Annotated in this window: 107 protein-coding genes and 3 pseudogenes (2 of these 110 running past the window's edge); 41 read left to right on the top strand and 69 right to left on the bottom strand. The window is 69.3% G+C overall.

The window, feature by feature from the left end; genetic code table 11:
- From AC5Y2S_RS08550 to AC5Y2S_RS08540, 3 genes are all read left to right on the top strand, one after another.
- Positions 1–843: the 3' portion of a PE family protein gene (locus AC5Y2S_RS08550; RefSeq protein ID WP_499955415.1), read on the top strand. Its footprint begins 102 nt before the window's first position; 843 of the gene's 945 nt are visible here — the last part of the coding sequence; the start codon falls outside the window, past its left edge; the stop codon is at positions 841–843.
- An 89-nt stretch (positions 844–932) separates the two neighbouring features.
- Complete coding sequence (locus tag AC5Y2S_RS08545; protein WP_499955413.1) at positions 933–2,762, top strand: acyl-CoA dehydrogenase; 1,830 nt, start codon at positions 933–935, stop codon at positions 2,760–2,762.
- A 58-nt stretch (positions 2,763–2,820) separates the two neighbouring features.
- The gene (locus tag AC5Y2S_RS08540) at positions 2,821–3,585 is read left to right on the top strand and encodes a DUF5666 domain-containing protein (RefSeq protein ID WP_499955411.1); all 765 of its coding nucleotides are present in this window, start codon (positions 2,821–2,823) and stop codon (positions 3,583–3,585) included.
- A gap of 15 nt (positions 3,586–3,600) precedes the next feature.
- On the opposite strand, the gene AC5Y2S_RS08535 is transcribed toward AC5Y2S_RS08540, so the two are convergent.
- Positions 3,601–4,755: an alpha/beta hydrolase family protein gene (locus AC5Y2S_RS08535; RefSeq protein ID WP_499955409.1), complete on the bottom strand. Its 1,155-nt coding sequence runs from the start codon at positions 4,753–4,755 to the stop codon at positions 3,601–3,603.
- A gap of 86 nt (positions 4,756–4,841) precedes the next feature.
- Here AC5Y2S_RS08535 and AC5Y2S_RS08530 point away from each other — a divergent pair, with 86 nt between their 5' ends.
- Positions 4,842–5,426: a TetR/AcrR family transcriptional regulator gene (locus tag AC5Y2S_RS08530; protein ID WP_499955407.1), complete on the top strand. Its 585-nt coding sequence runs from the start codon at positions 4,842–4,844 to the stop codon at positions 5,424–5,426.
- On the opposite strand, the gene AC5Y2S_RS08525 is transcribed toward AC5Y2S_RS08530, so the two are convergent.
- The 7 genes and pseudogenes from AC5Y2S_RS08525 to AC5Y2S_RS08495 all read right to left on the bottom strand — a co-directional run bounded on the left by AC5Y2S_RS08525 (position 5,423) and on the right by AC5Y2S_RS08495 (position 12,769).
- A complete protein-coding gene (locus AC5Y2S_RS08525) occupies positions 5,423–5,770 on the bottom strand; it encodes a metal-sulfur cluster assembly factor (RefSeq protein ID WP_067014712.1) in 348 nt (115 codons plus the stop codon). The two genes, AC5Y2S_RS08530 and AC5Y2S_RS08525, sit on opposite strands and share 4 nt — an antisense overlap.
- A pseudogene (gene sufU, locus AC5Y2S_RS08520) lies at positions 5,751–6,234 on the bottom strand (Fe-S cluster assembly sulfur transfer protein SufU); the annotation flags it as partial. The pseudogene sufU and the gene AC5Y2S_RS08525, both read right to left, overlap by 20 nt.
- The gene (locus AC5Y2S_RS08515) at positions 6,231–7,466 is read right to left on the bottom strand and encodes a cysteine desulfurase (RefSeq protein WP_499955405.1); all 1,236 of its coding nucleotides are present in this window, start codon (positions 7,464–7,466) and stop codon (positions 6,231–6,233) included. The gene AC5Y2S_RS08515 and the pseudogene sufU, both read right to left, overlap by 4 nt.
- 2 nt (positions 7,467–7,468) lie before the next feature.
- Positions 7,469–8,251, bottom strand: coding sequence for a Fe-S cluster assembly ATPase SufC (sufC, locus tag AC5Y2S_RS08510; RefSeq protein WP_499955403.1), 783 nt, complete (start codon positions 8,249–8,251; stop codon positions 7,469–7,471).
- Complete coding sequence (gene sufD, locus AC5Y2S_RS08505; RefSeq protein WP_499955401.1) at positions 8,248–9,402, bottom strand: Fe-S cluster assembly protein SufD; 1,155 nt, start codon at positions 9,400–9,402, stop codon at positions 8,248–8,250. Before sufD ends, sufC begins: the two co-directional genes overlap by 4 nt.
- Positions 9,402–11,984 carry a Fe-S cluster assembly protein SufB gene (gene sufB / locus AC5Y2S_RS08500; protein ID WP_499955399.1) on the bottom strand — a complete coding sequence of 861 codons (2,583 nt, stop codon included), beginning with the start codon at positions 11,982–11,984 and terminating at the stop codon, positions 9,402–9,404. The genes sufD and sufB overlap by 1 nt, the downstream gene beginning before the upstream one ends.
- Positions 11,981–12,769, bottom strand: a complete 789-nt coding sequence (locus AC5Y2S_RS08495; protein WP_499955397.1) for a helix-turn-helix transcriptional regulator — start codon at positions 12,767–12,769, stop codon at positions 11,981–11,983. Before AC5Y2S_RS08495 ends, sufB begins: the two co-directional genes overlap by 4 nt.
- 56 nt (positions 12,770–12,825) lie before the next feature.
- On the opposite strand from AC5Y2S_RS08495, the gene mptB reads away from it, so the two are divergent.
- From mptB to AC5Y2S_RS08475, 4 genes are all read left to right on the top strand, one after another.
- A complete protein-coding gene (gene mptB, locus AC5Y2S_RS08490) occupies positions 12,826–14,514 on the top strand; it encodes a polyprenol phosphomannose-dependent alpha 1,6 mannosyltransferase MptB (RefSeq protein WP_499955395.1) in 1,689 nt (562 codons plus the stop codon).
- Entirely contained in the window at positions 14,511–15,452 is a 942-nt protein-coding gene (locus AC5Y2S_RS08485; RefSeq protein WP_499955393.1) for an ABC transporter ATP-binding protein, read from the top strand. Before mptB ends, AC5Y2S_RS08485 begins: the two co-directional genes overlap by 4 nt.
- A complete protein-coding gene (locus tag AC5Y2S_RS08480) occupies positions 15,449–16,228 on the top strand; it encodes an ABC transporter permease (RefSeq protein ID WP_499955391.1) in 780 nt (259 codons plus the stop codon). The genes AC5Y2S_RS08485 and AC5Y2S_RS08480 overlap by 4 nt, the downstream gene beginning before the upstream one ends.
- A 70-nt stretch (positions 16,229–16,298) precedes the next feature.
- The gene (locus AC5Y2S_RS08475; RefSeq protein ID WP_499955389.1) at positions 16,299–17,252 is read left to right on the top strand and encodes a COX15/CtaA family protein; all 954 of its coding nucleotides are present in this window, start codon (positions 16,299–16,301) and stop codon (positions 17,250–17,252) included.
- Here AC5Y2S_RS08475 and AC5Y2S_RS08470 read toward each other — a convergent pair.
- The gene (locus AC5Y2S_RS08470; protein ID WP_499955387.1) at positions 17,202–17,843 is read right to left on the bottom strand and encodes a DcsG N-terminal domain-containing protein; all 642 of its coding nucleotides are present in this window, start codon (positions 17,841–17,843) and stop codon (positions 17,202–17,204) included. The two genes, AC5Y2S_RS08475 and AC5Y2S_RS08470, sit on opposite strands and share 51 nt — an antisense overlap.
- A 19-nt stretch (positions 17,844–17,862) precedes the next feature.
- On the opposite strand from AC5Y2S_RS08470, the gene AC5Y2S_RS08465 reads away from it, so the two are divergent.
- The gene (locus AC5Y2S_RS08465; RefSeq protein WP_499955385.1) at positions 17,863–18,837 is read left to right on the top strand and encodes a quinone oxidoreductase family protein; all 975 of its coding nucleotides are present in this window, start codon (positions 17,863–17,865) and stop codon (positions 18,835–18,837) included.
- A gap of 4 nt (positions 18,838–18,841) precedes the next feature.
- Here AC5Y2S_RS08465 and AC5Y2S_RS08460 read toward each other — a convergent pair whose 3' ends face one another.
- Positions 18,842–19,768, bottom strand: a complete 927-nt coding sequence (locus tag AC5Y2S_RS08460; protein WP_499955383.1) for a heme o synthase — start codon at positions 19,766–19,768, stop codon at positions 18,842–18,844.
- A gap of 252 nt (positions 19,769–20,020) precedes the next feature.
- Here AC5Y2S_RS08460 and tkt point away from each other — a divergent pair, with 252 nt between their 5' ends.
- Genes tkt through AC5Y2S_RS08430 form a run of 6 tightly spaced genes read left to right on the top strand, consistent with a single transcriptional unit; the run spans position 20,021 to position 26,867 of the window.
- Positions 20,021–22,114, top strand: a complete 2,094-nt coding sequence (tkt, locus tag AC5Y2S_RS08455; RefSeq protein ID WP_499955381.1) for a transketolase — start codon at positions 20,021–20,023, stop codon at positions 22,112–22,114.
- Between the two features lie 15 nt (positions 22,115–22,129).
- Positions 22,130–23,251 carry a transaldolase gene (gene tal / locus AC5Y2S_RS08450; protein WP_499955379.1) on the top strand — a complete coding sequence of 374 codons (1,122 nt, stop codon included), beginning with the start codon at positions 22,130–22,132 and terminating at the stop codon, positions 23,249–23,251.
- Positions 23,248–24,813, top strand: coding sequence for a glucose-6-phosphate dehydrogenase (gene zwf / locus AC5Y2S_RS08445; RefSeq protein WP_499955377.1), 1,566 nt, complete (start codon positions 23,248–23,250; stop codon positions 24,811–24,813). Before tal ends, zwf begins: the two co-directional genes overlap by 4 nt.
- Entirely contained in the window at positions 24,810–25,721 is a 912-nt protein-coding gene (opcA, locus tag AC5Y2S_RS08440) for a glucose-6-phosphate dehydrogenase assembly protein OpcA (RefSeq protein ID WP_499955375.1), read from the top strand. The genes zwf and opcA overlap by 4 nt, the downstream gene beginning before the upstream one ends.
- Positions 25,718–26,461, top strand: a complete 744-nt coding sequence (pgl, locus tag AC5Y2S_RS08435; protein ID WP_499955373.1) for a 6-phosphogluconolactonase — start codon at positions 25,718–25,720, stop codon at positions 26,459–26,461. Before opcA ends, pgl begins: the two co-directional genes overlap by 4 nt.
- A gap of 16 nt (positions 26,462–26,477) precedes the next feature.
- Complete coding sequence (locus AC5Y2S_RS08430) at positions 26,478–26,867, top strand: ATPase (RefSeq protein WP_499955697.1); 390 nt, start codon at positions 26,478–26,480, stop codon at positions 26,865–26,867.
- Between the two features lie 2 nt (positions 26,868–26,869).
- On the opposite strand, the pseudogene AC5Y2S_RS08425 reads toward AC5Y2S_RS08430, so the two are convergent.
- The 3 genes and pseudogenes from AC5Y2S_RS08425 to AC5Y2S_RS08415 form a co-directional block, all read right to left on the bottom strand.
- Positions 26,870–27,660: pseudogene (locus AC5Y2S_RS08425) on the bottom strand (DUF1206 domain-containing protein).
- Between the two features lie 16 nt (positions 27,661–27,676).
- Positions 27,677–30,484: a phosphoenolpyruvate carboxylase gene (gene ppc / locus AC5Y2S_RS08420; protein WP_499955371.1), complete on the bottom strand. Its 2,808-nt coding sequence runs from the start codon at positions 30,482–30,484 to the stop codon at positions 27,677–27,679.
- Between the two features lie 196 nt (positions 30,485–30,680).
- Positions 30,681–31,925 (bottom strand): alpha/beta fold hydrolase, encoded by a 1,245-nt coding sequence (locus AC5Y2S_RS08415; RefSeq protein WP_499955695.1) that lies wholly within the window; start codon positions 31,923–31,925, stop codon positions 30,681–30,683.
- Between the two features lie 230 nt (positions 31,926–32,155).
- On the opposite strand from AC5Y2S_RS08415, the gene AC5Y2S_RS08410 reads away from it, so the two are divergent.
- Entirely contained in the window at positions 32,156–34,183 is a 2,028-nt protein-coding gene (locus AC5Y2S_RS08410; RefSeq protein WP_499955369.1) for an APC family permease, read from the top strand.
- Here the strand turns inward: AC5Y2S_RS08410 and secG are convergent.
- The 4 genes from secG to gap are packed head-to-tail and all read right to left on the bottom strand — an operon-like array spanning position 34,180 to position 37,483.
- On the bottom strand, positions 34,180–34,413 hold the full coding sequence (gene secG, locus AC5Y2S_RS08405; protein ID WP_499902145.1) for a preprotein translocase subunit SecG: 234 nt from the start codon (positions 34,411–34,413) through the stop codon (positions 34,180–34,182). The genes AC5Y2S_RS08410 and secG overlap by 4 nt on opposite strands.
- A 30-nt stretch (positions 34,414–34,443) precedes the next feature.
- Positions 34,444–35,229 carry a triose-phosphate isomerase gene (gene tpiA, locus AC5Y2S_RS08400; RefSeq protein WP_499955367.1) on the bottom strand — a complete coding sequence of 262 codons (786 nt, stop codon included), beginning with the start codon at positions 35,227–35,229 and terminating at the stop codon, positions 34,444–34,446.
- A complete protein-coding gene (locus tag AC5Y2S_RS08395) occupies positions 35,226–36,461 on the bottom strand; it encodes a phosphoglycerate kinase (RefSeq protein WP_499955365.1) in 1,236 nt (411 codons plus the stop codon). The genes tpiA and AC5Y2S_RS08395 overlap by 4 nt, the downstream gene beginning before the upstream one ends.
- A gap of 2 nt (positions 36,462–36,463) precedes the next feature.
- The gene (gene gap / locus AC5Y2S_RS08390) at positions 36,464–37,483 is read right to left on the bottom strand and encodes a type I glyceraldehyde-3-phosphate dehydrogenase (protein WP_499955363.1); all 1,020 of its coding nucleotides are present in this window, start codon (positions 37,481–37,483) and stop codon (positions 36,464–36,466) included.
- A 243-nt stretch (positions 37,484–37,726) separates the two neighbouring features.
- Here gap and AC5Y2S_RS08385 point away from each other — a divergent pair, with 243 nt between their 5' ends.
- Positions 37,727–38,425 (top strand): beta-xylosidase, encoded by a 699-nt coding sequence (locus AC5Y2S_RS08385; RefSeq protein ID WP_499955361.1) that lies wholly within the window; start codon positions 37,727–37,729, stop codon positions 38,423–38,425.
- 75 nt (positions 38,426–38,500) lie between these two features.
- Here the strand turns inward: AC5Y2S_RS08385 and AC5Y2S_RS08380 are convergent, their stop codons facing one another.
- The 3 genes from AC5Y2S_RS08380 to AC5Y2S_RS08370 form a co-directional block, all read right to left on the bottom strand.
- On the bottom strand, positions 38,501–39,382 hold the full coding sequence (locus AC5Y2S_RS08380) for a L,D-transpeptidase (RefSeq protein ID WP_499955359.1): 882 nt from the start codon (positions 39,380–39,382) through the stop codon (positions 38,501–38,503).
- 102 nt (positions 39,383–39,484) lie between these two features.
- Complete coding sequence (locus AC5Y2S_RS08375; RefSeq protein ID WP_499955357.1) at positions 39,485–41,212, bottom strand: DUF3556 domain-containing protein; 1,728 nt, start codon at positions 41,210–41,212, stop codon at positions 39,485–39,487.
- Between the two features lie 66 nt (positions 41,213–41,278).
- Positions 41,279–41,698 carry a hypothetical protein gene (locus AC5Y2S_RS08370; protein ID WP_499955355.1) on the bottom strand — a complete coding sequence of 140 codons (420 nt, stop codon included), beginning with the start codon at positions 41,696–41,698 and terminating at the stop codon, positions 41,279–41,281.
- A 192-nt stretch (positions 41,699–41,890) separates the two neighbouring features.
- Between AC5Y2S_RS08370 and AC5Y2S_RS08365 the strand changes: the two genes are divergently transcribed.
- The 4 genes from AC5Y2S_RS08365 (at position 41,891) to AC5Y2S_RS08350 (ending at position 46,860) form a co-directional block, all read left to right on the top strand.
- Positions 41,891–42,700, top strand: a complete 810-nt coding sequence (locus tag AC5Y2S_RS08365; RefSeq protein ID WP_499955353.1) for a 1-acyl-sn-glycerol-3-phosphate acyltransferase — start codon at positions 41,891–41,893, stop codon at positions 42,698–42,700.
- Positions 42,701–42,703: 3 nt separating this feature from the next.
- Complete coding sequence (gene fadD12, locus AC5Y2S_RS08360; protein WP_499955351.1) at positions 42,704–44,323, top strand: acyl-CoA ligase FadD12; 1,620 nt, start codon at positions 42,704–42,706, stop codon at positions 44,321–44,323.
- The gene (locus AC5Y2S_RS08355) at positions 44,323–45,603 is read left to right on the top strand and encodes an alpha/beta hydrolase (RefSeq protein WP_499955349.1); all 1,281 of its coding nucleotides are present in this window, start codon (positions 44,323–44,325) and stop codon (positions 45,601–45,603) included. The genes fadD12 and AC5Y2S_RS08355 overlap by 1 nt, the downstream gene beginning before the upstream one ends.
- Positions 45,604–45,714: 111 nt before the next feature.
- Entirely contained in the window at positions 45,715–46,860 is a 1,146-nt protein-coding gene (locus AC5Y2S_RS08350; protein WP_499955347.1) for a 3-ketosteroid-9-alpha-monooxygenase, oxygenase component, read from the top strand.
- Positions 46,861–46,867: 7 nt separating this feature from the next.
- On the opposite strand, the gene AC5Y2S_RS08345 is transcribed toward AC5Y2S_RS08350, so the two are convergent.
- The 3 genes from AC5Y2S_RS08345 to AC5Y2S_RS08335 form a co-directional block, all read right to left on the bottom strand.
- Positions 46,868–48,118, bottom strand: coding sequence for a cytochrome P450 (locus AC5Y2S_RS08345; RefSeq protein ID WP_499955345.1), 1,251 nt, complete (start codon positions 48,116–48,118; stop codon positions 46,868–46,870).
- An 18-nt stretch (positions 48,119–48,136) separates the two neighbouring features.
- Positions 48,137–49,321: a 3-hydroxy-9,10-secoandrosta-1,3,5(10)-triene-9,17-dione monooxygenase oxygenase subunit gene (hsaA, locus tag AC5Y2S_RS08340; RefSeq protein ID WP_499955343.1), complete on the bottom strand. Its 1,185-nt coding sequence runs from the start codon at positions 49,319–49,321 to the stop codon at positions 48,137–48,139.
- Positions 49,322–49,496: 175 nt separating this feature from the next.
- Entirely contained in the window at positions 49,497–50,885 is a 1,389-nt protein-coding gene (locus AC5Y2S_RS08335; protein WP_499955341.1) for a WS/DGAT/MGAT family O-acyltransferase, read from the bottom strand.
- A gap of 76 nt (positions 50,886–50,961) precedes the next feature.
- Between AC5Y2S_RS08335 and AC5Y2S_RS08330 the strand changes: the two genes are divergently transcribed.
- A complete protein-coding gene (locus AC5Y2S_RS08330) occupies positions 50,962–51,609 on the top strand; it encodes a hypothetical protein (RefSeq protein WP_499955339.1) in 648 nt (215 codons plus the stop codon).
- A 1-nt stretch (position 51,610) separates the two neighbouring features.
- Here AC5Y2S_RS08330 and whiA read toward each other — a convergent pair whose 3' ends face one another.
- From whiA to AC5Y2S_RS08285, 9 genes are all read right to left on the bottom strand, one after another.
- Positions 51,611–52,588: a DNA-binding protein WhiA gene (whiA, locus tag AC5Y2S_RS08325; protein WP_067014582.1), complete on the bottom strand. Its 978-nt coding sequence runs from the start codon at positions 52,586–52,588 to the stop codon at positions 51,611–51,613.
- A complete protein-coding gene (locus AC5Y2S_RS08320; protein ID WP_499955338.1) occupies positions 52,585–53,610 on the bottom strand; it encodes a YvcK family protein in 1,026 nt (341 codons plus the stop codon). Before AC5Y2S_RS08320 ends, whiA begins: the two co-directional genes overlap by 4 nt.
- Positions 53,607–54,482, bottom strand: coding sequence for an RNase adapter RapZ (gene rapZ, locus AC5Y2S_RS08315; RefSeq protein WP_499955336.1), 876 nt, complete (start codon positions 54,480–54,482; stop codon positions 53,607–53,609). Before rapZ ends, AC5Y2S_RS08320 begins: the two co-directional genes overlap by 4 nt.
- Positions 54,479–56,422 carry an excinuclease ABC subunit UvrC gene (uvrC, locus tag AC5Y2S_RS08310; RefSeq protein ID WP_499955334.1) on the bottom strand — a complete coding sequence of 648 codons (1,944 nt, stop codon included), beginning with the start codon at positions 56,420–56,422 and terminating at the stop codon, positions 54,479–54,481. Before uvrC ends, rapZ begins: the two co-directional genes overlap by 4 nt.
- Positions 56,423–56,495: 73 nt before the next feature.
- The gene (locus tag AC5Y2S_RS08305) at positions 56,496–57,938 is read right to left on the bottom strand and encodes an RNA-guided endonuclease InsQ/TnpB family protein (RefSeq protein ID WP_499955332.1); all 1,443 of its coding nucleotides are present in this window, start codon (positions 57,936–57,938) and stop codon (positions 56,496–56,498) included.
- A 473-nt stretch (positions 57,939–58,411) separates the two neighbouring features.
- Positions 58,412–59,080 (bottom strand): hypothetical protein, encoded by a 669-nt coding sequence (locus AC5Y2S_RS08300; protein ID WP_499955330.1) that lies wholly within the window; start codon positions 59,078–59,080, stop codon positions 58,412–58,414.
- 18 nt (positions 59,081–59,098) lie between these two features.
- On the bottom strand, positions 59,099–59,563 hold the full coding sequence (locus AC5Y2S_RS08295; RefSeq protein WP_499955328.1) for a PH domain-containing protein: 465 nt from the start codon (positions 59,561–59,563) through the stop codon (positions 59,099–59,101).
- Entirely contained in the window at positions 59,560–60,042 is a 483-nt protein-coding gene (ribH, locus tag AC5Y2S_RS08290; RefSeq protein WP_499955326.1) for a 6,7-dimethyl-8-ribityllumazine synthase, read from the bottom strand. Before ribH ends, AC5Y2S_RS08295 begins: the two co-directional genes overlap by 4 nt.
- Positions 60,039–61,316, bottom strand: a complete 1,278-nt coding sequence (locus tag AC5Y2S_RS08285; RefSeq protein WP_499955324.1) for a bifunctional 3,4-dihydroxy-2-butanone-4-phosphate synthase/GTP cyclohydrolase II — start codon at positions 61,314–61,316, stop codon at positions 60,039–60,041. The genes ribH and AC5Y2S_RS08285 overlap by 4 nt, the downstream gene beginning before the upstream one ends.
- A 205-nt stretch (positions 61,317–61,521) precedes the next feature.
- Between AC5Y2S_RS08285 and AC5Y2S_RS08280 the strand changes: the two genes are divergently transcribed.
- Positions 61,522–61,893: an Mtp family mycobacterial-type pilin gene (locus AC5Y2S_RS08280; protein ID WP_499955322.1), complete on the top strand. Its 372-nt coding sequence runs from the start codon at positions 61,522–61,524 to the stop codon at positions 61,891–61,893.
- Positions 61,894–61,922: 29 nt separating this feature from the next.
- On the opposite strand, the gene AC5Y2S_RS08275 is transcribed toward AC5Y2S_RS08280, so the two are convergent.
- A complete protein-coding gene (locus AC5Y2S_RS08275; protein WP_499955320.1) occupies positions 61,923–62,525 on the bottom strand; it encodes a riboflavin synthase in 603 nt (200 codons plus the stop codon).
- Between the two features lie 84 nt (positions 62,526–62,609).
- Here AC5Y2S_RS08275 and AC5Y2S_RS08270 point away from each other — a divergent pair, with 84 nt between their 5' ends.
- Together AC5Y2S_RS08270 and AC5Y2S_RS08265 are read left to right on the top strand one after the other, a co-directional pair.
- Positions 62,610–63,317: an LppX_LprAFG lipoprotein gene (locus AC5Y2S_RS08270; RefSeq protein WP_499955318.1), complete on the top strand. Its 708-nt coding sequence runs from the start codon at positions 62,610–62,612 to the stop codon at positions 63,315–63,317.
- Positions 63,314–64,876, top strand: coding sequence for an MFS transporter (locus tag AC5Y2S_RS08265; protein WP_499955316.1), 1,563 nt, complete (start codon positions 63,314–63,316; stop codon positions 64,874–64,876). Before AC5Y2S_RS08270 ends, AC5Y2S_RS08265 begins: the two co-directional genes overlap by 4 nt.
- Positions 64,877–64,879: 3 nt before the next feature.
- On the opposite strand, the gene ribD is transcribed toward AC5Y2S_RS08265, so the two are convergent.
- Genes ribD through fmt form a run of 4 tightly spaced genes read right to left on the bottom strand, consistent with a single transcriptional unit; the run spans position 64,880 to position 68,922 of the window.
- Positions 64,880–65,908 (bottom strand): bifunctional diaminohydroxyphosphoribosylaminopyrimidine deaminase/5-amino-6-(5-phosphoribosylamino)uracil reductase RibD, encoded by a 1,029-nt coding sequence (gene ribD / locus AC5Y2S_RS08260; RefSeq protein WP_499955314.1) that lies wholly within the window; start codon positions 65,906–65,908, stop codon positions 64,880–64,882.
- Positions 65,905–66,594: a ribulose-phosphate 3-epimerase gene (rpe, locus tag AC5Y2S_RS08255; protein WP_499955312.1), complete on the bottom strand. Its 690-nt coding sequence runs from the start codon at positions 66,592–66,594 to the stop codon at positions 65,905–65,907. The genes ribD and rpe overlap by 4 nt, the downstream gene beginning before the upstream one ends.
- Before the next feature lie 37 nt (positions 66,595–66,631).
- Positions 66,632–67,996 carry an RsmB/NOP family class I SAM-dependent RNA methyltransferase gene (locus tag AC5Y2S_RS08250; protein WP_499955310.1) on the bottom strand — a complete coding sequence of 455 codons (1,365 nt, stop codon included), beginning with the start codon at positions 67,994–67,996 and terminating at the stop codon, positions 66,632–66,634.
- Positions 67,993–68,922: a methionyl-tRNA formyltransferase gene (gene fmt / locus AC5Y2S_RS08245; RefSeq protein WP_499955307.1), complete on the bottom strand. Its 930-nt coding sequence runs from the start codon at positions 68,920–68,922 to the stop codon at positions 67,993–67,995. Before fmt ends, AC5Y2S_RS08250 begins: the two co-directional genes overlap by 4 nt.
- A gap of 147 nt (positions 68,923–69,069) precedes the next feature.
- Here fmt and AC5Y2S_RS08240 point away from each other — a divergent pair, with 147 nt between their 5' ends.
- Complete coding sequence (locus AC5Y2S_RS08240) at positions 69,070–69,897, top strand: class I SAM-dependent methyltransferase (protein ID WP_499955305.1); 828 nt, start codon at positions 69,070–69,072, stop codon at positions 69,895–69,897.
- A 6-nt stretch (positions 69,898–69,903) separates the two neighbouring features.
- On the opposite strand, the gene AC5Y2S_RS08235 is transcribed toward AC5Y2S_RS08240, so the two are convergent.
- From AC5Y2S_RS08235 to AC5Y2S_RS08225, 3 genes are all read right to left on the bottom strand, one after another.
- Positions 69,904–70,392, bottom strand: coding sequence for a MarR family transcriptional regulator (locus tag AC5Y2S_RS08235; protein WP_499955303.1), 489 nt, complete (start codon positions 70,390–70,392; stop codon positions 69,904–69,906).
- A 121-nt stretch (positions 70,393–70,513) separates the two neighbouring features.
- Entirely contained in the window at positions 70,514–72,466 is a 1,953-nt protein-coding gene (locus tag AC5Y2S_RS08230) for a primosomal protein N' (RefSeq protein WP_499955693.1), read from the bottom strand.
- Positions 72,467–72,529: 63 nt separating this feature from the next.
- Positions 72,530–73,309, bottom strand: coding sequence for a lysoplasmalogenase (locus AC5Y2S_RS08225; protein ID WP_499955301.1), 780 nt, complete (start codon positions 73,307–73,309; stop codon positions 72,530–72,532).
- Between AC5Y2S_RS08225 and lipI the strand changes: the two genes are divergently transcribed.
- Both lipI and AC5Y2S_RS08215 read left to right on the top strand, forming a co-directional pair.
- Positions 73,308–74,261, top strand: a complete 954-nt coding sequence (lipI, locus tag AC5Y2S_RS08220) for an esterase LipI (RefSeq protein ID WP_499955299.1) — start codon at positions 73,308–73,310, stop codon at positions 74,259–74,261. The two genes, AC5Y2S_RS08225 and lipI, sit on opposite strands and share 2 nt — an antisense overlap.
- A gap of 25 nt (positions 74,262–74,286) precedes the next feature.
- Positions 74,287–75,249, top strand: coding sequence for an alpha/beta hydrolase (locus AC5Y2S_RS08215; protein ID WP_499955297.1), 963 nt, complete (start codon positions 74,287–74,289; stop codon positions 75,247–75,249).
- Positions 75,250–75,263: 14 nt separating this feature from the next.
- On the opposite strand, the gene AC5Y2S_RS08210 is transcribed toward AC5Y2S_RS08215, so the two are convergent.
- Positions 75,264–76,289, bottom strand: coding sequence for an AraC family transcriptional regulator (locus AC5Y2S_RS08210; RefSeq protein WP_499955295.1), 1,026 nt, complete (start codon positions 76,287–76,289; stop codon positions 75,264–75,266).
- Between the two features lie 76 nt (positions 76,290–76,365).
- Between AC5Y2S_RS08210 and AC5Y2S_RS08205 the strand changes: the two genes are divergently transcribed.
- From AC5Y2S_RS08205 to AC5Y2S_RS08190, 4 genes and pseudogenes are all read left to right on the top strand, one after another.
- On the top strand, positions 76,366–77,751 hold the full coding sequence (locus AC5Y2S_RS08205) for a cytochrome P450 (RefSeq protein WP_499955293.1): 1,386 nt from the start codon (positions 76,366–76,368) through the stop codon (positions 77,749–77,751).
- Positions 77,748–79,259 (top strand): flavin-containing monooxygenase, encoded by a 1,512-nt coding sequence (locus AC5Y2S_RS08200; protein WP_499955291.1) that lies wholly within the window; start codon positions 77,748–77,750, stop codon positions 79,257–79,259. The genes AC5Y2S_RS08205 and AC5Y2S_RS08200 overlap by 4 nt, the downstream gene beginning before the upstream one ends.
- 93 nt (positions 79,260–79,352) lie before the next feature.
- Complete coding sequence (locus AC5Y2S_RS08195) at positions 79,353–79,919, top strand: pyridoxamine 5'-phosphate oxidase family protein (protein ID WP_499955289.1); 567 nt, start codon at positions 79,353–79,355, stop codon at positions 79,917–79,919.
- 57 nt (positions 79,920–79,976) lie between these two features.
- Positions 79,977–80,252: pseudogene (locus AC5Y2S_RS08190) on the top strand (PE family protein); the annotation flags it as partial.
- Between the two features lie 32 nt (positions 80,253–80,284).
- On the opposite strand, the gene metK reads toward AC5Y2S_RS08190, so the two are convergent.
- The 5 genes from metK to mihF all read right to left on the bottom strand — a co-directional run bounded on the left by metK (position 80,285) and on the right by mihF (position 84,214).
- A complete protein-coding gene (gene metK, locus AC5Y2S_RS08185) occupies positions 80,285–81,496 on the bottom strand; it encodes a methionine adenosyltransferase (protein WP_499902194.1) in 1,212 nt (403 codons plus the stop codon).
- A 91-nt stretch (positions 81,497–81,587) separates the two neighbouring features.
- On the bottom strand, positions 81,588–82,835 hold the full coding sequence (gene coaBC / locus AC5Y2S_RS08180) for a bifunctional phosphopantothenoylcysteine decarboxylase/phosphopantothenate--cysteine ligase CoaBC (protein ID WP_499955287.1): 1,248 nt from the start codon (positions 82,833–82,835) through the stop codon (positions 81,588–81,590).
- Between the two features lie 19 nt (positions 82,836–82,854).
- Positions 82,855–83,178 (bottom strand): DNA-directed RNA polymerase subunit omega, encoded by a 324-nt coding sequence (gene rpoZ, locus AC5Y2S_RS08175; protein WP_499902196.1) that lies wholly within the window; start codon positions 83,176–83,178, stop codon positions 82,855–82,857.
- An 80-nt stretch (positions 83,179–83,258) separates the two neighbouring features.
- Positions 83,259–83,885, bottom strand: coding sequence for a guanylate kinase (gene gmk, locus AC5Y2S_RS08170; protein WP_499955285.1), 627 nt, complete (start codon positions 83,883–83,885; stop codon positions 83,259–83,261).
- Between the two features lie 14 nt (positions 83,886–83,899).
- Entirely contained in the window at positions 83,900–84,214 is a 315-nt protein-coding gene (gene mihF, locus AC5Y2S_RS08165; protein ID WP_036355303.1) for an integration host factor, actinobacterial type, read from the bottom strand.
- A 413-nt stretch (positions 84,215–84,627) separates the two neighbouring features.
- On the opposite strand from mihF, the gene AC5Y2S_RS08160 reads away from it, so the two are divergent.
- Positions 84,628–85,095 (top strand): TOBE domain-containing protein, encoded by a 468-nt coding sequence (locus tag AC5Y2S_RS08160; RefSeq protein WP_499955283.1) that lies wholly within the window; start codon positions 84,628–84,630, stop codon positions 85,093–85,095.
- Between the two features lie 118 nt (positions 85,096–85,213).
- Here AC5Y2S_RS08160 and pyrF read toward each other — a convergent pair whose 3' ends face one another.
- Genes pyrF through pyrR form a run of 7 tightly spaced genes read right to left on the bottom strand, consistent with a single transcriptional unit; the run spans position 85,214 to position 93,826 of the window.
- Entirely contained in the window at positions 85,214–86,041 is an 828-nt protein-coding gene (pyrF, locus tag AC5Y2S_RS08155) for an orotidine-5'-phosphate decarboxylase (RefSeq protein WP_499902199.1), read from the bottom strand.
- Positions 86,038–89,391, bottom strand: coding sequence for a carbamoyl-phosphate synthase large subunit (gene carB / locus AC5Y2S_RS08150; RefSeq protein ID WP_499955282.1), 3,354 nt, complete (start codon positions 89,389–89,391; stop codon positions 86,038–86,040). Before carB ends, pyrF begins: the two co-directional genes overlap by 4 nt.
- Complete coding sequence (gene carA, locus AC5Y2S_RS08145; RefSeq protein WP_499955281.1) at positions 89,391–90,509, bottom strand: glutamine-hydrolyzing carbamoyl-phosphate synthase small subunit; 1,119 nt, start codon at positions 90,507–90,509, stop codon at positions 89,391–89,393. Before carA ends, carB begins: the two co-directional genes overlap by 1 nt.
- Positions 90,506–91,015 carry a PH-like domain-containing protein gene (locus AC5Y2S_RS08140; RefSeq protein WP_499955279.1) on the bottom strand — a complete coding sequence of 170 codons (510 nt, stop codon included), beginning with the start codon at positions 91,013–91,015 and terminating at the stop codon, positions 90,506–90,508. Before AC5Y2S_RS08140 ends, carA begins: the two co-directional genes overlap by 4 nt.
- The gene (locus tag AC5Y2S_RS08135; protein WP_499955277.1) at positions 91,012–92,316 is read right to left on the bottom strand and encodes a dihydroorotase; all 1,305 of its coding nucleotides are present in this window, start codon (positions 92,314–92,316) and stop codon (positions 91,012–91,014) included. Before AC5Y2S_RS08135 ends, AC5Y2S_RS08140 begins: the two co-directional genes overlap by 4 nt.
- The gene (locus AC5Y2S_RS08130) at positions 92,313–93,257 is read right to left on the bottom strand and encodes an aspartate carbamoyltransferase catalytic subunit (protein WP_499955275.1); all 945 of its coding nucleotides are present in this window, start codon (positions 93,255–93,257) and stop codon (positions 92,313–92,315) included. Before AC5Y2S_RS08130 ends, AC5Y2S_RS08135 begins: the two co-directional genes overlap by 4 nt.
- A complete protein-coding gene (gene pyrR / locus AC5Y2S_RS08125; RefSeq protein WP_499902205.1) occupies positions 93,254–93,826 on the bottom strand; it encodes a bifunctional pyr operon transcriptional regulator/uracil phosphoribosyltransferase PyrR in 573 nt (190 codons plus the stop codon). Before pyrR ends, AC5Y2S_RS08130 begins: the two co-directional genes overlap by 4 nt.
- 130 nt (positions 93,827–93,956) lie before the next feature.
- On the opposite strand from pyrR, the gene AC5Y2S_RS08120 reads away from it, so the two are divergent.
- From AC5Y2S_RS08120 to AC5Y2S_RS08110, 3 genes are read left to right on the top strand one after another with little or no spacing between them, the layout of a single operon-like run.
- Positions 93,957–94,589, top strand: coding sequence for a class I SAM-dependent methyltransferase (locus AC5Y2S_RS08120; protein ID WP_499955691.1), 633 nt, complete (start codon positions 93,957–93,959; stop codon positions 94,587–94,589).
- Between the two features lie 13 nt (positions 94,590–94,602).
- Entirely contained in the window at positions 94,603–95,808 is a 1,206-nt protein-coding gene (locus tag AC5Y2S_RS08115; RefSeq protein ID WP_499955273.1) for a serine hydrolase domain-containing protein, read from the top strand.
- Positions 95,809–95,812: 4 nt separating this feature from the next.
- The gene (locus AC5Y2S_RS08110) at positions 95,813–96,352 is read left to right on the top strand and encodes a GNAT family N-acetyltransferase (RefSeq protein WP_499955271.1); all 540 of its coding nucleotides are present in this window, start codon (positions 95,813–95,815) and stop codon (positions 96,350–96,352) included.
- Between the two features lie 142 nt (positions 96,353–96,494).
- Here AC5Y2S_RS08110 and AC5Y2S_RS08105 read toward each other — a convergent pair whose 3' ends face one another.
- On the bottom strand, positions 96,495–97,715 hold the full coding sequence (locus tag AC5Y2S_RS08105) for an MFS transporter (protein WP_499955269.1): 1,221 nt from the start codon (positions 97,713–97,715) through the stop codon (positions 96,495–96,497).
- Positions 97,716–97,860: 145 nt separating this feature from the next.
- Between AC5Y2S_RS08105 and AC5Y2S_RS08100 the strand changes: the two genes are divergently transcribed.
- On the top strand, positions 97,861–98,655 hold the full coding sequence (locus AC5Y2S_RS08100) for a COG4705 family protein (RefSeq protein WP_499955267.1): 795 nt from the start codon (positions 97,861–97,863) through the stop codon (positions 98,653–98,655).
- Positions 98,656–98,709: 54 nt separating this feature from the next.
- Entirely contained in the window at positions 98,710–98,934 is a 225-nt protein-coding gene (locus AC5Y2S_RS08095; RefSeq protein ID WP_499955265.1) for a hypothetical protein, read from the top strand.
- A gap of 6 nt (positions 98,935–98,940) precedes the next feature.
- On the opposite strand, the gene AC5Y2S_RS08090 is transcribed toward AC5Y2S_RS08095, so the two are convergent.
- The 5 genes from AC5Y2S_RS08090 to AC5Y2S_RS08070 form a co-directional block, all read right to left on the bottom strand.
- Positions 98,941–101,775 carry an aminotransferase class I/II-fold pyridoxal phosphate-dependent enzyme gene (locus tag AC5Y2S_RS08090; RefSeq protein ID WP_499955263.1) on the bottom strand — a complete coding sequence of 945 codons (2,835 nt, stop codon included), beginning with the start codon at positions 101,773–101,775 and terminating at the stop codon, positions 98,941–98,943.
- 299 nt (positions 101,776–102,074) lie between these two features.
- On the bottom strand, positions 102,075–102,473 hold the full coding sequence (locus tag AC5Y2S_RS08085; RefSeq protein WP_499955261.1) for an antitermination protein NusB: 399 nt from the start codon (positions 102,471–102,473) through the stop codon (positions 102,075–102,077).
- Positions 102,470–102,928: a transcription antitermination factor NusB gene (gene nusB / locus AC5Y2S_RS08080; RefSeq protein WP_499955259.1), complete on the bottom strand. Its 459-nt coding sequence runs from the start codon at positions 102,926–102,928 to the stop codon at positions 102,470–102,472. Before nusB ends, AC5Y2S_RS08085 begins: the two co-directional genes overlap by 4 nt.
- 9 nt (positions 102,929–102,937) lie before the next feature.
- Positions 102,938–103,501 (bottom strand): elongation factor P, encoded by a 564-nt coding sequence (gene efp, locus AC5Y2S_RS08075; protein WP_066929672.1) that lies wholly within the window; start codon positions 103,499–103,501, stop codon positions 102,938–102,940.
- Between the two features lie 124 nt (positions 103,502–103,625).
- Positions 103,626–104,099, bottom strand: a complete 474-nt coding sequence (locus AC5Y2S_RS08070; RefSeq protein WP_499955689.1) for a PE family protein — start codon at positions 104,097–104,099, stop codon at positions 103,626–103,628.
- On the opposite strand from AC5Y2S_RS08070, the gene AC5Y2S_RS08065 reads away from it, so the two are divergent.
- On the top strand, positions 103,999–104,262 hold the full coding sequence (locus tag AC5Y2S_RS08065; protein WP_499955707.1) for a hypothetical protein: 264 nt from the start codon (positions 103,999–104,001) through the stop codon (positions 104,260–104,262). The genes AC5Y2S_RS08070 and AC5Y2S_RS08065 overlap by 101 nt on opposite strands.
- A gap of 62 nt (positions 104,263–104,324) precedes the next feature.
- The gene (locus tag AC5Y2S_RS08060; RefSeq protein WP_499955257.1) at positions 104,325–105,554 is read left to right on the top strand and encodes a PE family protein; all 1,230 of its coding nucleotides are present in this window, start codon (positions 104,325–104,327) and stop codon (positions 105,552–105,554) included.
- Here AC5Y2S_RS08060 and AC5Y2S_RS08055 read toward each other — a convergent pair.
- Entirely contained in the window at positions 105,551–106,660 is a 1,110-nt protein-coding gene (locus tag AC5Y2S_RS08055) for a M24 family metallopeptidase (protein ID WP_499955255.1), read from the bottom strand. The two genes, AC5Y2S_RS08060 and AC5Y2S_RS08055, sit on opposite strands and share 4 nt — an antisense overlap.
- A 33-nt stretch (positions 106,661–106,693) precedes the next feature.
- Between AC5Y2S_RS08055 and AC5Y2S_RS08050 the strand changes: the two genes are divergently transcribed.
- Positions 106,694–107,380 carry a B-4DMT family transporter gene (locus AC5Y2S_RS08050; protein WP_499902225.1) on the top strand — a complete coding sequence of 229 codons (687 nt, stop codon included), beginning with the start codon at positions 106,694–106,696 and terminating at the stop codon, positions 107,378–107,380.
- On the opposite strand, the gene aroQ is transcribed toward AC5Y2S_RS08050, so the two are convergent.
- The 9 genes in view from aroQ to alaS are tightly spaced (at most 20 nt apart) and all read right to left on the bottom strand, a layout consistent with a single transcriptional unit that may run on beyond the window.
- Positions 107,377–107,805 (bottom strand): type II 3-dehydroquinate dehydratase, encoded by a 429-nt coding sequence (aroQ, locus tag AC5Y2S_RS08045; protein ID WP_499955253.1) that lies wholly within the window; start codon positions 107,803–107,805, stop codon positions 107,377–107,379. The genes AC5Y2S_RS08050 and aroQ overlap by 4 nt on opposite strands.
- Entirely contained in the window at positions 107,802–108,884 is a 1,083-nt protein-coding gene (gene aroB, locus AC5Y2S_RS08040) for a 3-dehydroquinate synthase (protein ID WP_499955251.1), read from the bottom strand. The genes aroQ and aroB overlap by 4 nt, the downstream gene beginning before the upstream one ends.
- On the bottom strand, positions 108,881–109,405 hold the full coding sequence (locus tag AC5Y2S_RS08035) for a shikimate kinase (RefSeq protein ID WP_499955249.1): 525 nt from the start codon (positions 109,403–109,405) through the stop codon (positions 108,881–108,883). The genes aroB and AC5Y2S_RS08035 overlap by 4 nt, the downstream gene beginning before the upstream one ends.
- Positions 109,405–110,610: a chorismate synthase gene (gene aroC / locus AC5Y2S_RS08030; RefSeq protein WP_499955247.1), complete on the bottom strand. Its 1,206-nt coding sequence runs from the start codon at positions 110,608–110,610 to the stop codon at positions 109,405–109,407. The genes AC5Y2S_RS08035 and aroC overlap by 1 nt, the downstream gene beginning before the upstream one ends.
- Before the next feature lie 20 nt (positions 110,611–110,630).
- Complete coding sequence (locus tag AC5Y2S_RS08025; protein ID WP_499955245.1) at positions 110,631–111,050, bottom strand: prepilin peptidase; 420 nt, start codon at positions 111,048–111,050, stop codon at positions 110,631–110,633.
- A 10-nt stretch (positions 111,051–111,060) separates the two neighbouring features.
- The gene (locus AC5Y2S_RS08020) at positions 111,061–111,870 is read right to left on the bottom strand and encodes a shikimate dehydrogenase (protein ID WP_499955243.1); all 810 of its coding nucleotides are present in this window, start codon (positions 111,868–111,870) and stop codon (positions 111,061–111,063) included.
- Positions 111,845–113,092: an endolytic transglycosylase MltG gene (gene mltG / locus AC5Y2S_RS08015; protein WP_499955241.1), complete on the bottom strand. Its 1,248-nt coding sequence runs from the start codon at positions 113,090–113,092 to the stop codon at positions 111,845–111,847. Before mltG ends, AC5Y2S_RS08020 begins: the two co-directional genes overlap by 26 nt.
- Positions 113,085–113,588: a Holliday junction resolvase RuvX gene (ruvX, locus tag AC5Y2S_RS08010; RefSeq protein ID WP_499902232.1), complete on the bottom strand. Its 504-nt coding sequence runs from the start codon at positions 113,586–113,588 to the stop codon at positions 113,085–113,087. The genes mltG and ruvX overlap by 8 nt, the downstream gene beginning before the upstream one ends.
- Positions 113,589–113,654, bottom strand: partial view of an alanine--tRNA ligase gene (alaS, locus tag AC5Y2S_RS08005; RefSeq protein ID WP_499955239.1) — the end only. Its footprint extends 2,646 nt past the window's final position; the window shows 66 of its 2,712 coding nt (coding positions 2,647–2,712); the start codon falls outside the window, past its right edge — the gene reads right to left on this strand; its stop codon occupies positions 113,589–113,591. It lies immediately after the preceding gene.

The following is a 113,654-nucleotide window of genomic DNA, read 5'->3' as shown; positions in this document are numbered from 1 at the left end:
CAGACGACCACGTTGGCCTCGGCGGGAGCCGACGAGGTGTCCTCCGCCATCGCGGCGGTGTTCGCGGCGCACGGCCAGAGCTATCAGGCGCTGAGCGCCCAGGTTGCGGCCTTTCACGACCAATTCGTGCAAAACATGGTCGGCGGCGCGCAGGCCTATACCGCCGCAGAAGCCGCCAACACCAACCCCTTGAAGCCGCTGTTCGACGCGATCAACGCACCCAGCCGGGCGCTGTTCAACCGCCCGCTGATCGGCAACGGAAACAACGGCACCGCGCCCGGCCAGAACGGCGAGGACGGCGGCATCTTGTTCGGCAACGGCGGCAACGGTGCGGCCGGCAACGCCGCCGTCCCGGCCGGCGGCAAGGGCGGCGACGCCGGACTCATCGGCAACGGCGGCCTGGGCGCCGCCGGAGGGCCCGGCGGGACCGGCGGCGCCGGCGGCAACGGCGGGTTCCTGTGGGGCAACGGCGGCGGCGGCGGCGCCGGCTTCGCCGGCGGCGGCGCGGGGGGCAGGGCGTGGCTGCTAGGTAACGGTGGCCTCGGGGGCAACTCGCTTTCCTTCGGCGGCGGCGGGAATGGCGGAGCCGGCGGGTTCTTGGTCGGCGACGGCGGCGCCGGCGGCGGCGGCGGAACCACCAGCAATGGCGGGGTCGGCGGCCAGGCCGGCCTGGTGGGCAACGGCGGGGACGGCGGCAACGGCGGGACGGTGACCGGCAACGGCGGAAACGGCGGCAACGCGCTGTTGGTCGGCAACGGCGGCAACGGCGGCCACGCTCTGGGCACGCCCGGTCTCGGGGGCAATGGTGGGCTGCTGTTCGGCATGAAGGGCAAGAACGGGTAACCGCCCAGGTTACGGTTGCGTACGTTTTCCCCACTCGGAGAGACTGAGCCCGACGAACGGGTTGATCGGCCTAAGTGGAGGGGAATGCGTTGGGCCACTACATCGCTAACGTCCGCGATCTCGAGTTCAACCTGTTCGAGGTTCTTGAGCTAGGTGCCGTGCTCGGCACCGGAAGTTTCAGCGACCTTGACGAGGACACCGTCCGAACGATCCTGGCCGAGGCCGCGCGGCTGGCGGAGGGGCCGGTCGCGGAGTCCTTCGCCGCCGCCGACCGCAATCCGCCGGTGTTCGACGCGGCCACGCATTCGATCAGCGTGCCCGACGAGCTGGCCAAGACGGTGCGGGCGATCAAGGAGGCGGGGTGGTGGCGGCTGGGCCTGGCGGAGGAGATCGGCGGCATGCCCGCGCCGCCGCCGCTGGCCTGGGCGGTCAACGAAATGATCCTGTGCGCCAATCCGTCGGCGAATTTCTTCAACTTCGGCCCGTTCATGGCGCAGGCGCTCTACGAGGAGGGCAACGAACAGCAACGCCAGTGGGCGGCGGTGGGCGTGGAGCGCGGATGGCAGGCCACCATGGTGCTCACCGAGCCCGACGCCGGATCCGACGTCGGGGCGGGCCGCGCCAAGGCCATCCAGCAACCGGACGGCACCTGGCACATCGAGGGCGTCAAGCGGTTCATTTCCGGCGGCGACGTCGGCGATACCGCCGAGAACATCTTCCACCTCGTGCTGGCCCGCCCGGAGGGCGCCGGCCCGGGCACCAAGGGGTTGAGCCTGTTCTATGTGCCCAAGTACCTGTTCGACCCCGAAACGTTCGAATTAGGTTCCCGCAACGGGGTTTTCGCCACCGGGCTGGAACACAAGATGGGCATCAAATCCTCGCCGACGTGCGAACTGACCTTCGGCGACGGCGACGTGCCCGCGGTCGGCTACCTGGTCGGCGATGTACACAACGGGATCGCGCAGATGTTCACCGTGATCGAGCAGGCCCGCATGACGATCGGGGTGAAGGCCGCCGGCACCCTGTCCACGGGCTATCTGAACGCGCTGGCCTTCGCCAAGGAGCGCGTGCAGGGCGCCGACCTCACCCAGATGACCGACAAGACCGCGCCGCGGGTGACGATCATGCACCACCCCGACGTGCGTCGCAGCCTGATGACCCAGAAGGCGTACGCCGAGGGGCTGCGCGCCCTTTACATGTATGCCGCCGCGCACCAGGATGCGGCTGTGGCGCAACGGGTTTCGGGTGCCGACGCCGACATGGCGCACCGCATCGACGACCTGCTGCTGCCGATCGTCAAGGGGGTGAGCTCGGAGCGGGCCTACGAGATCCTGACCGAGTCGCTGCAGACGCTGGGTGGCTCGGGCTTCCTGGTCGACTATCCGCTCGAGCAGTACATTCGCGACTCCAAGATCGATTCGCTCTACGAGGGCACCACCGCCATCCAGGCGCTGGATTTCTTCTTCCGCAAGATCGTCCGCGACCACGGCCAGGCGCTGCAGTTCCTGGTGGCACGGATCAGCCAGACCATCGACACCTGCGACGAGGCACTCAAACCGCAGGCCGAGCTGGTGCAGGCCGCGCTCGACGAGGTCACCGCGATGACGGGCGCGCTGACCGGCTACCTGATGTCGGCCACCCAGCACCCGACCGAGATTTACAAGGTGGGGCTGGGCTCGGTCCGCTACCTGCTCGCGGTCGGCGACCTGGTCATCGGCTGGCGGTTACTGGTGCAGGCCGGCGTCGCCCGGGCCGCGCTGGCCGACGCGCCCTCCGCGAGCGACAAGAGCTTCTACCAGGGCAAGATCGCGACGGCGACGTTCTTCGCCAAGAACATGCTGCCCAGGCTGGCCGCGCAGCGCAGGGTCCTCGAGTCCATCGACGACGACATCATGCGGGTGTCCGAAGACGCGTTCTGACTGTTCACAGTTCCGGCACAGCTCGAGCGGGTACACCTTTTCGTGGTCCAACTCACGAATGGGGGAAACGTTGATATCAGCAAGCCGATTCGCCATCCTCGCCGCCACGGGCGCCGCCGCGCTGTCCGTCGCCGCCTGCGGTTCGTCGAACCAATCGAGCCCGACGTCGACGTCCACCTCTACCTCGACGGTCACCTCGACGACCACGTCCCAGCCGCCCGCCCAGGGCGAAGCCAAGGTCAGCGGCCTGATCGCGTCGGTGGCGGGCAACTCGATCCGGGTCACCAAGTACGACAACAGCAGCGCCGCCGTCAACTTCACGTCCACGACCAAGGTCACGGAGGTGGGCCCGGCCACGCTGAGCGACGTCAGCCAGGGGAGTTGCGTCACCGTGCGGCCCACCAAGGAGATCCAGAGCGGGCAGCCGACAACCGCGGCGTCGGTCCGGGTCAGCCCCTCCGTCAACGGCACCTGCCCCCCGGCAAAAGGATCCGGGCAAAGTTCCACCACCACGCCGCCCCCGGGTTCGCCGTCGCCGGCGCCCGCCAAGCCGAAGCCGTTGGTCGGCTCGGTCGCTTCGGTGGCCGGGAACACCATCACCGTCGCGGGCACCGACGCTAGCGGTAACAGCACGCAGACGCCGGTGACCGTCGACGATCAGACCAAGTACTCCAAGCTGGCGACCGCCACGCCCGACGCGATCGCGCAGGGCAAGTGCGTCACCGCGCGCGGCAGCCTGGACAACGGCGGCACGCTGCAGGCGACGAGCATCAACGTGCGGGCGGCCGTCGACGGTAAATGCCCGGGCAAGCCGCGCGGGTGATCCCCCCTTCCACCTCTAGCCGACGAGGGTCTCGTCGAGCCAGTCGAACAGCCGCTGATGGAACAGGGTCATCGCGCCCTCGTGGCAGTGTTCCTCGGCGCCCTCGGCGGCGGTGAACTTCAGCAGCGTCTTCGGGCAGCGCAGCGCGTCGTAGAGCTTTTGCGGCTGCCCCTGGAAGAACTGGTCTCGTTCGGCCTCGCAGACCAGCGTCGGACAGGTGATCTGGTCAACGACGGTCGTGAGGTCGTACTTGGCGAATGCGTCGGCCAACTCCCCGATGTCCGCGACGCCGAGCGTCCACAGGCCGTTGAGGAGCGCCCAGCGCAAGGAGGTCGGCACTTGGTCGGGGTGGGCGATCGCCGCGTCGATCACCGCGGTGGGCGGAAGCGCCGAGGCGAAGTCGAAGACGCCGTCGTAGGCGACGCACGCGGCGATCCTCTTGTCGAACGCCGCCGCCCGCGGGGCGAGGTAGCCGCCCATGCTCATCCCGAGCAGCGCGATCCGGTGGATGTCGACCCCGGGCAGCGTGACGGCGACGTCGAGAACCGGGGTGACCACGGCCTCCCAGTCGTGGCGGAACGGCAATTTGTGGACCCGCAGCGCCGCCCCCTGGCCGGGGCCCTCGAAGATCAGGCAGTTCCAGCCGTGCCTGCGGGCCGCCTCCCCCACGGCGAAGAACATCTCTTCGACCGTCGAGTCGAAGCCGCCGTGCGCGACCAGCGTCGGGCCGGGCTCGTCGCCGCTGACATTGAGGTAGTAGCCGCTCAGCTCGATGCCCTGGTAGGGAATGCCGACCCGTTGCCAGTGCTCCCCGACCTCGGGCGCGGCCCGGAACGCCTTGATCGCGCGCGCCGAGGTGTCCGCCACCCGCGGGTCGTTGACCGGGTCGTCGCGCAGGTAGAACTCGGCAGTCCGGTAGTAGTTCGCGGCCCGCAGGTAGGCGCTGCTGGCGCTGACCGAGTGCCCCTTGGCGGCACAATCGTCGGCGATGCCGGCGATCCGGTCCGCCATGGCTTTCCATTCCCGGTGCCAGGACTCCCAGTCGCCCGGCGTGATCCGCGCCGCGGTGGCCATCACCTCACCGATGTCCGCCCCGCCGTAGACGGTGTATCCGACGGCCCGCAACGTCTCGAACGAGAACGACTCGTCGGTGTCGAACATAAATCGCATGGCCATTCCCTTATCGCAAGTTGACTTGCAATAGCCTCTCACTCGGCGGCGCGTAACGCAAGATGAGTTGCGATAGACTCGGGCGCATGGCATCGGCTGTGTCGCACCGGCGCGGGGAACACGTGCGCCAGATCGTGCTGGACGCCGCGTTCGACGAACTCGTCGAGAACGGCGTCGAGGCCGCGACGGTCGCGGGCGTGGCGCGCCGGTGCGGCGTCCACGAGACGACCGTCTACCGCCGCTGGACTACCCGGGAAAACCTCTTGGTCGACGCCATGCTGACGCGCGGCGCCCATTCGATCCCCGACCCGGACACCGGATCCACCCGCGACGATCTGCTGGCCGTCGCCCGCTCCCTCGCCGCGTACCTCAACTCCGCGGCCGGGAAGGCGGTGCTCTACGCGGGAACCCTGCGCGCCGATCCCGACTACGACAGGGCGCGCCTCGCCTTCTGGGAGGGCCGCATCGAGGCGCTCACGCCCGTCGTGCAGCGCGGCGTCGCGCGCGGGGACCTGCGTACCGAAGCCGACCCGCGGCTGGTGCTGGGGATGTTGCTGACGCCGCTGCAGGGCCGGGTCCTGTTCTCCGACGAGCCGATCCCCGACGACATGCCCGAATGCCTCGTCGAGATCCTGCTCGACGGGGCCGCCGCCCGCCCGGGCGGCGCCTAGACGGTGAAGCCGAGGGCGCGCAACTGTTCGCGCCCGTCCTCGGTGATCTTGTCGGGGCCCCATGGCGGGTTCCACACCCAGTTGATCCGCAGGTCGTCGACCAGGCCGCTGCCGACCAGCGCGCTGCGCGACTGGTCTTCGATGACGTCGGTCAGCGGGCAGGCCGCCGACGTCAACGTCATGTCGATCAGGGCGACGGTCCCCTCGTCGCCCTCTTCCACGTTGAGGCCGTAAACCAGCCCGAGGTCGACGACGTTGATGCCCAGTTCGGGGTCGACGACGTCGCGCATCGCCTCCTCCACGTCGGCGAGGAACTCGTCGCTCGGTGCGGTGGTTTCGCTCATTTCTGGTCCTCCTCAAAACCCGCACTCGCCTGAGCCAGTGCGTCCTTGAAAGCCATCCACCCCAGCAGCGCGCATTTCACCCGCGCCGGATATTTGGCGACTCCCGCGAAGGCGACCCCGTCGCCCAACACGTCCTCGTCGCCTTCGATCGTGCCGCGCGAGGACACCATCTCGCTGAACGCGGTGAGGGTCTTCAGCGCCTCGCCGACGCTGCGGCCGATCACCTGCTGGGTCAGCACCGACGTCGACGCCTGGCTGATCGAACAGCCCTGCCCGTCATACGAGACGTCGGTGACGGTTTCGCCGTCATCGGACAGGGCGACCCGCAGGGTGATCTCGTCGCCGCAGACCGGGTTGACGTGGTACACCTGCGCGCCGAACGGCTCCCGCAGCCCGCGGTGCTGCGGATGTTTGTAGTGATCGAGGATCACGTCCTGATAGATCTGTTCGAGACGCAACGTCACTCTCTCCCAAAGAAATCCAGCGCGCGTCGCACGCCGGCTACCAGGCGATCCACCTCGTCGAGGGTGTTGTAGACCGCGAACGACGCCCGCGCGGTCGCCGCCACGCCGAACCTGCGGTGCAGCGGTAACGCGCAGTGGTGACCCACCCGCACCGCAACGCCGTCGTCGTCGAGCACCTGGCCGACGTCGTGGGCGTGCACGCCGTCGACGACGAAGGCCACCGGCGAGCCCCGGTTCTCCGTCGACGTCGGGCCGACGATGCGCAGGCCGTCGATGCCGGACAGGCCCTCGATGGTCGCGGCCACCAGCTCGCGCTCGTGGGCTTCCACGGCGTCCATGCCGATCGCGCCGAGGTAGCGTGCGGCGGCGGCCAATCCGACCACCTGGGAGGTCATCGGGGTGCCGGCCTCGAAGCGCTGCGGTGGCGCCGCGTAGGTGCTGACCTCCATGGTCACCGTCTCGATCATCGACCCGCCGGTGAGGAAAGGGGGCGCGGCGGACAGCAGTTCGCCACGCCCGTACAGCACGCCGATCCCGTTGGGGCCCAACATCTTGTGGCCCGAGAACGCGCCGAAGTCGACGTCGAGGGCGTGGAAGTCAACCGGCTGGTGCGGCACCGACTGGCAGGCGTCCAGCACGGTCAGCGCGCCCACGGCCTTGGCGCGGCCGACCAGTTCGCCCACCGGCGCCAGCGCCCCGGTGACGTTGGAATGGTGGCTGAACGCAACGACTTTGACCCGCTCGTCGAGCTGGAGCGAGTCGAGATCGATGCGCCCGTCATCGGTCACGCCGTACCAGCGCAACGTCGCCCCGGTGCGCCGGGCCAGCTCCTGCCACGGGACCAGGTTGGCGTGGTGCTCGAGCTCGGTGGTGACGATGACGTCGCCGGGCCCGACGGCACGCTGGAAACGGTTGTCGCCCAGGACGTATGACACCAGGTTGAGCGCCTCGGTGGCGTTCTTGGTGAATACCAGTTCGTCGGCGTCGGCGCCGACGAAGGCCGCGATGTCGGACCGGCCCTGCTCGTAGGCGTCGGTGGCCTCCTCCATCAGCTGGTGCGCGCCGCGGTGCACCGCGCCGTTGGAGGTCAGCAGGAACTCCCGCTCGGCGTCGAGCACCTGCAGCGGACGCTGCGAGGTCGCGCCGGAATCGAGGTATGCCAACTGATTTCCCCCGCGCATGATGCGCTTGAGGATCGGGAAGTCGGCACGGACGGCCGCGACGTCCAACATGGTCAGGCCCCGGTGGCCGCCGCTTGGGAGAAGCGCACGTACCCGTTCTGCTCCAGCTCGTCGGCCAGCTCCGGGCCGCCGGACTCGGCGATGCGGCCGCCCACGAACACGTGCACGTACTCCGGGTGGATGTAGCGCAGGATGCGGGTGTAGTGCGTGATCAACAGGATGCCGCCGTGTTCGGTTTCGGCGTAGCGGTTCACGCCCTCGCTGACCACCCGCAGCGCGTCGACGTCCAGCCCGGAGTCGGTCTCGTCGAGGATCGCGATCTTGGGCTTGAGCAGTTCCAGCTGCAGGATCTCGTGGCGCTTCTTCTCGCCGCCGGAGAAACCCTCGTTGACGCTGCGCTCGGCGAAGACCGGGTCGATCTCGAGGGCCGTCATCGCCCCCTTGACCTCTTTGACCCAGTGGCGCAGCTTCGGCGCCTCGCCGCGCACGGCGGTGGCCGCCGAGCGCAGGAAGTTGGAAACCGAGACGCCCGGCACCTCGACGGGATACTGCATCGCCAGGAATATCCCGGCCCGCGCGCGCTCGTCGACGCTCATCGCCAGCACGTCCTCGCCGTCCAGCGTGATCGACCCGGACGTGACCCGGTACTTGGGGTGGCCCGCGATCGCGTAGGACAGCGTCGACTTGCCGGAACCGTTGGGGCCCATCAGGGCGTGCGTCTCACCGGATTTCACCGTGAGGTCCACGCCCTTGAGGATCGGGATCTCCCGCTCCCCCTCGGCGGCGTTCGGGTCGTCGACGCTGACGTGCAGGTCTTTGATTTCAAGGGTCGTCATGATGTGGTGGTTTTCTCCGTGATGGCCAGTTCGGTTTCGATGGCTGCGGTCAGGCGTTCGCGCACCTCGGGCACCGCGATCTTCGAGATGATCTCCCCGAAGAACCCGCGGACCACCAGGCGGCGGGCCTGATCCTCCGGGATGCCGCGCGAGCGCAGGTAGAACAGCTGTTCGTCGTCGAAACGCCCGGTGGCGCTGGCGTGGCCGGCGCCGGCGATCTCGCCGGTCTCGATCTCCAGGTTAGGCACCGAATCGGCGCGCGCCCCGTCGGTGAGCACCAGGTTGCGGTTCACCTCGAAGGTGTCGGTGCCGGTGGCTTCGGCGCGGATCAGCACATCGCCCACCCAGACCGTGTGGGCGTCGGGCAGCGCCGAATCCGGATCCCCTTGCAGCGCACCCTTGTACAGCACGTTCGAGCGGCAGTCGGGCCGCGCGTGGTCCACCAGCAGCCGCGACTCCAGGTGCTGGCCGTCGTCGGCGAAGTACAGGCCCAGCAACTCGGCGTCCCCGCCGGGGCCGGAGAACCGCACATTGGCCGACATCCGCACAACCTCACCGCCCAGCGTGACCGCGACGTGGCGCAGCACCGAGTCCTTGCCCAGCCTGGCGTGATGCGCGCTCACGTGCACCATGTCGTCGGCCCAGTCCGCGATCCACACGACCGTCAGCCGGGCGGCGTCGTCGACGACGAATTCGACGTTGTCGGCATAGGTTCCGCCGCCGCGCTGGTCGATGACCACCACCGCCTCGCCGAGCTCCTCGACGCGGATCTGCAGGTGCCCGTAGGCCACCGCGCCGTCGCCGGGCCCGGTGACGGTGACGGCGATCGGCTCGGCGATCCGGGTGTCCCGGCCGACGGTGACCAAAGTCGCGGAGTTGAACGACGAAAATGCTTGGGCGGCAACCCGATCGGCGGGGGCACCGGCCTGACCGAGCCGCTCGTCGCCGCGCCGGACGGTCTCTACCCGCACGCCGGGCCGCTCGGCCACTTCGATTCCCGCCCGCCCCGTGGCGTTCGCGGAACCGTCGTGCAGCCCGCGCAGCCGGCGCAGCGGGGTGAACCGCCACAGCTCGTCGCGCCCATGCGGAACCTCGAACGCGTCAACGTCAAAGGAGGCGAACAGCTCTCCCTTATTCAGAGCGGCAGTCACTACCCGACCGCGCCTTCCATCTGCAGCTCGATCAGCCGGTTGAGCTCCAGCGCGTACTCCATCGGCAGCTCTTTGGCGATCGGCTCGACGAAGCCGCGGACCACCATCGCCATCGCCTCGTCCTCGGTCAGCCCGCGGCTCATCAGGTAGAACAGCTGGTTGTCGCTGACCTTCGACACGGTGGCCTCGTGGCCCATCGTGACATCGTCCTCGCGGATGTCGACGTAGGGGTAGGTGTCGCTGCGGCTGATCGTATCGACCAGCAGCGCATCGCATTTCACGCTCGAGCGTGACCCGTGCGCGCCCTTGTTCACCTGCACCAGGCCGCGGTAGGAGGTGCGGCCGCCGCCCCGGGCCACCGACTTGGACACGATGTTGCTCGACGTGTTGGGCGCCAGGTGCAGCATCTTCGCGCCGGTGTCCTGGTGCTGGTCCTCGCCGGCGAACGCCACCGAGAGCACCTCGCCCTTGGCGTGCTCGCCGGTCATCCAGACCGCCGGGTACTTCATGGTCACCTTCGAGCCGATGTTGCCGTCGACCCACTCCATGGTGGCGCCGGCCTCGGCGCGGGCCCGCTTGGTGACCAGGTTGTAGACGTTGCCCGACCAGTTCTGGATGGTCGTGTAACGGCAACGGCCACCGGGCTTTACGATGATCTCCACCACCGCGGAGTGCAACGAATCCGACTTGTAAATCGGCGCGGTGCAGCCCTCGACGTAGTGAACGTAAGCGTTCTCATCGACGATGATCAGCGTCCGCTCGAACTGGCCCATGTTCTCGGTGTTGATCCGGAAGTAGGCCTGCAACGGGATGTCGACGTGCACGCCCGGCGGCACGTAGATGAACGAGCCGCCGCTCCACACCGCGGTGTTCAGCGCGGAGAACTTGTTGTCCCCGGCCGGGATCACGGTGCCGAAGTACTCCTTGAAGATCTCGGGGTGCTCGCGCAGGCCCGTGTCGGTGTCGAGGAAGATAACCCCTTGCGCCTCAAGGTCTTCGCGGATCTGGTGGTAAACAACCTCGGAGTTGTGCACCACTAGGCCTTCGGCGACGAAGTTGTGTGGTCCGTCAACCTCGATGTCGTACACCGGCTCGACGGCATACGGCTCGATCGACTGGACCCTTTCAAATCCGAGCCAGTCGTTGCAGTGTACCCGGATCGTCGTCCCGTGCGAACTGTTGGATGAATGCATGTAGCGACGACGGCCGAAGCGGTCGGTTCGCTTCGGGTTGCGGCACCCGAGCTGCTCGAAGTCGCCCGAAATACCCAGCCGCCAAGCGATTTGCATGCGCTCTGGCGCATGCCGATACGGCTGAGTGAACGACCACGGCCCTGCCGCACGCACTCCGGACAGCTCGGCGAGTTCACGGGCTTGACCGATTAGCGCCTCGTTGGCACACGTCAACAGGATCGAACCGCTCTTATCCGGGCTTACATACCCATCGGCATCGACCCAGCCGCCGAGGAACGCCAGCCGCTGATCGACAGGCACGCCGTAAACCCAGTCCGGGACCCGCTTCGTTAGCGACAGGCCGCCGAAGCCAAGCTCGACAATCAATTCGGTTAGCGCCTTGGAGTTCACGACCACGCGGTACTCGTCGGCCTGTATGCAACGGAGCCCAAACAAGTCCTGCACGACGCGCGCCAACTCGGCCCGCAGCTCGACATCGGTTGCCGGGATGGCGAACTGAACGCGGTACGTCCTTGTCGACAGATGCAGGTTGCCGTCACCTATATAGAGCCCCAGCAGCCACATCAGGTCCACGGAACTCGTTGCAGGTGATTGGAACCCGGCAACGCTTGGCAATTCAGCGCTTACACCAAATTGAGGTACCTGCCGTGGCACAGCAATGAGATCACCCGGCTTTATATCGCCGACATTCACCCACCGTCGCGCATACCGGCGGCGTTGCCGACCCGGCTTGCGTTCGTCACGCAATACCAGCATCGGGTGGTTGTCGGTTGCGCGAATGCTGCGACGGGTCGTCTTGACTGCATAGGTCAGCCGGGTGTCGGTTTGCGCCGACGCCTTGACCGGGGCGACGACGAGTCGCTCCGCATCCTCGTCGTAGGCGAACACGCGGTCGCCGTATGCGATCTCCTTGATCGGGACTTGCCCGCGGTTGGCAGTCCAGACCAACATGTCACCTGCCAGGCATTCGTACTGCGCCGCGACGCCCGCAACGAGCCGCTGCTTCTCGGCCTCGGGGATGCCCAGCCGGTCGTAGGTGTTGCGGATGTCCTCGGGGAGGTCATCCCACGTCGCGGCCTGCTTCTCGGTGGAGCGCACGAAGTACTTGATGTTGTCGAAGTCGATGCCCTCGAGGTTGGAGCCCCAGTTCGGCATCGGCTTGCGCTCGAAGATGCGCAGTGCCTTGAGCCGGGTCTGCAGCATCCATTCGGGCTCGTTCTTCTTCGCCGAGATGTCGCGCACCACCGCCTCGGACAGCCCGCGCTGCGCGCTGGCGCCGGCGATGTCGGAGTCCGCCCAGCCGTAGCCGTACCGGCCCAGGGAGGCGATGGCCTCCTCCTGGGTCAGCGGCGCGGCTGCAGTCTTGCTGGCCTCGGGCGTGAGGGTCATAACGACGCTCCTTCTTGGCTGGTGATTTCGGGGCGCGGGCTGGGCGCCGGGGTCAGGGGCACATGGGTGGTGCAGGCGCAGTTTCCGTTGACGATGGTGGCCAACCGCTGCACGTGGGTTCCGAGCACCTCGGCCATGGCCTGCTGCTCGGCCTCACACAACTCGGGGAATTCCTCGGCGACGTGCGACACCGGGCAGTGATGCTGGCAGATCTGCACCCCGTGGATCGGCCCGCCCACCCGGGTCGTGGTGGCGACGTAACCGGCCTTGGTCAGCGCGCCGGCGACCCGCTCGGCGGCGGCCTCGACCGCGTCGTCGTCGGGACTGCCGGCCGCCTCGACGCCGGCCAGGATCGCGTCGATGCGCCGGCGGGCGAACGTGCGGACGGCGTCCTCGCCGCCGATCTCCCGCAGCTGGCGCATGGCCGCCGCCGCCAGGTCGTCGTAGGCGTGGTCGAGCTTGGCCCGGCCGGCGCCGGTCAGCCGGAAGCGCTTGGCGGGGCGCCCGCGGCCCACCTGCTGCCACGGCTCGGCGGCCACCGACTCGGCGTCGCCCGCCTCGATCAGCGCGTCCAGGTGGCGCCGCACGCCGGCGGGGGTCAGGCCGAGCCGGTCACCGATCTCGACCGCGGTGATCGATCCGGATTCCAGCAGCAGGCGCACGATGGCGCGGCGGGTGTGACCATCCGGCACCGCGGCGCCGACGGGAGCCGCGGGCACCTCAGCGAGGCGGGTTCGGATTTTCACAACACCAGTGTGACGCAATTCCGGGGATCGGTCTACCAAGGGTCCCCTGTCCGCACGTTGCGCTGGTCACATATCTGGACGGCTACGCTGCTCTGATGGCAGCCCGCCACCACACGCTGAGCTCGTCGATCGCCAGCCTGCACGGCGACGAGCAAGCGGTGGGTTCGCCGCTGAACGATACCGAGCTCACCGCGCTGCAGCGCACCCGGCTGTTCGGCGCCACCGGCACCGTCCTGATGGCGATCGGCGCGCTGGGCGCCGGGGCGCGGCCCGTCGTGCAGGACCCCACCTTCGGGGTCCGGCTACTCAACCTGCCGTCGCGCATCCAGACGGTGTCGCTGACGATGACGACGACGGGCGCGGTGATGATGGCGCTGGCCTGGCTGATGCTGGGCCGGTTCGCGCTGGGCAACCGGCGGATGTCGCGCGGCGACCTGGACCGCACCCTGCTGCTGTGGACGCTGCCGCTGCTGATCGCGCCGCCGATGTACAGCAAGGACGTCTACTCCTACCTGGCGCAGAGCCAGATTTCGCTGGAGGGGCTCGACCCCTACAAGGTGGGCCCGGCTTCCGGGCTGGGTCTCGGCCACGTGTTCACGCTGTCGGTGCCCACCCTGTGGCGCGAGACCCCGGCGCCCTACGGCCCGTTGTTCCTGTGGATCGGGCGCGGCATCTCGTCGCTGACCGGTGAGAACATCGTCGCCGCCGTGCTGTGCCACCGGCTCGTGGTGCTCGTCGGCGTGGGCCTGATTGTGTGGGCTACCCCGCGGCTGGCCCGGCGCTGCGGCGTCGCCGAGGTGAGCGCGCTGTGGCTGGGGGCCGCCAATCCGCTGCTGATCATGCACCTGGTCGCCGGGGTCCACAACGAGGCGCTGATGCTCGGGCTGATGCTAGCCGGCGCCGAGTTCGCGCTGCGCGGCATCGACTCTCCGCGACTGCTGCCCACCTCGTGGCGGCCGGGCCCGGAATGGGAACCGCTGGGGATGCTGCTCGCGGGCGCGATTCTGATCACCCTGTCCTCGCAGGTGAAGCTGCCGTCGCTGCTGGCACTGGGCTTCGTCACGATGGCGCTGGCCTACCGCTGCGGGGGCAACCTGCGCGCCCTGCTGCTGGCGGGCGGCGGGATGGCGGCGCTGGCGCTGGCGGTGATGGCCCTGGTCGGCTGGGCCAGCGGGTTGGGCTTCGGCTGGATCTACACGCTGGGAACCGCCAACGTCGTGCGCAGCTGGATGTCGCCGCCGACGCTGCTGGCGCTGGGCACCGGGCAGGTGGGCATCCTGCTGGGCCTGGGCGATCACACCACCGCGGTGCTGGCGCTGACCCGTGGCATCGGCGTGCTGATCATCATGGTGTTGGTGGCCTGGTTGTTGGTGGCGGTCTTCCGCGGCCGGCTGCATCCGATCGGCGGCCTGGGGGTCGCGCTGGGCATCTGCGTGTTGCTCTTCCCGGTGGTGCAGCCCTGGTATCTGCTGTGGGCGATCATCCCGCTGGCTGCCTGGGCGACGCGCCCGGGCTTCCGGGTGGCGGTGATCGTCATCACCCTCGTCGTCGGCATCTTCGGCCCGACGGCCAACGGCGACCGCTTCGCCCTGTTTCAGATCGTGGACGCCACGCTGGCCAGCAGCCTGATCGTGGCGGTGCTGATCGCTGTGACGTACACCCGCCTGCCGTGGCGCCAGCTGCAGCCGAACGGCCGAGAAACCAACGGCGAGGCGGTGATTAAGCTGCCCGCACCGGCTCCTGCCGAGACCCCGAAGCCCGACGCCTACGCTGATTCCACGTGAGCCCGCTCCCCGATACGCCCGACACGGTCGTGCGGCTGCGCGGGGTCACCAAGCGATACGGCTCGACTACGGCGGTCTCCGACCTCGATCTGGAGGTGCACGCCGCCGAGGTGCTGGCCCTGCTCGGGCCCAACGGCGCCGGTAAGACCACGACGGTCGAGATGTGCGAGGGCTTCGTGCGCCCCGACGCCGGCACCATCCAGGTGCTCGGCCTGGACCCCATCGCCGACAACGCGCGCCTGCGCGCGCGCATCGGGGTGATGCTGCAGGGCGGCGGCGGCTATCCCGCGGCGCGGGCGGGCGAAATGCTCAGCCTGGTGGCCGCCTACTCCGCCGAGCCGCTGGACCCCGCATGGCTGCTGGACACCCTCGGCCTCACCGACGCCGCCCGCACCACCTACCGGCGGCTCTCCGGCGGGCAGCAGCAGCGGCTCGCGCTGGCCTGCGCGCTGGTCGGCCGGCCCGAGCTGGTGTTCCTCGACGAGCCCACCGCCGGCATGGACGCCCACGCCCGGCTGCTGGTGTGGGAGCTGATCGACGCCTTGCGCCGCGACGGCGTGACCGTGGTGCTGACCACTCACCAACTCAAGGAGGCCGAGGAACTCGCCGATCGGCTGGTGATCATCGACCACGGGGTGACGGTGGCGTCGGGCACCCCGACCGAACTGATGCGGGCGGGCGCCAAGGACCAGCTGCGGTTCACCGCGCCCCCGCGCCTCGACTTGTCCCTGCTGGCCGCCGCGCTGCCGGAGGACTACAAGGCCACCGAGGTGACGCCGGGCGAGTACCTGGTCGAGGGCCCGGTCGACCCGCAGGTGCTGGCGACCGTCACGGCGTGGTGCGCGCAGATCGACGTGCTGGCCACCGACATGCGCGTCGAGCAACGCAGCCTCGAGGACGTCTTTCTCGACCTCACCGGTAGGAAGCTACGGCCTTGACCCAGTCGGATACCTTCCCCGCGGGGACCTTCAAACCCGATCCGCGCCCCAGCGCCGTGCCGCGGATGCTCGCCGCGCAGTTCGGGCTGGAGCTCAAGCTGCTGCTGCGCAACGGCGAGCAGCTGCTGCTGACCATGTTCATCCCGATCACGCTGCTGGTCGGGCTGACCCTGCTGCCGTTCGGCGACTTCGGCCGCAACCGCGCCGCCACGTTCGTCCCGGTCATCATGGCCCTGGCGGTCATCTCGACGGCATTCACCGGGCAGGCGATCGCCGTCGCGTTCGATCGCCGCTACGGCGCGCTGAAACGGCTCGGGGCCACCCCGCTGCCGGTCTGGGGCATCATCGCCGGAAAGTCGCTGGCGGTGGTCACGGTGGTGTTCCTGCAGGCAATCCTGTTGGGCGCCATCGGTTTTGCGCTGGGCTGGCGACCCGCGCCCGCGGCATTGCTGTTGGGCGCGGCGGTCATCGCGCTGGGAACGGCGGGCTTCGCGGCGCTGGGGCTGTTGCTCGGCGGGACGCTGCGCGCCGAGATCGTGCTCGCGGTCGCCAACCTGATGTGGTTCGTCTTCGCCGGCCTCGGCGCGCTGACCGTGGAGATGAAGGTGATCCCGACGGCGGTCAAGTGGGCGGCCCGGCTGACCCCGTCGGGCGCGCTGACCGAGGCGCTCTCGCAGGCGATGACGCTGTCGGTCGACTGGTTCGGGCTCGTCGTGCTGGCGGTGTGGGGCGCGCTGGCCGCGCTGGCCGCGCTGCGCTGGTTCCGCTTCACCTAGACGGCCGGGGCCGGCCCACGACACCTGGGCTTACTACAGGCCGTAGTTTTGATTGGCTTACCATCGGGCGGTGCTACGACGAACGCTGCGGCGGTTGGTGGACCTGCTCCCCGACCCCAGCCTGCGCACCCAGCGGGCCGTCGCGGCGCTCGTCATCCTCACCCAGGGCGGCATCGCCGTCACCGGCGCGATCGTGCGCGTCACGGCCTCGGGCCTGGGCTGTCCCACCTGGCCGCAGTGCTTCCCCGGCAGCTTCACCCCGGTCGCCGTGGCCGAGGTGCCGCGGATCCACCAGGCCGTAGAGTTCGGCAACCGGATGATCACCTTCGCCGTGGTGATCGCCGCCGCGCTGGCCGTGCTGGTCGTGACCCGCGCGCGCCGGCGCACCGAGGTCCTGGTCTACGCGTGGCTGATGCCCGTGTCGACGGTGGTGCAGGCGGTGATCGGCGGCGTCACCGTGCGCACCGGGTTGCTGTGGTGGACCGTCGCCGTCCACCTGCTGACGTCGATGACGATGGTGTGGCTGTCGGTGCTGCTCTACGTCAAGGTCGGTGAGCCCGACGACGGCGTGGTCCGCGACAGGGTGGCGCGGCCGCTGCGCGCGCTGACGGCGCTGAGCGCGGTGAACCTGGCGGCGGTGCTGGTCACCGGCACGCTGGTGACCGCCGCCGGCCCGCACGCGGGCGACCGCAGCCCCAGCCGGACGGTGCCCCGGCTGAAAGTCGAGATCACCACGCTGGTGCACGCGCATTCGTCGCTGCTGGTCTCCTACCTGACGCTGCTGGTCGGGCTCGGCTTCGGGCTGCTGGCCGTCGGCGCCGGCCGGGCCATCCGGCTGCGGCTGGGCGTGCTGGTCGCCCTGGTGTGCGCCCAGGCCGCCGTCGGCACCGCGCAGTACTACACGGGGGTGCCCGCCGCCCTGGTCGCGGTGCACGTAGCCGGCGCGGCGGCCTGCACGGCGGCGACCGCGGCCCTATGGGCGTCGATGCGAGAACGGACCGAGCCCCAGCCGCTCGCAGGCTGACTCCACCGCGAGGGCGAACTCGCGCTGGGCGCGCGCACGGGTATCGGCGTCAAGGTGCGACCAGCCCAGCGCCGGCGCGACCAGGTCGAGCCGCACCAGTCGGTGCCCCGCCAGGTCGGCACGCGCGTAAAGCAGGTCGCGCGAGCCGATTCCGGCGCGCCCGGCGGCCGACGCGATGGCGGCGTAGCCGAGGTCCCACGCCTCGAACTCCGGCTCGACCGGCCACGCGTGCGACCGCTCCCCGCCAAGAAAGACCAACGCCGACTGCGCCGTCCCACCCGGCGCCACGGGCACCCCGTCGTCCCCCAGGTCGCGCAGGTATCGCTCGCCGAGATTCCACTCGACCGCGTCCGGCGGGTTGAGCAGGTGGCGCACGCGGCGCATCCAGGCGAGGAAGTCGTCGCTCCGGTCGGGGGCGCGGCGCAGGATCACCAGGTCAGCGCCGACGGTCTGCGGGTCGTCCCAGGGCAGCCAGCGGGCGTGCAGCCCACGGGCTCGCAGCGCGGGCACCAGCCCCGCATCGTCGGGGTGTCGCGGACCACCCGCCAGCACGATGTGCGGATGGAACACGTCCGGCCGGGCCAGCTTCATGCCCGGGCATGATATCCCTATGCACGCAATCGAAGTCAGCGAAACCGGTGGTCCGGAAGTCCTGCGCTACGTCGACGTCCCCGAGCCCACCCCCGGTCCCGGCGAGGTCCTGATCAAGGCCGAGGCAATCGGCGTCAACTACATCGACACGTATTTCCGCTCCGGGCAGTACCCGCGCGAGGTGCCGTTCGTCCTCGGCCAGGAGACGTCCGGCACCGTGGTCGCCACGGGCGACGGTGTCGACGGGTTAAGCGCGGGTGACCGGGTGGGCACCGCCGCGGCATCCGGTGCCTACGCCGAATTCGCCACCGCCCCAGCGGCTTTGACCGCGAAGGTGCCCGACGGCGTGACGTCCGAGGTGGCCGCCTCGGTGATGCTGAAGGGCCTGACCGCGCACTACCTGCTCAAGTCGGTGTATCCCGTGCGGGACGGCGAAACCGTGCTGGTGCATGCCGGCGCCGGCGGCGTCGGCCTGATCCTGACGCAGTGGGCGAAAGCCCTTGGCGTGCGGGTGATCACGACCGTTTCCACGCCGGAGAAGGAGCGGATCTCCCGACAGGCCGGCGCCGACGAGGTGCTGCCCTACCCTGACGACGCCGCTGAGTTCGGCCAGCGGATTCGCGAACTGACCGGCGGCGTCGGGGTGGCCGCGGTGTACGACGGCGTGGGCGCGACGACGTTCGACGCCAGCCTGGCCAGCCTGGCCGTGCGCGGGACCCTGGCGCTGTTCGGCGCCGCCAGCGGACCTGTCCCGCCGTTCGACCCGCAGCGCCTCAACGCGGCCGGATCGGTGTTCTTGACCCGGCCGTCGCTGGTGCACTTCATCCGCACCGGCGACGAGTTCCATTGGCGCGCAGGCGAACTATTCGACGCGATCGCCGGCGGCGGCATCACCATCGAGGTCGGCGGGCGCTACCCGCTCGCCGAAGCGGCGCGCGCGCACCAGGACCTGCAGGGCCGCAAGACGACGGGCTCGATCGTGCTGCTGCCGTGAGCGGCTAGCGCAGCGTCGGGAGCGCGATCACCGAGTCGACCGCCAGCGCGCAGAACACCACCGCCAGGTAGTTGTTCGACTGCAGGAACAGCCGCAGCGGCTTGACCGGCTCGCCGGCGCGCACGCCGGCGTACAGCTGATGGGCCATCGCCAGGAACCAAACCCCGGCCAGGAGGGCGACCGCCGCGTACAACCAGCCGGTTGCCAGCGCCAGGGCCAGCGTCGCGAGCACCGTCAGCCAGGTGTAGATCAGGATCTGCTTGGTGACCTGTCGTTCGGTGGCCACCGCGGGCAGCATCGGGACGCCGGCCGCCTTGTAGTCGTCCTTGTAACGCATCGCCAGGGCCCACGTGTGCGGCGGCGTCCAGAAGAAGATGATCGCGAACATCACCAGTGCAGGCCAGGCGATCGTGCCGGTGACCGCGGACCAGCCGATCATCACCGGCATGCAGCCGGCCGCCCCACCCCACACGACGTTCTGCGACGTGCGGCGCTTGAGGAACAGCGTGTAGACGAACACATAGAACGCGACGGTCGCCATGGCCAGCAGCCCGGATAGCAGGTTCGTCGTCCACCAGAGCCAGAAGTACGAGGTGGCGGTGAGCACCAGCCCGAATATCAGGGCGTTGCGCGTCGGCACCGCGGCGCGCGCCAGCGGCCTGCGCGCCGTGCGCTTCATCACCTTGTCGATGTCGGCGTCGGCCACGCAGTTGAGCGTGTTGGCGCCGCCGGCCGCCAGCATCCCGCCGATCAGCGTGTTCAGGATCAGCAGCGGATTCACGGTGCCGCGGTGGGCGAGCAGCATCGCCGGTATCGCGGTGACCAGCAGCAGTTCGATCACCCGCGGCTTGGTGAGCGCCAGGTACGCCAAGACCGTGCCTTCCACCCGGCTCGGTACTCGACTCGGCGCGACGCGCCCGCGAACGCTCACGCAATAACTCCTCGGGTCGCAGCAGCGCGCAGCATCTACTACGCACGATGGTAGACCGCGGGCAGGCGGCCGCCTGCCCGGAGGGTCCGAAAGGGATTCTTCCGAGAATTCCGAACTGATTGCAAAGCCCAGGCAACGAGGGCGTAATTTTCACAGCGGCCGGCGTTGGGTACCCGAAACTCTGCACTGCAGGAGCCGGCACTCCCGCATTAGGGTAGGCAATATCAGCTTGATGACCCAAGGACTGAGGCTGTGACGACACTCGAAGAGATCTCCACGCTGACCCAACCGCACCTGCCCGACGACTGGACCGAGATCGATTCGGCCGCGGTCGACACGATCCGGGTGCTGGCCGCCGACGCGGTCCAAAAGGTGGGCAACGGCCACCCCGGAACGGCGATGAGCCTGGCGCCCCTGGCCTACACCCTGTTTCAGCGAGCGATGCGCCACGACCCCAGCGACACCTTCTGGCTGGGTCGCGACCGGTTCGTGCTGTCGGCCGGGCACAGCAGCCTGACGCTGTACCTGCAGCTGTACCTCGGCGGGTTCGGCCTGGAGCTCTCCGACATCGAGTCGTTGCGCACGTGGGGATCCAAGACGCCCGGGCACCCGGAGTTCCGGCACACCAAGGGCGTTGAGATCACCACCGGTCCGCTCGGCCAGGGCCTGGCGTCGTCGGTCGGGATGGCGATGGCGTCGCGCTACGAGCGGGGCCTGTTCGATCCGGATGCCGAGGCGGGGACGAGCCCGTTCGACCACTTCATCTTCGTGATCGCCTCCGACGGCGACATCGAGGAGGGCGTGACCTCCGAGGCGTCGTCGCTGGCGGCCGTGCAGCAGCTCGGCAACCTCATCGTCTTCTACGACCACAACCAGATCTCGATCGAGGACGACACCAACATCGCGCTGTGCGAGGACACGGCCGCGCGTTACGAGGCCTACGGCTGGCACGTGCAGCGGGTGGAGGGTGGCGAGAACGTCGTCGGCATCGAAGAGGCCATCGCTAACGCCAAGGCCGTCACCGACCGGCCGTCGTTCATCGAGCTGCGCACCATCATCGGCTACCCGGCGCCCAAGCTGATGAACACCGGCAAGGCGCACGGCGCCGCCCTCGGCGACGAAGAGGTCGCGGCCGTCAAGAAGATCCTGGGGTTCGATCCGGACAAGAACTTCGAGGTGCGCGACGAGGTCATCGCCCACACCCGCAAGCTGGTGGACCGGGGCAAGGAAGCGCACGAGAAGTGGCAGGCGGAGTTCGACGCGTGGGCGCAACGCGAGCCGGAGCGCAAGGCGCTGCTGGACCGGTTGACCGCCGAGCAGCTGCCCGACGGCTGGGACGCCGACATCCCAACCTGGACAACGGAGGACAAGCCGTTGGCCACCCGTGCGGCGTCCGGCAAGGTACTGAACGCGGTGGGCCCGAAGCTGCCGGAGCTGTGGGGCGGCTCGGCCGACCTGGCGGGCAGCAACAACACCACCATGGATAACGTCAAATCGTTTGGGCCCCCATCGATTACGACGAAGGACTACACTGCCGACTGGTACGGGCGCACCCTGCACTTCGGCGTCCGCGAACACGCGATGGGCGCGATCCTTTCCGGCATCGTGCTGCACGGCCCGACCCGCGCCTACGGCGGCACGTTCCTGCAGTTCTCCGACTACATGCGCCCGGCGGTGCGCCTGGCATCGCTGATGAACATCGACACCATCTACGTGTGGACGCACGATTCGATCGGGCTGGGCGAGGACGGCCCGACGCATCAGCCCGTCGAGCACCTGGCGGCGCTGCGCGCCATTCCGCACCTGTCGGTGGTGCGCCCGGCCGACGCCAACGAGACGGCCTACGCCTGGCGCACGGTCCTGGCCCGCGGCAACGGCAGCGGCCCGGTCGGCCTGATCCTGACCCGCCAGGGCGTGCCGATCCTGGAGGGCACCAGCTTCGAGGGCGTCGGTCGCGGCGGCTACGTGCTGGGCGGCGGCGACCCCGCCGACGACGCCGACGTCATCATCATCGCCACAGGCTCCGAGGTCCAGCTCGCGGTCGAGGCGCAGAAGTTGTTGGCGGACAAGGACATCGTCGCGTACGTGGTCTCGATGCCATGCGTCGAATGGTTCGAGTCGCAGCCCCAGGAATACCGGGACAGCGTGCTGCCGCCCGACGTGTCGGCGCGGGTGGCCGTCGAGGCCGGGGTCGCGCAGTCCTGGCACAAGCTCGTCGGCGACACGGGGCGGATCGTGTCGATCGAGCACTACGGCGAATCCGCCGACTACAAGACTTTGTTCCGTGAGTTCGGCTTTACCGCCGAAGCCGTCGCGGCGGCCGCGGAGCAGGTAGTCGACAACTGAGAAAGGGTGATTCACATGGCCAGTCAGAACCCCAACCTCGCGGCGTTGAGCGCAGCCGGGGTGTCCGTTTGGCTGGATGACTTGTCGCGGGAGCGGCTGCAGTCGGGCAACCTGCAGGAGCTGATCGACACCAAAAGCGTTGTCGGCGTGACCACCAACCCGTCGATCTTCCAGAAGGCGTTCGCCGAGGGCGACTCGTACAACGGCCAGATCGGCGAGCTGGCCGAGCGCGGCGCCGACGTCGACGCCACGATTCGCACGGTCACCACCGACGACGTGCGCCGCGCGTGCGACGTGCTGGCACCCCAGTGGGAGGGCTCCGACGGGGTGGACGGCCGGGTGTCCATCGAGGTCGACCCGCGGCTTGCCGACGACACCGACAAGACGATCGCCCAGGCCGTCGAGCTGTGGAAGATCGTCGACCGCCCGAACCTGTTCATCAAGATCCCCGCGACCAAGGCCGGGCTTCCGGCCATCACCGCCGTTCTGGCGGAAGGGATTTCGGTCAACGTCACGCTGATCTTCTCCGTCGAGCGGCACCGCCAGGTAATGGACGCCTACCTGGCCGGGCTTCAGAAGGCCCGCGAGGCCGGACACGACCTGTCCAAGATCCATTCGGTGGCGTCGTTCTTCGTGTCCCGGGTGGACACCGAGGTCGACAAGCGGCTGGAAAAGATCGGCTCCGAGGAGGCGCTCGGATTGCGCGGCAAGGCTGGCGTCGCCAACGCGCGGCTGGCCTATGCCGCCTACGAGGAGGTCTTCACGGGAGGTGATCGCTACGAGGCGCTGAAGTCCGACGGCGCCCGGGTGCAGCGACCGCTGTGGGCTTCGACGGGGGTCAAGAACCCCGACTACCCCGACACCCTCTACGTCACCGAGCTGGTCGCGCCGAACACGGTGAACACCATGCCGGAGAAGACGATCGACGCCGTCGCCGATCACGGGGATGTCAAGGGCGACACCGTAAGCGGCACCGCGTCGTCCGCTCAGGAGGTGTTCGACAAGCTGGCCGCGGTCGGCGTCGACCTCACCGACGTCTTCGTGGTGCTTGAAAAAGAGGGCGTGGACAAGTTCGTGGAGTCCTGGACCGAGCTGTTGGAAGAGACGCAGAAGCAACTCGATTCCCTCGGCAAATGAGCCCGTCGGGCTCCAAAGCGAGCTCCCGCGGCGGTGCCGCGCAGTGGCGAAATCCGTTGCGGGACAAGCAAGACAAGCGGCTGCCCCGGATCGCCGGGCCGTGCGGGATGGTGATCTTCGGCGTCACCGGGGACCTGGCCCGCAAGAAGGTGATGCCGGCCATCTACGACCTGGCCAACCGCGGGCTGCTGCCGCCCACCTTCTCGCTGGTGGGCTTCGCCCGCCGGGACTGGGAGACCCAGGATTTCCGCAAGGTGGTCTACCAGGCCGTCAAGGAGCACTGCCGCACGCCGTTCCGGGAGGAGAACTGGGACCGGCTGGCCGAAGGATTCCGTTTCGTGCCGGGCGCTTTCGATGACGACGCGGCGTTCGCCCGGCTGGCCGAGACGCTGGAGAAGCTCGACGCCGAGCGCGGCACCGGCGGCAACCACGCCTTCTACCTGGCGATCCCGCCCAAGTCGTTCCCGGTGGTGTGCGAGCAGCTGCACAGGTCCGGACTGGCCCGCCCGCAGGGCGACCGGTGGAGCCGGGTGGTCATCGAAAAACCCTTCGGCCACGACCTGGAAAGCGCGCAGGCCCTGAACAAGTCGGTCAACGCGGTCTTCCCGGAGGAGGCGGTGTTCCGGATCGACCACTACCTGGGCAAGGAGACGGTCCGCAACATCCTGGCGCTGCGGTTCGCCAACCAGTTGTTCGACCCGATCTGGAACGCCCACTACGTCGACCACGTGCAGATCACCATGGCCGAGGACATCGGGCTCGGCGGGCGGGCCGGCTACTACGACGGCATCGGGGCCGCGCGCGACGTCATCCAGAACCACCTCATGCAGCTGCTGGCGCTGACCGCGATGGAGGAACCGATCAGCTTCAATCCGGCGGCGCTGCAAACCGAGAAGATCAAGGTGCTCTCGGCGACGCAGCTCGCCGAACGGCTCGACGAGACCACCAGCCGCGGCCAGTACACGGGTGGCTGGCAGGGCGGCGAGAAGGTCGTCGGGCTGCTCGACGAGGAGGGGTTCGCCAAGGACTCCACCACCGAGACGTTCGCCGCCATCACACTCGAGGTGGACACCCGCCGCTGGGCCGGTGTGCCGTTCTACCTGCGGACCGGTAAACGCCTGGGCCGCAGGGTCACCGAGATCGCCCTGGTCTTCAAGCGCGCACCGTTTCTGCCGTTCGACGCCACCATGACCGACGAGCTGGGCGCCAACGCCATGGTCATCCGGGTGCAGCCCGACGAGGGGATCACGCTGCGGTTCGGCTCCAAGGTGCCGGGCACCGCGATGGAGGTCCGCGACGTCAACATGGACTTCTCCTACGGGTCGGCGTTCGCCGAGGAATCGCCGGAGGCCTACGAAGCGCTCATCCTCGACGTGCTGCTCGGCGAGCCGTCCCTGTTCCCGGTCAACGAGGAGGTCGAATTGGCCTGGGAGATTCTCGATCCCGTCCTGGACAACTGGGCGGCGCACGGTAAGCCCGACCCGTACGAGGCCGGCACGTGGGGTCCGGAGTCGGCGTTCGAGATGCTGCGCCGCACCGGGCGGGAATGGCGGCGGCCGTGATTGTCGACCTGCCCGACACGACCACCACCGCCGTCAACAAGAAACTCGACGAGCTGCGTGAGAAGGCGGGCGCCGTCACGATGGGGCGCGTCTTGACGCTGCTCATCGCGCCCGACAACGAAGAACTGCTGGAGGAATCGCTCAAGGCCGCCAACGACGCCAGCCACGAGCACCCCAGCCGGATCATCGTCACGATGCGGGGCGACCCCTACGCCGACGAACCGCGCCTGGACGCGCAGCTGCACTCGGGCGGCGACACCGGCGCCAGCGAGGTGGTGATCCTGAAGCTGTCCGGGCAGCTGGCCGGCCACGCCGCCAGCGTGGTCGTTCCGTTTCTGCTGCCCGACATCCCGGTCGTGGCGTGGTGGCCCGACGTCGCCCCGGAGAACCCGGCGCAGGACCCGTTGGGCAAGTTGGCAATCCGGCGCATCACCGACGCCACCAACGGCATCGACCCGTTGTCGGCGATCAAGGGCCGCCTGCCCGGGTACACCGCCGGCGACACCGATCTGTGCTGGGCGCGCATCACCTACTGGCGGGCGTTGCTGACCTCCGCCGTCGACCAGCCGCCGCACGAGCCGATCAAGTCGGCGGTGGTGTCCGGCCTGCAGACCGAGCCGGCCCTCGACATCCTGGCGGGCTGGCTGGCCAGCCGGATCGACGGTCCGGTGCGCCGGGCCGTCGGCGACCTGAAGGTCGAGCTGGCGCGCCAGAGCGAGACCATCGTCTTGAGCCGCCCCCAGGACGGCAGGACGGCCACGCTGAGCCGCACCGCCAAGCCGGACGCGCTGGTTCCGTTGGCGCGCAGGGAAACCGGCGAGTGCCTGGCCGAGGACCTGCGGCGGCTGGACGCCGATGAGATCTACCGAACAGCGCTGGAGGGCATCAAGAAGGTGCAGTACGTATGAGCCCCATCGTCGAAGTTTTCGAAGACGGCGACGCCCTCGTCGCGGCCGCCGGCGGACAGCTGATCAAGACCATCCAGGACGCCACCGCGGCACGGGGCCGGGCCCTGATCGTGCTGACCGGCGGCGGCAACGGCATCGGGCTGCTGCGCTACCTCGGCGCGCGGCGTGAGCAGATCGACTGGTCCAAGGTGCACCTGTTCTGGGGCGACGAGCGCTACGTGCCCGAGGACGACGACGAGCGCAACGACAAGCAAGCCCGCGAGGCGCTGCTCGATCACGTCGACATCCCGTCGAGCCAGGTGCACACGATGCCGGCCAGCGACGGCGAATTCGGCGCGGACCTCGCCGCCGCGGCGCTGGCCTACGAGCAGCTGCTGGCCGCCAACGCCCAGCCCGGGCAGCCGGCGCCGAACTTCGATGTCCACCTGCTGGGAATGGGACCGGAGGGCCACATCAACTCTCTGTTCCCGGACACCCCCGCCGTGCACGAGACCAGCCGCCTGGTGGTCGCCGTCGAGGACTCCCCCAAGCCGCCGCCGCTGCGAATCACGTTGACGCTGCCCGCGATCCGGCGGTCCCGCGAGGTCTGGCTGATGGTGTCGGGGGCGGGCAAGGCCGACGCGGCGGCCGCCGCCATCGGTGGCGCCTCGCCGGCGTCGGTGCCCGCCGCCGGGGCGGTCGGGCTCGAGACTACGCTGTGGCTGCTCGACCGAGAGGCCGCGTCCAAGCTTCCCGCCTGACCGGTCCGAAGTCATAATTGCGGTCATGGCAGACAGAACCGTGCGCGGCGGGCCCGAGCGAAGCCGGATCAAGACCCTCACCCAGGCCGCCCTGAACGCCGACAAGACCGTCGAACAGGTCGAGGACGTGCTCGACGGTCTGAGCCGGACCATGAAGGAGCTGAACAGTTCGCTGTCGAACCTCAACGCCACCGTCGGGCGCCTCGAGGGCGGGCTGGATCACCTCGACGGCACCCTCGCCAGCCTCGACGACCTCGCCAAGCGGCTGATCGTGCTGGTCGAGCCGGTCGAGGCCATCGTCGCGCGGATCGACGAGATGGTGAAGGTGGGCGAGACGATGATGTCGCCGTTGTCGGTCACCGAGCATGCCGTGCGCGGCGTGCTGGACCGGCTGCGCAACCGCTAGCCCTACATTTTGGTGGATCGGGCCATCACGAAGCTGTACAGGCCGTAGCTGATGATCCCCGCGCCCGCCGCGATCAACAACGCCGCCCCGTAGGGCTGGGCGCCGAGGGTTTTCAACGCCCCGTCGAGTCCGCTGGCCTTCTTCGGTTCGGAGCGGCAGGCGGCGACAACGACCAACGCCCCCGTGCCGGCGATCACGACGCCCTTCGCCACGTAGCCGGCGGCGCCGAGCCGTCGCACCAACCGACCCGACTTGCCCTTGAGGTCGTCAACAAAATTGCGGCTGGCGCCCTTGTAGACGTGGTAGCACCCGACCACCACGATGAGCACGCCGCAGGCGATGAGGGCGAGCGTGCCGGCGGCGGTGTGCATCAGGCGCGCGCTGATGCTCGAATTCTGTTGATCGGCCGGCCGGCCCGCGCCCCGGGCGTACCCGCACGCCGAGTATGCGAATGCGAGGTAGACGGCCGCGAGTCCGAACGCCTTCACCCGGTCCCACACGCCCGACGACGAGCGCTCGGTTCGCGGTCGCTGGACCGGCCGAGGGCCGTCTCCACGAGTCGCCACAGCCCCATCGCCAGCAGGGCGGCCGCGGCGACCCACAATCCGACCGGGCCGCCGGGTTTGCCCGCCAACGTCGCCAGTGCGCCGGTCTGGTCGGCGGTGCCGCCGTCGCCGAACGCGACCCGGAACGCGAGGTAGCCGACGATCAGGTGCAACAGCCCGTTGACCACGTAGCCCGCGCGGGCGAGCCGTTCGAAGACGCCGTTTTGGGCCACTTGCGCCGAGTCCATGGCATAGGAGTGCCCGTCAGCCGCTGTTGCGTAACGCGCTCGCCAATCCGTTCATCGTCAGCAGGATGCCGCGCTGCACCAACTCGTCGTCGTCGCCCGAACGGTAGCGGCGAAGCAACTCCACCTGCAGGTGGTTGAGCGGCTCCAGATACGGGAAGCGGTTGAACACCGAACGGGCCAGCGCCGGGTTGTCGGCGAGCAGGTCGTCGTGACCGGTGATGAGCTTGTGCATGGCGATGGTGCGCCGGTGCTCGTCGACGATCTTGTCGAACACCCTGTGCCGCAACGCCTCGTCGGCCACCAGCTCGGCGTAATGCGCCGCCAGGCCCAGGTCGCTCTTGGACAGCACCTGCGCCATGTTCGAGAGCACGCTGGCAAAGAACGGCCATCGCTCGTACAGCTCGTGCAGGATCGCCACCCGCTCGGCTTCACTTTGGGGGCCCGCCGCGATCCACTGCTCGAAGGCCGCGCCGGTGCCATACCAGCCCGGCAGCATCACCCGCGACTGGCTCCAGGCCAGCACCCACGGGATGGCGCGCAGATCGGAGATGGATTCGGTGGGCTTGCGCGAGGTGGGCCGGCTGCCGATGTTCAGCGACCCGATCTCGCTGACCGGTGTGGACGCCTTGAAGTACTCGACGAAACCCGGTGTCTCGTGCACCAATTCGGCGTAGGCGCGGTGCGCCAGCGCGGCCACCTCGTCGAGCACCGCGTAGGCCGGTTCCGCGGCGTCGCCCAGTCCCTCCACGTCGAGCAGCGTCGACTCGACGGTGGCGGCCACCAAGCTCTCCAGGTTGCGCCGGGCCAGTTCGGGTTCGGCGTATTTGGCGGCGATCACCTCGCCCTGCTCGGTGAGGCGCAGCGAGCCGTTCACCGCACCCGGCGGTTGCGCGAGGATCGCCTGGTAGCTGGGGCCGCCGCCGCGGCCGACGGTGCCGCCGCGACCGTGGAAGAGCCGCAACCGGATTCCCGTCTTGCGGGCCACCTCGACGAGGGTGAGCTCGGCCCGGTACACGGCCCAGTTGGCGGCCAGGTACCCGCCGTCCTTGTTGGAGTCGGAGTAGCCCAGCATCACCTCCTGGCATCCGCCGCGGGCGTCCACCAGCGCCCGGTAGATGGGCAGGTCCAGCATCGCCTGCAGGATCGACGCGCCGTTGTGCAGGTCGTCGATCGTCTCGAACAGCGGCGAAATGCCCAGGGGGCAATAGGGTTCCGGCCCGGACGCGTCGAGCAGGCCGGCCTCCTTCAACAGGATCGCGGCCTCCAGCACGTCCGACACCGACTGGCACATCGAGATGATGTAGTTGGGCACCGCCGCCGGGCCGTAGAGTTCGACGGCGCGGGCGCCGGCCGTGACGACGGCGAGCTCGCCGCGGGCCAGGTCGGACAGTTGCGCGCGGTCGCCGACCAGCGGGCGGCGGGTGCTCAGCTCCCCCGCCAGCAACGCGACCCGCTCGTCTTCGGTCAGCGAGCCGTAGTCCGGGTGCACCCCGGCCCAGGCCAGCAGCTCGGCGACGACCTCCTCGTGCACGTCGGAGTTCTGCCGCATGTCCAGGCCGGACAGGTGAAACCCGAAGGTGTGCACGCTTTCTCGCAGCCGGGCCAGCCGGTCGTCGGCCAGCAGCTCGGCGCCGTGCGTGCGCAGCGACGCGTCGATCACGTCCAGGTCGGCCCGCAGTTCCGCCGGGACGGAGTACGGCGGCAGGCCCAGGTCGAGTTCGTGCTGGGGTCGGCGGTCCAGGATCTCGGTGCCCGTCGCGGTGAGCCGGGCCCGGATCACCCGCAGCGCCCGCCGGTAGGGCTCGTCGGCGCGGGCGCTCTCGTCGCCGCCGTCGGCCAGCGCGGTCAATTCGGGGGTGACGGTGATCAGCCGCGCCGACATCGACAGCTCCTGCTCGAGCTCGGTGAGCTCGGCCAGGTAGTGCGCCACGGCGGTGAACGCGGCGCTGCCGGTGGCCCGCCGCACGACGTCGGCGGTCACGTTCGGGTTGCCGTCTCGGTCACCCCCGATCCAGGACCCGGGTTGCAGAATGGGCGCCGAAAGCAGGTCTGCGTCGGGCCAGCGGGCGCGCAGCGCCTCCCGCACCTCGGCGTTGACCTGCGGGATCACCTTGAACAACGCGGCCGGGTAATACCGCAGGCCCACCTCGATCTCGTCGGTGATCTGCAGCCGGGACAGCCGGATCAGCGCGGTCTGCCACAGCGTGAGGACCTGGCGGCGCAACTCGAGCTCGATGTTGCGGCCGTGGTCGGTCTCGGTGTGCCCGGCCGCGCGCAGCCGCATCAACTCGGTGATGCGGTGCTGGGTGACGAACACGGTGCGCCGGCGGGTCTCCGTGGGATGGGCGGTGATCACCGGGGACACCAGGGCGCCCCGCAGGGCGTTGGCCACGGTGGCCGAATCGAGCTCTGCCAAATCGAGTTTCGCGTACGTCGCGGCCAGGCTGCTGTCCTGCGGTGGCTCGCCGGCGGCGACGTGGACGTCGCGGCGGCGTTCGCGGTGGATGTCTTCGGCGACGTTGGCCAGCAGCGCGAAGTGGCTGAAGGCCCGGATGATCGGGATGGCCTGGTGGATGTCGATGCCGTCGAACATCCGCGCCATGTCGGCCCGGTCGATTTCGGAGCGCCGCACCCGGAAGGACTCCACCCGCGCGCGTTCGACGAGCTCGAACACCTTGTCACCGTTCTGCTCGCGCACGGTGTCGCCGAGGATGGTGCCCAGCAGCCGGATGTCGGCGCGCATCGGCTCGGTCGCCTCGCGGCCGACCCGGGTGCGTTGGACGGCACCGATCGGTTCCAGCGCGATGTCGGAAGCCTCAGCCATGCGTCCCAGTATCGGCTGGGATCGCCCCGCCCGCCCGTCGAGCCGTGCGGTAATCGGCCGCCAGCGCGACATCGAGGCGACTCGTTAGCGGAACAAGAGCAATTGTCGAGACCTGTGGACCAAGCTCTTTGAGCGGCAGCGCTGCCTGTTGAATTTGTCGTGTTTCCGTTCAACGGCTTTCACGACCATAACCTTGCTACGGGCGCAGCACCCGGTCGGCAAACTCGGCGATCACGTCGGCAACTCTGCCGGGGGCGAGCGCGTTCGCCGCGTGGCCCTGCCCGTGCAAAACGACGCGTTCGGTGTTCGGTAGCACTCTTTCCAATGCGTCGAGCCGTTCGCCGAGATGCGTAGGGCTGCGATCGCCGCCCAGCAGCACGGTCGGAACGGTGATCTTCGCGTACGTGTCGAGCCGGTTACCCAGCTGATCGATCGCCGCGCAGTCATCGATCTGGTGGCGGGCCATGTGGCGGATCCGGGCCGAGAACGCCACCACTAGCTTGCTGAGCCGAGCCGTCCAGGCTGGCGCGCACACGATGTCGCGTAGGAAGATCGCCAGCGCAGTCCCTGGCTCGCGGGCGGCGATTGCGGCTTGGGCCCGCGCCAGCGCCGGACCTCCGAGCGGTGGCCCGATCACACACGGCGGCTCGTAGAGCACTGCACCGGTGAACGCCTTCGGGGTGGCGACCAACGCCTCCAACGCCAACACCGCCCCTGACGAGTGCCCGACGATCACCATCGGCTGGCCGACCGCACGCACCAGAGCGGTCACATGCTGGACCTCCTCGGCCATCGTGCAGGCCGATCCGGTCTTCAGGTCGGGTCGGTACTGTCGTCGGTGCAGTCGCAATACCCGGAACCGCGGCGCGAGCCGGACTGCCACCCGCCGCCATGAACTGCCGTCGTCGGCGCCGCCGTGCAGGATGAGCACGGCCGGCCCGTGCCCTTCATCGAGCGCTCGCACGCTGCTGCCATCGGCCGCCTCAGCAACGATCATCGCAGCACGTGCGGACGCGTGTCGCCGTCGCCGCGCTGCGAGCCAGCGTGTGGCGAACCAGCAGAACAGCGCAAACCCGATACTGGAATAGATCAGGTTGATGACCACGCCCGCCGTCGGATCGAACCCGAGCCCGCGCAACCGGCTGGCTTTGCGGGCATCGATACTGTGGCTGAGCTCCCACGCGGTTCCCGCGATGGCGGCGAGCTGCCCGGCGAGCACGACGATGACGACCCGGATCACCCAACGCGTGCCACGCAGCACCATCACCGCGACGCCCGTCAAGGCGATTGCGACCGGGATGTAGGCCAGTACTTGACCCGTCTCACGGTGCGTGACGGCGAGGACCAGCGCGATGACGGCCAGCCCGACTCCGGCGAGCATGAGCCCTGCCACGCTGATCGCCAGCGGCCGATGGAACGCACGCCCGTCAGTCCCGAACATCGTCTTCAAGCTGTGGTGCGGTCGCCGTCGCGGTCCACCGAACCAGAAACGAGCATGGGTCGTCACTTTCCGACCAGCTTTGCAGCGCCGGCCCAGCTTGGAATCTTCAATCGGTCACCCGGGCCTTGTATCTGGTGCTGACGGAAGCCTTACGCTTGGGCGCCGAACTTTAACGGAATCTCTACGGCTTGGGCCGGTCGCGGGCGCGGATCGGACATTACGCTCCTAGCGTGTCGTCACCGACTTCGCTGGTCAAACGCTTGATCGTGGGCCGGCCGTTCCGCAGCGATCGACTGCACCACACGCTGTTGCCCAAGCGGATCGCGTTGGCGATCTTCGCGAGCGACCCGTTGTCCTCGGTGGCCTACGCAACACAAGAGATCCTGTTGATCTTGACACTCGGCGCGCTGAGCTACCTGTACCTGACGCCGTGGATCGCCGCCGCGGTGGTGCTGCTGCTGGGCGTGGTGGTGTTGTCCTACCGGCAGGTGGTGCAGGCCTATCCGAGCGGTGGCGGCTCGTACGAGGTTGCCTCCAAGAATCTGGGACCGCGAGCGGGACTGGTGGTGGCGGCGGCGCTCCTGGTGGACTATGTCATGACGGTGGCGGTGTCCGTCGCGGCCGGGGTCGACAACATCATTTCGGCTGTGCCCGAACTGAATCCGTATCGGGTGGCGGTCAATCTCGGCTTCATCTTGGTGTTGACGGCGATGAATCTTCGCGGCGTCCGTGAGTCCGGGCGGGCCTTCGCCGTGCCGACGTACGCCTTTGTCGCCGGCGTGATCCTGATGATCGTCATCGGTTTGGTTCGCACGCTTCTGGGCGACGCGCCGCAGGCTGAGAGCGCTCACTACGGCATCCACGCCGAGCTGTCGGGACTCAACACCCTGGCGATCGCGTTGCTGGCGTTGCGCGCGTTTTCATCCGGCTGCACCGCGCTCACGGGCGTAGAAGCGATCTCCAATGGCGTGCCGGCGTTCCGAAAGCCGAAGGCGCTCAACGCGGCACGGACGATGTCTATGATGGGCACCCTGGCGATCTCGATGTTCGTCGGCGTCACCGCGCTGGCTCTGATCGCGCATACCCGTGTCGTGGAGAACACCTGCGATCTCATCGGCTTTCCCGGCGATTGCCAGCGGGACCCGCAGCGCACCGTCATCGCTCAGATCTCGGCCGCGGTGTTCGGCAACAACAGTGTGATGTTCTATTACCTGCAGGCCGCGACGGCGCTGATCCTGATCCTTGCCGCCAATACCGCCTACAACGGGTTTCCGTTGCTCGGTTCGATTCTCGCCCAGGATCGTTATATGCCGCGGCAACTGCATACCCGCGGTGACCGGTTGGCGTTCTCCAACGGCATCATTCTGCTCGCAGCCATTGCCGGCGCGCTGATCTATGCGTTCGATGGCGCCACGACTCGGCTCATCCAGCTCTACATCCTGGGCGTGTTCACCTCTTTCACGCTGTGTCAGACGGGCATGGTGTGGCACTGGAATCGGGTGCTGCGCGACGCCGACAGCCGTGCCGAGCGGCTCAGGGTCTACCGCGCGCGGGCTATCAACGCATTCGGCGCCTGTTTCACCGGCGTCGTCTTGGTAGTGGTAATGGTGACCAAATTCACGCACGGCGCGTACCTGGTCGTGATCGCGATCCCGGTGCTGTGCCTCGTGATGCAGGGCATAAGACGGCACTACGCGGCCGTGGGTTCCGAGCTGCGCATAGAAGACGAAGACGAACAAGTCCGGCCCAGCCGAGTGCACGCGGTCGTGCTGGTCTCGAACTGGCACAAGCCGACGTTGCGCGCGGTCATGTTCGCGCGGGCCACCAATCCGGACACCTTGACCGCGTTGACCGTCAAGGTTGACGACGTCGACACCACGGCGCTCGTCGAGGATTGGCAGAACCTCAGCGTCAACGTTCCCCTCAAGGTCGTCGAGTCGCCCTACCGTGAGATCACCCGGCCCGTGCTCGACTACATCAAGCGGCTGCGGAACGGCGGACCTCGCGACGTCATCAATGTGTACATCCCGGAATACGTCGTCGGCCGTTGGTGGGAGAACCTGTTGCACAACCAGAGCTCTTGGCGGCTCAAGGGGCGGTTGCTGTTCGAGCCAAACGTCATGGTCACCAGCGTGCCCTGGCAACTGCGTTCATCCGAGCGCCGCGATCTGTCACGCATCGAATACCGGGTCGGCGACGTCCGCAGCGGCATCGACCGCGCCGCGTCGAGCGCAACTCGCGCGGCCCGGGAGGCCTAGCGGTACTTGATCGACAGCGCCATGCCGATGATGCAGACCAGCCAGATGCCGACGATGAACACCGTCAGCCGGTCGAGGTTCTTCTCCACGACCGTCGACCCGGACAGGCTCGACTGCACGCCGCCGCCGAACAGCGTCGACAGGCCGCCGCCCTTGGCGCGGTGCAGCAGCACCAGCAGTACCACCAGGATGCTGGTGACGACCAGGGTGATCTGCAGGGCCAATTGCATGACGGACAGCTTACCGGCGGCGCGCCGATGTCACGGCAGTGGCCCGCCGGCGGCGATGGCCGCCAGCGTGGCGAACTGCTCACCGTCCAGCGACGCGCCCCCGACCAGGCCGCCGTCGACGTCCTCCTGAGCGACGAGCTCGCCGACGTTCTTGGCGTTCATCGAACCGCCGTAGAGCACCCGGACGCTTTCGGCGACCTTCGGCGATGCCAGCGCGCCCAGCTCCTTGCGGATCGCCGCGCAGACCTCCTGGGCGTCGGCGGAGCTGGCCACCCGGCCGGTGCCGATCGCCCAGACCGGCTCGTAGGCGATCACCACGTTGGCGATCTGCTCGGCCGACAGCCCGGCCAGCGAGCCGCGCAGCTGGTTTTCGCAGTAACTGACGTGCTCGCCCGCCTCTCGGGTCTCGAGATGCTCGCCGATGCACACGATCGGGGTGAGCTCGTGCTTGAGCGCGGCGGCGGCCTTGGCGGCCACCAGCGCGTCGTCCTCGTTGTGGTAGGTGCGCCGCTCGGAGTGGCCGACGACGACGAACTGGCAGCCCAGCTTGGCCAGGAACGCGCCGCTGATGTCGCCGGTGTAGGCGCCCGAGTCGTGCGGGGACAGGTCCTGGGCGCCGTAGGTCAGCCGAAGCTTGTCGCCGTCGACCAGGGTCTGCACGCTGCGCAGGTCGGTGAACGGCGGGAGCACCGTGACGTCGACCTTGTCGTAGTACTTGTCCGGCAACGCGAACGCGATCTTTTGCACCAGCGCGATCGCCTCGAAGTGATTGAGGTTCATCTTCCAGTTGCCGGCGATCAGTGGCTTGCGGCTCACGAGTCCCCTCCCGCGGGCTGGGGGCGACCAAGCACCTCAATGCCCGGCAGCGTCTTGCCCTCCAGGTATTCCAGCGACGCGCCGCCGCCGGTCGATATGTGCGAGAAATCACCCTCGGGGATGCCGAGCGCGCGCACCGCGGCCGCGGAGTCCCCGCCGCCGACCACGCTGAAGGCGCCCTTGCCGGTCGCCGCGACGATGGCCTCGGCCACGCCCTTGGTTCCGGCGGCGAACGCCGGGAATTCGAACACCCCCATCGGGCCGTTCCAGAAGACGGTCTCGGCGTTGGACAGCAGCGTGGTGAACCGCCTGACCGACTCCGGCCCGATGTCCAGGCCCATCTTGTCCTGCGGAATGCGGTCCGCGGCCACGGTTTCCGCCGGCGAATCGGCGGCGAACTTCTCCGCCACCACGATGTCCACCGGCAGGTGAAGCACGTCGGCGTAGGTCTCACACAGCCGGCGACAGGTGTCGACCATGTCGGCCTCGAGCAGCGACGTGCCAACCGAAAGACCATGCGCAGCAAGGAAAGTGAAGCACATGCCGCCGCCGATCACGATGCTGTCGGCCTTGGTCGCCAGCGACTCGATCACGCCGAGCTTGTCGGACACCTTCGAGCCGCCCAGCACCACCGCGTACGGCCGGGTGGTCGAGCTGGTGAGCTGCTCCAGGACCCGGATCTCGGCGGCCACCAGCGTGCCGGCGTAGTGCGGTAGCAGGGTGGCGACGTCGTACACGGAGGCCTGCTTGCGGTGCACCACACCGAAGCCGTCGGAGACGAAAGCGCCCGTCGGCCCGACCAATTCGGCCAGTTGCCGGGCCAGCGCCAGCCGCTCGCCGTCGTCCTTACTGGTCTCGCGCGGGTCGAAGCGGATGTTCTCCAGCAGCAGGATGTCGCCGTCGGTCAGGCCCTCGGCGCGCGCCAGCGCATCGGCGCCGACGACATCGCCGGCCAGCTGCACGTGCCGGCCGAGCTGGTCGCCGAGCGCGGCGGCGACGGGCGCCAGCGACAGCTTCGGGTCGGCGCCGTTCTTGGGACGGCCCAGGTGCGCGGCGACCACGACCTTGGCGCCGGCCTCGAGCAGCGCCTTCAGCGTCGGCACCGACGCGGTGATGCGGCCGGCGTCGGTGATGGTCCCGTCATCGAGGGGGACGTTCAGGTCGGAGCGCACCAGCACGCCGCGACCCGAAACCCCCGCGGCCAGAAGGTCTTCGAGAGTCGGGATGCTCACGGCTAGAGCGACTTGCCGACCAGCGCGACGAGGTCGATGAGGCGGTTGGAGTAGCCCCATTCGTTGTCGTACCAGGACACCACCTTGGCCTGGTTGTCGATGACCTTGGTCAGCCCGGAGTCGAAGATCGAGCTGTGCGGGTCGGTGACGATGTCGCTCGACACGATCGGGGCGTCGTAGTACTTCAGGATGCCCTTGAGCCGGCCCTCGGCGGCGGCCTTGAACGCGGCGTTGATGTCCTCGGCACTGGCGGCCTTGGACAACTCCACGGTCAGGTCGGTCACCGAGCCGGTCGGGATCGGCACCCGCAGCGCATACCCGTCCAGCTTGCCCTTGAGCTCGGGCATCACCAGCCCGATCGCCTTGGCCGCCCCGGTCGAGGTCGGCACGATGTTCAGCGCCGCCGCCCGGGCCCGGCGCAGGTCCTTGTGCGGGCCGTCCTGCAGGTTCTGGTCCTGGGTGTAGGCGTGGACGGTGGTCATCAGCCCCTTGACGATGCCGAACTCATCTTGGAGCACCTTGGTCACCGGGGCAAGGCAGTTCGTCGTGCACGACGCGTTGGAGATGATGTTCTGGCTGCCGTCGTATTTGTCGTCGTTGACCCCCAACACAATGGTGATGTCGGGATCGGTGGCCGGCGCGGAGATGATCACCTTCTTGGCCCCCGCCTCCAGATGGCCCTTGGCCTTGGCCGCGTTGGTGAACAACCCGGTGGACTCCACCACCACGTCGACACCGAGATCGCTCCACGGCATCGCCGCCGGGCCCTCGCGCACCTCGAGTGCCTTGATCTTGCGAGTGCCCACCACGATGGTGTCCTCGCCCTCCAGGCTCACGTCATAGGGCAACCGGCCCAGGATCGAGTCGAATTTGAGCAGGTGCGCCAACGTGGCGTTATCGGTGATGTCATTGACGGCCACCACCTCGACATCGGCCGTACCCGCCTCCTGCTGGGCCAGCAACGCCCGATAGAAATTGCGTCCGATACGGCCGAAGCCGTTAATACCTACCCGGACCGTCACTTGTCTTCTCCCTAGTCTGGTTAAGCGTTCGCCGTCAGCCTAGATCAGTGACGGGCACCACTGCTTGCTGCGGTGGCAAACGCCCGCGGTAACCGGAGCGTGTCTGGTTTGTATCGGTTCGATAAGCCCCCGAATCGTCGCGTGTCCAATAGCAAGAGCGAGTCATACATTCGACACGGCTGCGGGACAGCTATGCGGTTCTGCTGCCGCATTTGATTGCGAATGCTTAAGGAGTCGACGTTGATGACGGGCTTTGATCGGTTCAACATCACAGTTGGTGCCATCGCTGGGCTGTGCGGGGCCGCCATAGCGTTGAGCCCGGATGCGGCAGCCATCCCGCTGAAGACGGGCGGCTACGCGTGCATCCAGGGGCAGTCCGGCGAGGCCGGCGCACCGGCAGCCGGAGGGCCGGCGGGAGCCGCCGGACCCTTGGCCGCGGGCGCGCCGCTGGCCGGCGCACCGGAAGCGGGCGGCACACCGGTGAGCGGTGGACCGGCACCCGGCGGACCCGCACCGGCCGCCACCGTGTGCACGTCCAGCGCCCCGCTCACCGACATGTCCGGTGTCCCGATAGTGGCGCCCGGGCCGGTCCCGGTGGTGCCCGCCGGCGCCCCGCTGATCGCGCTCGGGCCGCCGGTGCCCGTGGGTGCGCCGGTCCCCGTGGGCGCGCCGGTTCCGGTGGGCGCGCCGGTGCCGGTGGGTGCGCCGGTCCCCGTGGGCGCGCCGATCCCGGTGGGTGCGCCGATCCCAATCGGCGCCCCGGTGCCGGTGGTGCCGGTCGGCGCTCCACTGATCGCGCTCGCCGGAGGTCCGCTGGATGCTGCCGCGCCGGCGGCCCCGATCATCGACATGTCCGGGACCGGCAAGGGCGCTCCGACCGGTCCCGCGCCGGCCGGCGGCCCGGCGCCCGGTCAGCCGACCGCGCCGGGGCCCGCGCACTGACGCGGATCCTCTTCCCAGTTACGCGAACCCGCCGGGCCAAGCCCGGCGGGTTCGTTCCATTGTGGGGTTAACGCCTCAGCTGGGCGGGGCCTCCCACAGCAGCGGCGGCTGCGGCCGTGGCTGTGGCTGTGGTTGCGGTTGCGGCCGGGGCGAGTCCTGCACGATCACCGGGTCGCCGACATGGACCGTGTTGTAGTACCACTCCGCATCCTCGGGGCTCAGGCTGATGCAGCCGTGGCTGACATTCTCCAGCCCCATCGCGTTGACGGCCCACGGGGCCGAATGGACGAAGAGGCCGTGGCCCGTGATGCGGACGGCGTAGTCCACCGGGATCCGGTATCCGTCGGGATCGTCGACGGGGATGCCGACGCTGCTCGAGTCCATGATCACCGTGCGTTCCTTGGACAGCACGGTGTACGAGCCGACCGGCGTCGGGTACTCGGGCCTGCCCATCGAGGCCGGCAGCACGCCCGCTTCCCCCCAGTGCGGCCGATGATGCGGCGCGGGCAGCGTGGGCGGCGGGCCCGACTCGACCCCGTCGATGGTGACCGTGAAGGTGTGATCCGGGATGTTGGCGACCCCGACGACGGCGGGACCCGTGGCAAATTCCGTTGCCAGGCCTCCCACCGCGAGCGCCACCGTGCTGTGCGCCGGCCAGTAGTGGTCCGGCACCCATTGCAGGACCTCGTTGTCGAGCCATTCGTACCTGCCGGTCATCGGGGGCTCCGTCGTGACCCGGGCGGCGCGCTCGGCGGCGCGCCGGTTGGTGACGGGTGCGCCGAACCTCACCACCACCGGATGGGCCACGCCCACCACCTCGCCGCGCGTGGGCAGCACCGACGCGACGTCGGATCCGTACGGCTGGGCGAGCGCGGCCAGGCGTATGTCGGTCGGCGCGGCCACCACGCTCGCAGCCACAGCGCTCACCGCAAGAACACACCGAACGACCGCTCGCATGGCTCCAGTCCCTGTTTAACTGACGTGGTTGTAATAGCCATGGTACGGGCGGCGTGAAGAGCGGAAGTGCAAGGGCGCGTTAGCGATTCGATCAAGCCTGGGTCACGTTTCGGCTACGGCGCGCGCGGTGACGTGGACCGGGAACTCGTCGCCGGACTCGGGCCACGGCTGGCGGGTCAGCATGTCCGCGACCTCGACGTAGCCGGCCTCGATCACCCCGGTCTTGGCGTCGAGGATGCGGTACCACTGCTTTTGGATGTGGATCGGTTGTCCCTCGAGCACGATGACGCGGACGTCGCCCTCCTCGAACTGGCAGCGCCGCTGCACCGCTTCCAGCAGCTGCTCGTTGTGCAGGTGGCCCTCACCGAAGTTCCACCCGACCAGCGGACCGGCGACCACTTCGCCCTCGCGGATGCTGTAATCGGCCTCGTTGGCCTCTCCCCCCAGAGCGCGGGGCAACAAGCCGTTGAGCGCCCGGCCGTGCGTGTGCATCGCCCGGAACGCCGCCACCTTGTCGGACATCACCTCGGCGGTCCCGGCGCCGTAGAGCTTGGCCAGCTGATTCACCACGAGCGCAGAGCTTTTCACGATGTCGGCCTCGATCTTGTCCTCGGCGCCCGCGCGGAAGCACCACACGCTGGTGGCCCAGTTGCCCGCGTAGTAGCGCATCGCGGGCAGGAACGAAATCTTTTCGGGGAACATGTTTCCCGCGATCACGACGGCCACCGCGACAAGGATGAGGGCGAGCAGCAGGGGTGACCGTAGGTCGGTGGCGCGGATCGCGCCGTAGTGCCCGAACAGATAGAACAGCGAGAAGATGAAGAACACGTTCCACTCCAACGGAACCCCCATCGGGAGGTTGGAAATGATGTTGAGGTGGAAGATCACCATGAACGCGATCAGGAACCATCGCCACGGCTGATCGCCCGCGACGAACACCAGGACCGTCGGAACCACGAATTCCGCGGTGGTTCCGCCCACGTGGGCCATCACCTTCGGCAACCACGACGGTCGCAGGTCGTTGACGTGGTCGAGGTACATCGCGCGCTTGAAGAAACTGAACAGCTTGGGCCGCAGCAGCGCGTTGTTGCTCGTCATCACCGACACGACGTACGGGAAGTGGTGGTTGAGCTTGGAGGTCGCCGCTCCCCACCACAGGCACAGCATGATGATCTTGTAGGCCGCGATCTGGTCTGCGAACGGGAAGAAAAACACGAACAGTTTCAGCCAGTAGTGTTCGCCGCGGGCCGCGAGAAAGATCGTCTTGTCGCGCAGACCCAGCACCGCCAGCGCCACGATCGTCGGCACCACCCGGACGGGGTCGATCAGAGGGCCCGGCGCCAACAGCGCCCACACGCCGCCGGCCAGCACGACGGCATAGAGCGCGACGTCGACGACGGTGCGGGTGTCGCCGCTCGTCAGCGGCACCTTGCCCGGCCAGGCGGGCAACCGAATCGTGTTGGGCCGCAACCAATATAAGAATCCGCCGACTGGCGGCATGAACCGCCCGGTCAGCGGGCCGGACCCACAGCCGAGGCCCAGGACCTCGAACAGCAGCGTGAAGACGATGAACTTCTGGTACACGATCGGCTGCGTCCACCATTCGCCGATGCGGCCCAGCCCGCCCAGGCCGGGGGTCAGCGAGATGATCGCGGCCGGGACCGCGACGTACAACGCGATCTTGAACAGATACAGCAGATACACCGCATACGGGGTCCCGAAGCCGTGTTCCGCCCAGTGCCGGGTCACGATCTGCAGTCGCGTCGCCCGTGGCTGCGCCCGCCACGTGTCGGGGTCGACGTCCGGAAGCTCCGGTGACATGAATCCCATGGGCGGCCTCATTCCCGTCGCAGGTGAAATCAGCTGGTACGCAGCGTGATTGAACCTCCGCAGCCCCTACCGAACCCCGGCCCCGTTGCGGGGCGGAAATCGGCGCTGCAGCTTTTCGATCAGTCCATCGAGGGTTTGGCGTTCCTGCTCCTCGACGCGCGCCATCCGGCGAAGGCCGGCGGCGCCTTCGGCGTCGCCCGCGGCGTCCGCGGTCGCGATCGCCTTCTGGTACTCGGCGAGCCGGTGGTCGATGTGGCGACGGTTCTGGGTTAGCACCCGGCGGAAGTACTCGGCCTGGCGGCGATCCGCCGTCGCGGCCGCCGCCGTCGGCGACTCCGCCCGGCCCGCCGGTTGGCGGACATTGACCGGACCGGGGCGGACCACGCTGCTGCGGGGCGGGCGGCCGCGGCGGTCACGAACGCTATTGGAACCGTGCCCAGCGACCGAGCGAGTACCACGCTCGCCGGACAAACCAGCGACGTCCATCTTCGCCTCTTTTCGCTGGGCAGGGTCATTGGCGGACGTAACAATACCCCCCGATCCGACCGGCGCCATAGGCTTCGACAACTGGGTACCTCGGTCGCGGGTTGGATCAAAACGTTCGTCCGGGTATCCGGTCGCTACCATCATGGGACTCGACGCGGCAATGCGGCCCCGGCGGCACCACAAGGGAGAACTGTGACCGACACCGACAGTGCAGACATCGAGGACATCGACAAGTTCGATCCCGGTCTGACCCAGCGCGTGATGGGCGTCATGCGCCCGTTCCTGAAGACCTATTTCCGGTCCGAGGTACACGGCTTGAATTCATTCCCGCCGGGCGGGGCGCTGGTGGTCGGCAACCACTCCGGCGGCATGTTCCCAATGGACGTACCGATTTTCAGCGTCCACTTCTACGAAAAGTTCGGCTACGACCGGCCGGTCTACACGCTGAGCCACGACATCCTGATGACCGGCCCGACGGGGCAATTCTTCCGGCGCACCGGCTACATCCGCGCCAATAGGGAGAACGCGGCCAAAGCCCTGCGGTCCGGCGGCGTGGTGGTCGTCTTCCCCGGCGGCGACTACGACGCCTACCGGCCGACGCTCGCGGAGAACGTCATCGACTTCAACGGCCGCAAGGGATACGTCAGCACGGCGATCGAGGCCGGCGTGCCCATTGTGCCGGCGGTTTCCATCGGCGGCCAGGAGACGCAGCTCTACCTGTCGCGCGGCACGTGGCTGGCCGAGCGGCTGGGGGTCAAGCGCCTGCTGCGCAGCGCCATCCTGCCGCTGTCGTTCGGCTTCCCGTTCGGGTTCAGCGCCGTGATCCCGCCCAACGTGCCGCTGCCCACCAAGATCGTGACGCAGGTGCTCGAACCGATCGACATCGCCGCGCAGTTCGGCGACGACCCGGACGTCGACGAGGTGGACGAGCACGTGCGGGCGGTGATGCAGCAGGCCCTGCGCGACCTCGCCGCCAAGCGCCGTTTCCCGATCCTGGGCTGAGCCATGGCATCCCGAATCGACGAGGCCCTCGGCATCTTTGGCACGTTGCGGCGCGCCGGCATGATCGCGCCGATGCGGCCCGACCGCTATTGGAAGATCGCCACCGCCATGCGCCGCGAGGGCATGGGCATGACGGTGGGATTCGCCGGCGCGGCGCAGCGCTGCCCGGACCGTCCCGGCCTGATCGACGAGCTCGGCACGCTGACCTGGCGGCAGCTCGACGAGCGGATCAACGCGCTGGCCGCCGCGCTGCAGGGCTTGCCCTCGGGGGCTCCCAAGGTGGTCGGCATCATGTGCCGCAATCACCGCGGTTTCGTCGAGTCCGTGGTGGCCGTCAACCGGATCGGCTCCGACGTGGTGCTGCTCAACACGTCGTTCGCCGGGCCGGCGCTGGCCGAGGTGGTCAGCCGCGAAGGCGTCGACGCCGTCATCTACGACGAGGAGTTCACCGAGACGGTGGACCGCGCGCTGGCCGACAGGCCGGACGCCACCCGCATCCTGGCGTGGACCGGCGGGCGGCACGAATTGACGGTCGAGAAACTCATCACCGACCACGCCGGCCGCCGGCCGCACCGCACCGGCCGCAAGGGCAGGATGATCCTGCTCACCTCGGGTACCACCGGAACGCCCAAGGGCGCCAACCAAACCGGCGGCAACGCGGGGATCGGCACGCTCAAGGCCATCCTCGATCGCACGCCGTGGCGAGCCGAGGAGAACATCGTGATCGTGGCGCCGATGTTCCACGCCTGGGGCTTCTCGCAATTGGTATTCGCCGCGTCGATGGCCTGCACGGTGATCACCCGGCGCAAGTTCGACCCGGAGGCCACTCTCGACCTCGTCGACCGGCATCAGGCGACCGGTCTGGCGGTGGTGCCGGTGATGTTCGACCGGATCATGGAGCTGCCACCCGAGGTGCGAAACCGGTACAGCTGCAAGTCATTACGCTTCGCCGCGGCCTCCGGTTCGCGGATGCGCCCCGACGTCGTCACCGCGTTCATGGACCAGTTCGGCGACGTCATCTACAACAACTACAACGCCACCGAGGCCGGCATGATCGCCACCGCCACCCCGCAGGACCTGCGGGCGGCCCCCGACACCGCCGGCCGGCCGGCCGGTGGAACCGAAATCCGTATCCTGGACTCCGAATTCAACGAGCTGCCCACCGGCGAGGTCGGCACCATCTACGTCCGCAACGACACCCAGTTCGAGGGCTACACCTCGGGCACGACGAAAGACTTCCACGCCGGGTTCATGTCGTCCGGCGACGTCGGATACCTCGATGGGGCCGGGCGCCTGTTCGTCGTCGGGCGCGACGACGAGATGATCGTGTCCGGCGGCGAGAACGTCTACCCGATCGAGGTGGAGAAGACCCTCGCGGCGCACCCCGAGGTCGCGGAGGCGGCGGTGATCGGCGTGGACGACGAGCAGTACGGCCAGCGGCTGGCGGCCTTCGTGGTACTGACCCCGGGCGGGTCAGCCACGGTCGAGACGCTCAAGCAACACGTGCGCGACAACCTGGCCAACTACAAGGTGCCCCGCGAGATCACCGTCCTCGACGAGCTCCCCCGCGGCAGCACCGGCAAGATCCTGCGCAACGAACTACTCTCCCGGGTCAACGGCTGATGCGGCTCGCGCGGACGCTTCGAAAGCCCCGGCCGTTGGCGCGCGCCGCGGTCGAACTCGTCAACGCCGCCAACGGTTTACACCCGATAAGCCGGCATCCCTACGCCTCGGTGCTGGTGTTCTGGTTCGGTTGGCCGGCGTCGGAGGTGCCGGGCCTCTACGCCGCCGCCTCCATGCTGGATGCCCTCCGCCGCGGCCGCCGGGGTGATTTCGCCGGACGAAAAGGAAAGCTGGCGCTGGCCCTCACCGTCGCGTCCTGGCCGATCCTGGGAATGATCGCCTACCGCGGCGCGACGACCCCCGGCCCGGTGCTGGAGACCGGACTGACCGAAGAGCTCGGAGGAGACTACGCGGAAGAACTGGCCAAGCTGCCCGCGGCGACGACCAGCCAAAAGGGCAGGGGCCGGCGCAATCCGCCGCTGCGCACCACGGTGGCCCGGCGGCGCTTCGTCGACAAAGAAAACATCGTGTCCTACGGTCCGCACGGGCGCGCAAACCTGGCCGACATCTGGCGGCGCAGCGACCTGCCGCGAGATGGCAAGGCGCCGGTGCTGTTGCAGGTGCCCGGCGGCGCGTGGATGATCGGGTGGCGCCGCCCCCAGGCGTATCCGTTGATGAGCCACCTGGTTTCGCGCGGCTGGGTGTGCGTGTCGATGAACTACCGCGTTTCTCCGTGGCACACCTGGCCCGACCACATCGTCGACGTCAAGCGCGCGCTGACGTGGGTCAAGGAGAACATCGCGGCCTACGGCGGGGACCCGAATTTCGTTGCGATCAGCGGCGGGTCGGCCGGCGGTCATCTGTCCGCGCTGGCGGCCCTGACCGCCAATGACCCCAAATTCCAGCCGGGCTTCGAGGAGGCCGACACCTCGGTGGTGGCGGCCGTGCCGTACTACGGGCGCTACGACTGGTATTCCACCGAGGCCGACGGGCGCGCCGAGTTCGTGGAGGTGCTCGAAAGGCTGGTGGTCAAACACAAGCTCAGCACCCACCGGCACATCTACCTCGACGCCTCGCCGATCCAATACGTACGGCCGGACGCGCCACCGTTTTTCGTCCTGCACGGAAGTGACGATTCCCTGATCCCGGTCGTCGAGGCGCAGGAGTTCGTCGCCGAACTCCGGGCGGTGTCGAAGTCCCCCGTCGTCTACGCCGAATTGCCTTACGCGCAACACGCTTTCGACATCTTCGGTTCGCCGCGCGCGCAGAAATCCGCGGAGGCGGTGGCCCGGTTCTTGTCCTGGGTCTACGCGACCACCTATCTCGACCGCGACGCCTGACTAGGGCCATAAGTCACATATGTAGTGGCTTTAGCCTGCATATATACGCGCCCATATGAGACCAAACTATAACGTGTTCTAGTTTGGCCGGTTGGCGAGTGGAGGTCCGAAGTGAGTATCGATACCGCTGGGGTCGGCGTCCGGGAAATCGACGTCGGGGCGTTGCCGACCCGGTTTGCCCGCGGCTGGCACTGCCTGGGCGTGGCCAAGGACTTCCTCGACGGCCGGCCGCACCCGGTCCACATTTTCGGCACCAAGCTGGTCGTCTTCGCCGACGCCGAAGGCAACCTGCGAGTGCTCGACGCGTACTGCCGGCACATGGGCGGGGACTTGTCGCAGGGCACGATCAAGGGCGACACCGTCGCGTGCCCGTTCCACGACTGGCGGTGGGGCGGCGACGGCAGGTGCAAGGAGGTGCCGTATGCCAAGCGCACCCCACGAATGGCGCGCACCCGCACCTGGCCCACTGAGGTGCACAACGGCCTGCTGTTCGTCTGGCACGACCACGAGGGCAACCCGCCGTCACCGGAACTGCAGATCCCCGACATTCCCGAGGCCGCCAGCGCCGACTGGACCGGCTGGCGCTGGCGCAGTCAGCTCATCGAGGGTTCGAACTGCCGCGAGATCGTCGACAACATCGTCGACATGGCGCACTTCTTCTACATCCACTACGGCTTCCCGACGTACTTCAAGAACGTCTTCGAGGGGCACATCGCGTCGCAATACCTGAGCACGGTCGGTCGGCCTGACGTGCTGCTCGGCGGATCGCATTACACCGGTGAGCAATTGCTCGATTCCGAGGCTTCCTATTTCGGCCCGTCGTTCATGATCAACTGGCTACACAACAGCTACGGCGGCTACAAGGTCGAGTCGGTCCTCGTCAACTGCCACTACCCCGTCACGCAGGACTCTTTCATGCTGCAGTGGGGCGTCATCGTGCGAAAGCCCGACGGCATGGACGACGACGCCACCGAGAAGCTGTCCAAGGCGTTCGCCGACGGCGTCAGCATGGGCTTCTTGCAGGACGTCGAGATCTGGAAGCACAAGACCAGAATCGAAAACCCGTTGCTGGTCGAAGAGGACGGCCCCGTCTATCAGCTGCGCCGCTGGTATCAGCAGTTCTATGTCGATGCCGCCGACGTGACGCCGCAGATGACCGACCGCTTCGAGTACGAGGTCGACACCACCGCGGCGAACAAGCACTGGCACGCCGAGGTGGAGGAGAACCTGCGGCCCAAGGTCGAGCAACACCAATAACGGTGCGTCAGTGCGCGATTGGGCACTTGCCGGTGTAGTCGACCTGCCAGTGCTTGATGCCGTTGAGCCAACCCGACCGAATCCGCTCCGGTTTCGAGACGGGAGCGAGGTCGGGCATGTGGTCCGCGATGGCGTTGAACATGAGGTTGATCGTCAGCTTGGCCAGGTTGGCACCGATGCAGTAGTGCTCGCCGGTACCGCCGAATCCGACGTGCGGGTTGGGGTTACGCATGATGTCGAACGAGAACGGGTCGGTGAAGACCTCCTCGTCGAAGTTGGCCGAGCGGTAGAACATCAGCACCCGCTGACCCTGCTTGATCGCCACCCCGGACAGTTCGGTGTCCTGGTTGGCGGTGCGCTGGAACGCGGTAACCGGTGTGGCCCAACGGACTATCTCGTCCGCCGCGGTCTCCGGGCGTTCCTTCTTGTACAGCTCCCACTGGTCGGGGAAGTCGGCAAAGGCCATCATGCCCTGGGTGATCGAGTTGCGCGTGGTCTCGTTGCCGGCGACCGCCAGCATCATCACGAAAAACCCGAACTCCTCCTCCGAGAGCTTCTCCCCGTCGATGTCCGCCTCGATCAGCGTGGTCACGATGTCGTCGCCCGGGTTCTCGGCCTTGGCCTCGGCCATCTTCATCGCGTAGGCCAGCACCTCTGCAGACGAGACCTTGGGATCGACGTGCGCGTACTCGGGATCCTCGGCGCCGGTCATCTCGTTCGACCACCGGAACAGCTTGCTGCGGTCCTCCTGCGGCACCCCGAGCAAGCCCGCGATGGCCTGCAGCGGCAGTTCGCACGCCACCTGCTCGACGAAATCGCCGGCGGCCTCGGCGGCGGCCGCCTTGGCGATGGCCTGCGCGCGCTCGTTGAGCTCGTCGCGCAACCGGCCGATCGCGCGCGGCGTGAATCCGCGGGAGATGATCCTGCGCAGCCGGGTGTGATGCGGGGGGTCCATGTTGAGCAGGACGAACCGCTGCAGGTCGATGTCTTCGCGCGCCATGTCGTCGCCGAACCTCGGGATGGCGCCGTTGAGCCAGCTGGAGAAGACGTCGTTGCGCAGCGACACCTCCTTCACGTCCTTGTGCTTGGTCACCACCCAGAAGCCGCCGTCGTTGAAGCCACCCTTGCCGACGGGCTGGTCACACCACCAAATCGGTGCGTTGTGACGCAGCTCGGCGAGCTCCTCGACCGGTAAGCGTTCCGCGTAGATGTCCGGGTCGGTCGGGTCGAAGCCGGACGGAAGATGAGGGCAAGGCATCAATCGCTCCTTTTGGAATCAGACCATCGTGTCGCCGGGCGGCAGCCCGAACTCGTGGTTGCCGAAGATCATGTAGGCCCGCTCGGGATCGTTGGCGGCGTGCACCCGGCCGGCGTGCGCGTCACGCCAAAACCGTTGGAGCGGACCGCTACTCGCCAACGCGGTGGCGCCCGAGGCGTCGAACAGGCGGTCTATCGAGGCGACCGCGCGGGCGGTCGCGCGCACCTGGTCACGACGGGCCCTGGTGCGCAGCTCGAACGGCACCTCCCGCCCCGCCACCAGGCACGAGTACTCGTCGCCGACATTGCCCATCAGCTGCCGCCAGGCGGCGTCGATGTCGCTGGCCGCCTCGGCGATGCGCACCTTGGCGAAGGGGTCGTCTTTGGACTTCTCGCCCGCGAACGCCGCGCGCACCCGCTGGCCCTGATGCTCGACGTGGGATTCATAGGCGCCGTAGGCCATGCCGACGATGGGGGCGGTGATCGTGGTGGGATGCATTGTGCCCCAAGGCATCCGATAGACCGGATCGGTGTTTGCCGCCAAACCCGCGGCGGTGTGGTCGTTCATCGACTTGTAGGACAGGAACCGGTGCCGGGGCACGAACACGTCCTTGATGACCAGGGTGTTGCTGCCGGTGCCCTTCAGGCCGACGACGTGCCACACGTCGTCGATGCGGTAATCGCTGATGGGGATCAAGAAGCTGCCGAAGTCGACCGGCTGGCCGTCCTTGATCACCGGGCCGCCGACGAAGGTCCACGTGGCGTGGTCGCAACCCGACGACCAGTTCCACGAGCCGTCGACCAGATAACCGCCGTCGACCACCCGACCGGCGCCCATCGGGGCGTACGACGAGGAGATCCGCACGTTTTGGTCCTCGCCCCACACGTCCTGCTGGGCCTGCTGGTCGAACTGCGCGGCGTGCCAGTTGTGCACCCCGAGGATCGATGCCACCCATCCGGTGGACCCGCACGCACTGGCCAGGCGCCGGACGGCCTCGAAGAACACCGTCGGATCGCACTGCATGCCGCCCCACTGCCCCGGCTGCAGCAGCCGGAAGAAGCCGATTTCCTGGAGCTCGCTGACGGTGGCATCCGGCAGTCGCCGCAGTTCCTCGGTTTCCTGGGCCCGCTGCCGCAGCTTGGGCAAGAGATCATCGATGGCGACCAGAACGGACTGGGCATCGCATTGGTGAATCGACGTCACCGGCCTACCTCCAGACGTGCGCACTCGTGACTAGAGTGAGTTGCAACTGTGGCTGAGCATTTTGTTGTTTCCGCTGTACAAGGCCATAAAGCAAGACCTGTAACTTGTTCTAATTATGGCCGGACGGAAACGCGCCACTAGGGCAGAAAGTCCCACAAAAAGCCGGTCTAGCCGATCACTCCTGCGCCGCGGCCTTCTCGAGCTCGGTCAGGGCCGGCTCGATGGCGCGGGCCATCTCGTGGATGTCATTGGCGACTTCGGGGGTGGTGACAAAGCCGAAGTCCAAGTATTTCTCGTAGGAGAAGCAAGTGATGTTCAGGGCAACGTCCATGACGGGCGGCCCGAGCGGCACCAACGACTCCAGCTTGGCGCCGGCCATGTACAGCGGGAACTGCGGACCGGGGACGTTGGACACAACAAGGTTGATGGGGGCCAGGTTTCGCGACAACCCGCTGGCCGTGTAGGCCCGCGCCGCCAGCTGCAGCAGCCCGGGCGGGGTGGTCTCGGTCAGCCCCATGATCTGGTGCGCGGACAACGCCTTGGCCATCAACTTGGCGCTCTGGGTGCTTTCGTGGATGGCCCTCAGCCGATCAGCGGGGTCTTCGATGTCGGTGGCCAGCGACGCGGTCATCGAGCTGATCTTGTTGCCGACGTCGCTCTTGCTTTCGTCGGTGCGCGTCGAGACGGGGATCTGCGCGATGAGCGGTTTGGCCGGCAATTCATCGTGCTTCATCAAGTACGTTCGGGCGGCCCCGGCCACGAGCGCCAGCACCACGTCGTTGAGCTTGACGCCGAAGGCGTCCTTGACGGCCTTGGCACGGTCCAGCTCGACGCGGCAGCCGGTGATCCGCCGGTGCGGAGACACCGGTGCGTTGAAGCGCGTCTTGGGCGCTTCGAAGTAGCGCGGCGGCTTGCTGCTGACGCCCAGCGCGGCGACCTGCTGACGCAGAGTCTGCTCCACCAGCCGGGCGATGCGGAAGGGCGTCTTGACGCCGACGTTGATCAGCGCGCCGATCGCGCGCCGCTCCACCCCCGGAAGCTGGAATCCCACCAACGACCCGACCGTCTCCTTTTGCGGCGGACGGGGTTCGGGCGTGACATCGAGCAGGATTTCGCCGAGCCCGGCGCCCGAGACGCCGTCGACAATCGCGTGGTGCATCTTGGTCAGCGTCGCGACCCGGTTGCCCTTGACGTTCTCGATTACCCAGAGCTCCCACAATGGTCGGGAACGGTCCAGCTTGTAGGACATCAGCCGACCCACCAGCTCGTCGACCTCGCGCCTGCCGCCCGGGGCCGGAACGGCGATGCGACGGATGTGGAAGTCGATATCGAGCTCTTCGTCCTCGACGAACCACGGCCGGTCCAGCCCGAGGGGCGCGCCGGTGACCCGCCACCGCAGCTGCGGCAGCTCGGGCAGCCGCTCGATGATCAGCTCGCGGACGCGTTCAAAGCTGTATTCGGGGGCATCGGTGAGATCGCAGATCGCGAGCGCACCCACATGCATATGCCAGCCCGCGGTTTCCGCAGACCAAAACGCCGCATCGACACTCGAAAGCCGCTTCATGCGATGACCGTAGCCCTCCCCGCCCGTCATGCCCAGCATCGCCGAACAATCTTCCGGTAGAGGTTATCCTCATGCCGTGCCAACGTTGGCCGCAAAGTTTGCAACCGCGGTTGCCGCGTGCGTACTGGCGTTGCTGCTGTCGGCATGCGCCGCCCTCTCCGCGACCGGGTACAACGAAGCCCGTGGCTATGACCAGGCGACGCTGAAGCTGGTGTTCTCCATTGACTCGGGGCAGTGCCTGAACAGATTCACCTATGACTCCAAGCTGGCCCCGTCGAAGCCGGCGGTCGTCGCCTGTGACAGCCCGGACGCCCGGATCCGCGATGACGGATACCACGCCAATGCGCCGCGCTGCATCCGGATTGACTACGAGTTGCTCACAAAGGACAGCAGGGCGTATTACTGCCTCAAATACCTGGCGCGCGTGGGGTACTGCTATCCCGCGCTGACCAATGCCGGGGCGCCTCCGACGGTGCTGTTGTACGCGCCGTCGGCCTGCGACGAGTCACTGCCGTCGCCGCGCGTGGCCCCCGGACTGGCTCTCGAGGACCAGATGCCGTCGGGCCGGCAGCAGTTCGCCAAGTTCGTCGTCACCGACATCAAGACCCCGGCCGACGGGCAACGCTGCGATTCTGCATCGGTGTCGCTGCAGCCCCCGGAAGAAATCGAGGGACCCGGCGTCCCACCCGCAGTCAGTCAACTCGTGTGCCTGGCCCCCAGGTGAGTTAAGCATCCTCCAACAGGTCAGGCGTCACCGCCGACTCGGTGTCCGGGATCCCCTCCACCTTCGCCTTACGGTCGGCCATCGACAGCAGGCGCCGAATGCGGCCGGCCACAGCGTCTTTCGTCATCGGCGGGTCGGCCAGGCGACCGAGCTCCTCAAGCGACGCCTGCCGGTGCTCGACGCGCAGCCGGCCGGCCGACGCCAAATGGTCCGGGACCGTGTCGCCGAGGATCTCCAGCGCCCGCTCCACCCGGGCGGCCGCCGCGACCGCCGCGCGCGCCGACCGGCGCAGGTTGGCGTCGTCGAAGTTGGCCAGGCGGTTGGCCGTCGCGCGGACCTCGCGCCGCATCCGGCGCTCCTCCCAGACCAGCCGGGTGTCCTGGGCCCCCATCCGGGTCAGCAGGGCACCGATCGCCTCGCCGTCGCGCACCACCACCCGGTCCGCGCCACGCACCTCGCGCGCCTTCGCACTGACCCCGAGCCGGCGCGCGGCCCCGACCAGCGCCAGCGCGGCCTCCGGGCCGGGGCAGCTGACTTCCAGGGCCGACGAACGTCCCGGCTCGGTCAGCGACCCGTGCGCCAAAAAGGCCCCCCGCCACGCCGCCTCGGCGTCGGCGACGCTGCCGCCGACGACCTGGGCCGGCAGGCCGCGCACCGGACGCCCCCGCATGTCGAGCAGGCCGGTCTGGCGCGCCAGCGCCTCACCGTCGTTGGCCACCCGCAGCACGTACCGGGTGCTCTTGCGAATCCCGCTGGCGGACAACACATGCACGACGGCGTTGTACCCGTACAACTCGAAGATGTCCTTGCGCAGCCGACGCGCGACGTTACCCAGATCCACCTCGGCCTCGACGACCACCCGGCCACCCACGATGTGCAGCCCGCCGGCGAACCTCAGCAGGGACGTGACCTCCGCGCGCCGCGCGCTGACCGACTTCACCACCAGGCGACTCAGCTCGTCCTTGACTTCGGTCGTCATCGCCACGCGTCGTCACCCCTCGTCTCAATGTCGACCGGCAGCTGCGCGGTGGTCCGATCCAAAGGGGCTCCTTGACCTTTGTGACCCGCTCGGACCCCGTCCAGCGCCGCCGCGAGCTTGCCCGGGTCATGTAAAGGTGTACCAGGTCGGGCCACGTCAGCGAAGTGGACCTCGGCTTGTAGCAGCGTCGCGGTGCGGCGCAGTTGCTCGCGCTCGCGTTCGCTGGGCACCCGTTCGGAGTCGATGATGATGTCGTGCACGGTGAAACCGGGTGCGTGCTGGGCCAGCACGTGCAGATGGCGCTCCACCGAGAAGCCGGCCGTCTCCCCCGGCTCCGCCACCAGGTTGAGCACCAGCGCGCGCCGGGCGGTGGTGGCCCGTAACGCCGTCGCCAGCCCCGGGACCAGCACGTGCGGGATGACGCTGGTGAACCACGAGCCGGGGCCCAGCACCACCAGGTCCGCCGCCATGATGGCGTCGACGGCCTGCCGGGTCGCCGGCGGGTCGGGCGGCAGCAGCCGCACCCGCCGCACCTTGCCGGGCGTGGTCGCGATCGCCACCTGGCCGCGGATCACCCGGAACATCCGTGGGTCGGCCTCCAGGCCGGACACGTCGGCCTCGATCTGCAGCGCGATCGGGCACATCGGCAACACCCGGCCCTTGACGCCGAGGATGCGGCCCAGCTCGTCGAGGGCGGCGACGGGATCGGCCAGCACCTCGTTGAGCCCTGCGAGCAGCAGGTTGCCGATCGGGTGCCCGGCCAGGGCGCCGGTGCCGCCGAATCGGTGCTGCAGGATGGTCGCCCACAGCCGCCCGTACGGGCTGTCAGATGCCAACGCCGCCAAGGCCATTCGCAGATCGCCGGGCGGGACGACGTCCAGTTCGCTGCGCAGCCGGCCCGACGAGCCGCCGTCGTCGGCGACGGTGACCACGGCCGTGACGTAGGGCGTCAGCCGGCGCGCCGCGGACAGCGTCGCATACAGGCCGTGTCCGCCCCCCAGCGCAACGATGCCTTCACTCATTCGCGACCCAGATCCCGGTGCAGCACCCGCACCGTCAGCTGCGGGTTACCCCCCAATCGCTGCATCAACGCCTCGGCGATCGCGACGCTGCGATGCTTGCCGCCGGTGCAGCCGATCGCGACCGTCATGTAGCGCTTGCCCTCCCGGCGGTAGCCGTCGACGACCAGGTTTAGCAATCGATGGTAAGCGTCGAGAAACTCGCCCGCGCCGGGCTGGCCCAATACGTAGTCGCGCACCGCGGGGTCCTGACCGGTGAGTGGGCGCAAATCGTCGACCCAGTGCGGGTTGGGCAGGAACCGGACGTCCATCACCATGTCGGCGTCCATCGGCAGGCCGTATTTGAAGCCGAAGGACTCGAAAGTGACGCTGGTCGTTCCGGCGCCGTTGCCGCCGAACGCGCGCTCGATGCTCTCCCGCAGGCCCCGCACCGACAGCGTGGACGTGTCGATGATCAGGTCGGCGGTGGCGCGGACCGGGGCCAGCATCCTGCGCTCGGCGGCGATGCCCTCGGCCAGGGTCTGGTCGCCCTGCAGCGGGTGGCTGCGCCGGTTCTGCTCGTAGCGGCGCACCAGCATGTCGTCGGACGCCTCCATGAACACCACGCGCGGGGTGATGCTGCGGGTGGCCAACTCGTTGCGGACCTCGTCGAGGTCGCCGGTGAAGCCGCGCGACCGCACGTCCATCACCACCGCCAGCTGGGTGATGCGCGAACCGGCGGCCAGCCCGAAATCGACCATGCGCGTGATCAGCTGAGGTGGCAGGTTGTCGGCGACGTACCAGCCGAGGTCCTCGAGCACCTTGGCCGCGGTGCCCCGCCCGGCCCCCGACAGCCCCGTCACCAGGACGACGTCGATACCCGCGTCGCCCGTCATTGCGGGTCCCCGGATTGTTCGGGTCGCAGCGCCTCGAGGACGGCCGTGGCCGTGGCCACGCCGATGCCCGGAACGGCGGTGATCTGGTCGACGGTGGCCTCCTTGAGGCGGGCTATCGATCCGAAATGCGTTACCAGCGCCTTGCGGCGATGTTCGCCCAATCCTGGCACCGAATCGAGCGCCGAGGCGGTCATTCGCTTGGATCGCTTGCTGCGATGGTAGGCGATGGCGAACCGGTGCGCCTCGTCACGCACCCGCTGCAGCAGGTAGAGGCCCTCGCTGTTGCGCGGCATGATGATCGGGTCCGGCTCCGAGGGCACCCAGATCTCCTCCAGACGCTTGGCCAGTCCGATCACCGCGACGTCCGTGACGCCGAGCTCGTCGAGCACGGCGCTGGCCGCGTTGACCTGCGGCGCGCCGCCGTCGACGACGTAGAGGTTGGGCGGGTACGCGAAGCGGCGCGATTTCCCTTCCGGGGAAAGCATATTGGGGTCCTGCTGCTCGCTGAGGTGGCGCGCGAAGCGGCGGCGGGTCACCTCGGCGATGGAGGCGACGTCGTCCGAGCGCCCCTGGCCCGCGGCCTCCCGGATCCCGAAGTGGCGGTAGTCCGATTTGCGGGGCAGGCCGTCCTCGAAGACCACCAGCGAGCCCACCACGTCGGTGCCCTGCACGTGGCTGATGTCGACGCATTCGATGCGCAGCGGCGCGTCGGCCAGGCCCAGCGCATCCTGAATGTTCTGCAGCGCGGCGGATCTCGCGTTGAAGTCGCCGGCGCGCTTCAACTTGTGTTGTTGCAGGGCCTCTTTCGCGTTGCGCTGCACGGTTTCGGCCAGGGCGCGCTTGTCGCCGCGCCGCGGCACCCTCAAGGTGACGCGCGAGCCGCGCAGCCCGGACAGCCAGCTGGTCAGCTCTTCGGAGTTGGACGGCAGGCACGGGACCAGCACCTCGCGGGGAACCGGGTTGGCGGCCTCGTCGGCCGAGCCGCCCAGCTCGGCCTGCTCGCCGTAGAACTGCGTCAGGAACTGCTCGACCAGCCGCTCCTCCCCGGAATCGCCGGGCTCCCCGGACTTTTCGACGATCCAGCCGCGCTGGCCGCGGACCCGGCCGCCGCGCACGTGGAACACCTGCACCGCCGCTTCCAGCTCGTCGTCGGCGAAGGCGACCACGTCGGCGTCGGTACCGTCGCCGAGCACCACGGCCTGCTTCTCCATGGCCCGCTTCAACGCCGACAGGTCGTCGCGAAGCCGCGCGGCCCGTTCGAAATCGAGCTGCTCGGCCGCGGCGTTCATCTGCTGCTCCAGGTCGCGGGCGAAGCGATCGGTCTTGCCGGACAGGAAGTCGCAGAAGTCCTCCACGATCTGGCGGTGCTGCTCGGCGCTGACCCTGCCGACGCACGGCGCCGAGCACTTGTCGATGTAGCCGAGCAGGCACGGGCGGTCGATCTGCTTGTGCCGCTTGAACACTCCAGCCGAGCACGTGCGCGCCGGGAAGACGCGGGTGAGCAGGTCCAGCGTTTCGCGGATTGCCCACGCGTGCGAGTAGGGGCCGAAATAGCGCACCCCCTTGCGTCGCGGGCCGCGGTACACCATCAGCCGCGGGAACTCCTCGTTGAGGGTGACGGCCAGCACCGGGTACGACTTGTCGTCGCGGTAGCGGACATTGAAGCGCGGATCGAATTCCTTGATCCAGTTGTATTCCAGCTGCAACGCCTCGACTTCGGTGTTGACCACCGTCCACTCGACCTTGGCCGCGGTGGTCACCATCTGGCGGGTTCGCGGATGCAGGCCGGCGACGTCGGCGAAGTAGGACGTCAGCCTGCTGCGCAGGCTCTTGGCCTTGCCGACGTAGATGACGCGCCCGTGCACGTCCCGGAACCGGTAGACGCCGGGCTCGACCGGGATGGACCCGGGCGCGGGGCGATACGTTGCGGGATCTGGCACGTACTCAGGCTAAAGCGTGTCGACCAACTCCTGTGAGTTGGTCAGCACCGCCGTTCTCGGGCGATCATCGGTTTCACGCCGCAGGAGCAGTGTGAAAGTCAGTTCCCGCGTCAACCGGGCTGGTTTCACCGGCACGTGAGGAGTGCCGGTCAGCGCCGTCCCGTCGGCGGGCATTGGTAGCCCGGCCTCCGTGCTTGGGGGTCCGGGGATCGAGGTGATGCTTTTCGCCCCATAGGGCGAGGTTTGTTGCAGCGTTGGTGTCGCGGTCGGCGCGATATCCGCACTTGCATGTGAATATGCGATCAGCCAGTGTCAAATCAGCGTGGATGGCACCGCATTCCAGGCATAACCGTGTCGATGGAAACCAGCGATCTGCGACGACGAACTCGCCGCCACGCCACACCTGCTTGTACTTCACAAGACGGGCGAATTCGGCCCAGCCGGCATCGGAGATAGCGCGGGCCAGCCGGTGGTTGGTTAGCATCCCGGACACGTTGAGGTTCTCGAAGACGAGCCGGTCGTGGGTCTTGACCAGCGCGTTTGCGACTCGATGTAGGAAATGCCGGCGGATATTCGCGACATGATGGTGGTGACGCGCCAGCCTCGCTGCGACGTCACGGCGGTTGCGCGATCCTTTCTGTTTGCGGGACAACAATTTCGCCAACCGCCGCTGTTTCTTCATGCCGGCGGCCAGGGCTTTCGGCGCATCTCGAACGCGGGCGACTTCGGTTCCATCGGTACGTGCGGCCACTAAGAACGCCGACAAGCCCCGGTCCACACCGACCCACCCGCCTTGCTCGTCCGGTCGACGCTTCGGGTGGTGGTGGGCCGGATGCAGGTCCGCGACCTCCGCGTTCAATGACACCCACCAGCGGCCTGCGCGATGGCTGACGGCCGCGTACAGAATTCTGGCGCGGTCCTTGCCGATCATGCGCCGCAACCTGCGTGTGTCGTCATGCACGCCGATCAGTCCGATGCCTGGGAGGGTCAACGAGCGAGGCCGGTTGCCGTCGCCGACCCGAATCGCCGGCGCTCGACCCTTGCGATATCTGTTGCGCACCCGAAAGGACCGTAGACCGCCGCTTTTCTTCTTAAAGCGTGGGAAGCCAACGCACTTGCCCCGACGTTTGCCTGATCGGGAATCTGACCATGCCGACAGTGCACGCCCGCAGTCCACGGCGGCTTCCTCAAACACCTGTTGACATACCTCGGCCCGCCACACGAGGCCAGTAACCACAGTCTCGGCTACGCCATCGCTGCCGACCGCGAAGACCCGGCCGGCGTCCTCGGTTGTCTTCCACCCATTAAACACATTGATCAGATCAAACCCGGTCCACGGCACCTCGACGCTGGGATTGGTCTTGCGTTCGGTGAGAGCGGTTTTCACCATCCCTAGGCATTGATTGAATGCGAACCGCGATGCGCCAGCATACCGGGCCAACAGCTCAGACTGCTCGACCGTTGGATCGAGACAGAAGCGAAACGTGGTGTGCCTAGACATCTCAACGCTGAGCATTCCAGAGCCTACCGACACAATCGGGCCAACCGTGATGTAGCGCCCCTCGGTCAGCCGAGGTGATTACTGCGGCCTCTCCGCGTCGCCCGTTCCCACCAGTCGATGGACTGGCTGTCGCCCGCCATTTGATCGAGGAGGTGGGCGACGAACTCGGGGTGTGTTCCGCCGCCCTCGGACCAACAGAACTTCAACAGCTCGCGTGCAGCCCGGTAATAGTGGTGGATCGTCTCATCGACGGTGTAGGCGTCTACCTCGCCGACGCGGTAGCGGTCGAGCGCGACCGCACATGTTCGATGAGCTTGGCCAGTCGCGTGTGGTGGTAGGTGGCTACGCGTTGGCGCGCGGCCCGCCGTTCGGCCTTCGTCCCCACAGCGAGACGATATCGCGATTTGGGGAGGGTCGGCACACGAGCGAAATTGACGTCGATGGGGTCGCCTCATAGGTCGGCAACTGCATCGCGCATTGGGTCACGGTCAGGCGGTCCGGCGGTCGAGCTGTGCCTTGCGCTTCGACGCCCAGTCCTTCATCGGAAATCCGGGCTTGCTGTCACAGGCCGACAGCATCAGGGCGACCCGCCGTAACACCGCCAGCCCGTAGTCACACGTCCACTTCGGATGGGTCATGGTCCAGACCAGGACCCCGTCGTCGGTGGTGCCGAAGAAGCTGAGCCGCATCGGCCGAAACGCCCCGGCGGGCGACATCCCGACGGCTTCGCCATGGCATTTGGCGATGGCGGCGAAGCCCTTCGACACCACGTCGTGGGCTTTCACCGCCTTGTCGTAGACGTCGACCGACTCGGCGTATTGCGCCGCGCCGCCGACACGGTAGGCCGACTCCGCGTGCTCCGCCGAGCCGGGAGGCACCAGCGGGGAACCCTTGAACAGCAGCGCCGCCGAGCATTCCGGTGGCCGCGCGCTGGTGAAGTAGTTGTCGCCCAGCGGATTCGCGGTCGCCGGGCCGAAAGGCGTGCTATCCCCGTCGGGCAAGAGCAGCTCGCGCGCCGGGATCGCCAGGTGCGCATTCGCGAGGATCCCCGGCTGACCGGGGGCCCGCACCGCTCGACCCGCCACCGAGGTTGCGCAAGAGCTCACCAGCACCGCGGCGATGACCAGCGCGGCAGCCGCCCGCACGTGACGTGCCATCGGGCGATGGTACAGCGCTCAGCTGGCGTCTGCGCGATATCGCGCGAGCAGCGACCGCACGGTATCCATCGCTTCCACGGCGCGCTCCTTGTCGACGGCCTGGATCGCCATCAGCGGAACGTACTCGTCGTCGGGCAGGTCGATGCGGGCCCACCGCCGGCCGGCGGGAAACGACACGCCGACCACATCCGACCAGGGAATCAGCTTGTACCCGAGGAGGTTTCGCACCGAAAGCCCGGCCGGACCCACCCGCAGCCGTGGGCGCGCGAACAGCAGCACGCCGCCGGCGATCACCAGCCCCAGGACGGCTATCGCCACCTGATCGGAGGGGTGAAAGATCACCCCGCTGGACTGGATCGTGAGCAGCAGGCCCACCACGATGTGCGCCGCGGCGATCAGAAACGCGGCGATGTAAACGAATAACGGCGTGCGGTGGGGACGCAGCTCGACATCCCAGACCTCGCGGCTCGGCGGCGACGTCACGACCGAGCGCGCAGGTCACGCAATGTCAGGGCGGTGGCGAGGGCCGCCCCGGTAGCCTGGGCGCCCTTGTCCTCGGCCGATTCCGGAAGGCCGGCCCGGTCCAGCGCCTGCTCCTCGGTGTCGGTGGTCAGCACCCCGTTGGCCACCGGCGTGGAGGCGTCCAGCGACACCCTGGTCAGCCCCTGGGTGACCGCGTCACACACGTAGTCGAAATGCGGTGTCTGGCCACGGATTACGACGCCCAGCGCGACGACGGCATCGTGTTTGCGGGCCAGCTCCTGCGCGATCACCGGGATCTCGATCGCGCCGATCACCCGGACCACCGTCGGGTCGTCGATGCCGGACTCGGATGCCACCTTGCGGGCACCGGCCAGCAGCGCGTCGCAGATTTCCGCGTGCCAGGTACTGGCCACGATTGCCAGCCGCAGGCCGGACGCCTGCAGCGGCGGCACGTCCGGGACGCCGGCGGCAGGGCTCACAAAGCACCGCCGAATTCGCCTGGCAAGTGCACGGATTCATGGAAGTCGTCGAGCCCGGCCAGGTCGTGACCCATCTTGTCGCGCTTGGTCATCAGGTAGCGGATGTTCTCGGCGTTGGCCCGCACCGGAAGCGGCACCCGCTCGATGATGTGCAGCCCGTACCCGTCCAACCCGACCCGCTTGGCCGGGTTGTTGGTCAGCAGCCGCATCGAGCGCACGCCGAGGTCGACCAGGATCTGCGCGCCGATCCCGTAATCCCTTGCGTCGGCCGGCAATCCGAGCTTGAGGTTGGCGTCGACGGTGTCGTCCCCGGCGTCCTGCAGTTGGTAGGCCTGCAGCTTGTGCATCAGCCCGATGCCGCGGCCCTCGTGGCCGCGCATGTACAGCACCACGCCGCGCCCCTCGCGCGCGACCATCGCCATCGCCGCGTCCAGCTGGGGCCCGCAGTCGCAGCGGCGCGACCCGAAAACATCACCGGTCAAGCATTCGGAGTGCACGCGCACCAGCACGTCGTCGCCGTCGGCGTTGGGGCCGGCGATCTCGCCACGGACCAGCGCCACATGCTCGACGTCCTCATAGATGCTGGAGTAGCCGATGGCGCGAAACTCCCCGTGCCGGGTCGGGATCCGCGCTTCGGCGATGCGCTCGATGTGCTTCTCGTGCTTGCGCCGCCACTCGATGATGTCGGCGATGGTGATCAGCGCGAGGTCGTGCTCGTCCGCGAAGACCCGCAGCTCGTCGGTCTGGGCCATCGAGCCCTCGTCCTTCTGGCTGACGATCTCGCAGATCGCGCCCGCGGGTTGCAGCCCCGCCATCCGGGCGAGATCGACGGCGGCCTCGGTGTGGCCGGGCCGGCGCAACACGCCGCCGTCCTTGGCGCGCAACGGAACCACGTGACCGGGGCGGCTGAAATCCTCGGCGATGCTGGCGGGGTCGGCCAACATCCGCATGGTGGTGGCCCGATCGGAGGCCGAAATCCCGGTGCCTACGCCTTTTCTCGCATCGACGGTGACGGTGTAGGCGGTCCCGTGCTTGTCCTGGTTCACCGCGTACATCGGCAGCAGCCCAAGCCGGTCGCAGATCGCTCCGTCCAGCGGTACGCACAGGTATCCCGAGGTGTAGCGGACCATGAAGGCCACCATCTCCGGCGTCGCCTTCTCGGCCGCGAAGATCAGGTCGCCTTCGTTCTCGCGTTCCTCGTCATCGATGACGACGACGGCCTTACCGGCCGCAATGTCGGCAACCGCCCTCTCGACGGAGTCCAACCTCGTCATCTGTGCTGCCTTGCTGTCGTTTGGGCCATGGGAGCGGCCCAAGTGTTGCATCCAGTATGAACCACCACGGCAGCGCCGTTATTGCCACGGCTTTTCTGCCCGAAACCGGCCCTCGCGTAAGCCGCATGTAAGCCCCGGCTATGAGCCACGTGTGAGGGACGACGGATGCCGTTTTGGTCGCATTATTAAGGGAAATCCGAGAGACATGAATACAAACACGCAAACCAAGACATGGGTTCGCCTGTGCACCGGTGCGTTGGCGGCCGGCGGAATGGCCGCGGCCGCGCTGGGGCTGACGTCGGGGACCGCCCAAGCGGCACCTCCCCCCGCACCCGTGAAGCACTACCACTGGTGCCCGGGCGACCAGTGGAACCCGGGTTGGGGTCCGTACCAGAACTGGAACAACTGCCGTGACTGGGACGACAACTACGGCGGACCTGCGGGGTACGGCGCCCCTCCGCCGTGGGCGCGGCCGATGCCCCCGCCGCCGCCGTGGGCGCCGTGGGCCCAGGTCGTGTGGAATGCCCAGTTCAACGACTGGGGCTTCTGGGACGGCCCCGTGTGGCGCGGGCTGTAAACGCGGGACCTAAGCGCCCGCGGTAGGGCTTATTTAGCCGACATCAGCCGCTCAACATATTTCGCGATGACGTCGACCTCGAGGTTCACCTGGGTTCCGACGGGGGCACGGCCGAGGGTGGTCAGTTCCCGCGTCGTCGGGATCAGCGAGACCTCGAACCAGTCCCGCGGCTCCGCGCCCAGCCCGGACACCGTCAGGGAGATTCCGTCGACGGTGATCGACCCCTTTTCGACGACGTAGCGGGCCACCGCCGCGGGCACCTCGATCCGCACGACCTCCCAGTGCGCGGACGGGGCGCGGGACACGACCTGGCCGGTGCCGTCCACGTGCCCCTGCACGATGTGTCCGCCGAGGCGGCTGTTGACGGCCGCGGCGCGCTCGAGATTGACGCGGCTGCCGACCTGCAACTCGCCCAGGTTCGACCGGCTCAGGGTCTCGCCCATCACGTCGGCGGTGAACCGGCCGTCCGGCAGCAGCTCGGCGACCGTGAGGCACACGCCGTTGACGGCGATCGAATCGCCATGCCCGGCATCGCCGGTCACCATCGGCCCGCGGATGGTCAACCGCGCGGCGTCGGCGAGCATCTCGCGGCCGGTCACCTCCCCGAGCTCCTCGACAATTCCGGTGAACATTGCACCAGGTTATCGGGCCGATACGCGGCCGGGCGGGCCCCGTGTTCGAAGAGCCGGTCACGGGCACCCTCTACGATGCAGGGTATGCCGACTCGCCACCGTCTACTGGCCGTCCTCGCTTCCCTAACCCTCGCCTCCGCCCTTGTCGCCGGGTGCTCGTCGGGCCCGAAGGTGAGCGGCGGGCCGCTGCCCGACGCCACGAACCTGGTCAAGCAATCCGCCGCATCGACCAAGAACGTCAAGAGCGCCCACCTCGTTATAAAGGTGAACGGCAAGATTCCGGGGTTGCCCATCAAGGTGCTGACGGGTGACCTCACCAACGCACCGGCCACCGCGGCGTCCGGAAACGCCACGCTCACCGTCGGGGGGTCCGACATTCAAGCCGACTTCGTCGTCGTCGACGGCGACCTGTACGCGACGCTCACGCCGAACAAGTGGAGTGACTTCGGCAAGGCGTCCGACATCTACGACGTCTCGGTGATCCTGAACCCGGACACCGGGCTGGCCAACGCGCTGAACAACTTCACCAACGCCAAGGCCGAGGGGCGCGACAACATCAACGGGCAGGAAGCGGTCAAGATCAGCGGGAACTTCTCCGCGGACGCGGTGAACAAGCTCGTTCCGCAGTTCACCGCATCGGGACAGGTGCCGGGCACCGTGTGGATCCAGGAGAACGGCGACCACCAGTTGGTGCAGGCCAGCCTGGAGAAGAGCTCGGGCAATTCCCTGCAGATGACCATGTCCAACTGGGGCGCGCCGGTCACCGTCACCAAGCCCCCGGTGATCTCGTGAGGACTCAGGCGGGACGCCGCGTCGCGATCAGCGCCGGCAGCCTTGCGGTGCTGCTGGGGGCCCTCGACACCTACGTCGTGGTCACCATCATGCGCGACATCATGTCCGACGTCGGCATCCCGGTTAACCAGCTGCAGCGGATCACCTGGATCGTGACGATGTACCTGCTGGGCTACATCGCGGCGATGCCCCTGCTGGGCCGGGCGTCGGACCGGTTCGGCCGCAAGATGCTGCTGCAGGCCGCCCTGGCCCTGTTCATCGTGGGGTCGGTGGTCACCGCACTGGCCGGTCAGTTCGGCGACTTCCACATGCTGATCGCCGGCCGGACCATCCAGGGCGTGGCCAGCGGCGCGCTGTTGCCGGTCACCCTCGCGCTGGGCGCCGACCTCTGGTCGCAGCGCAACCGCGCCGGCGTGCTGGGCGGCATCGGCGCCGCGCAGGAGTTGGGCAGCGTGCTGGGCCCGCTGTACGGCATCTTCATCGTCTTCGTGTTCCACGACTGGCGATACGTGTTCTGGATCAACGTCCCGCTGACGCTGATCGCGATGGTGATGATCCAGTTCAGCCTGCCCTCGCGGGATCGCACCGAGGCGCCGGAACGGATCGACCTGGTCGGTGGCCTGCTGCTGGCCGTCGCGCTGGGCCTCGCGGTGATCGGCCTGTACAACCCGAACCCCGACGGCAAGCAGGTGCTGCCGAGCTACGGGTTGCCGTTGGTGATCGGCGCGATCGTCGCCGCGGTGGCCTTCGTGGTGTGGGAGCGGTTCTCGCGCACCCGGCTGATCGACCCGGCCGGGGTGCGCTTCCGGCCCTTCCTCGCGGCGCTGGGCGCCTCGTTGGCGGCGGGCGCGGCGCTGATGGTGACGCTGGTGGATGTGGAGCTGTTCGGGCAGGGCGTGCTGCAGATGAACCAGAACCAGGCTGCCGGGCTGCTGCTGTGGTTTCTGATCGCGCTGCCGATCGGCGCGGTGCTGGGCGGCTGGATCGCCACCCGCATCGGGGACCGGATCATGATCTTCGTCGGGCTACTCATCGCCGCCTACGGGTACTGGCTGATTCACTACTGGCGCGAAGACATCATGGGGCACAAGGTCGATGTCTTCGGGTTGTTCAGCGTGCCGACGATCCACGCCAACCTGCTGGTGGCCGGCCTCGGCCTCGGCCTGGTGATCGGACCGCTGTCGTCGGCGGCCCTGCGGGTGGTCCCGGCCGCGCAACACGGCATCGCCTCGGCGGCGGTGGTGGTGGCCCGCATGACGGGCATGCTGATCGGTGTCGCCGCGCTGACGGCCTGGGGCTTCTACCGGTTCAACCAGATCGTCGCCGGGTTGACGGCGGCGATCCCGCCGGACGCCACCCTGCTGGAACGCGTGCTCGCGCAGGGCACGATGTACATCAAGGCGTTCGCGGCGATGTACGGCGACATCTTCATGGTCACCGTCGGCATCTGTGTGGTGGGCGCGCTGCTGGGCCTGCTGGTCAGCGGCCGCAAGGAGCACGCCGAGGAACCGGAAGTCGCCGAGGAGCCGGCCGAGGTCAACCCGGCGCCCGCCCCCTGAGCGCTAGCCGCCCTGCGGCACCAGGCTGAGCACCAGATCGGGCCCCGCCCGGTCGACCCCGTCGAAGTGCCAGCGCAGCGCGCGCGCGATGGTGGGCACCCCCACGTCGTCGACGGCCGTGATCGGGCCACCCACCAGCATGGGCGCCATGTAGGCCAGGATGCGGTTGACCGCCCCCGCGCGCAGGAAGGCGCCCGCGAGGGTGGGGCCGCCTTCGAGCAGGACGTCGGTGCGATCCGACAGCGCCTTGATGACCTCCATCGGATCGTGGGTGCGAATCACCATGGTGCGCGAATCGTCGTTGAGAACCTTTGCCTCCGGCGGTATTTCGCGCATGCCCACCACCACTCGCAACGGTTGACGGTTGGCCAGCGAGCCGTCGGCCAGCCGCGCGGTGAGCGCCGGGTCGTCGGCCAGCACCGTGCCGGTGCCGACCACGATGGCGTCGGCGATGGCGCGCCGGCGATGCAGGTCCAACCGGGAGGCCTCGCTGGAGATCCACTGGCTGGTGCCGTCGGCGGCGGCGCTGCGCCCGTCGACGCTGCTCGCGTACTTCCACGTCACATGCGGCAGCCCGGTCCGCACCTTGTGCAGCCACTCGCGCAGCGGCCCGGCGGCCACCTGATCCGCCAGCACCCCCGACCGCACCTGCACCCCCGCGGCCTGCAGCCGGCCCGCGCCCCCGCCCGCGATCCCGTTGGGGTCGCCGACGGCGTAGATGACCGTGCCCACCCTGGCCTCGATCAGGGCGTTGACGCACGGCGGCGTCTTGCCGTAGTGGTTGCACGGCTCGAGGGTGACGAACGCGATGCCGCCGGCGGCCAGACCGCCGGCCCGCCGCAACGCCAGCACCTCGGCGTGGTCGCCACCGGCGGGCTCGGTGGCGCCGACGCCGACGACGTGGCCTTCGGGGTCGACGATCACGCATCCGACCGGCGGATTCGGGTAGGTGGTGCCCTTGACCTGGTAGGAGTGTTCGATCGCCAGGCGCATGGCCGCGTCGAGGCTGTCGACCGACTGGGGCTGGTTCATGCGCGCAGGTGCGCTGACGCGGCGACGGCCTGTCGCCGCAACGCCTCGACCGCGGCCTCCGGGTCTGCCGCCCCGTACACCGCCGACCCCGCGACAAAGCAGTCGACGCCGGCCTCGGCGGCCTGCTCGATGGTGTCCTCGTTGATGCCGCCGTCGATCTCGACCAGGATCGTCAGCTCCCCCGCCTCGATCAGCTTGCGCGCGGCGCGGACCTTCGAGAGCACCTCGGGGATGAAGCTCTGGCCGCCGAAGCCGGGCTCGACCGACATGATCAGCAGGGTGTCGAAGTTCGGCAGGATTTCGAGGTAGGGCTCCAGCGGGGTGCCCGGCTTCACGCTGATCCCGGCCTTGGCGCCGGCGGCGCGGATGTCGCGGGCCACCCCAACCGGATTGCCGGTGGCCTCGGCGTGGAAGGTGACGTTGTAGGCGCCCGCCTCGGCGTAGGGCGGCGCCCACCGGTCCGGGTCCTCGATCATCAGATGGCAATCCATCGGGATGCTGGTGGTTTTCAGCATGGCCTCCACCACGGGCAGCCCGATGGTCAGGTTCGGCACGAAATGGTTGTCCATCACGTCGACGTGCAACCAGTCGGCGCCGCGCACGGCGGCGGCTTCGTCGGCCAGTCGGGCGAAATCGGCGGCCAGGATCGACGGAGCGATCAGCGCTTTACCGCTATTGCCAGGCATGTGCGCCACATTACTGAGCCGAACGGCCATCATCACTTCAGGCGCGGCGCAGCGCGGCGGCGAACATCGCGTCGGTGCCGTGCCGGTGTGGCCACAGCTGCACCGCATTTGCCTCCCCGAGCCCGGTGACGGGCTCGAACAGCGGCCGGGTGTCCAGCTCGGACACCGGATGGCGGCGCAGCGCGTCGCCCACCACCCCAACGGTTTCCGCGAGGTGCGGCGAGCAGGTCGCGTACAGCACCACGCCGCCGGGCCGGGTCAGTGCGATCGCGGCGGCCAGCAGCTCGCGTTGCAGCTTGGCCAGCGCCGGCACGTCGGCCGGCCGGCGCCGCCACCGGGCTTCCGGGCGGCGGCGCAACGCGCCCAGCCCGGTGCAGGGCGCATCCACGAGCACCCGGTCGAAGCCCGGCTCGAGGCCGCTCTGGCGCCCGTCGACCCGCAGCACGTCGACCGGCAGCCCGCGGGTGTTCTCCTCGACCATCTCGGCGCGATGCGGCGACGGCTCCACCGCCGTGACGCGGGCCCCGGACTGAAAGCCCAGCGCGGCCAGCAGCGCGGTCTTGCCGCCCGGCCCGGCGCACAGGTCCAGCCACCGCCCGGTGTCGCCGTCGACCGGCGCCAGCGTGAGCGCGCGGGCCACCAGCTGGCTGCCCTCGTCCTGGACCAGCGCGGTGCCGTCGCGCACCGGCGCCAGCCGCCCGGGATCCCCGCCCGGCAGGTACACCGCGTACGGCGAGTACCGGCCGACGGTGCCACCCACCGCGTCGGCCAGCTCGGCGGCGGTCAGCACCCCGGGCCGGGCCGCCAGGTGCACCTGGGGCCGGGCGTCGTCGCTGGCCAGCACCGCGTCGAGTTCGGCGGCGGCGGCGCCGAGCGCGTCGGCGAAGGCCTGCGCGATCCAGCGCGGGTGCGCGTGCACGAACGCGGCGTGCCCGACCGGATCCCGCGCCGGGTCGGGGGCCAGCTCGTCGACCCACGACTTCTCGTCCCGGGCGGCGATGGTGCGCAGCACACCGTTGACGAATCCCGCTCGGGCGGAATCGAATTCGATGCCGGCCTGATCGACCGTGGTGGAAAGCGCGGCGTGCGCGTCGACCCGGGTGCGCAGCAGCTGATAGGTGCCGAGCCGGAGCAGGTCGAGCAACACCGGGTCGATGGCCTCCGGCGATCGCCCGGCGGCCGCGCCGATGACCGCGTCGAGCAGGCCCCGGGTGCGGCAGGTGCCGTAGGTCAGCTCGGTGGCGAAAGCGGCGTCGCGGCCGGTGATTCCGCGTTGGCGCAGCAGCGCGGGCAGGGCCAGGTTGGCGTACGCGTCGCGCTCGCTGACCGCCCGAAGCACCTCGAACGCGGCGGCGCGCGCCGGGTCCAGCGGCCGGCGCGACTTGCGCGGTTTGCCGCTCACGACGCCCGCGCGGCGGCGTCGAGGCGGGCGCCGCGCGCCCAGTCGACGGCGTTCATCAGCTTCTTGCCGGGCGGCTGAATCTGGCCCAGCCGCACCGGTTCCGAGCCGGTGCCGATCCACACGTTCTTGCGGTCGGCGTGAATGGCGCCGGGCGCCAACGGCATCGGGGCCTCTTCGATTTGCACGGGTCCGAGCTTGACCCGCAGGTCGCCGATGAGCGTCCAGGCGCCGGGGTTGGGCGTGACGGCGCGGATCCGGCGCTCCACCACCGGCGCCGGCAGCTCCCAGCGCACCCGGGCAGCTTCCACGCTGATCTTCGGTGCCATGCTGATCCCGTCGGCGGGTTGCGGCCGCGGCGTCAGCGTCCCGTCGGCGATGCCGTCCAGCGTGGCCGACAACAGCGCCGCCCCCGAAACCGCTAGGCGCTCAAGGAGATCGCCCGCGGTGTCGGTCGGCCGGATCGTCTCGGTCACCACCCCGTACACCGGTCCCGAGTCCAGGCTCGGTTCGATCCGGAAGGTGGTCGCCCCGGTGATGGCGTCCCCGGCGGCGATCGCGGCCTGTACCGGGGCCGCGCCGCGCCAGGCCGGCAGCAGCGAGAAGTGCAGGTTGATCCAGCCGTTCGGGGGAACCGCGAGCAGGTGGTCGCGCAGCAGCGCGCCGTAGGCCACCACCGGGCAGCAGTCCGGCGCCAGCTCGGCGAGCTCGGCGACGAACTCCGGCGAATTGGGCCGCGCCGGACGCAGCACCGGGATGCCGCGGTCGAGCGCCTCGCGGGCCACCGGCGACGGCTGCGGCTTGCCGTGCCGGCCGGCGGCGGCGTCGGGCCGGGTCAGCACCGCCACCACCTCGTGCCGGGACGAGTCGACGAGGCGGCGCAGCGCGGGCAGCGCGGGTTCGGGGGTGCCGGCGAAGACGAGGCGCACGGGCACAAGTCTAGGAACCACCGGATCTCCGCAGGACACGCCCAGGCTTCACACAGTTGCGTCAGTATATTGTTTCCTATTGCTATTATTTCTAGCGGTAAGAGTCAACGACTGCCCCTGCCGCGCCCGCGACCTTGAGGAGGTCCGATGACTCTCGACACCGTCGACGCCAACACCCCCGACGATCTTGCGGCCGCACATCGCGTGATGTGGGCGCTCGGTGACTACGCCCTGATGGCCGAGCAGGTGATGGCCCCGCTGGGGCCGGTCCTGGTCGCCGCGACCGGCGTCGGCCCGGGCACGCGGGTGCTCGACGTCGCCGCCGGCTCGGGCAACATCTCGCTTCCCGCCGCCGCGACCGGCGCCGACGTCGTTTCCACCGACCTCACGCCCGAACTGCTGCGCCGCTCCCAGGCGCGGGCCGCGGCGCGGGGGCTGACGATCGATTACCGCGAGGCCAACGCGCACGCGCTACCGTTCGGCGACGGCGAGTTCGACGCCGTGCTTTCCGCGATCGGCGTGCAGTTCGCGCCCGACCACCAGCGCGCCGCCGACGAGCTGGCCCGGGTTTGCCGGCCGGGCGGGACGATCGGCGTGATCAGCTGGACCCCGGAGGGCTTCTTCGGCCGGATGCTGGCCACCATCAGGCCGTACCGGCCCAGCCTGTCACCGGCCGTGCCGCCGGCGGCGCTGTGGGGTCGCGAGGGGTACGTCGGCGGGCTGCTGGGTGATCGCGTCGGCCGCGTCACGATGCTGCGGCGCAATCTCTGGGTGAACAGGTTCGACGACCCCGAGGCCGTGCACGCGTACTTCAAGCACCACTACGGCCCGACGATCGAGGCGTACGCGAACATCGGCCACAATCGGGTGCTGGCCGCCGAGCTCGACGCCCAACTCGTCGAACTCGCGCGCCGGTACCTGGCCGACGGCGGCATGCGGTGGGAATACCTTCTGGTCACCGCCGAAAAGCGTTGAGTGATATTACAAGTCGAGCTCGGCGTCCACGTGGACGTCGGGCTCGCCGCCAGCGGCGGTGAAGGCGGTCAGGGCACGCACCAGCCCGTGGCGTTCCGGCGGCGGCATCTTCTCCACGATGGCGGCGATCTCGGCGCGCCGGTACGCGGTGGCCCGGCGGACGACCTCGCGCCCGCGCTTGGTCAGCGCGGCGAGCAGCTCGCGCCGGGACGTCGGGTGCGGGAGGCGGTCGATCAGCCCGGCGGCGACGAGCCGGTCGACCATCCGGCCGGTGGCCGAGGGTTGCACGCCCAGCAGGCTGGCCAGCGTGGCCAGGTTGACCGGGCCCCGGTTGGACAGGATCACCAGGGTCCGGAACTGCGGAATGGTGATGGACTCGTCGACCTGGCTGATCGAGCGTGCCGAGATGGCCACCAGCAAACGGGATGCCGTCAGCAACGCGTCGGTGATCACGTCCAAAGACTCGTCCGCTGCCGTCGCGTTGTCCGCCGCCATCGCGCCCCTCCTCCGGACCCGTCCCGGCCCACCAGCAAAGAGTTGGAAGTGTAACAGCCTTCCAATATCGAGATCAGAGATTATTTCCCACGAATACTATCGCCACAACGCAGATTCGGCGCTATCCGATCTGCAGCGGATCGATCTGCACCCGCACCGGCTCATGGTCTTGCCGCGCGCTGAGCACGCCGACGGCGCTCCGCAAAGCGGCCGCGAGCGCCAGGCCCTGAGCACGGCGCACCCGCACCAGCATTCGGGTCACCGGCACGCCGGCGGGGGTCCCGGCCGGACGGCGCACGCCCGCCGGGAGGTCCACCGGGCCCAGCAGGTCGGCTCCCTCGGGCAGCCGGGCCTGGTCGAGCAGCGCCGCGACGGCGCCGGCCGTCCCGTCGATGGCCGCCATGTGCACGCTGGGCGGCAGCCCCACCTCGGCGCGCGCCGTCAGTTCGGCCTCCGCGTGGCCCACCGGATCCCAACGGATCAGCGATTGCACTGTGGGAATGGACGATTCGGCCACCACCATCACCACACCGCCGTCGCCGCGGGCGCGCACGAGCGCGGCGGCGCTCATCCACCGCCACAGTGCTTCCTCGGCGGCGCGCAGGTCTTGGCGGCCCAGCAGCGCCCAGGTGTCCAGCAGGAGCGCCGCCCCGTACCCGCCCGGCGCGCGGGGTTCGGCGCCGGGAGTGGCGACCACCAGGGCCGGGCGGTCGGCGACCTCCGCCACGATGGCGTCGCCCGCCGAGGTGACCACCGGCGTGCCGGCAAACGCGCGGCCGAGTTCCTCGGCGGTGCGGCGGGCCCCGACGACGACGGCGCGCACCGCGTCCGATCCGCAGCGCGAGCACCGCAGCGCCGGTTCGGCGCGACCGCACCACCGGCACACCGCCCCGGGCCCGCGCTCCTGCAGCGCCAGCGGACCCGTGCACTGCCGGCAACGGGCGATGGCGCGGCAGCGCCCGCAGGCCAGCGACGGGACATAGCCGCGGCGGGGCACCTGCACCAGCACCGGCGCCCCGGCCTCGAGCGACGAGCGGGCGGCGCGCAGCGCGATGGACGGAACGCGCGCGGTGCGCGCGGCCGGGTCGCGCTCGTCGGCGTATCCCGTGTCGTCCAGGGCGACCACCCGCGGGGTGCGGGCCCGCACCACCGGCCGCGCGGCGACGATGTCGTGCGCCCACCCGCTGCGCACCAGCGCGTGAGCCTCGGCGGTCCGCGCGTAGCCGCCGATCAGCGCCGCGCTGCGGGCCTGATGGGCCCGCAGCATCGCCACCTCCCGGGCGTGCGGGTAGGGCGCCCGGGGCTCGGCCAGGCTGTCGTCCGCGTCGGCCCACACCATGACCAGGCCCAGGTCGCTCAGCGGCGCGAACACCGCGCTGCGGGTGCCGATCACCAGGCGCGCCGAGCCGCGCAGCGCGGCCAACCAGCGCCGGTAGCGTGCGGCCGGGCCCAGGCCCGCCGACAGCCCTACCACACACTCCTTGTCGATCCGGGTCGTCGCGGCCGCCCACAGGGTGTCCAGGTCGCGCTGGTCGGGCACGATCGCCAGCACCGCCCGTCCCGCCCGGATGGTCTGGGCGGCGGCCTCGGCGAAGCGCTCCGCCCAGGGCTCGCCGGGCAGGGCCTGCCAGACGGCCCGTGCGGCGCGGGATTCGGCGAGCGCCCCCAGGAACTGCCCGCCGCGGCCGTAGGCCTCCCACGCCACGGGGTCGACGGGCGCGGGCAGCGACGGCGCGGGCAACGGGAGCGTCGCCGCGGGCTCGCGCTCGACGCGCGCGTGCCGGGCCGGCACGGCCAGGCGCAGCACGTCGGGCCGGGTCCCGGCATAGCGCGCGGCCACCGCGTCGACCAGGCGCCGGATCTCCGCCGTCAGCACGGGTTCGGCCGACACGACGCGGTCCAGCCAGCCCAGCTTGCCGACGTGATCGGTGTCGTTGCGGCGCTCCAGCAAGAACCCGTCGACCAGCCGGCCGTGGAACCGCACCCGCACCCGGACCCCCGGCTGCGCGTCGTCGGACTGCTCGGCCGACACCAGGTAGTCGAACTCGCGGTCCAGGTGCGGGACCGAAAGCATGGGCAGCACTCGGGCGATCGGCTCGACCTCGGGAGTTGCCTTGCCAGCCAACGGGATCGACAACTAGCCTTCGTTGGACCCGGGCTCGTAGTCGGCCTCGTAGTAGTCCGTTTCGTAGTCCGTTTCGTAGTCCGTTTCGTAATCCGGTTCCTCGCGACCGAAGAAAAACCCGGCCGTGATCAAGATCTGGGCCGCGGCGTACAACCACCAGATCGGGACCGCCAGCGCGTCGTTGTACAGGATGAACCGGCCGATGGCGATCATCGTGTCCGACGCGGCAAAACACACCGCCCCCACCGCGGTCCAGATCGTCGGCAGCTCGGCCAACAGCGCCATGCAGACCATCGCGGTCAGCGCGACCATGTACAGCGTCACCGGAATGGTCAGCTTGTCGCGGGCCAGGTGCGGCCAGAACCACGCCAACAACGACACGGAGACCAGGCACATGAAGGCGACGGCGGCGAGGCGGACCCGGGAGGGGTGCGCCAGCGGAATGAGGGCACCCAGGAAACACAAGTGCGCCAACAGGAATGCCGCCAGCCCCAACCCGAACGACATCGTCCACCACGGGATCGCCAACAGCCAGTCGCCGACGGCCGACGTCAGCAGCGCGGGCATCAGCCAGCGCCGCTCGCGGACGATGGGGTGCGCCACCGCGGCGACGGTGAGCAGCAACGCCATCGACGCCTTGAACGGCGGCTGCAGGACCCAGTGCCCGGTCAAAGCCGTTCCCGGCGGCGACCGCAATGCGACCACGGTCAGGTAGACCCCGTAGGCGAGGCCCGCCCAGCCGGCCAGGACCCAGCCGCCGGACACCAGGCGGGGTGCGTACGGTACTTCCATGCCCAGCTTGGAAACCGCCGACGAGAACCCTGGTATCGACCCCATCCTGCTGAAGGTACTGGATGCGGTTCCATTCCGGCTATCAACCGACGATGGTGTCGCCGCGGCGCGCCAGCGGCTCCGCGACCTGCCCCGCCGGCCGCTGCACCCCGAGTTGCGGGTCGAGGACCGCGCCATCCCCGGTCCGGGCGGCGCGATCGGCATCCGGATCTATTGGCCCTCAGCCGATCCGAGCGGGGATGCGCCGGTGGTCCTGTTCTTCCACGGCGGCGGCTTCGTCGTGGGCGATCTCGATACCCACGACGGCACGGCGCGCCAGCACGCGGTGGGCGCCGAGGCCATCGTGGTGTCCGTCGACTACCGGTTGGCGCCCGAACACCCCTATCCCGCGGCCGTCGAAGACGCTTGGGCCGCAACGCTGTGGGTGGCCGAGCGCGGCGCCGAGCTCGGCGCCGACACCACGCGCATGGCGGTCGCCGGGGACTCGGCCGGCGGCACCATCGCCGCGGCCACGGCGCAGCGGTGCCGCGATGACGGCGGGCCGCCGATCGCGTTTCAGCTGTTGTGGTATCCCTCCACGCTGTGGGACGCGTCGCTGCCGTCCTTCACCGAAAACGCCACCGCGCCGATCCTCGACGCCAACGCCATCGCCGCGTTCTCGCGTTGGTACGCAGGCGAAGTCGACCTGACGGACCCGCCGTCGCGCATGGCACCCGGACGCGCGAAGAACCTGGCGGACCTGCCGCCGGCCTACATCGGTGTCGCCGGTCACGACCCGCTGCGCGACGACGGGATTCGCTACGGCGAGCTGTTGGCCGCCGCCGGGGTACCGGTCGAAGTGCACAACGCCGAGACGATGGTGCACGGCTACCTGGGCTATGCGGGTGTGGTGCCGGCGGCCACCGCCGCGCAGGACAAAGGGCTCGCGGCACTGCGGAATGCCCTGCATTAACGGCCCGGAAGCGTACGGTGAACGGATGATTGAGCCGATCACCGCCCGACCGAGCATCGACCCGACGTTGAAGATGTTGCTCGACGCCTTCACGGTCACTTTCAACGCCGCCGACGGCGTCGAGGTCGCGCGCTCGAGGCTCCGTCAGCTCAAGGTGCCACCCGAGCTGCTGCCGGACCTGCGGACCGAGGAGCGGACGATCGGTTACGGCGAGCTGACCGACATTCCCGTTCGGATCTACTGGCCGCCCGGCGACGGCGGGGCCATGCCCGTCGTCGTCTTCTATCACGGCGGCGGATTCTCGCTCGGCGACTTGGAGACCCACGATCCCGTCGCCCGTGCCCACGCCGTCGGCGCCGAGGCCATCGTGGTGTCGGTCGACTACCGGCTCGCCCCCGAGCACCCGTTCCCCGCCGGCGTGGACGACTGCTGGGCCGCGCTGCAATGGGTCGCCGAGAACGCCGCCGAGCTCGGCGGCGACCCGGATCGCATTGCCGTGGCCGGGGATTCGGCGGGCGGCAACCTCGCCGCCGTGATGGCGCACCTCGCCCGCGACAATGGCGGCCCGGACCTCGCGTTCCAGTTGCTGTGGTACCCGACGGTCACCGCCGACCTGTCGCTGCCGTCCCACACCGAGAACGCCTACGCGCCCATCCTGGACCGCGACGTCATCGAGGCCTTCCTGTCCTGGTACCTGCCCGACCTCGACATCAGCGACCCGAAGGCGCTGCCGACCACGTTGGCGCCGGCGAACGCCGAGGACCTGTCCGGTCTGCCGCCCGCCTTCATCGGGACCGCCGAGCACGACCCGCTGCGCGACGACGGCTCCCGCTACGCCGAGCTGCTCAACGCCGCGGGCGTGCCCGCCGAACACAGCAACGAGCCCGACATGGTGCACGGGTACGCCAGCTTCTCCCTGGTCATCCCCGCGGCGGCCAAGGCCACCAGCCGGGGGCTGACTGCGCTGCGCAAGGCGCTGCACCCCTAGCCAGCCCCTAGCGCCTAGCCCCGGCGGGAATACTCGCTGGGCGCAACCCCGTACCAGCGCTTGAAGGCGTGCGAGAACGTCGAGACCTCGGTGTAGCCCAGCCGGGTCGAGACCTCCTCCACGGTCAGCCCGACGTTGCGCAACAGGTCCACGGCCACGGTGGAGCGCGCCTCGTTCAGCAGGGCCCGAAACGACGCGCCCTCGTCGGCGAGCCGGCGGCGCAGCGTCCGCGGGTGGATGTCGAGTTCGCCGGCGATGTCGGCAAGCGTCGGGAACACACCCGAATCGCGGAACAGCATGCTGCGCACCAGCGCGGTGATGCCCTGGCGGCCCTGGCTGCTCTGCATCAGCACGTCGCACTGCGCCATGCACATCTCCAGCGTGTGGCGGTCGGCCTGCGGCAGCGGCTCGTCGAACATGGCGCGCGGGAAGTGCAACCGGTTGTGCGCCCGGCCGAACCGGACGTCGTGCACCGGCACCAGTTCGAGCAGCGGCCGCAGCAATGCCTCGTCGACGGCCAGGTCCGCGGATACCTCGTCCGCATACTTCTCGGCCACCGGCAGCGCGAAACTGACTGTGGTCGAGATGATTCCGGCGATGTCGCGCTCGATGAAGAACCCCCGCACGTCGGCGGGCAGGTGGCTGGCGTCGAGCTCGATCACGCACTCCTCGGCGGTTTCGAACAGCGTCAGGCGGATGTGCATCGTGGTCAGCGCGAAATAGCGCATCGCGATGGAAAACAGTTCGCGCAGGGTGCCGCACGACATCACGGCGAACCCGAACAGGCCCAGGTGGGTGAGGGTGGACCGGCTGCCCACGTCCACGCCGACGCCGGCCTCGGACGGGAGCCGCGCCAGCAGCCGGCGCACCGCCGCGATCTCGTCGACCGCGCTGACCATGGCGTCCGGCTTGTCGAGATCGGCCGGCTCGATCGCGGTGCCCGCCAACACGTCGGCGGTCGAAACCCCACGTTCGTTGGCCACCTCGCACAACACCCGGGTGGCGTGCACCGGGTGACTCAGCGTCGGAGGGTGTCCCATGGCGTGTCCTAAAATCCCAACTCCCTGTCCGATAATCTCATTACCGGCCGCCCGCGTCATCCATACAGTTGGAGTCATGGCGACCCTCAGCGCTGAGCGCCCCGCCGCGGGACCGGCCACCCGGCTGAACTCCTGGACCATGACCCGCGAGGCCCTCACCATCGGATTCGACGTGAGCAACGGGTTCATGGGCCGGGTACGCGGCAGCGACATCGCCCGGTTTCGTTGCGCCGGAAGGCGATTCGTCTCGATCAGCCACCCTGACTACGTCGATCACGTGCTGCACCGCGCCCGCCTGAAATACGTCAAGTCGAACGAATACGAGCCGATCCGGGCCACCGCCGGCATCAACCTGCTCACCGACGAGGGCGATTCCTGGGCCGCCCACCGCGGCGTGCTCAACCCGACCTTCGCGCGGCGCCATCTCAACGGCATCGTCGACCTGATGATCGACCCGATCATGGGCGTCGCCGACGCGCTGGAAGCCGGTGTGCGATTGGACATCCACGAGACGATGGTCGAGGCGACCCTGCGCGTGGTCGCCAACTCGCTGTTCAGCCAGGACTTCGGGCCGTTGGTGCAGAGCATGAACGACCTCGCGACGCGCGGGTTGCGCCACGCCGAGCGGCTGCAGCGGCTCGGGCTGTGGGGCCTGATGCCGCCCGCGGTGTACGACGTGCTGCACCGGTTGGCCTTCTCGGGCGTGCGGATGCCACCGCCGTTGCGCGACATGCAGGACATCACGCTGACGCTGGACCGCGCGGTCAACGACGTGATCGACCACCGGCTGCGCCACCCGACCGGGTCCCCCGACCTGCTCAACGTGCTGCTGAGCGCCGACGGCGGAAGTTGGCCGCGCCAGCGGGTCCGCGACGAGGCCCTGACGTTCATGCTCGCCGGGCACGAAACCACCGCGAACGCGATGTCGTGGTTCTGGTACCTGATGGGCCTGCACCCCGACGCCCGCGACCGGATGCTGGCCGAGATCGACGACGTGCTGGGCGCCCGCCGCCCCGAAGCCGGGGACCTGGGCCGGCTGCCGTGGACCACCGCGTGCCTGCAGGAGTCGCAGCGCTACTTCTCGGCGGTCTGGATCATCGCGCGCCGGGCCGTCGAGGACGACGTCATCGCGGGGCATCGCATCCGGCGCGGCACCACCGTCGTCATCCCCATCCACCACATCCACCACGACCCGCGCTGGTGGCCCGAACCCGAAACCTTCGACCCCGACCGGTTTTACCGGCCGGCGGACCGACCCCGCTCCGCGTATCTGCCGTTCGGCGGCGGCCGCCGCATCTGCATCGGGCAGAGCTTCGCCCTGATGGAGATGGTGCTGATGGCGGCCATCATTAGCCAGCGCTTCACCTTCGACCTGGCGCCCGGCGCCGCGATAGACCTCGAGGCAACGCTGACCCTGCGGCCCAAGAGCGGGGTACACGTCGTCGGAAGCGAGCGCAGATGAACCCCGACTACGAAACCCTGATCGTCGGCGCCGGATTCTCCGGCATCGGCGCCGCGATCAAGCTGGACAAGGCGGGCCTGTCCAACTACCTCGTGATCGAGGCCGGCGACGGGGTCGGCGGCACCTGGCACTGGAACACCTATCCCGGTATCGCCGTGGACATTCCGTCGTTTTCCTATCAGTACTCGTTCGAGCAGAGCCCGCGCTGGTCGCGAACCTACGCGCCGGGCGGCGAGCTGAAAGCGTACGCCGAACACTGCGTCGACAAATACGGCCTCCGGTCGCGAATCCGGTTGAACACCAAGGTGCTGTCCGCCGAGTTCGACGACGACAACCACCTGTGGCGGGTGCAGACCGACCCGGGCGTGGGGGCACCTCCCGCTTGCGGGGGAGAACTCACGGCCCGCTTCCTGATCAGCGCCAGCGGCGTGCTGACCGTGCCGAAGCCGCCCGACATCGACGGCGTGGACTCCTTCGCCGGCATCACCATGCACACCGCGCGCTGGGACCACAGCCAGGACCTCACCGGCAAGCGCGTCGCGATCATCGGCACCGGCGCCTCGGCGGTACAGGTCATCCCCGAGATCGCGCCGATCGCCTCTCACCTCACGGTCTTTCAGCGCACCCCGATCTGGTGCTTCCCCAAGTTCGACGTGCCGCTGCCGGCGCCGGCCCGCTGGGCGATGCGGATTCCCGGCGGCAAGGTCGTGCAGCGGCTACTCAGCCAGGCCTTCGTCGAGCTCACCTTCCCGCTCGCGGCGCAGTACTTCACGGTGTTCCCACTCGCCAAGCGGATGGAGTCGGCCGGGCTCGCCTATCTGCGCCAGCAGGTCACCGACCCGGCGGTGCGCGAAAAGCTGACCCCGCGTTACGCCGTCGGCTGCAAGCGGCCCGGCTTCCACAACGACTATCTGGCCACGTTCAACCGCGACAACGTGCGGCTGGTCACCGAGCCGATCGACAAGGTCACGCCCGCCGCGGTGGCCACCACCGACGGCGCGGACCGGGAGGTCCATGAGATAGACGTGCTGATACTGGCCACCGGGTTCAAGGTGATGGACACCGACAACGTCCCCACCTTCTCGGTCACCGGCAGCGGCGGCAAGTCGTTGAGCCGGTTCTGGGACGAACACCGCCTGCAGGCCTACGAGGGCGTCAGCGTCCCGGAATTCCCCAACATGTTCACCGTTTTCGGTCCGTACGGCTACGTCGGCTCGTCGTATTTCGCCCTCATCGAGACGCAGACACACCACATCGTGCGGTGCCTCAAGCGGGCGCGCCGCGACGGCGCGACCCGCGTCGAGGTGACCGCGGAGGCCAACGACCGCTACTTCGCCGAGATGATGCGCAAGCGGCACCGGCAGATCTTCTGGCAGGACAGCTGCAAGCTGGCCAACAGCTACTACTTCGACAAGAACGGCGACGTGCCGCTGCGTCCGGCGACCACGCTGGAGACCTACTGGCGCAGCCGGCGGTTCGATCTCGACGACTATCGCTTCACCGCGTGAGGCGTCAGGCGCGCCCCTTGCCCGGCTTCTACGGCGTTGGCCCCGCGAAAAACCGGGCGACAGCGCGGGGCCGACGACGCTACGCTTTTCCGCGTGGCAAAGGAGTTTTCGCGCATCGATGAGTCGCTGACCGATTTCATTTCGGATCAGGCCGTATTCTTCGTCGCCACCGCGCCCTCCGAGGGCGGCCGAATCAACCTCTCCCCCAAGGGCTATCGCGACACATTCGCGGTGCTAGACGACCACACCGTCGCGTACGTCGATCTGTTCGGCAGCGGAGTGGAAACGATCGCCCACCTGCGTGACAACGGCCGCATCACGATCATGTTCTGCTCGTTCACCCGCAGCTCGCGGATCCTGCGGCTGTGCGGCACCGGCCGCGTCGTGCGCCCCGACGGCGCCGAATTCCCCGCCCTGCTAACGCGTTTCGGGGAGCAGCACGCCGGGGTCCGTGCCGTCATCGTCGTCGACGTCGAACGCATCGCCGACGCGTGTGGCTTCGCGGTGCCCTACTACGAGCTCATCGACGAGCGGCCGGTGCTCGACGCCCATCACGCGCAGGCCTCCGACGAGAAGTTCGCCAGCCTGGCCGTCCGCAACCGGCGCAGCATCGACGGGCTGCCCGCGCTGGACGCCGACCATCCACTGCCCCGACGGTAACGCTTTGCCGGCTCCGACCGATGGTTGATCGGGCGGGGTGACGGAAAGGGACCGAGGATGTCGTTTGTGTTCGTCACACCCGAGGTCGTGACGGCGGCAGCAACGGATCTGGCCGGCATCGGATCGACGATCGACGCCGCCAACGCCGCGGCGGCGGCCCCGACCACCCAGGTGCTGGCCGCCGGCGCCGACCAGGTGTCCGAAGCGGTGGCGGCGCTGCTTTCCGGTCATGCCCAGGCGTATCAGGCCGTCAGCGCCCAGGCGGCGGCCTTTCACCAGCGGTTCGCGCAGCACCTGTCCGCCGCCTCAGCGGCGTACGTCGGCGCCGAGGCGCCGAGCCTGCTGGGCCTCCGAAGCCCGAGTGCCTAGATCGCGCGCTTGAGTTCGTCGACCATGTTGAGCTGCTCCCACGGCAGCTCGATGTCGGTGCGGCCGAAGTGCCCGTAGGCGGCGGTCGGCGCGTAGATGGGGCGCAGCAGGTCCAGGTCGCGGATGATGGCGCCGGGGCGCAGGTCGAACACCTCGGGCACGATCTTCTCGATCTTGACCGGATCGACGGTCGCGGTGCCGAACGTCTCGATGAACAAGCCGACGGGCGCGGCCTTGCCGATGGCGTAGGCCACCTGCACCTCGACCCGCTCCGCGAGCCCGGCGGCGACGATGTTCTTGGCCACCCAGCGCATCGCGTACGCCGCCGAGCGGTCCACCTTGGACGGATCCTTGCCGGAGAAGGCGCCGCCGCCGTGACGGGCCCAGCCGCCGTAGGTGTCGACGATGATCTTGCGGCCGGTCAGGCCCGCGTCGCCCATCGGCCCGCCGACGACGAACTTGCCGGTCGGGTTCACCAGCACCCGGGTCGACGACGAGTCCAGGGTGTCGTGGGCCAGCTCGTCCAGCACGGTCTGCAGCACGTGCGTGCGGATGTCGGGGTCCAGCGTGTTCTCCAGGTCGATGCCGTCGGCGTGCTGGGTGGAAACCACCACGGTGTCCAGCCGCACCGGGACGTCGTCCTCGTAGGCGATGGTGACCTGGGTCTTGCCGTCCGGGCGCAGGTATCCCAGCGTCCCGTTCTTGCGGACCTCGGTCAGCTTGCGCGACAGGCGGTGCGCCAGCGCGATGGGCAGCGGCATCAGCTCCGGGGTGTCGTTGATCGCGTAGCCGAACATCAGACCCTGGTCGCCGGCGCCCTGGGAATCCAGCGGGTCCGCGGCGCCCTCGACGCGCGTCTCGTGCGCGGTGTCCACGCCCTGGGCGATATCCGGCGACTGACGGCCGATGCCGATGTTCACCCCGCACGACGCCCCGTCGAAACCCTTGTCCGACGAGTCGTAGCCGATGTCGAGGATGCGGGCGCGCACCGTGTTGGTGATGTCGGCGAACGCCTCCTTGGCCGACGTCGTCACCTCGCCCACCACGTGCACCTGACCGGTGGTCACGAGCGTCTCGACCGCAACCCGTGAACGGGGGTCCCCCGCGAGCAGGGCGTCGAGGACCGAGTCGCTGATCGCGTCACAGATCTTGTCGGGATGCCCTTCGGTCACCGACTCACTGGTAAACAGACGACCCTTTTCGCTCACAGTCCCGATCCTTCCCAATAATTAGTTAGTCGAATTATATCTTCTGGCCGCATCCGGCACCCGTGCGGGCGCCGTAGCGAAGTAAACCCTGCTACCCGCTGTGGCCGTGCAGGAACGCGACGATTGCATCCACGATACGACTGGCCATCAGCGTCTTCGAGCCGTGCGCCAGCGCCGACTCGGTGCCGTCGGATGCCAGCAGCCAGCCGTCGTTGCTGTCCACCTCGAACGCCTTGTTGTCGCCGACCGCGTTGACGACCAAAAGGTCACAACCCTTGCGCCGCAGCTTTTCTCGCGCGTGGAACAACACGTCGCCGTTGGCGTCGCCCGTCTCGGCGGCAAACCCCACGATGGCCCGCATGTTGGGCAGCTGCCCGTGCGCGCGGGCCCGGACCGCGCCGGCGAGCACGTCGTCGTTGCGGACCAGCTCGATCGTCGGCTCCTCGGCGACGTCGGGGCCTTTTTTGATCTTGGCGGTGGAAACCTGCGCAGGCCGAAAGTCGGCGACGGCCGCCGCCATGACCAGCACGTCCGCCCCCGGGGCGTGCTTGGACACCGCCTCGCCGAGCTGCTCGGCCGAGCTGACGTGCACCACGTTGACGCCGGCGGGGTCGATCAGCCCGGCGGTGTGCCCCGCGATCAGGGTGACCTCGGCGCCGCGCTGGGCGGCGACCCGCGCCACCGCGTAGCCCTGCTTGCCGGAGCTGCGGTTGCCGATGAAGCGCACCGGGTCGATCGGTTCGCGGGTACCGCCGGCGGTGACCAGCACTCGGCGGCCGGCGAGGTCGTAGGGCAGCGCATCGTGGCGCTCCAGCAGCAGCTGGGCCAGCGTGGTGATCTCCTCGGCCTCCGGCAGCCGTCCCGCGCCGCTGTCGGCGCCCGTGAGCCGTCCGTAGGCGGGTTCGAGCACCACGGCGCCGCGGCGGCGCAGCGTGGCCACGTTGTCGACGGTGGCCGGGTGTAACCACATCTCGGTGTGCATCGCCGGCGCGAACAACACCGGGCACCGCGCGGTCAGCAGGGTCGCGGTGAGCAGGTCGTCGGCGCGGCCGGAGACGGCCCTGGCCAGCAGGTCGGCGGTGGCCGGCGCCACGAGGACCAGGTCGGCCTCCTTGCCGAGCTGGACGTGCGGCACCTCGGGCACGTCATCGAAGACGCCGGTGCGCACCGGCTGGCCCGACAGCGCCTCGAACGTCGCGGCGCCGACGAAGCGCAGCGCCGATTCGGTGGGGATGACGCGGACCTGGTGGCCGGCCTCGGCGAGCTGACGGACGACGGTGCATGCCTTGTAGGCGGCGATGCCCCCGGAAACGCCTACGACGATCCGCTTGCTGTCCACAGCGCGCCCGGCCCGCCCGTTACTCGCCCTCGGTGTGCTCGAGCAGGTCGGCGTGGATCTCACGCATCGCGATGGACAAGGGCTTTTCCTGCAGCCCCGGCTCGACGAGCGGGCCCACGTACTCGAGGATGCCCTCGCCGAGTTGGTTGTAGTAGTCGTTGATCTGACGGGCGCGCTTGGCCGCGTAGATGACCAGGGCGTACTTGCTGGACACGCGGTCCAGCAGCTCGTCGATGGGCGGGTTGGTGATGCCCAGCGGGGTGTCGTAGGCGCCCTGGCCGCCTGCCGACGGGTCGAACTGGTCCACGGCGGTCAGCGACGCGTCGGACTGGGGAATGCTCACGTAGGTCAGTCTCCTGGCGGATAGAGCCGTGCGGGACGGCTAAAGAACTTCGATGCTTGAATCTGGTCTGGTCAGGCGGTTCATGCCGGGCCCGGCGCAGTTCCCACCAGCAAGGATACCAATTCGGCGCACGCGGACTCCAATCGACTGTTCACCACGATCTCGTCGAAGTCGTTTTGGGCCGCCATTTCGGTGCGGGCGGTGTCCAGGCGGCGCCGGATGGCCTCCGGCGTCTCGGTGCCCCGGCCCACCAGCCTGGCTTCCAGGTCCTCCCAGCTGGGCGGGGCCAGGAACACGGTCAGCGCCTCGGGCATCGCCTTCTTGACCGACCTGGCGCCGGCCAGGTCTACCTCGATGAGCACGGGCAGCCCGGAGGCGGTGGCGGCCCGCACCGGCTCGGCCAGCGTGCCCGACCGGTGCAGCCCGCCGTGGATCTCGGCCCACTCCAGCAGGGCGCCCTCGTCGATCAGCTGCTGGAAGCGGGCGGGGGTGACGAAGTGGTAGTCGACGCCGTCGACCTCGCCGGGCCGCGGGGCCCGGGTGGTGGCCGAGACGCTGAACTGCAGGTTGGGGATCCGCTCCCGCAGGCACCGGACCACCGTCGACTTGCCGACCGCGGAGGGACCGGACAGCACGACCACACGCCCCCTGCCTGATGGCTCGGGACGTGCCCCCCGTGCGACGTCCGGCCCCCCGCCGGCACTCACCGGCGCTCCGGGGTTTAGGAGCCGAACTTTTCCAGCAGGGCCTTGCGCTGCCGGTCCCCAAGGCCGCGCAGGCGGCGGGTGGGGGCGATTTCCAGCTCGGTCATGATCTCCTGCGCCTTGACCTTGCCCACCTTCGGCAAGGCCTCGAGCAGCGCAGACACCTTCATCTTGCCGAGGACTTCATCGCTTTCGGCGTCCTTGAGCACCTGGGTGAGGTTGGTGCCACCGCGCTTGAGGCGATCCTTGAGCTCTGCTCGCGCTCGACGTGCGGCGGCCGCCTTCTCCAACGCGGCCGCGCGCTGCTCGTCGGTCAACTGGGGAAGGGCCACGATTCCTCCGTATCTGATCAATCGGTAATCGATCTCGTTTTGTCTCTGCCGGGTACTTCAGCCAGCCGAAATGACCGTACTCAGCCTTCCTGACGAAATCTAACCCGACCCCCTGGTTAATTGTGCAAATGTGCAGCGTGGGCGCCCCGGACGCGCCCATTGGAGCAGCGCCGAGACGGGCCGCACGCCGCCCCGATCCGGTGCCGGCGACGCGGCCGCGGCGCCCCGAATATGGGGTTCTAGCTGCGGTTATGTGCTTTCGCGCCGGTCCGGGGCGGGACGGCCGCGGCCGGGCCGGGCGGGCGTGGCGGACGGCCCCGTGCCCGGGTGCGGCGGATCACGAGATTTTTCGTCGCGCGTCGCGCGTGTCGCGTCCCTGGTCGCGTCCCCGGTCCGGCGGCGGCTACGCAGCGATGTGCCAGCTAACACCCAGCCAAATATCAGTTACGATCAAAATCGTGCCGAACCTGCGCATCCGTCAGGCGGCTGAACTGCTGGGAGTCAGCGACGACACCGTCCGCCGCTGGATCAACCAGGGCACGTTGTCGGTCACCCACGACGCGGCGGGACGCAAGGTCATCGCCAGCGAGGACCTGGCCGAGTTTTCGCGGGCAAACGCGCCCGCCCCGCCGCCGGACCCGCTGAGCATCGGCAGCTCGGCGCGCAACCGGTTCGTCGGCCTGGTCACGAGGGTGATCAGCGACACCGTGATGACCCAGGTCGAGATGCAGTGCGGCCCCCACACCGTGGTCTCGCTGATGAGCACCGCCGCGGCCGAGGAGCTCAAACTGCGGCCCGGCAGCGTCGCCGTGGCCGTCGTCAAGGCCACCACCGTCATCGTGGAGACCGCCGGGCCCAGCTCGGCCATGGCATCGGAGTGAGTGTGCCTTGACGGCTTTGCGTGTGCATTGAGGGCTTCGCGAGTGCGCTCAGGGCGGAAAACCAGCCGGATTAGCGCCCCCAGCTCACACTGAAAGCCAAGGATTCACACCCAGGCGGCTACAGCGCGGACAGGTACGCGACGGCGTCCAGCATCCGCTCGCCGGCCGCGCGCAGGTCCGACACGCTGGGACCGGCCCGCAGCACCTCCCGCGCCACCGCGGGCAGCAGCTGGCCCGGGGCGGCCCCGCCCAGGCCGCCGAGCGCCTCGGGCCGCCCGCCCTGCGCCCCGACGCCGGGCACCAGCACCGGTCCGCCCAGCTCACTGACGTCGGGCGCCTCGAACACGGTCGCGCCGAGGACCACGCCGACGTAGCCGGGCTCGGATCCGGTGGCCGAGCGGTTGACCACCGCCGCCTGGTCGATGATCAGCTGGGACACCGTGCGGCCGTCGAATTCGGCGCGCTGCACGGTGCCTCCCTCCGGGTTGGAGGTCGCCGCCAGCACGAACACCCCGCGGTCGTTCGCCGCCGCCGTCTCCAGCAGCGGCCGCAACGAACCGAACCCCAGGTAGGGCGAGGCGGTCACCGCGTCGGCGGCCAGCGGCGAGTCGCCCGCCCAGGCCGCGGCGTAGGCCGCCATCGTCGTCCCGATGTCGCCCCGTTTGGCGTCGGCCAGCACCAGCACCCCGGCCGAACGCAGCGCGGCGATGGTGCGTTCCAGGACCGCGTAGCCCGCGGCGCCGTAGGCCTCGAAGAACGCCACCTGCGGCTTGACGACCGCGAAGCCGGCGAACGCCTCGATGCACACGTCACAGAACGCGGCCAGGCCGTCGGCGGTGGTGGGCAGGTCCCAGGCTCGCAGCAGCTCGGGATGCGGGTCGATACCCAGGCACAGCGGCCCGCGCCTGGACTTCGCCTCGGCCAGCCGGGCGCCGAACCCGGTCACCGGGAACTGCCCGCGGGCCCGATCGCGCTGTGCAGCTCCTGCAGCGATCGCACGCCGATGTCGCCGCGGATCCCCGCCTCGATGCCCTGCACGGCGGCGGACGCGCCCTGCACCGTCGTGACGCAGGGGATGTTGACCGACACCGCGGCCGAACGGATTTCGTAGCCGTCGATGCGCGGGCCGGAGTTGCCGAACGGCGTGTTGATCACCATGTCGATCTCGCCGGCCTTGATCGCGTCGACCGCCGACATCGCGGGGCGGCCGGGCTGCGGCGGCTCGAAGTGCTTGCGGACCTCGTCGCAGGGAATCCCGTTGCGGCGCAACATCTCCGCTGTCCCCTCGGTGGCCAGCACCCGGAAGCCCAGATCGGCCAGCCGCTTGACCGGGAACACCAGCGACCGCTTGTCCCGGTTGGCCACCGAAACGAATATCGTCCCGTGCGCCGGCAGCGACCCGTAGGCGGCGGTCTGGCTCTTGGCGAAGGCGCTGCCGAAGTCGCGGTCGATGCCCATCACCTCGCCCGTCGACTTCATCTCCGGGCCGAGCAGCGAATCGATCGCGGCCCCGTCTGCGCGGCGGAAGCGGTGGAACGGCAGCACGGCCTCCTTGACCGCGATCGGGGCCTGCGGCGGCGCGTGGGCGCCGTCGCCGGTCGCGGCCAGCAGGCCCTCACCGCGAAGCTCGGAGATTGTGGCGCCCAACATGATTCGGGCGCACGCCTTGGCGAGCGGGATCGCGGTCGCCTTGGACACGAACGGCACCGTGCGGCTCGCCCTCGGGTTGGCCTCCAGGACGTAGAGCACGTCGTCCTTGAGGGCGTACTGGACGTTGAGCAGCCCGACCACGCCGATGCCGTGGGCGATGGCCTCGGTGGCGCGGCGCACCTTCTCGATGTCGCTGCGGCCCAGCGTGACCGGGGGCAGCGCGCAGGCCGAGTCGCCGGAGTGGATGCCGGCCTCCTCGATGTGTTCCATGATGCCGCCGATGTAGACCTCGGCGCCGTCGCACAGGGCGTCGACGTCGATCTCCACCGCGTCCTCGAGGAAGCGGTCGACGAGCACCGGGTGCTCGGGCGAGAGCGCGGTGGCGCGGGTGATGTAGCCCTCCAGCGTCTCCTCGTCGTAGACGATCTCCATGCCGCGGCCGCCCAGCACGTACGACGGCCGCACCAGCACCGGGTAACCGATGTCCTCGGCGATCCGGCGGGCCTGCGCGAAAGTCGTTGCCATGCCGTATTTCGGCGCCGGCAGCCCGGCGGCGGCCAGCACATCGCCGAAGGCGCCGCGGTCCTCGGCCAGGTCGATGGCCTCCGGCGGCGTGCCCACGATCGGGACCCCTGCATCGAAGAGCCGTTGCGCCAGCCCCAGCGGCGTCTGCCCGCCGAGCTGCACGATCACCCCCACCACACCCGGGCCGCCGCTGCCCGACTGCGTTTCGGCGTGGAACACCTCGAGCACGTCCTCGAAGGTCAGCGGCTCGAAATACAGCCGGTCGGCGGTGTCGTAGTCGGTGGACACCGTCTCCGGGTTGCAATTGACCATCACCGTTTCGAAACCGGCCTGGCTCAACGTCGTTGCCGCGTGCACGCAGCTGTAGTCGAATTCGATGCCCTGGCCGATGCGGTTGGGGCCCGAACCCAGGATCAGCACCTTGGGCTTGTCGGTCTGCGGGGCCACCTCGGTCTCGGCGGCGGGGTCTAGCTCGTAGCTGCTGTAGTGGTAGGGCGTCTTGGCCTCGAACTCGGCCGCGCAGGTGTCCACCGTCTTGTACACCGGGTGGATGCCGAGCCGCTCGCGCAGCGAGCGCACCCCGTTCTCCCCCGCCAATTCCGGTCGCAGCGCGGCGATTTGGCGGTCCGAGAGCCCGCTGTGTTTCGCGCGCCGCAGCAGTTCGGCATCGAGCACCGGGGCGGCGACCAGCTGGGCGCGCAGCCCGATCAGCTCGCCGATCTGCGCGACGAACCACGGGTCGACGCCGCTGGCCTCGGCGACCCGCTCGACCGAGGCGCCCAGCCGCAGCGCCAGCTCGACGTCGTAGAGCCGGCCCTCGGTCGGGGTGCGCAGCCGGGTCAGCACCTCGTCAACGTCGCCGTCGTCGTCGGGGGCCGTCCAGAACCCCGCGCGCCCCGTCTCCAGCGAGCGCATCACCTTGCCGAGCGCCTCGATGAAGTTGCGGCCCAACGACATCGCCTCGCCGACGGACTTCATGGTGGTGGTCAAGGTGGGGTCGGCGCCGGGGAACTTCTCGAACGCGAACCGCGGCGCCTTGACGACGACGTAGTCCAGCGTCGGCTCGAAGCAGGCGGGTGTCTCCTTGGTGATGTCGTTGAGGATCTCGTCGAGGGTGTAGCCGATGGCCAGCTTCGCGGCGATCTTGGCGATCGGGAAGCCGGTGGCCTTGGACGCCAGCGCGCTGGACCGCGACACCCGCGGATTCATCTCGACGACGATCAGCCGGCCGTCGCGCGGGTTGACCGCGAACTGGATGTTGCAGCCGCCGGTGTCCACCCCGACCTCGCGCAGGATCGCGATGCCCAGGTCGCGCATCCGCTGGTATTCCCGGTCGGTCAGCGTCATGGCCGGCGCGACGGTGACCGAGTCGCCGGTGTGCACGCCCATCGGGTCGACGTTCTCGATGGAGCACACCACGACCACGTTGTCGTGGCCGTCGCGCATCAGCTCGAGCTCGAATTCCTTCCAGCCGTAGATCGATTCCTCGATGAGCACGTTGGCGCTGGGCGACGCGGCCAGCCCGGCGCCGGCCATCCGGTCGACCTCCTCGGCGGAGTGCGCCATGCCCGAGCCCAGGCCGCCCATGGTGAAGCTGGGCCGCACCACCACCGGCAGGCCCACCTCCTCGACGGTCTCGCGGACCTCGTCCATGGTGAAACACACTCGGCTGCGGGCGGATTCGCCGCCGACCTTGGCGACGATGTCCTTGAACCGCTGCCGGTCCTCGCCGCGCTGGATGGCGTCGAAGTCGGCGCCGATCAGCTCGACGCCGTAGCGCTCCAGCGCCCCGTTCTCGTACAGCGCCACCGCGGTGTTCAGCGCCGTCTGCCCGCCCAGGGTGGCCAGCAGGGCGTCGATCTTGTTGCCGCGCTCGGCCTGCTGGGCGATCACCCGCTCGACGAACGCCGGCGTGATCGGCTCGACATAGGTGTGGTCGGCGAACTCGGGGTCGGTCATGATGGTGGCCGGGTTGGAGTTGACCAGGCTCACCTGCAGGCCCTCGGCGCGCAACACCCGGCAGGCCTGGGTGCCCGAGTAGTCGAACTCGCAGGCCTGTCCGATCACGATCGGCCCCGAGCCGATCACCAGCACGTGGTTGAGGTCGGTGCGACGCGGCACTAGCGGCCCCCTGCCATCAGGTCGACGAATTGGTCGAACAGGTACTCCGCGTCGTGCGGACCGGCGGCGGCCTCGGGGTGGTACTGCACCGAAAACGCTTTGCCGTCGGCGAGTTTGACGCCCTCCACCACCCCGTCGTTGGCACAGGTGTGGCTGACGATCGCCGGGCCGAACGGCGTGTCGAAGGACTGGCCCGCCTCGCCTTCCAGCGCGAAGCCGTGGTTCTGCGCGGTCACCGCGACCCGCCCGGTGGCGTGGTCGATGACGGGGACGTTGATGCCGCGGTGGCCGAAGACCATCTTGTAGGTGGACAGGCCCAGCGCCCGGCCCAGGATCTGGTTGCCGAAACAGATGCCGAACAACGGGATTCCGGCGCCCAGCACCTGGCGGGTGAGCGCGACGACGTGGTCGGCGGTGGCGGGGTCGCCGGGGCCGTTCGACAGGAACACGCCGTCGGGCGCGATGTCGGCGATCTGCTCGAAGGTCGCCGACGCCGGCAGCACGTGGCTGCGGATGCCGCGCCTCGAGAAGTTGCGGGGCGTATTGGTCTTGATTCCCAGGTCGAGGGCGGCCACCGTGAACCGGTGCGGCCCTTCCGATTCCACGACATAGGCGCCGTCGGTGCTGACCTCACCGGCCAGGTCGGCGCCCAGCATCGACTGCTGGCCGCGCACCCGGTCCAGCAACTCGGCCGGCTCCGCCAGCGCGTCACCGGAGAACACGCCCGCCTTCATCGAGCCGCGGCTGCGCAGGTGCCGCACCACCGCCCGGGTGTCGATGCCGGCGATCCCGACGATGCCCTGCCGGGCCAGCTCGTCTTCCAGCGTGCCGGTGGCGCGCCAGTTGGAGGCGCGCGGCGACGGGTCGCGCACCGCGTAGCCGGCGACCCAGATCTTGTCGCCCCGGCTCTCGGCGTCCTCGTCGTTCCAGCCGGTGTTGCCGATCTGCGGCGCGGTGGCCACGACGATCTGGCGGTGGTAGCTGGGATCGGTCAGCGTCTCCTGATAGCCGGACATGCCGGTGGAGAACACGGCCTCCCCGAGCGTCTGGCCGACCTTGCCGAAGGGCGTTCCGGTGAAGACGCGGCCGTCTTCCAGAACCAGTACAGCTTTACTCACGCGGCTCCCTTCTCCTGGGATTCCAGCCAGGGGTCATAGTCATCGCGATGGTTCGCCCGAAACCCGGTGTCGATCTCGACACCGGACGGCAGGCGCCACCGGATCGCCAGGATCCCGGTCCGATGCGCGACCCTGCCCGCCATTCGGCGCTCCATGCGGATGCCTTCGATCAAGGATTTCGGAATCCAAATCGGTTGGGCCCGCATCCTTTCCACCAAGATCCCCTCGTGATAGCGGGTCAGCACCGCCTTGCTGCGGAAGCCCAGATCGCCGGCGGCGATCCGCTCGCTCCAGTCTGGAGCAATCATCGAACCGCAATATTGGCCGCGGGTGCTGATGGTCGCGGCCCCCACCTCGTCGGGCAGGTCGGGCAGCTCACCGATCAACTCCTGCTGACGCCGCGCGCGCCGCTGCCAGGAGCGCATCATCAGCTGGATGAGCACCGTTATCGCGATCACCAGCACGGCCGCGAAGATCAGCGACCCCACCAGCGTGCCCGAATTCATGCCGGGCTCTTCCCGTCCCGCGCGGTGACCTTTCCGCGCAGCAGGGTCGCGGTCACGGTGGCGGGCAACGTCATCGACTCGTACGGCGTGTTGGCCGACCGGCTGGCCAGGTCCGACCCGGCGACGGTCCAGGTGGCGTCCGGGTCCACGACGGTGAGGTTGGCCGGCTCCCCCACCTCCAGCGGGCGGCCGTGGTCGGGCAGCCCGACGATGCGCGCCGGGTTCTCGCTCATCACCCGCGCGACATCGCGCCAGGTGAGCAGCCCGGGCGCCACCATCGTCTGCACCACCACCGACAGCGCGGTCTGCAGCCCCAGCATCCCGGGACGCGCGGCCGAGAACTCGACACATTTCTCGTGCTCCGCGTGCGGGGCGTGGTCGGTGGCCACACAGTCGATTACCCCGTCGGCCAGCGCCTGACGCAGGGCGACGGCGTCGGCGGCCTCGCGCAGCGGCGGGTTGACCCGGTTCACCCCCTCGTAGGAGGCCAGCCGGCCGTCGTCGAGCAGCAGGTGGTGCGGGGTGACCTCGGCGGTTATCGAAATGCCTTGTTCCTTGGCCCATTTCACGATCTCGACGGTGCCCGCGGTGGAGGCGTGGCAGATGTGAACGCGGGCACCGGCGTCGCGGGCCAGCAGCGCGTCGCGGGCCACGATGGATTCCTCGGCGGCGCGGGGCCACCCCGCGAGGCCCAGGCGCGCCGCCGTCGGGCCCTCGTGGGCGACGGCGCCGACGGTCAGCCTCGGCTCCTCGGCGTGCTGGGCGATCAACACCCCCAGGCCGGTGGCGTACTCCAGGGCGCGGCGCATGATCAGCGGGTCGTGCACGCAGATGCCGTCGTCGGAGAACATTCGCACCTGCGCGGCGCCGGCGGCCATCATGCCCATCTCGGTGAGCTCGGACCCGGCCAGGCCGACGGTGACGGCGCCGACGGGATGCACGTCGACGAGCCCGACCTGCTGGCCCCGATGCCAGACGTGGTCGGTGACCACTGGGCTGTCGGCGACGGGGTTGGTGTTGGCCATCGCGAACACCGCGGTGTAGCCGCCCAAAGCCGCGGCCGCCGAACCGGTTTCGATGTCCTCGGCGTATTCGCGGCCCGGCTCGCGCAGGTGGGTATGCAGGTCGACGAACCCGGGCAGCAGCACCTGGCCGGTCGCGTCGATGACGTCCAGGTCTTTTTCGAGGCCTCCTGCCTCGCCCAGCCCCGGTCCGATCTCGGCGATCTGCCCGTCGTCGACGAGGACGTCGACCCGCTCACCTTCACCGTAGAGCCGCACGCCGCGGATCAGCACGCTCATGCCGCGATGTCCTCCGCCCCGACCAGCACATGGAACAGCACCGCCATCCGCACGTGCACTCCGTTCGAAACCTGTTGCAGCACCGCCGATTGCGACGAATCCGCCACCGAGGACGAGATCTCCATGCCGCGCACCATCGGCCCCGGGTGCAGCACCACGGCATGGCCGGGCAGCATCGCCTGGCGCCGCTCGGAAAGGCCGTACCGAACCGAGTATTCGCGCACCGACGGGAAGAAGCCGCCGTTCATCCGCTCGGCCTGCACCCGCAACATCAGCACCGCGTCGGCGGCCGGGAGCTCGGCGTCGAAGTCGTAGGAGACGGTGGCCGGCCAGCCGTCGACCCCGACCGGCAGCAGCGTCGGCGGGGCGACCAGCACCACCTCGGCGCCGAGGGTGGCCAGCAGCATGACGTTGGAGCGCGCGACCCGGCTGTGCAGGATGTCGCCGACGATCACGACGCGCCGGCCCTCGATGCTGCCGAGCCGCTGGCGGACGGTCAGCGCGTCCAGCAGCGCCTGCGTCGGGTGCTCGTGGGTGCCGTCGCCGGCGTTGATCACCGACGGGCCGTCGTCGTTGGTCCCGGTCCAATCGGCCAGCAGGTGTGCGGCGCCGGAGGCGGGGTGGCGGATGATCAGCGCGTCGGCCCCGGCTGCGCGCAGCGTCAGCGCCGTGTCGCGCAGCGACTCCCCCTTGCCCACCGACGATCCGGCGGCGCTGACGTTGATCACGTCGGCGCTCATCCACTTGCCGGCCACCTCGAAGGACACCCGGGTGCGGGTGGAGTTCTCGTAGAACATCGTGACAACGGTGCGGCCGCGCAGCGTCGGCAGCTTCTTGATCTCGCGGCCGACCAGTGCCTGCGCGAACCGGTCCGCGTCGTCGAGGATCGCGGTGGCGTCGTCGCGGCTCAGGTCGCTCGCGGCCAGCAGGTGGCGCGTCATCGCGAGATCACCACCCCGTCGCGGCCGTCGTGCTCGCCGAGCAGCACGTGCACGCTCTCGGTGCGCGAGGTCGGCACGTTCTTGCCGACGTAGTCGGCGCGCAGCGGCAGTTCGCGGTGGCCGCGGTCGACCAGCACCGCCAGTTGCACCGCGCGCGGCCGGCCGACGTCGCGCAGCGCGTCCAAGGCGGAGCGCACCGAGCGGCCGGAGTAGAGCACGTCGTCGACGAGGATCACCAGCGCGTCGTCGACGCCGCCGGCCGGGATGGAGGTGGCCGCCAGCGGTCGCGGCGGCTTTTGCATCAGGTCGTCGCGGTAGAGGGTGATGTCGAGGGCGCCGTGCGCGACGTCGACGCCGCTGAACTCGGCGATGTTGGTGGCCAGGCGTTCGGCGAGGAGGACGCCACGGGTCGGGATGCCCAGCAGCACCACCCGCGGCGCGTCGGGACCATCCAGCGCGGTCTTTTCGATGATCTGATGCGCGATACGGGAGATGGTGCGACCCACGTCGGCCGCCGACATCAACTCCCGGGATTCACTGCCTAATGCGGCATCCCCCGCGGCACCCATGCGAGAACTTGACCTCCTTCTCCGCCTCTCCGGACGGATCGTTAAAGGATGTCGACTGCCGGGCAGCCTAGCATTCCGGGCTACCCTGGCGAAAATGACAGGCTCTAATCCCTCAACCTTTCCCTCCGGATTGCAGCGCATGGACTTCGACGCGCTCTACCGCGGCGAGAGCCCCGGCGAGGGCATCCCGCCGATGGCGACGCCGCCGTGGGATACCAAGGCACCCAAGGAGAATGTCATCGCATGGCACACCGGCGGCTGGGTCCACGGTGACGTCCTCGACATCGGCTGCGGCCTCGGCGATAACGCCATTTACCTGGCCAGGAACGGGTACCGCGTGACCGGGCTCGATATCTCGCCCACCGCCCTCATCACGGCCGAACGGCGGGCCCGCGACGCCGGAGCCGACGTCAGGTTCGCGGTGACCGACGCCACCAAGCTCGAGGGCTACGCGGACGCGTTCGACACCGTCGTGGACAGCGGCATGTTCCACTGCCTCGACGACGACGGCAAGCGCAGCTACGCCGAGGCGGCCCACCGGGCCACCCGACCCGGCGCCACCCTGCTCATCAGCTGCTTCTCCGACGCCAACCCCACCGATGCCGAATGGCCTCGGCCGGCGGTGTCCGAGCAGACGCTGCACGATGTCCTGGGCGGCGCCGGCTGGGACATCGAATCGCTGGAACCCGCCACCGTGCGCCGCGAGCTCGACGGCACCGAGATCGAAATGGCGTTCTGGTACGTCCGCGCCCGGCGGCGCTAGCTACCCTGAACCGGTGAATCTGGACGTCAATCAGGCCTCCATCCGCGAGGTGTGCGACGCGGGCCTGCTCGCGGGTGCGCTGACGATGGTCTGGCAGCGCGGAGAACTGCTGCAGGTCAACGAGATCGGCTACCGCGACATCGACGCGGGCCTGCCGATGCAGCGGGACACCGTGTTCCGCATCGCGTCGATGACCAAGCCGGTCACGGTCGCGGCGGTGATGAGCCTGGTCGACGAGGGCAAGCTGGCGCTGAAGGACCCGATCGTGCGGTGGGCGCCGGAGCTGGCCGACGTGCGGGTGCTCGACGACCCGCACGGCCCGCTGGAACGGACGCACCCGCTGGGCCGCGCCATCCTGATCGAGGACCTGCTCACCCACACCAGCGGCCTGGCCTATGGCTTTTCGGTGTTCGGGCCGATCGCCAAGGCCTACGTGCGGCTGCCCTTCAACCAGGGCCCGGACGCCTGGCTGGCCGAGCTGGCCAAGCTGCCGCTGGTGCATCAGCCCGGTGACCGATTGACCTACAGCCATTCCATAGACCTCCTGGGCGTCATCGCTTCTCGTATCGAGGGCAAGCCGTTCAACGAGGTCCTCGACGAACGAGTCCTGGGCCCGGTGGGCATGCCCGACACCGGGTTCTTCGTCTCCCCGGAAGGGCGCCGCCGCGCCGCGACCATGTATCGGCTCGACGGGCAGGGCCGGCTGCACCATGACGCGATGGGCCCGCCGCACATCAAGCCACCGTCCTTCTGCAACGCCGGCGGCGGGTTGTGGTCGACGGCCGACGACTACCTTCGGTTCGTGCGGATGCTGCTCGGCGACGGGTCGATCGACGGCGTGCGGGTGCTCTCCCCCGAGTCCGCCCGGCTGATGCGAACCGACCGGCTCACCGACGATCAGAAGCGGCACAACTTCCTGGGGGCGCCGTACTGGGTCGGCCGCGGCTTCGGGCTGAACCTGTCGGTGGTGACCGACCCCGCGAAGTCAGCTCAGCTGTTCGGGCCGGGCGGGCTCGGAACGTTCAGCTGGCCCGGCGCGTACGGCACGTGGTGGCAGGCCGACCCGACCGCCGATCTGGTTCTGCTGTATCTGGTCCAGAACCTGCCCGACATGTCCGCGGACGTGGCCGCGGCCGTCGCGGGCAACACGTCGTTGTCGAAACTTCAATCGGCGCAACCGAAATTCGTCCGCCGCACCTATCAGGCGCTCGGGCTCTAGGACCATGGTCGACTACCCGCCCGTCCGCATCACCGGGCAACGGCTGGTGTTGCGTCCACCGATGCTGGACGACGCGGGCGCGCTGTTCCAGCGGATCGCCCGCGATCCCGAGGTCACCAAGTATCTGCTGTGGGCGCCGCACCCCGACGTGGCGGCGACGCGGCGGGTCATCACCGAAAAGCTCAACGTCAGCGACGAAGAGCGGACCTGGGCGATCGCGCTGAAACACAGCGGCGAGCTCATCGGGCTGACCAGCTGCCGGCGCCCCGTGCCGCACTCGGTCGAGATCGGTTATTGCCTGGGACGGCGGTGGTGGGGCAAGGGTTACATGTCCGAGGTGCTCGACCTGCTGCTGACCGCGCTGGAAGCCGACCGCGGGGTGTATCGCGTCTGGGCATCGTGCAGCGTCGAAAACGAGCGCTCGGCACGACTATTGGAGCGCGCCGGTTTCGTCCTGGAGGGCCGGCTCGGCCGCTACGCCGTCTTCCCCACCATGGGCCCCGAGCCGCAGGACAGCCTGCTCTACGCCAAGATCCTGCGCTAGCGGTGCGCGATGGTTTTTAAGCGTGCGGCCTGGGACACCCTCAGCGCACAATCTAAGCCGTCACGCACCTGATGGTTAATGGGCGCGAGCTATTGCGCCACCCGGGGAAGGGCGACATCTTTGGGATCCCGGTGGGCAAAAATTACGGTCGCGCGGCCTCGGCCATTTCCCGCTGCGGCGGTGGCGGCGGTTGGTGGTCCAGGCCGGGCGGCAACAACCCGGTGGGCACCAACGGCGCCGCGGCCAGCGGGAACAAGCCGCACAGCGCCCAGGCGGCCGGGTACTCGGCCGCCGCGATCAACGCACCGAACACCGGCGGTCCGGCCGCGGCCATCAGCCGCTGCGTGGTGTTCTGCAGGCCCAGCGCACGTCCGCTCCAGAACGCCCCGGCGAACTCCGTGATCGCGGTGGCCTCCAACCCGTTGTCGAGGACTGCGAGCACCGCGACGGCGAGCATCAGCAACACGACGTACCCCGAACCCGTGCCGTCGGTGAGGGCGAGCACGAACAGGGTCAGGGCCGCGGCGATGGCGATGGTGCGGACCGGGCGCATTCGCGAGCCGACGCGATCGGACCAGCGGCCCACCGCGATTCGGCCCACGGCGCCCAGCACCTGGGCGAGGGTGACCAGGGCGCCGGCCGCCGCCACCGACCAACCATGGCGATCCATCAGCCACACGAGCATGAACGTCACGGTCACCGTCTGCGGGATCATCAGCAGGCCGGCCACCGCGTGGATCCGCCACAACACGAACGAGCCGCGATATGGGCTGGCCAGCTCCTCCGCGGCCGCCGCCCTACGGGATTTCCTTGGCGGGTCGACGATTCCGATCACGCTGGCCACCGCCGCCAGGGTGCACATCACCGCGAGGAACATCAGCCCCCGGTGCGGGCCGCTTTCGGCGAGCTCGGGAATGACCAACGCGCCCAAGGCGATTCCCAGCGGCTGCGCGGTTTGGCGGATGCCCATCGCCAGGCCGCGTTGCCGCGGCGGGAACCAGGCGGACACCAGCCGGCCGCCGGCGGTGTTGCAGCTCGCCGCCGCCATCCCGCCGATGAACAAGAAGACACCGATCATCGGCACCGAATGGGCCGACGCGGCGGCGTAGGCCGCGGCCGCGGTGAGCACCGAGCCCGCCGTCAGCACGGTGCGCTCGCCGACCCGGTCCAGCACGTAGCCCCAGAAGACCAGCGTGACCACCATGCCCCAACTGGGCATCGACGACAGCAGGACGGCCACGGTCAGCGACATGCCGCGGCGCGCCTCGAACGAGGGAATCAGGAACGCCACACCGTTGATGAACAGAAAAGAGCTCGCCGTTACCCCCAACGAGACGGCCATGATTGACCACCGCGCACCCATTCAACAATGTTGCCACAGCGTTTGGCGGGCACCGGAAATCGCGGCGCCCGAAACTTATTGATTTTTAAGGTAATTCATAACGGTTATCTAATGTTGACGCGCAACGCGCCGGTACCTGCCCCGGGCGCCGTGGGAGGATCGCTACGTGAGCGATGACGCTGCCAAACACGCTTTGACGAAGGTGCCGGCGGTCACCCTGGGCTTTTGGGTGATCAAGATCCTCGCGACGACCCTGGGCGAGACGGGTGGCGACACCGTCACGATGACGCTGAATTGGGGCTACGCCGCCGGCGTCACGCTGTTCGGCGTCGCGCTCGTCGTCCTGGTCGCAGCGCAGATCTTCGCCGAGCAATTCCACGCGAGCCTGTACTGGGCCACGATCGTGGCGTCGACGACGTTCGGCACGACGCTGGCCGATTTCGCCGACCGACAACTGGGGATCGGCTACACCGGCGGATCGCTGCTGCTGTTGGGTCTCCTCCTGGCGACGCTGGGGCTTTGGCGCTGGTCGCAGGGAACGGTATCGGTGAGCACCGTTTCGACCCCGAAGGTCGAGGCGTTCTACTGGGCGACGATCACGTTCTCCCAGACGCTGGGCACCGCGCTCGGCGACTGGCTCGCCGACACCCGCGGTTTCGGCTACGAGCGCGGTGCGCTGGTGTTCGGCGCGGCCCTGCTGGTGGTCGTGGCCGTGTACTACTGGACCGGCGTGTCGCGCGTCGTCCTGTTCTGGGTCGCCTTCATCCTGACCAGGCCGCTGGGCGCGACCGTCGGCGACTTCATCGACAAGCCCGTCGCCGACGGCGGGCTGGCCCTGAGCCGCCCGCTGGCGTCGGCGGTCATCGCCGCGATCGTCGTCGCGCTGGTCATCATCCTGCCGCAGCGTCCGGGGCGCCATCCCGGCCAGCCGCACGACGGCGCGGCGGCGGAAACCGCCTGATTCACAGGGCTTCCCAGCGGATTCCCAGCGACGCGCGCCTAGGCTGGAATCGTCATGGGAAAGTTGACGAAATTCACCAGCAAAATCCTGATCGGCGTTGCCATTTGCGTGGGCGCCGGCGTCGTCGGATCGGCCACGGCCGGCGCCGACCCCAGCGTCTTCAGCGCCCTGAGCTGCAGCTGCCAACAGGCGGCGCCCACCGGCAGCCCGGCCCGTCAGGACGCGATAGCCCGGGGAATCCGGCAGGGCCTGTCCGACTTGCCGGCCGTGTCCGGCTAGAACCGGTCAGGCGCCCCCGGTCACCGGCTGCGCGACGGCATCGCCGTTGCGCGCTGCAGCGTCGGCCGGCAGCTCGAAGACCGGGTACGCCGAACCGACCGCGGCAGTGGCCGCGTTGCGCTGGGCCTCCATTCGCGCCAGCGCGGCGTCGGTGAAGACCGACAGCCCCAGGTCGGGGTTGTAGCCGTGGATCTCCTTGACGTCGAGCTGGGCCAGGAAATAGACGATCTCCTTGGACACCACCTGACCCGGGACCAGCACCGGGAAGCCGGGCGGGTAGGGCACCACGAAGGTGGTGGACACCAGCGTCCGTCCCTCCGCGAGCCGCCGGCCCGCCATGCCGATCAGCACGTGTTCGCGGTCCGACTCCTCGTATCCCGCGTAGAACGCCGACCGCATGTCACCGAACATGCAGGCGTCGACGGGTCGGAAGGCCATGTCGAATTCGCTGAAGTCCGGCAGGTGCGGCAGGTCCTCGGTGATCTCCTCGACCCGGCGCTGCTGCAGGGCGCGGTCATCCTTGCCGCCGATGCTCTGGCTGCGCTCGAAGTCGGTCGCGATACGGCGCAGCACGTCGAGCAGGTAGTGCACGCTCGACCAGGTGACCCCGATGGTGAAGATCAGCAAAACGCTGTTGATGGACGTTTTGTTGATCTGAATTCCGAACCGCTCCATCAGGATCTTCTCGCGGAAGTCGTAGCCGTTCATGCCGGTCTTGCCGATGAACAGCGTGACGCGGGTCGCGTCCAGCACGAACTGGTCCGACCGCCACGCCTCGTTCCACTCGGCCAAGGCGCCCTGCCGGACCTCGCGGTAGGAACTGACGCACGACGCGCGGAACTCGTCGGGGACCAGGTCCGACTCGTCGAGGATGCGGAACCACTTGCCGATCAGGCGGTCCTTGCGCACGCGGTGCCGGAAGACCAGCGCCATGTTGTAGGTGTTGCGGACCAGCTCGAAGCCCTCGATGTCGACCTGCCGGCGCGCCAGGTCCAGCGACGCCAGCAGCTGCTGGTTCGGCGAGGTCGAGGTGTGGGTCAAGAACGCCTCGACGAACGAGTCGCGGGTGAGCGCCTTGAAGTCCTGGTCGCGGACGTGGACCATGGACGCCTGCCGAAACGCCGACAGCGACTTGTGCGTGGAGTGCGTCGCGTAGACCCGGACCCGCGCGCGGGTGGGGTCGGGAAGCAGCCGGCGATCGACCCACTCCGCGCGGTCGACCCCTTCCATCTCCGCGGCCCAGTTCCGGTATTCCGCAGCGTATTCCGGCGACGCCAGCATCTGCTCCAGGCGTTCCGCGGACACCATCGCGGTGCGCTGGCGCGCCCACGGCACCGCCGTCGCGAACGCGTACCACGCCTCGTCCCACAAGAAGCAGATGTCCGGCTTGATGGCCAGCACCTCCTCCATCACCCGGCGCGGGTTGTAGACGACGCCGTCGAAGGTGCAGTTGGTGAGCAACAGCATTCGGACCCGGTGCAGCTGGCCGGCCGCCTCGAGGTCCAGCAGCGCCTTCTTGATCGTGTGCAGCGACACGGCACCGTAGATCGCGTACTCGGGCAGCGGGTAGGCGTCCAGGTACAGCGGGTAGGCGCCGGCGAGCACCAGCCCGTAGTGGTGCGACTTGTGGCAGTTGCGGTCGATGAGGACGATGTCGCCCGGGCGCGTCAGGGCCTGCACGACGATCTTGTTGGCGGTGGACGTCCCGTTGGTGACGAAGTAGGTGTGGTTGGAGTTCCAGGTCACCGCGGCCTTGTCCATCGCCTTCTTGATGTTGCCGTGCGGGTCCAGCAGCGAGTCCAGGCCCCCGGAGGTGCTCGAGGTCTCGGCCATGAAGATGTTGCGGCCGTAGAACTCGCCCATGTCCTGCAGGGACTTCGAGTTGAAGATGCTGGCGCCGCGCGCCACGGGCAGCGCGTGGAACTGGCCGACCGGTGCCTCCGCGTAGGCGCACAGGGCGTCGAAAAACGGTGTGGCGAAACGGTTTCGCAGGCCGGCGAGCACCGTGCTGTTCAGGTCGGTGACGTCGTTGAGGCGGTAGAACGTTCGGTCGTAGACGTCGGGTTCGTCCTCGGTCTCCGCGGCGATCGACTCGTCGGTGAGCAGGTACAGGTCGATGTGCGGCCGCAGTTCCCGCATCCATTCGGCGCACTCGACCCAGTCCTGCGTGTCGGTCGTCAGCGCATCCTCGCAGGCGGCGCCCAGCAGCGTTGTCATCAGCGGCACCCGATCGTGTGAGCGCAGCGGCAGGTCGTGGCGGATGATCGCGGCCTGGATCTCGCCGTTCAGCGCGACCGCGGTGATGGCGTCCTCGATGCTGCCCACCACCAGCAGCTCGTACTGGACGTCGTCGGACGGGGTGCGCAGCGCCCGCAGGCACTCGGCCAGGCTGTCGGGCGCCGTCGACGGGGCGTCGTCGGCCAGCAGCACGGTGTAGAACTGCTGCTGTTTGGCCTGGGCGACCAACTCCTGCTCGGCCAGCGACGCGGTGGTGTCGAAGAGCCCGGCGCGGTCGCCGTATTCACTCAGCAGGCGCACCGCCAGCGACACCTCCTCGCTGAGGCGCACCGTCGAAAGGCCCTCGAGGTGAGCGCGAAACGTCGCGAGGTTGGCCGCGCCGGGGTACAACCAGTACCGCTCGTAGGCGGCGATGCGGTCCATCAGGCGCTTCACCCGGGCGATGTCGTGGGTCTTGTCCAGCCCGGCGAGGTCGACGTCGCGCAGGTGACGGCACGCGTCGTCGAGCAGGTTCCACGTGTCGACGCGCGTGTACGACGGGTTGGCGACCGCCGCGAGCGCGGACACGCGAAGTCGTCGCGGCCGGGCAGTTTCTGGACTCATCTCGTCACCCTCTCCACATCAGTGCAGCTCGTAATTATCGCGTGACAGGCGGAAATAGTGACCGCTGCTGTTGTCTGTGGATGACCGAGTCTGTCCACAGCTGCTGTGTGGCAAGACATTTGGAACGCGCAATAGGGCTCGGCGCGCGCGACCGCCGCGGATGGCGACAGCGCCATCGCGGCGAGCGTCAGCGAGACCGCCACGGTCGCCGTGGTTTGCCTCATGGCCAGCAGCATTCCATCGGTAGCCGCTATTGTGCCTGCCCACAGCCGCGGCGGGATAGTTTCACTTCAAGTCGGTCAGCGGTCGGGTACGTCGTCGCCGTCCGCGTCGGCGTCGATGACACGCCGATTCGCCCGGCTGTCCATCCACCGCAGCACCGGAAGCTCCCGGCTGCGCGCCGGCAGTTCGGTGACGTCGGTCAGAGAGCGCACCACGGCCTGCGTCAGGCCCATGATGGCGGCCATCACCGGCAGCAGCGGCTGCAGCGGCCGGGCCGCCGACCGGACCGTGCTGATGCGCCGGGCAACGATCAGGCGTTCGATCGAGTGATACAGCCAGGCGCCGACGCCCAGCGCGTAGATCGCCAGCGCGGAGGCGACGACGGTCCACCCGTAGGCGGCGCACACGACGGCGCCCAGCACCACCGTCGCGGCCAGGAAAGCGGCGACGGCCACCCGCAGCTCCAACCGGGTCATGGTTCTTTCCGGACCGCCTTGGCCGCCGCGCGGATCTGCGGGGTCACCAGCATGACCTGGCCGAGCACCCCGTTGACGAAGCCCGGCGACTCGTCGGTGGACAGCTCCTTGGCCAGCTGCACGGCCTCGTCCACGGCGACGGGCTCGGGGACGTCGTCGGCGTAGAGCAGCTCCCACACCGCGACCCGCAGGATGGCCCGGTCCACCGCCGGCAGCCGGTCCAGCGACCAGCCCTGCAGGTGCGAGCTGATCAGGTCGTCGATGTGAGCGATGTGCTCGCCCACCCCCCGGGCCGCGGCGGCCGTGTAGGGGTACAGCGCCGACACGTCGGGGTTCGCCTCGGCCAGCGCGGTCCGGAGGTCGACGACCTCCACCGGGGTCAGTCCCCGGGCCTCGGCCTCGAACAGCAGGTCGACGGCGCGCTTGCGCGCCTGATGGCGTCCCCTAACAGCCATGGGGCCGGCTCACGCGTTGACGCGGCCCAGGTAGCTGCCGTCGCGGGTGTCCACCTTGAGCTTGTCCCCGGTGTTGATGAAGAGGGGCACCTGGATCTCCGCGCCGGTCTCGACGGTGGCGGGCTTGGTGCCCGCGCTGGACCGGTCGCCCTGCAGGCCGGGCTCGGTGTGAGTGACCTCCAGCTCGACGGACACCGGCAGCTCGAGGTACAGCGGCGCCCCGTTGTGGAACGCCACCTGCACGGGCAGGCTCTCGAGGAGGAACCGGGCGGCGTCGCCGACCAGAGACTCCGGCAGGTGGTGCTGCTCGTAGTCCTGGCTGTCCATGAACACGAAGTCCGAACCGTCGCGGTACAGGTAGGTGGTGTCGCGCCGGTCGACGGTGGCGGTTTCCACCTTGACGCCGGCGTTGTACGTCTTGTCGACCACCTTGCCGGACAGCACGTTCTTCAGCTTGGTGCGCACGAAGGCCGGCCCCTTGCCGGGTTTGACGTGCTGGAACTCGACGATCTGCCATAGCTGGCCGTCGATCTCCAGCACCAGTCCGTTCTTGAAGTCGGCAGTCGATGCCACGGCGGTGTATCTCCTCAGGGATGGCAGTTCACGGCGAACTTCGCTGTCGGTTCGCCCCATGCAGATTACCCGCGCCGCGGCCCCGGCCCGCACCGTGCGCCAGTGATCGCGCGCACCCCGGCTCCTAGAGGGCGACCAGGATATTCAGCGCGATGTCGATCGTCGGCAGCACGAAAACAAAGAAGAATGCGGTCGAAAAGGCGATGGCTTGGCGAATCAGCGGAAGCAGAAATCCCGCCAATTGATTGAGCATCTGCTCGAATGTGGTGAGGGCGCCGTTAAAGAAATTCTGCACGTCGCCCCATAGGGCGGAGATGGCGCCGGTAATCGATTCCGCGGGCGCGGCCGCGGGCGGTAGCAATGCGGCGTTGGCGGCCTCGGCGGCCGCATACGATCCCGCGCCCTTGGCCAACTGCTGGACGAACTGCTCCTGCGCCGCCGCCGCCTGACCGGCCTGCGCCTGGTAGTGCTCGGCGTGCCTGGAGAAGAAGTTCGCGATGGTCACCGACACCTCGTCGGCGGCCGCGGGCGACACCGCGAGGGTAGGGACGGCCGCCGCGGCGTGCGCGGCACTGAGATTCGAACCGATGCCTGCCAAATCCGTTGCGGCGGAGGCGATTACCTCCGGCGTCGCGGTCAAATACGACATGTCGGCTCTCGCATCCGGTCAGCCTAGCCTGCCGGTGCGCGCGCGAAAACTTAACAAATGGCCAACTTTGGGCGTCGCGTCCGGCCAACTTTGTAGGGAAATCCCTAATTGAACGCCCAGTCCCCCGATCGCTAGCGTCGCCGCCAACGGGTTTGGGGCAACTGGGAGGTAGGCATGTCGTTTGTCATTGCGGCGCCGGAGTTCATGTCGTCGGCCGCATCGGATCTGGCAAACATCGGCTCGGCGATCGATGCCGCCCACGCCGCGGCCGCGGTCCCGACGTCGAACGTGCTGGCGGCCGCCGGCGATGAGGTGTCGGCGGCCATCGCCTCGCTATTCGGGGCACACGGGCAGGCCTACCAGGCGCTCAGCGCCCAGGCCGCACAGTTCCACCAGCAATTCGTCGGGCTGATGAACGCCGGGGTGGCACAATACGCCGCCGCCGAGGCCGCCAACGCCAACCCGCTGCAGACCCTCGAGCAAGAGGTGCTCGGCGTCATCAACGAGCCCACCGAGATCCTGCTGGGACGCCCGCTGATCGGCAACGGCGCCAACGGGGTGACCAACGCCCAGGGCGTCGGCACGCCCGGCCAGGCCGGCGGGCTCCTGTGGGGCAACGGCGGCGCCGGCGGCAACAGCACCGCCGGCGGGGTGGCCGGCGGAGCCGGTGGGGCCGCCGGGCTGTTCGGTCACGGCGGCGCCGGCGGGTCCGGCGGTGAGGCCGGAAACGGCGGGAGCGGCGGGGCGGGCGGCCTCATCTACGGCGGCGGCGGCAACGGCGGCGCGGCCGGCGGTTCGGTCGGCAGCGGCGGCGTCGGCGGGGCCGGCGGGTCGGCGGGCCTATTCGGCAGCGGCGGCCTCGGCGGCGCCGGCGGCGGCGGCTCCCACGGCGACGGGGGCGCCGGCGGCGCGGGCGGCAACGGCGGCTTGATCTACGGCGACGGCGGCGGGGGCGGCATCGGCGGCGACAGCGCCCTGGGCAACGGCGGCGCCGGAGGCGGCGGCGGGCACGGCGGCCTGGTCGCCGGTAACGGCGGCGCGGGCGGAGCCGGCGGTGGCGCCGGCGACCAGGGCAGCCCGCACGGCGGCGCCGGCGGCAACGGCGGCGCCGCCGGGGCGCTGTTCGGCGACGGCGGAGTCGGCGGCCAGGGCGGCGTCGCCCTCAACGGCGGCCACGGTGGCAACGGCGGCGACGCCGCCCTCTTCGGCTCCGGCGGTGGCGGCGGCAACGGCGGCAACAGCGACGGCGGTGGCGGCGCCGGCGGCGCCGGCGGCAACGCCAAGCTGGTCGGCAGCGGCGGCAACGGCGGCAACGGCGGGACCGGCTTCACCAACGGCCACGGTGGCCCCGGAGGTGCTGGTGGGCTGTTGAACGGCGCCCACGGGGCCAACGGCACCAGCTAGGTCAGAACGGCAAGTTCCTTGGGGAACCGCGTCAGCAGCTCGGGGCCGTGCCCGTCGGCGCCGTCCGGCACAACGAGCGTGTCCTCGATGCGCACCCCGCCGCGGCCGGGCAGGTAGACGCCGGGTTCCACGGTGACCACCGAACCCGCCAGCAGCGTGCCGGTGGACGTGGCCCCGATCCCGGGCGCTTCGTGGATCTGCAGGCCCACGCCGTGCCCCAGGCCGTGGCCGAACTGCTCGCCGTAGCCGGCGTCGGCGATCAGCTGGCGCGCGGCGCCGTCCACCTCGCGCAGGTTGGCGCCCGGCTTCAGGGCCTCCCGGCCGGCGCGCTGGGCCTCGGCGACCAGCCGGTAGATCTCCAGCTGCCAGTCGGCGGCCTTGCCCAGCACGAAGGTGCGGGTCATGTCGGAGTGGTAGCCCGCGACCAGCGCACCGAAGTCGATCTTGACGTAGTCGCCCTCGGCCAGCACCGCGTCGGTCGGGCGGTGGTGCGGGATCGCCGAATTCGGCCCGGCGGCCACGATCGTCTCGAACGAGATCGCGTCCGCGCCGTGGTCGAGCATCAGCGATTCCAGTTCGCGGCTCACATCGCGTTCGGTCCGCCCGGGCCGCAGGCCGCCGCGCGCCACCAGATCGGCCAGCGCGGCGTCGGCCGCCTCGCAGGCCAGGCGCAGCAGCGCGACCTCGCCGGCGTCCTTGACCTCGCGCAATGCCTCGACGGTCCCGGCGGCCCGCACCAACTCGGTGGACGCCTTTCGCTCCTCGATCTCGCCGGTTAGCGCGTCGAAGCCGTCGACGGTGACCACGTTGCTCTCGAAGCCCAGCTTGCCGACGGCGGCGTCGGCGGCCCGGCCCGCCAGGTAACGCCCGACCGCCCGCTCGATGGCGACCTCGAGGTCGGGCGCCTGCGCGGCGGCCTGGGTGCGGTACCGGCCGTCGGTGGCCAGTACGGGGTCGCGGTCGTCGGCAAACACCAGCAACGCGCCGTTCGATCCGGAGAAACCGGACAGATACCGCACGTTGACCAGGTCCGTGACCAGCATCGCGTCCAGCCCGCTGGCCCCGATCTGCGCTTTCAGCTTGTCTCGGCGCTGGGAATGTGTCACGACCCTTGACGGTACTCGCTAGGCTTTCCCTTCATGAGGAACTGGATCCTGCGCGGATTGGTGTTCGCCGCCGCGATGGTCGTCGTCCGTTTGATACAAGGTGCGTTGATCAACGCGTGGCAAACACAGGCCGGGTTGATCAGCATCGTGCTGCTGCTCCTGTTCGTGATCGGCGTCGTCGTGTGGGGGGTGCTCGACGGTCGGGCGGACGCCACGGCGCAGCCCGATCCGGACCGCCGCCAGGACCTGGCCATGACGTGGCTGCTGGCCGGCCTGCTGGCCGGCATCCTCAGCGGCGCCGTCGCCTGGCTCATCGCGCTGGCCTACACGGGGCTGTATACCGGGGGCCTGATCAACGAGGTGACGACGTTCGCGGCGTTCACCGCGCTGCTCGTCTTCCTGCCGGGGATCATCGGTGTGGCCGTGGGCCGCTGGCGCATCGACCGCAACCCGCCGCCCCGCCCGCACGAGCCGGGCGACGAGCGGGCCGACACTGACGTCTTCTCGGCCGTCCGCGGCGACGAGGCGCCGACCGGCGAGATACCGGCGCAGACGGCCCCGGGTGTGCAGGCCGAGGAACGCACCGGTTCGGTCGCGACCGCCGAGCGCGACGCGCCCACGGAAGTCATCCCGACGGGCCAAGACGACGCCAAGACGGAGGTCATCCGCACCGACGACGCGAGGCACACCAAGCCGGGCTCCGAGCCGGAAAAGGGTTAACCCGCGTCGGCCAGGTAGCGCAGGGCGAGCACGTAGCCCTGGACGCCAAGCCCGACGATCACCCCGGTCGCGACCGGGCTGATGTAGGAGTGCCGCCGAAACTCCTCGCGGGCATGCACATTGGAGATGTGCACCTCGATTAGCGGCGCACTCAGTTCGGCGCACGCGTCGCGCAGCGCCACCGACGTGTGGGTCAGGCCGCCGGCGTTGAGGATCACCGGTTCGCCGGCATCGGCCGCCAGGTGGATCCAGTTCAGCAGCTGCGCTTCGTTATCACTTTGCCGCACAACGACTTTGAGCCCAAGAGCGGCGGCTTCGCGTTCGATCAGCGCCGTCAGTTGCTCGTGCGTGGTGTCGCCGTACACGTCGGGGTCGCGGCGGCCCAGCCGGCCCAGGTTCGGGCCGTTGATGACATTCACCGTCATGACGCCCCCAAACCGGAGTAGGCCGCCGCCAGCAGCGACGGGTCGGGTCCCGTCAACCGGCCCGGCTTCCCGAGCCCGTCGAGAACGACGAACCGAAGCACGCCGGCGCGGGTTTTCTTGTCCCCTGCCATGTATTCCAGCAACTGCGGCAACGCGTCGGGGTCGTAGGTGACCGGCAGGCCGAGCGAGGTCAGGATGCTGCGGTGGCGCGCCGCGGTGTCGTCGTCCAGCCGGCCGGCGAGCCGGGCCAGCTCCGCGGCGAACACCAGGCCCACTGACACCGCGGCGCCGTGGCGCCACCGGTAGCGCTCCCGGCGCTCGATCGCGTGCGCCAAAGTGTGTCCGTAGTTGAGGATTTCGCGCAGCTCCGACTCCTTCTCGTCGGCGGCGACGACCTCCGCCTTGACGGCGATCGCGCGCCGGATCAGCTCCGGCAGCACGTCGCCCGCGGGATCCAGCGCGGACTGCGGGTCGGCCTCGATGAGGTCCAGGATCACCGGGTCGGCGATGAACCCCGCCTTCACCACCTCGGCCATCCCGGCGACGAGTTCGTTGCGCGGCAACGTCTTCAGCGTCTCCAGGTCCGCGAGGACGGCCAGTGGCTGATGGAACGCGCCGACCAGGTTCTTGCCGGCGTCGGTGTTGATGCCGGTCTTGCCGCCGACGGCCGCGTCGACCATGCCCAGCAACGTGGTGGGGACGTGCACGATGTCGACGCCGCGCAGCCAGGTCGCGGCCGCGAAACCGGCGACGTCGGTGGCGGCGCCGCCGCCGAGGCTGACCAGGGCGTCCTTGCGGCCGATCCCGATGCGGCCCAACACTTCCCAGATGAATCCGACGACGGGCAGGTCCTTGCCCGCCTCGGCGTCCGGGATTTCGATGCGGTGTGCGTCAATCCCCTTGTCGGCCAGGCGGCTTCGGATCTCCTCCGCGGTGTCGGCTAGGACCGGCTGATGCAGGACGGCGACGCGGTGCCGCCCGGACAGCAGGTTCTCCAGCTGGTCGAGCAGGCCGGTGCCGATCACCACCGGATACGGTTCGTCGACGGCCACGTGCACGGTCACCGGGGCGGCGGTCATGTGGTGGCCCCGCTCGTTGTCTCCAACCGGCTGAGGATGTTGCGGACCACCGCGCCGGGATTGCGGCGGTTGGTGTCGACCTGGATGGTCGCGACGCGCCGGTACAGCGGGACGCGTTTGGCCATCAGCTCGCGGTATTTCTCGGCGCGGTCCGGCCCGGCCAGCAGCGGGCGCACGGCGGTCCCGCCGGTGCGCCGCACCCCCTCGCGCGCGCCGATCTCCAGGTAGATGACCGTGTGGCCGGTGAGCGCCTCGCACACGCCGGGGCTGGTGACGGCTCCGCCGCCGAGCGAGAGGACGCCGTCGTGGTCGGCCAGCGCCGCGCGCACGACCTGTTCCTCGATGCGGCGGAACTCCTGTTCGCCGTCGGTGGCGAAGATGTCGGCGATGCTGCGTCCGGTCTGCTGCTCGATCGCCGCGTCGGTGTCGAGCAGGCCAACCCCGAGCGCCTTGGCCAGCCGCCGCCCGATGGTGGACTTGCCGGAGCCCGGCAGCCCCACGAGCACCGCCTTGGGGGCCATCACGCGGTACCGCGCGCGGCGGGCGATTCCCGGTCGGCGACCGCGCGCTGGTAGGACTCGACGTTGCGGCGGGTTTCGGTCAGCGAGTCGCCGCCGAACTTTTCCAGCGCCGCGCGGGCCAGCACCAGCGCGACCATGGTCTCGACCACGACGCCGGCGGCCGGCACCGCGCACACGTCCGAGCGCTGATGGATCGCGACGGCCTCGTCGCCGGTCGCCATGTCGACGGTGGCCAGGGCCCGCGGGACGGTGGAGATGGGCTTCATCGCGGCGCGCACCCGCAGCGGCTGGCCGTTGGTCATGCCGCCTTCCAGCCCGCCGGCGCGGTTGGTCGAGCGGACGACGCCGTCGGGCCCGGGGTACATCTCGTCGTGGGCGCGGCTGCCGCGGCGACGGGCGGTCTCGAAGCCGTCGCCGATTTCGACGCCCTTGATCGCCTGGATGCCCATCACGGCGGCGGCGAGCTGGCTGTCCAGCCGGTTGTCGCCGCTGGTGAACGAGCCCAGCCCGACCGGCAGGCCCAGCGCCACCACTTCGACGACGCCGCCGAGGGTGTCGCCGTCCTTCTTGGCGGCCTCGATCTCGGCGATCATGGCTTCCTCGGCCGCCTTGTCGAACGCGCGGACCGGGCTGTCGTCGATCGCGGCCAGGTCCTCCGGGCGTGGCGGCGGACCGTCGTAGGGCTTGGACGGGCCGATCGCGATGACATGCGAGAGCACCTCGACGCCGAGCGCCTGACGCAGGAACGAGCGGGCCACGGTTCCGGCCGCGACGCGGGCCGCGGTCTCGCGGGCGCTGGCCCGCTCCAGCACCGGCCGGGCGTCGTCGAAGCCGTACTTGAGCATGCCCGCGTAGTCGGCGTGGCCGGGCCGCGGCCGGGTCAGCGGTTCGTTGCGGGCGCTGTTCGTCAGTTCGGCCGGGTCCACCGGGTCGGTGGCCATCACGGTTTCCCACTTCGGCCACTCGGTGTTGCCGATCTCGATCGCGATCGGCCCGCCCAGGGTGACGCCGTGGCGGATCCCGGACAGGATGGTCACCGCGTCGCGCTCGAACTTCATCCGCGCGCCGCGACCGTAGCCCAGGCGGCGGCGCGCCAGCTGATCGGCGATTTCGGTGGACGTGACGTCGACGCCGGCGACCATGCCTTCCACCACGGCAACCAGCGCGCGGCCATGGGATTCTCCGGCGGTGATCCAGCGCAACACCCGGCCATTCTCCCATGGGCTCAACCGAGCAAGGCCAACCCCGCCGCACCCGCGGTGGCCAGGCACATCGACGGGCCATGCGGCACGGTCCGCACGCCGCGCCACCACGCAACCCCGCCGGCCAGCGCCGTCAGCAGCGGCGCCGCCAGCGCCGCGAGGAACCACACGTCGGGCCCGAAACAGCCGGCCAGGCCGCCCAGCCCGGCCGCCAGCTTGACGTCACCGGCCCCCATCGCCGCGGGCGCGACGAGGTGCACCAGCAGGTACGTGCCGGTCAGCGCCGCCGCGCCGGCCAGCGCGGGCAGCCCGCGCCCGGTCAGGGCGGCGGCCAGCAGGATGCCAACAGCCCCGGGCAGCGTCAGCAGGTTGGGCAGCCGGCGCCGCCGGATGTCGAAGACGCTCAGCGCGCCCATCCACAGCAACACCACCCCGGCCGCCACGTTCGGCACGCTAGCGCAGCGCCGCCTCCATCGCCGCTCGCGGCGCGGGCAGCCCGGTGAACTGTTCCACCTGGGAAAACGCCTGGTGCAGCAGCATCTGCAGGCCGTCGATCACCCGGCCGCCCGCCGCGGCCACCGCGGCGGCCAGCGGCGTGGGCCACGGGTCGTAGACGGCGTCCAGCAGCACCGGGATCGCGGCGAACGCGCCGGCGTACCGCGCGGCCACCTCCGCGGGGATGGTGCTGACCAGCACCTCCGCGCCCGCCACCTCGTCGGGCAACTGGGCGCTGTCCAGGCCGCAGAACCGCGTCTCGACGCCGACGCGGACGCCGAGATCCACCAGCCAGGCCGCCTTGTCCGGATCCCGCGCCACCACCGTGACCCCGGCGACGCCGAGCTCGGCCAGGCCCACGACGGCCGCCGGCGCGGTGCCCCCCGATCCACAGATCAGCGCCCATCCAGAGGCCGATCCGACGGCACCGGAGACCCCGTCGACGTCGGTGTTGTCGGCCCGCCACCCCGCCGGCGTGCGCACCAGCGTGTTGGCCGCGCCGACCAGGGCCGCGCGCTCGGTGCGCTCGTCGGCGAAACGCAGCGCCGCGAATTTGCCCGGCATGGTCACCGACACCCCGACCCATTCCGGCCCGAAACCGCCGACCACGCCGGGCAGCTCCTCGGCGCCGCATTCGATGCGCTCGTAGGTCCAGTCGTCCAGCCCCAGCGCCCGGTACGCGGCCAGGTGCAGTTGCGGGGAGCGCGAATGCGCGATCGGCGAGCCGAGGACGGCCGCCTTCCTAGCGCGGCGTGCTGTCGAGGACACCGTTGTGCTTAGCCAGTTCGATGTTGGCCAAATGCTGCTTGTAATCCTGGGTGAACAGCGTCGTGCCCTGGGCATCGATGGTGACGAAGTACAGCCAGTCACCCGGCTCCGGATGCTCGGCCGCGCGCAGCGCGTCGACGCCGGGCGAGCAGATCGCCGTGGCGGGCAGACCCTGGGACACGTAGGTGTTCCACGGCGTCTTCTGGGCGCGGTCTGCATCGCTGGTGGCGACCTCGCGGCGGTCCAGCGGATAGTTCACGGTCGAGTCGAATTCCAGCGTGTGGTGGGCGTGCAGGCGGTTGTAGATCACCTGCGCCACCTTCGGGAAGTCCTGGGTGTTGGACTCCTGCTGCACCAGCGACGCGACCACCAGGATGTCGTAGGGCGACAGCCCCCTCGCCTGCGCGGAATCCTGCAGGCCCGACTTCATGTATTCCACGGCGCTCGCGCTGATCAGGCTGGTCAGGATGCTTTCCGCCGACGACGCGGGGTCGACGTTGAAGGTGCCCGGCGCGATCAGGCCCTCGATGCGGCGATGGTCCTTGCCGAGCTCGGTGACCGGCTCGACGGCCCACGGCGGCACCGCCAGCGTCGTGGGCGCGCTGTTGGACGCCGCGGCGCGCAGGTCGTCCACCGAGACGCAGCGCTTGTCGCCGTCGAGGTCCACGCAGGTGGCGCGGGAGATCAACGAAAAGATGCCGGGATTCACCTTGTTGGTCTTCATGTCGGTGGTGTCGTCGAGCTGGCGGCCCTCCGGGATGACCAGCCGCCCCACCCGGTTGTTCGGGTCGGCCAGCCGCGCGACGGCATTGGCCGCCGGGATTTCGGTGCGCATCCGGTAGTAGCCGGGCTGGATCGAGTTGATCGCGGCGTTGCCGTGCGCGGCGTTGACGAACGCGCGGACGGTGGCGACCACGCCCTGGCTGTGCAGCGTCTCGCCGACCATGGTCGTCGAGTCACCGTCCTGCACGTGAATCACGATGTCGCGCTTGCCGTCTCCGCTGAAGTCGTCGCCGGAGCCGACCACCGTGTTCCACAGCCGGGTGCCGACGAAGACGACCACGACCGCGACGACAACCAGCGTCGCGAGGGCGATCCGGCCAACGAAGCGCTTGCGCCGCTTGCGCTGTGCGGCCCGGTTGCGGGCGACCCGGCTCATTCGGCGCCGCGGCGGCCCGACCGCTTCCGGCTCGGCGCGCTGGCCGCGGGCGCTGTCAACCATCGCCGACCCCTCCGCTGGCCGCGCGGCGCTGGTCGAGCCAGCTCTGCAGGATCGCCACCGCCGCGGCCTGGTCGATCACCGCGCGCTGCTGCCGGGCCCGCACCCCCGCGGCGCGCAGCGACCGCTGGGCGCTGACGGTGGTCAGCCGCTCGTCGGCCAGCCGCACCGGCGTGGGGTCGATCCGCCGGGCCAGCGTCTCGGCCAGCTCGATCGCGTCCACCGCCGACGGACCGGTGCGGTCGGCCAGCGTGCGCGGCAACCCGACGATCACCTCGACGGCCTCCAGCTCGGCGGCCAGCTCGGCCAGCCGGCGCACGTGCTTGCCGGAACGGTCGCGGCGCACCGTCTCCACCGGGGTGGCCAGGATGCCGTCCGGGTCGCTGGCGGCCACGCCGATCCGCACGCTGCCCACGTCGATGCCGAGCCTGCGACCTCGCCCTGGGTCCTGATCGGGGTCGCCGGGCCGGTCGGGGAGGCGGTGCTGTGTCAAGACCACTCAACCGACCCGCGCGATCGCTGCGATCTGGGCGCGAACCGCCTCAAGCGCCGCGTCGATGCCGGT

It is taken from the genome of Mycobacterium sp. NGS69 (genome assembly GCF_059812165.1).
Note: the sequence above shows the minus strand (reverse complement) of the source record. Positions and strands in the feature narration are given on the sequence as shown.

Bases quoted from the DNA above. Each gene is read 5' to 3' on its own strand.
- AC5Y2S_RS08540 (WP_499955411.1), top strand. From the start codon at position 2,821: ATGGGGGAAACGTTGATATCAGCAAGCCGATTCGCCATCCTCGCCGCC.
- AC5Y2S_RS08535 (WP_499955409.1), bottom strand. From the start codon at position 4,755: ATGCGATTTATGTTCGACACCGACGAGTCGTTCTCGTTCGAGACGTTG.
- AC5Y2S_RS08530 (WP_499955407.1), top strand. From the start codon at position 4,842: ATGGCATCGGCTGTGTCGCACCGGCGCGGGGAACACGTGCGCCAGATC.
- AC5Y2S_RS08525 (WP_067014712.1), bottom strand. From the start codon at position 5,770: ATGAGCGAAACCACCGCACCGAGCGACGAGTTCCTCGCCGACGTGGAG.
- AC5Y2S_RS08515 (WP_499955405.1), bottom strand. From the start codon at position 7,466: ATGTTGGACGTCGCGGCCGTCCGTGCCGACTTCCCGATCCTCAAGCGC.
- sufC (WP_499955403.1), bottom strand. From the start codon at position 8,251: ATGACGACCCTTGAAATCAAAGACCTGCACGTCAGCGTCGACGACCCG.
- sufB (WP_499955399.1), bottom strand. From the start codon at position 11,984: ATGACCCTCACGCCCGAGGCCAGCAAGACTGCAGCCGCGCCGCTGACC.
- mptB (WP_499955395.1), top strand. From the start codon at position 12,826: ATGGCAGCCCGCCACCACACGCTGAGCTCGTCGATCGCCAGCCTGCAC.
- AC5Y2S_RS08470 (WP_499955387.1), bottom strand. From the start codon at position 17,843: ATGAAGCTGGCCCGGCCGGACGTGTTCCATCCGCACATCGTGCTGGCG.
- AC5Y2S_RS08465 (WP_499955385.1), top strand. From the start codon at position 17,863: ATGCACGCAATCGAAGTCAGCGAAACCGGTGGTCCGGAAGTCCTGCGC.
- tal (WP_499955379.1), top strand. From the start codon at position 22,130: ATGGCCAGTCAGAACCCCAACCTCGCGGCGTTGAGCGCAGCCGGGGTG.
- zwf (WP_499955377.1), top strand. From the start codon at position 23,248: ATGAGCCCGTCGGGCTCCAAAGCGAGCTCCCGCGGCGGTGCCGCGCAG.
- pgl (WP_499955373.1), top strand. From the start codon at position 25,718: ATGAGCCCCATCGTCGAAGTTTTCGAAGACGGCGACGCCCTCGTCGCG.
- ppc (WP_499955371.1), bottom strand. From the start codon at position 30,484: ATGGCTGAGGCTTCCGACATCGCGCTGGAACCGATCGGTGCCGTCCAA.
- AC5Y2S_RS08415 (WP_499955695.1), bottom strand. From the start codon at position 31,925: ATGTTCGGGACTGACGGGCGTGCGTTCCATCGGCCGCTGGCGATCAGC.
- secG (WP_499902145.1), bottom strand. From the start codon at position 34,413: ATGCAATTGGCCCTGCAGATCACCCTGGTCGTCACCAGCATCCTGGTG.
- AC5Y2S_RS08385 (WP_499955361.1), top strand. From the start codon at position 37,727: ATGACGGGCTTTGATCGGTTCAACATCACAGTTGGTGCCATCGCTGGG.
- AC5Y2S_RS08380 (WP_499955359.1), bottom strand. From the start codon at position 39,382: ATGCGAGCGGTCGTTCGGTGTGTTCTTGCGGTGAGCGCTGTGGCTGCG.
- AC5Y2S_RS08375 (WP_499955357.1), bottom strand. From the start codon at position 41,212: ATGGGATTCATGTCACCGGAGCTTCCGGACGTCGACCCCGACACGTGG.
- AC5Y2S_RS08370 (WP_499955355.1), bottom strand. From the start codon at position 41,698: ATGGACGTCGCTGGTTTGTCCGGCGAGCGTGGTACTCGCTCGGTCGCT.
- fadD12 (WP_499955351.1), top strand. From the start codon at position 42,704: ATGGCATCCCGAATCGACGAGGCCCTCGGCATCTTTGGCACGTTGCGG.
- AC5Y2S_RS08355 (WP_499955349.1), top strand. From the start codon at position 44,323: ATGCGGCTCGCGCGGACGCTTCGAAAGCCCCGGCCGTTGGCGCGCGCC.
- AC5Y2S_RS08345 (WP_499955345.1), bottom strand. From the start codon at position 48,118: ATGCCTTGCCCTCATCTTCCGTCCGGCTTCGACCCGACCGACCCGGAC.
- AC5Y2S_RS08335 (WP_499955341.1), bottom strand. From the start codon at position 50,885: ATGAAGCGGCTTTCGAGTGTCGATGCGGCGTTTTGGTCTGCGGAAACC.
- whiA (WP_067014582.1), bottom strand. From the start codon at position 52,588: ATGACGACCGAAGTCAAGGACGAGCTGAGTCGCCTGGTGGTGAAGTCG.
- AC5Y2S_RS08320 (WP_499955338.1), bottom strand. From the start codon at position 53,610: ATGAGTGAAGGCATCGTTGCGCTGGGGGGCGGACACGGCCTGTATGCG.
- rapZ (WP_499955336.1), bottom strand. From the start codon at position 54,482: ATGACGGGCGACGCGGGTATCGACGTCGTCCTGGTGACGGGGCTGTCG.
- AC5Y2S_RS08305 (WP_499955332.1), bottom strand. From the start codon at position 57,938: ATGCTCAGCGTTGAGATGTCTAGGCACACCACGTTTCGCTTCTGTCTC.
- AC5Y2S_RS08300 (WP_499955330.1), bottom strand. From the start codon at position 59,080: ATGGCACGTCACGTGCGGGCGGCTGCCGCGCTGGTCATCGCCGCGGTG.
- AC5Y2S_RS08285 (WP_499955324.1), bottom strand. From the start codon at position 61,316: ATGACGAGGTTGGACTCCGTCGAGAGGGCGGTTGCCGACATTGCGGCC.
- AC5Y2S_RS08280 (WP_499955322.1), top strand. From the start codon at position 61,522: ATGAATACAAACACGCAAACCAAGACATGGGTTCGCCTGTGCACCGGT.
- AC5Y2S_RS08275 (WP_499955320.1), bottom strand. From the start codon at position 62,525: ATGTTCACCGGAATTGTCGAGGAGCTCGGGGAGGTGACCGGCCGCGAG.
- AC5Y2S_RS08270 (WP_499955318.1), top strand. From the start codon at position 62,610: ATGCCGACTCGCCACCGTCTACTGGCCGTCCTCGCTTCCCTAACCCTC.
- ribD (WP_499955314.1), bottom strand. From the start codon at position 65,908: ATGAACCAGCCCCAGTCGGTCGACAGCCTCGACGCGGCCATGCGCCTG.
- rpe (WP_499955312.1), bottom strand. From the start codon at position 66,594: ATGCCTGGCAATAGCGGTAAAGCGCTGATCGCTCCGTCGATCCTGGCC.
- AC5Y2S_RS08240 (WP_499955305.1), top strand. From the start codon at position 69,070: ATGACTCTCGACACCGTCGACGCCAACACCCCCGACGATCTTGCGGCC.
- AC5Y2S_RS08235 (WP_499955303.1), bottom strand. From the start codon at position 70,392: ATGGCGGCGGACAACGCGACGGCAGCGGACGAGTCTTTGGACGTGATC.
- AC5Y2S_RS08230 (WP_499955693.1), bottom strand. From the start codon at position 72,466: ATGCTTTCGGTCCCGCACCTGGACCGCGAGTTCGACTACCTGGTGTCG.
- lipI (WP_499955299.1), top strand. From the start codon at position 73,308: ATGCCCAGCTTGGAAACCGCCGACGAGAACCCTGGTATCGACCCCATC.
- AC5Y2S_RS08225 (WP_499955301.1), bottom strand. From the start codon at position 73,309: ATGGAAGTACCGTACGCACCCCGCCTGGTGTCCGGCGGCTGGGTCCTG.
- AC5Y2S_RS08215 (WP_499955297.1), top strand. From the start codon at position 74,287: ATGATTGAGCCGATCACCGCCCGACCGAGCATCGACCCGACGTTGAAG.
- AC5Y2S_RS08210 (WP_499955295.1), bottom strand. From the start codon at position 76,289: ATGGGACACCCTCCGACGCTGAGTCACCCGGTGCACGCCACCCGGGTG.
- AC5Y2S_RS08205 (WP_499955293.1), top strand. From the start codon at position 76,366: ATGGCGACCCTCAGCGCTGAGCGCCCCGCCGCGGGACCGGCCACCCGG.
- AC5Y2S_RS08200 (WP_499955291.1), top strand. From the start codon at position 77,748: ATGAACCCCGACTACGAAACCCTGATCGTCGGCGCCGGATTCTCCGGC.
- AC5Y2S_RS08160 (WP_499955283.1), top strand. From the start codon at position 84,628: ATGTGCCAGCTAACACCCAGCCAAATATCAGTTACGATCAAAATCGTG.
- AC5Y2S_RS08140 (WP_499955279.1), bottom strand. From the start codon at position 91,015: ATGAATTCGGGCACGCTGGTGGGGTCGCTGATCTTCGCGGCCGTGCTG.
- AC5Y2S_RS08135 (WP_499955277.1), bottom strand. From the start codon at position 92,316: ATGAGCGTGCTGATCCGCGGCGTGCGGCTCTACGGTGAAGGTGAGCGG.
- AC5Y2S_RS08130 (WP_499955275.1), bottom strand. From the start codon at position 93,257: ATGACGCGCCACCTGCTGGCCGCGAGCGACCTGAGCCGCGACGACGCC.
- pyrR (WP_499902205.1), bottom strand. From the start codon at position 93,826: ATGGGTGCCGCGGGGGATGCCGCATTAGGCAGTGAATCCCGGGAGTTG.
- AC5Y2S_RS08110 (WP_499955271.1), top strand. From the start codon at position 95,813: ATGGTCGACTACCCGCCCGTCCGCATCACCGGGCAACGGCTGGTGTTG.
- AC5Y2S_RS08105 (WP_499955269.1), bottom strand. From the start codon at position 97,715: ATGGGTGCGCGGTGGTCAATCATGGCCGTCTCGTTGGGGGTAACGGCG.
- AC5Y2S_RS08095 (WP_499955265.1), top strand. From the start codon at position 98,710: ATGGGAAAGTTGACGAAATTCACCAGCAAAATCCTGATCGGCGTTGCC.
- AC5Y2S_RS08090 (WP_499955263.1), bottom strand. From the start codon at position 101,775: ATGAGTCCAGAAACTGCCCGGCCGCGACGACTTCGCGTGTCCGCGCTC.
- AC5Y2S_RS08085 (WP_499955261.1), bottom strand. From the start codon at position 102,473: ATGACCCGGTTGGAGCTGCGGGTGGCCGTCGCCGCTTTCCTGGCCGCG.
- nusB (WP_499955259.1), bottom strand. From the start codon at position 102,928: ATGGCTGTTAGGGGACGCCATCAGGCGCGCAAGCGCGCCGTCGACCTG.
- AC5Y2S_RS08065 (WP_499955707.1), top strand. From the start codon at position 103,999: ATGGTCACCGACACCTCGTCGGCGGCCGCGGGCGACACCGCGAGGGTA.
- AC5Y2S_RS08060 (WP_499955257.1), top strand. From the start codon at position 104,325: ATGTCGTTTGTCATTGCGGCGCCGGAGTTCATGTCGTCGGCCGCATCG.
- AC5Y2S_RS08050 (WP_499902225.1), top strand. From the start codon at position 106,694: ATGAGGAACTGGATCCTGCGCGGATTGGTGTTCGCCGCCGCGATGGTC.
- aroQ (WP_499955253.1), bottom strand. From the start codon at position 107,805: ATGACGGTGAATGTCATCAACGGCCCGAACCTGGGCCGGCTGGGCCGC.
- aroB (WP_499955251.1), bottom strand. From the start codon at position 108,884: ATGACCGCCGCCCCGGTGACCGTGCACGTGGCCGTCGACGAACCGTAT.
- AC5Y2S_RS08035 (WP_499955249.1), bottom strand. From the start codon at position 109,405: ATGGCCCCCAAGGCGGTGCTCGTGGGGCTGCCGGGCTCCGGCAAGTCC.
- mltG (WP_499955241.1), bottom strand. From the start codon at position 113,092: ATGGTTGACAGCGCCCGCGGCCAGCGCGCCGAGCCGGAAGCGGTCGGG.